87 protein-coding genes, 1 pseudogene and 1 riboswitch are annotated in these 86,552 nt (G+C 76.2%); of the genes and pseudogenes, 55 read left to right on the top strand and 33 right to left on the bottom strand.

Annotation, left to right across the window (positions count from 1 at the left end; genetic code table 11):
- The 5 genes and pseudogenes from MLV88_RS15185 to MLV88_RS15165 form a co-directional block, all read left to right on the top strand.
- Window positions 1-231 (top strand): annotated as a pseudogene (locus MLV88_RS15185) (hypothetical protein); the annotation flags it as partial.
- An 8-nt stretch (window positions 232-239) separates the two neighbouring features.
- Window positions 240-1,127 carry a TRAP transporter TatT component family protein gene (locus MLV88_RS15180; RefSeq protein ID WP_243337871.1) on the top strand — a complete coding sequence of 296 codons (888 nt, stop codon included), beginning with the start codon at window positions 240-242 and terminating at the stop codon, window positions 1,125-1,127.
- A 20-nt stretch (window positions 1,128-1,147) separates the two neighbouring features.
- Complete coding sequence (locus MLV88_RS15175) at window positions 1,148-2,041, top strand: DUF4292 domain-containing protein (RefSeq protein ID WP_242341501.1); 894 nt, start codon at window positions 1,148-1,150, stop codon at window positions 2,039-2,041.
- Between the two features lie 133 nt (window positions 2,042-2,174).
- A complete protein-coding gene (locus MLV88_RS15170; protein WP_242361810.1) occupies window positions 2,175-2,822 on the top strand; it encodes a MotA/TolQ/ExbB proton channel family protein in 648 nt (215 codons plus the stop codon).
- A gap of 2 nt (window positions 2,823-2,824) precedes the next feature.
- Window positions 2,825-3,277: an ExbD/TolR family protein gene (locus tag MLV88_RS15165; RefSeq protein WP_242341503.1), complete on the top strand. Its 453-nt coding sequence runs from the start codon at window positions 2,825-2,827 to the stop codon at window positions 3,275-3,277.
- Window positions 3,278-3,338: 61 nt separating this feature from the next.
- On the opposite strand, the gene apaG is transcribed toward MLV88_RS15165, so the two are convergent.
- Window positions 3,339-3,716 carry a Co2+/Mg2+ efflux protein ApaG gene (gene apaG, locus MLV88_RS15160; RefSeq protein WP_242341504.1) on the bottom strand — a complete coding sequence of 126 codons (378 nt, stop codon included), beginning with the start codon at window positions 3,714-3,716 and terminating at the stop codon, window positions 3,339-3,341.
- A gap of 109 nt (window positions 3,717-3,825) precedes the next feature.
- On the opposite strand from apaG, the gene MLV88_RS15155 reads away from it, so the two are divergent.
- Window positions 3,826-4,638 carry an SIR2 family NAD-dependent protein deacylase gene (locus MLV88_RS15155; protein WP_242341505.1) on the top strand — a complete coding sequence of 271 codons (813 nt, stop codon included), beginning with the start codon at window positions 3,826-3,828 and terminating at the stop codon, window positions 4,636-4,638.
- A gap of 48 nt (window positions 4,639-4,686) precedes the next feature.
- Here MLV88_RS15155 and MLV88_RS15150 read toward each other — a convergent pair whose 3' ends face one another.
- The 4 genes from MLV88_RS15150 to MLV88_RS15135 all read right to left on the bottom strand — a co-directional run bounded on the left by MLV88_RS15150 (window position 4,687) and on the right by MLV88_RS15135 (window position 9,318).
- Window positions 4,687-7,011, bottom strand: coding sequence for a carboxypeptidase-like regulatory domain-containing protein (locus MLV88_RS15150; protein ID WP_242356597.1), 2,325 nt, complete (start codon window positions 7,009-7,011; stop codon window positions 4,687-4,689).
- Between the two features lie 194 nt (window positions 7,012-7,205).
- The gene (locus MLV88_RS15145; RefSeq protein ID WP_242341243.1) at window positions 7,206-8,408 is read right to left on the bottom strand and encodes a metallophosphoesterase; all 1,203 of its coding nucleotides are present in this window, start codon (window positions 8,406-8,408) and stop codon (window positions 7,206-7,208) included.
- Window positions 8,409-8,539: 131 nt separating this feature from the next.
- On the bottom strand, window positions 8,540-8,902 hold the full coding sequence (locus tag MLV88_RS15140; RefSeq protein WP_242341242.1) for a hypothetical protein: 363 nt from the start codon (window positions 8,900-8,902) through the stop codon (window positions 8,540-8,542).
- A gap of 77 nt (window positions 8,903-8,979) precedes the next feature.
- Window positions 8,980-9,318 (bottom strand): 4a-hydroxytetrahydrobiopterin dehydratase, encoded by a 339-nt coding sequence (locus MLV88_RS15135; RefSeq protein ID WP_242341241.1) that lies wholly within the window; start codon window positions 9,316-9,318, stop codon window positions 8,980-8,982.
- An 88-nt stretch (window positions 9,319-9,406) separates the two neighbouring features.
- Here MLV88_RS15135 and MLV88_RS15130 point away from each other — a divergent pair, with 88 nt between their 5' ends.
- Complete coding sequence (locus tag MLV88_RS15130; protein ID WP_242341240.1) at window positions 9,407-9,775, top strand: DUF423 domain-containing protein; 369 nt, start codon at window positions 9,407-9,409, stop codon at window positions 9,773-9,775.
- Between the two features lie 45 nt (window positions 9,776-9,820).
- Here MLV88_RS15130 and MLV88_RS15125 read toward each other — a convergent pair whose 3' ends face one another.
- Window positions 9,821-10,138 (bottom strand): rhodanese-like domain-containing protein, encoded by a 318-nt coding sequence (locus tag MLV88_RS15125; RefSeq protein WP_242341239.1) that lies wholly within the window; start codon window positions 10,136-10,138, stop codon window positions 9,821-9,823.
- 78 nt (window positions 10,139-10,216) lie between these two features.
- Between MLV88_RS15125 and MLV88_RS15120 the strand changes: the two genes are divergently transcribed.
- Window positions 10,217-11,521, top strand: a complete 1,305-nt coding sequence (locus MLV88_RS15120; RefSeq protein WP_242341238.1) for a POT family MFS transporter — start codon at window positions 10,217-10,219, stop codon at window positions 11,519-11,521.
- A 20-nt stretch (window positions 11,522-11,541) separates the two neighbouring features.
- Window positions 11,542-12,915 (top strand): POT family MFS transporter, encoded by a 1,374-nt coding sequence (locus tag MLV88_RS15115; RefSeq protein WP_242341237.1) that lies wholly within the window; start codon window positions 11,542-11,544, stop codon window positions 12,913-12,915.
- Here the strand turns inward: MLV88_RS15115 and MLV88_RS15110 are convergent.
- Window positions 12,824-13,741 (bottom strand): NAD-dependent epimerase/dehydratase family protein, encoded by a 918-nt coding sequence (locus tag MLV88_RS15110; protein ID WP_242341236.1) that lies wholly within the window; start codon window positions 13,739-13,741, stop codon window positions 12,824-12,826. The two genes, MLV88_RS15115 and MLV88_RS15110, sit on opposite strands and share 92 nt — an antisense overlap.
- A 112-nt stretch (window positions 13,742-13,853) precedes the next feature.
- Window positions 13,854-14,035: riboswitch (cobalamin riboswitch) on the top strand.
- A 12-nt stretch (window positions 14,036-14,047) separates the two neighbouring features.
- On the opposite strand from MLV88_RS15110, the gene MLV88_RS15105 reads away from it, so the two are divergent.
- From MLV88_RS15105 to MLV88_RS15000, 22 genes are read left to right on the top strand one after another with little or no spacing between them, the layout of a single operon-like run.
- Window positions 14,048-14,842 (top strand): energy-coupling factor ABC transporter permease, encoded by a 795-nt coding sequence (locus MLV88_RS15105; RefSeq protein ID WP_242372651.1) that lies wholly within the window; start codon window positions 14,048-14,050, stop codon window positions 14,840-14,842.
- The gene (locus tag MLV88_RS15100; protein ID WP_243337869.1) at window positions 14,839-15,513 is read left to right on the top strand and encodes a CbiQ family ECF transporter T component; all 675 of its coding nucleotides are present in this window, start codon (window positions 14,839-14,841) and stop codon (window positions 15,511-15,513) included. Before MLV88_RS15105 ends, MLV88_RS15100 begins: the two co-directional genes overlap by 4 nt.
- A complete protein-coding gene (locus MLV88_RS15095; protein WP_242339032.1) occupies window positions 15,507-16,322 on the top strand; it encodes an energy-coupling factor ABC transporter ATP-binding protein in 816 nt (271 codons plus the stop codon). The genes MLV88_RS15100 and MLV88_RS15095 overlap by 7 nt, the downstream gene beginning before the upstream one ends.
- Entirely contained in the window at window positions 16,301-17,095 is a 795-nt protein-coding gene (locus MLV88_RS15090) for a sirohydrochlorin chelatase (RefSeq protein WP_242339030.1), read from the top strand. Before MLV88_RS15095 ends, MLV88_RS15090 begins: the two co-directional genes overlap by 22 nt.
- Entirely contained in the window at window positions 17,092-18,201 is a 1,110-nt protein-coding gene (locus MLV88_RS15085; protein ID WP_242339029.1) for a cobalt-precorrin-5B (C(1))-methyltransferase, read from the top strand. Before MLV88_RS15090 ends, MLV88_RS15085 begins: the two co-directional genes overlap by 4 nt.
- Entirely contained in the window at window positions 18,198-18,821 is a 624-nt protein-coding gene (locus MLV88_RS15080) for a precorrin-8X methylmutase (protein ID WP_242339027.1), read from the top strand. Before MLV88_RS15085 ends, MLV88_RS15080 begins: the two co-directional genes overlap by 4 nt.
- Window positions 18,818-20,062, top strand: coding sequence for a precorrin-6y C5,15-methyltransferase (decarboxylating) subunit CbiE (gene cbiE, locus MLV88_RS24630; RefSeq protein WP_242339025.1), 1,245 nt, complete (start codon window positions 18,818-18,820; stop codon window positions 20,060-20,062). Before MLV88_RS15080 ends, cbiE begins: the two co-directional genes overlap by 4 nt.
- A complete protein-coding gene (cobI, locus tag MLV88_RS15070; RefSeq protein WP_242339023.1) occupies window positions 20,059-20,775 on the top strand; it encodes a precorrin-2 C(20)-methyltransferase in 717 nt (238 codons plus the stop codon). The genes cbiE and cobI overlap by 4 nt, the downstream gene beginning before the upstream one ends.
- Window positions 20,772-21,869, top strand: coding sequence for a cobalt-precorrin 5A hydrolase (locus MLV88_RS15065; RefSeq protein WP_242339021.1), 1,098 nt, complete (start codon window positions 20,772-20,774; stop codon window positions 21,867-21,869). Before cobI ends, MLV88_RS15065 begins: the two co-directional genes overlap by 4 nt.
- A complete protein-coding gene (gene cobJ / locus MLV88_RS15060) occupies window positions 21,869-22,663 on the top strand; it encodes a precorrin-3B C(17)-methyltransferase (protein ID WP_242339019.1) in 795 nt (264 codons plus the stop codon). The genes MLV88_RS15065 and cobJ overlap by 1 nt, the downstream gene beginning before the upstream one ends.
- A complete protein-coding gene (gene cobM / locus MLV88_RS15055) occupies window positions 22,660-23,430 on the top strand; it encodes a precorrin-4 C(11)-methyltransferase (RefSeq protein WP_242339017.1) in 771 nt (256 codons plus the stop codon). Before cobJ ends, cobM begins: the two co-directional genes overlap by 4 nt.
- Entirely contained in the window at window positions 23,427-24,755 is a 1,329-nt protein-coding gene (gene cobA, locus MLV88_RS15050; protein WP_242339015.1) for a uroporphyrinogen-III C-methyltransferase, read from the top strand. Before cobM ends, cobA begins: the two co-directional genes overlap by 4 nt.
- A complete protein-coding gene (cobO, locus tag MLV88_RS15045) occupies window positions 24,752-25,279 on the top strand; it encodes a cob(I)yrinic acid a,c-diamide adenosyltransferase (RefSeq protein ID WP_242339014.1) in 528 nt (175 codons plus the stop codon). The genes cobA and cobO overlap by 4 nt, the downstream gene beginning before the upstream one ends.
- Window positions 25,279-26,664: a cobyrinate a,c-diamide synthase gene (locus MLV88_RS15040; protein ID WP_242339012.1), complete on the top strand. Its 1,386-nt coding sequence runs from the start codon at window positions 25,279-25,281 to the stop codon at window positions 26,662-26,664. Before cobO ends, MLV88_RS15040 begins: the two co-directional genes overlap by 1 nt.
- Window positions 26,661-27,335 (top strand): adenosylcobinamide amidohydrolase, encoded by a 675-nt coding sequence (locus MLV88_RS15035; RefSeq protein WP_242339010.1) that lies wholly within the window; start codon window positions 26,661-26,663, stop codon window positions 27,333-27,335. The genes MLV88_RS15040 and MLV88_RS15035 overlap by 4 nt, the downstream gene beginning before the upstream one ends.
- A complete protein-coding gene (gene cobU / locus MLV88_RS15030; protein ID WP_242339008.1) occupies window positions 27,332-27,889 on the top strand; it encodes a bifunctional adenosylcobinamide kinase/adenosylcobinamide-phosphate guanylyltransferase in 558 nt (185 codons plus the stop codon). The genes MLV88_RS15035 and cobU overlap by 4 nt, the downstream gene beginning before the upstream one ends.
- Window positions 27,886-28,944, top strand: a complete 1,059-nt coding sequence (gene cobT / locus MLV88_RS15025; RefSeq protein ID WP_242339006.1) for a nicotinate-nucleotide--dimethylbenzimidazole phosphoribosyltransferase — start codon at window positions 27,886-27,888, stop codon at window positions 28,942-28,944. The genes cobU and cobT overlap by 4 nt, the downstream gene beginning before the upstream one ends.
- Window positions 28,945-28,947: 3 nt before the next feature.
- Complete coding sequence (cbiB, locus tag MLV88_RS15020) at window positions 28,948-29,895, top strand: adenosylcobinamide-phosphate synthase CbiB (protein ID WP_242339004.1); 948 nt, start codon at window positions 28,948-28,950, stop codon at window positions 29,893-29,895.
- Window positions 29,882-30,943, top strand: a complete 1,062-nt coding sequence (locus MLV88_RS15015; protein WP_242339002.1) for an aminotransferase class I/II-fold pyridoxal phosphate-dependent enzyme — start codon at window positions 29,882-29,884, stop codon at window positions 30,941-30,943. The genes cbiB and MLV88_RS15015 overlap by 14 nt, the downstream gene beginning before the upstream one ends.
- Window positions 30,940-32,481, top strand: coding sequence for a cobyric acid synthase (locus MLV88_RS15010; protein ID WP_242338999.1), 1,542 nt, complete (start codon window positions 30,940-30,942; stop codon window positions 32,479-32,481). Before MLV88_RS15015 ends, MLV88_RS15010 begins: the two co-directional genes overlap by 4 nt.
- Complete coding sequence (cobS, locus tag MLV88_RS15005; protein ID WP_242338997.1) at window positions 32,478-33,221, top strand: adenosylcobinamide-GDP ribazoletransferase; 744 nt, start codon at window positions 32,478-32,480, stop codon at window positions 33,219-33,221. Before MLV88_RS15010 ends, cobS begins: the two co-directional genes overlap by 4 nt.
- Entirely contained in the window at window positions 33,218-33,886 is a 669-nt protein-coding gene (locus MLV88_RS15000) for a histidine phosphatase family protein (protein ID WP_242338995.1), read from the top strand. The genes cobS and MLV88_RS15000 overlap by 4 nt, the downstream gene beginning before the upstream one ends.
- Window positions 33,887-33,907: 21 nt before the next feature.
- Here MLV88_RS15000 and MLV88_RS24625 read toward each other — a convergent pair whose 3' ends face one another.
- Window positions 33,908-38,248, bottom strand: coding sequence for a DEAD/DEAH box helicase (locus tag MLV88_RS24625; RefSeq protein ID WP_242338993.1), 4,341 nt, complete (start codon window positions 38,246-38,248; stop codon window positions 33,908-33,910).
- An 87-nt stretch (window positions 38,249-38,335) separates the two neighbouring features.
- Between MLV88_RS24625 and MLV88_RS14990 the strand changes: the two genes are divergently transcribed.
- The 3 genes from MLV88_RS14990 (at window position 38,336) to MLV88_RS14980 (ending at window position 40,254) form a co-directional block, all read left to right on the top strand.
- A complete protein-coding gene (locus MLV88_RS14990; protein ID WP_242338991.1) occupies window positions 38,336-38,857 on the top strand; it encodes a DUF4442 domain-containing protein in 522 nt (173 codons plus the stop codon).
- 68 nt (window positions 38,858-38,925) lie between these two features.
- The gene (locus MLV88_RS14985) at window positions 38,926-39,108 is read left to right on the top strand and encodes a thioredoxin family protein (RefSeq protein WP_242338989.1); all 183 of its coding nucleotides are present in this window, start codon (window positions 38,926-38,928) and stop codon (window positions 39,106-39,108) included.
- A gap of 15 nt (window positions 39,109-39,123) precedes the next feature.
- Window positions 39,124-40,254, top strand: coding sequence for a tetratricopeptide repeat protein (locus MLV88_RS14980; RefSeq protein WP_242338988.1), 1,131 nt, complete (start codon window positions 39,124-39,126; stop codon window positions 40,252-40,254).
- Between the two features lie 33 nt (window positions 40,255-40,287).
- Here MLV88_RS14980 and MLV88_RS14975 read toward each other — a convergent pair whose 3' ends face one another.
- The 4 genes from MLV88_RS14975 to MLV88_RS14960 form a co-directional block, all read right to left on the bottom strand.
- Entirely contained in the window at window positions 40,288-40,860 is a 573-nt protein-coding gene (locus MLV88_RS14975; RefSeq protein ID WP_242338986.1) for a hypothetical protein, read from the bottom strand.
- A 122-nt stretch (window positions 40,861-40,982) separates the two neighbouring features.
- Window positions 40,983-42,134 carry a THUMP domain-containing class I SAM-dependent RNA methyltransferase gene (locus tag MLV88_RS14970; protein WP_242338984.1) on the bottom strand — a complete coding sequence of 384 codons (1,152 nt, stop codon included), beginning with the start codon at window positions 42,132-42,134 and terminating at the stop codon, window positions 40,983-40,985.
- A 9-nt stretch (window positions 42,135-42,143) separates the two neighbouring features.
- Window positions 42,144-43,112: a GGDEF domain-containing protein gene (locus MLV88_RS14965; RefSeq protein WP_242338982.1), complete on the bottom strand. Its 969-nt coding sequence runs from the start codon at window positions 43,110-43,112 to the stop codon at window positions 42,144-42,146.
- 54 nt (window positions 43,113-43,166) lie between these two features.
- Window positions 43,167-44,261, bottom strand: coding sequence for an OmpA family protein (locus tag MLV88_RS14960; RefSeq protein WP_242338980.1), 1,095 nt, complete (start codon window positions 44,259-44,261; stop codon window positions 43,167-43,169).
- Between the two features lie 116 nt (window positions 44,262-44,377).
- Between MLV88_RS14960 and MLV88_RS14955 the strand changes: the two genes are divergently transcribed.
- The 8 genes from MLV88_RS14955 (at window position 44,378) to phoU (ending at window position 51,957) form a co-directional block, all read left to right on the top strand.
- Window positions 44,378-45,073, top strand: coding sequence for a response regulator (locus MLV88_RS14955; RefSeq protein WP_242338978.1), 696 nt, complete (start codon window positions 44,378-44,380; stop codon window positions 45,071-45,073).
- 3 nt (window positions 45,074-45,076) lie between these two features.
- Window positions 45,077-46,210, top strand: a complete 1,134-nt coding sequence (locus MLV88_RS14950) for a sensor histidine kinase (RefSeq protein WP_242338975.1) — start codon at window positions 45,077-45,079, stop codon at window positions 46,208-46,210.
- A 159-nt stretch (window positions 46,211-46,369) separates the two neighbouring features.
- Window positions 46,370-47,596, top strand: coding sequence for a porin (locus tag MLV88_RS14945; RefSeq protein WP_242361025.1), 1,227 nt, complete (start codon window positions 46,370-46,372; stop codon window positions 47,594-47,596).
- A 27-nt stretch (window positions 47,597-47,623) separates the two neighbouring features.
- Window positions 47,624-48,436 (top strand): phosphate ABC transporter substrate-binding protein, encoded by an 813-nt coding sequence (locus MLV88_RS14940; RefSeq protein ID WP_242361023.1) that lies wholly within the window; start codon window positions 47,624-47,626, stop codon window positions 48,434-48,436.
- A gap of 171 nt (window positions 48,437-48,607) precedes the next feature.
- Complete coding sequence (gene pstC / locus MLV88_RS14935; RefSeq protein WP_242355607.1) at window positions 48,608-49,546, top strand: phosphate ABC transporter permease subunit PstC; 939 nt, start codon at window positions 48,608-48,610, stop codon at window positions 49,544-49,546.
- Entirely contained in the window at window positions 49,543-50,457 is a 915-nt protein-coding gene (gene pstA, locus MLV88_RS14930; protein WP_242338970.1) for a phosphate ABC transporter permease PstA, read from the top strand. The genes pstC and pstA overlap by 4 nt, the downstream gene beginning before the upstream one ends.
- A 40-nt stretch (window positions 50,458-50,497) precedes the next feature.
- Window positions 50,498-51,241, top strand: a complete 744-nt coding sequence (pstB, locus tag MLV88_RS14925; RefSeq protein WP_242339036.1) for a phosphate ABC transporter ATP-binding protein PstB — start codon at window positions 50,498-50,500, stop codon at window positions 51,239-51,241.
- Window positions 51,242-51,261: 20 nt separating this feature from the next.
- Window positions 51,262-51,957, top strand: coding sequence for a phosphate signaling complex protein PhoU (gene phoU / locus MLV88_RS14920; RefSeq protein ID WP_242338968.1), 696 nt, complete (start codon window positions 51,262-51,264; stop codon window positions 51,955-51,957).
- A 127-nt stretch (window positions 51,958-52,084) separates the two neighbouring features.
- On the opposite strand, the gene MLV88_RS14915 is transcribed toward phoU, so the two are convergent.
- From MLV88_RS14915 to MLV88_RS14885, 7 genes are all read right to left on the bottom strand, one after another.
- Complete coding sequence (locus tag MLV88_RS14915) at window positions 52,085-52,705, bottom strand: hypothetical protein (RefSeq protein WP_242361021.1); 621 nt, start codon at window positions 52,703-52,705, stop codon at window positions 52,085-52,087.
- A gap of 63 nt (window positions 52,706-52,768) precedes the next feature.
- Complete coding sequence (locus tag MLV88_RS14910; protein WP_242338964.1) at window positions 52,769-53,392, bottom strand: phosphatase PAP2 family protein; 624 nt, start codon at window positions 53,390-53,392, stop codon at window positions 52,769-52,771.
- On the bottom strand, window positions 53,389-54,207 hold the full coding sequence (locus MLV88_RS14905; RefSeq protein WP_243337867.1) for an NlpC/P60 family protein: 819 nt from the start codon (window positions 54,205-54,207) through the stop codon (window positions 53,389-53,391). The genes MLV88_RS14910 and MLV88_RS14905 overlap by 4 nt, the downstream gene beginning before the upstream one ends.
- Entirely contained in the window at window positions 54,204-55,217 is a 1,014-nt protein-coding gene (locus tag MLV88_RS14900) for an ABC transporter substrate-binding protein (protein WP_242361162.1), read from the bottom strand. The genes MLV88_RS14905 and MLV88_RS14900 overlap by 4 nt, the downstream gene beginning before the upstream one ends.
- Window positions 55,214-55,978, bottom strand: coding sequence for an ABC transporter permease (locus tag MLV88_RS14895; protein ID WP_242361160.1), 765 nt, complete (start codon window positions 55,976-55,978; stop codon window positions 55,214-55,216). Before MLV88_RS14895 ends, MLV88_RS14900 begins: the two co-directional genes overlap by 4 nt.
- Entirely contained in the window at window positions 55,911-56,849 is a 939-nt protein-coding gene (locus MLV88_RS14890) for an ABC transporter ATP-binding protein (protein ID WP_243337863.1), read from the bottom strand. Before MLV88_RS14890 ends, MLV88_RS14895 begins: the two co-directional genes overlap by 68 nt.
- A 144-nt stretch (window positions 56,850-56,993) precedes the next feature.
- The gene (locus MLV88_RS14885; RefSeq protein ID WP_243337862.1) at window positions 56,994-57,941 is read right to left on the bottom strand and encodes a THUMP domain-containing class I SAM-dependent RNA methyltransferase; all 948 of its coding nucleotides are present in this window, start codon (window positions 57,939-57,941) and stop codon (window positions 56,994-56,996) included.
- Window positions 57,942-58,087: 146 nt separating this feature from the next.
- Between MLV88_RS14885 and MLV88_RS14880 the strand changes: the two genes are divergently transcribed.
- Complete coding sequence (locus MLV88_RS14880; protein ID WP_243337861.1) at window positions 58,088-58,897, top strand: glycosyltransferase family 2 protein; 810 nt, start codon at window positions 58,088-58,090, stop codon at window positions 58,895-58,897.
- A gap of 12 nt (window positions 58,898-58,909) precedes the next feature.
- On the opposite strand, the gene MLV88_RS14875 is transcribed toward MLV88_RS14880, so the two are convergent.
- Entirely contained in the window at window positions 58,910-60,088 is a 1,179-nt protein-coding gene (locus MLV88_RS14875; RefSeq protein WP_243337860.1) for an MFS transporter, read from the bottom strand.
- A gap of 144 nt (window positions 60,089-60,232) precedes the next feature.
- Between MLV88_RS14875 and MLV88_RS14870 the strand changes: the two genes are divergently transcribed.
- Window positions 60,233-61,831 carry an ABC-F family ATP-binding cassette domain-containing protein gene (locus MLV88_RS14870; RefSeq protein WP_242339937.1) on the top strand — a complete coding sequence of 533 codons (1,599 nt, stop codon included), beginning with the start codon at window positions 60,233-60,235 and terminating at the stop codon, window positions 61,829-61,831.
- A gap of 180 nt (window positions 61,832-62,011) precedes the next feature.
- Window positions 62,012-62,821, top strand: coding sequence for a DUF4412 domain-containing protein (locus MLV88_RS14865; RefSeq protein ID WP_242355975.1), 810 nt, complete (start codon window positions 62,012-62,014; stop codon window positions 62,819-62,821).
- Between the two features lie 19 nt (window positions 62,822-62,840).
- Here the strand turns inward: MLV88_RS14865 and MLV88_RS14860 are convergent, their stop codons facing one another.
- On the bottom strand, window positions 62,841-63,632 hold the full coding sequence (locus tag MLV88_RS14860; protein WP_243337858.1) for a glycerophosphodiester phosphodiesterase: 792 nt from the start codon (window positions 63,630-63,632) through the stop codon (window positions 62,841-62,843).
- A gap of 82 nt (window positions 63,633-63,714) precedes the next feature.
- Here MLV88_RS14860 and MLV88_RS14855 point away from each other — a divergent pair, with 82 nt between their 5' ends.
- Both MLV88_RS14855 and MLV88_RS14850 read left to right on the top strand, forming a co-directional pair.
- Window positions 63,715-64,548, top strand: a complete 834-nt coding sequence (locus MLV88_RS14855; protein WP_243337856.1) for a class I SAM-dependent methyltransferase — start codon at window positions 63,715-63,717, stop codon at window positions 64,546-64,548.
- A 44-nt stretch (window positions 64,549-64,592) separates the two neighbouring features.
- Window positions 64,593-65,327, top strand: coding sequence for a phosphatase PAP2-related protein (locus MLV88_RS14850; protein WP_243337854.1), 735 nt, complete (start codon window positions 64,593-64,595; stop codon window positions 65,325-65,327).
- Window positions 65,328-65,370: 43 nt separating this feature from the next.
- On the opposite strand, the gene MLV88_RS14845 is transcribed toward MLV88_RS14850, so the two are convergent.
- Window positions 65,371-67,233 (bottom strand): TRAP transporter large permease, encoded by a 1,863-nt coding sequence (locus MLV88_RS14845; protein ID WP_243337853.1) that lies wholly within the window; start codon window positions 67,231-67,233, stop codon window positions 65,371-65,373.
- A gap of 73 nt (window positions 67,234-67,306) precedes the next feature.
- Between MLV88_RS14845 and MLV88_RS14840 the strand changes: the two genes are divergently transcribed.
- Window positions 67,307-68,218 (top strand): TRAP transporter TatT component family protein, encoded by a 912-nt coding sequence (locus MLV88_RS14840; RefSeq protein ID WP_243337851.1) that lies wholly within the window; start codon window positions 67,307-67,309, stop codon window positions 68,216-68,218.
- A gap of 17 nt (window positions 68,219-68,235) precedes the next feature.
- On the top strand, window positions 68,236-69,216 hold the full coding sequence (locus MLV88_RS14835; RefSeq protein ID WP_243337849.1) for a TRAP transporter substrate-binding protein: 981 nt from the start codon (window positions 68,236-68,238) through the stop codon (window positions 69,214-69,216).
- On the opposite strand, the gene MLV88_RS14830 is transcribed toward MLV88_RS14835, so the two are convergent.
- Window positions 69,217-70,140, bottom strand: coding sequence for a hypothetical protein (locus MLV88_RS14830; protein ID WP_243337848.1), 924 nt, complete (start codon window positions 70,138-70,140; stop codon window positions 69,217-69,219).
- Window positions 70,141-70,180: 40 nt separating this feature from the next.
- Entirely contained in the window at window positions 70,181-70,549 is a 369-nt protein-coding gene (locus MLV88_RS14825) for a response regulator (protein ID WP_242339928.1), read from the bottom strand.
- Window positions 70,550-70,714: 165 nt separating this feature from the next.
- Between MLV88_RS14825 and MLV88_RS14820 the strand changes: the two genes are divergently transcribed.
- From MLV88_RS14820 to MLV88_RS14810, 3 genes are read left to right on the top strand one after another with little or no spacing between them, the layout of a single operon-like run.
- Entirely contained in the window at window positions 70,715-71,647 is a 933-nt protein-coding gene (locus MLV88_RS14820) for a DUF429 domain-containing protein (RefSeq protein WP_242339927.1), read from the top strand.
- Entirely contained in the window at window positions 71,638-72,282 is a 645-nt protein-coding gene (locus tag MLV88_RS14815) for a uracil-DNA glycosylase family protein (RefSeq protein ID WP_243337846.1), read from the top strand. The genes MLV88_RS14820 and MLV88_RS14815 overlap by 10 nt, the downstream gene beginning before the upstream one ends.
- A complete protein-coding gene (locus MLV88_RS14810) occupies window positions 72,279-72,716 on the top strand; it encodes a septal ring lytic transglycosylase RlpA family protein (protein ID WP_243337844.1) in 438 nt (145 codons plus the stop codon). The genes MLV88_RS14815 and MLV88_RS14810 overlap by 4 nt, the downstream gene beginning before the upstream one ends.
- 56 nt (window positions 72,717-72,772) lie before the next feature.
- On the opposite strand, the gene MLV88_RS24620 is transcribed toward MLV88_RS14810, so the two are convergent.
- The 5 genes from MLV88_RS24620 to MLV88_RS14785 form a co-directional block, all read right to left on the bottom strand.
- The gene (locus tag MLV88_RS24620) at window positions 72,773-74,227 is read right to left on the bottom strand and encodes a sensor histidine kinase (protein ID WP_242355970.1); all 1,455 of its coding nucleotides are present in this window, start codon (window positions 74,225-74,227) and stop codon (window positions 72,773-72,775) included.
- Window positions 74,224-74,913 carry a ribulose-phosphate 3-epimerase gene (gene rpe / locus MLV88_RS14800; protein WP_242339923.1) on the bottom strand — a complete coding sequence of 230 codons (690 nt, stop codon included), beginning with the start codon at window positions 74,911-74,913 and terminating at the stop codon, window positions 74,224-74,226. The genes MLV88_RS24620 and rpe overlap by 4 nt, the downstream gene beginning before the upstream one ends.
- 81 nt (window positions 74,914-74,994) lie before the next feature.
- Complete coding sequence (locus MLV88_RS14795) at window positions 74,995-76,317, bottom strand: transcription antitermination factor NusB (protein ID WP_243337842.1); 1,323 nt, start codon at window positions 76,315-76,317, stop codon at window positions 74,995-74,997.
- Window positions 76,314-77,255 (bottom strand): methionyl-tRNA formyltransferase, encoded by a 942-nt coding sequence (fmt, locus tag MLV88_RS14790; RefSeq protein ID WP_243337881.1) that lies wholly within the window; start codon window positions 77,253-77,255, stop codon window positions 76,314-76,316. The genes MLV88_RS14795 and fmt overlap by 4 nt, the downstream gene beginning before the upstream one ends.
- A gap of 70 nt (window positions 77,256-77,325) precedes the next feature.
- Window positions 77,326-78,603 (bottom strand): glycerate kinase type-2 family protein, encoded by a 1,278-nt coding sequence (locus MLV88_RS14785; protein ID WP_243337840.1) that lies wholly within the window; start codon window positions 78,601-78,603, stop codon window positions 77,326-77,328.
- A 92-nt stretch (window positions 78,604-78,695) separates the two neighbouring features.
- On the opposite strand from MLV88_RS14785, the gene MLV88_RS14780 reads away from it, so the two are divergent.
- The gene (locus MLV88_RS14780) at window positions 78,696-79,343 is read left to right on the top strand and encodes a hypothetical protein (protein ID WP_242355962.1); all 648 of its coding nucleotides are present in this window, start codon (window positions 78,696-78,698) and stop codon (window positions 79,341-79,343) included.
- A gap of 16 nt (window positions 79,344-79,359) precedes the next feature.
- Window positions 79,360-80,901, top strand: coding sequence for a HEAT repeat domain-containing protein (locus MLV88_RS14775; protein ID WP_242339918.1), 1,542 nt, complete (start codon window positions 79,360-79,362; stop codon window positions 80,899-80,901).
- A gap of 156 nt (window positions 80,902-81,057) precedes the next feature.
- Here the strand turns inward: MLV88_RS14775 and MLV88_RS14770 are convergent, their stop codons facing one another.
- The 4 genes from MLV88_RS14770 to MLV88_RS14755 form a co-directional block, all read right to left on the bottom strand.
- Complete coding sequence (locus MLV88_RS14770) at window positions 81,058-82,437, bottom strand: LETM1 domain-containing protein (RefSeq protein ID WP_242339917.1); 1,380 nt, start codon at window positions 82,435-82,437, stop codon at window positions 81,058-81,060.
- 109 nt (window positions 82,438-82,546) lie between these two features.
- Window positions 82,547-83,623: a recombinase RecA gene (gene recA, locus MLV88_RS14765; protein ID WP_242339916.1), complete on the bottom strand. Its 1,077-nt coding sequence runs from the start codon at window positions 83,621-83,623 to the stop codon at window positions 82,547-82,549.
- A gap of 185 nt (window positions 83,624-83,808) precedes the next feature.
- Window positions 83,809-84,411 (bottom strand): YqgE/AlgH family protein, encoded by a 603-nt coding sequence (locus MLV88_RS14760; protein WP_242339915.1) that lies wholly within the window; start codon window positions 84,409-84,411, stop codon window positions 83,809-83,811.
- A gap of 165 nt (window positions 84,412-84,576) precedes the next feature.
- Window positions 84,577-85,155, bottom strand: a complete 579-nt coding sequence (locus MLV88_RS14755) for an HPF/RaiA family ribosome-associated protein (RefSeq protein ID WP_242339914.1) — start codon at window positions 85,153-85,155, stop codon at window positions 84,577-84,579.
- Between the two features lie 369 nt (window positions 85,156-85,524).
- Between MLV88_RS14755 and MLV88_RS14750 the strand changes: the two genes are divergently transcribed.
- A partial coding sequence (locus tag MLV88_RS14750; RefSeq protein WP_332841731.1) for a DUF6600 domain-containing protein occupies window positions 85,525-86,552 on the top strand: 1,028 nt, incomplete at its 3' end.

Below are 86,552 nucleotides of genomic sequence, written 5' to 3'. Positions count from 1 at the left end.
CCTGCCGCGAAGCCCGCGCCGGCGGCGCGCCCGCGCCCTGCCGCTGCCCGGGCCACCGCCGCGAAGCCCGCCGCCGCCCGCGCGCGCTCCGCGCCGAAGCCGGCCGCCGGCAAGGCGAAGGCCGCGCGCCCTCGCCCCGCGAAGCGCCCCGCCGGCAAGGAGAAGGGCGCGACCGCCCGCGCCCGGGCCCACGGCACCGCCAGGAAGCCGAGCGGCAAGAAGCGCCGCTAGGGCCGACGATGCAGGAGCTTCGCACCGCCGCGCTCGTCGCGCTCGCCGTCATCGTCGTCCTGGGCGTCTCCGCGGCGGGCTGCCGCCGCCCGGGCGAGACCGCCGCCGCGCCGGTGGAGGCGCGCGCCGTGCCGAGCCCGTTCGAGGCCGCGCTCGAGCAGGGCGACCACGCCTTCTCCGACCGGGGCGACCCCGAGAAGCTCGCGCTCGCGATCTCCGCCTACCGCCGGGCCGCGGCGGCGCGCCCCGGCGACGGCGCCGCCGAGCTCCGGCTCGCGCGGGCCGAGGCCTTCCGGGCGCTCGCGGCGCGCACGCCGGCGGAGGCGAAGGAGCCGTGGGACGCGTCCGCGCGCGCGGCGGAGCGGGCGCTGCGCGCGGCGGTGCCCTCCTGGGCGCAGGCGATCGATCGCGGCGAGGATCCGGCCGCGGCTGCGGCGCGGGTGGACGCGCCGGGCGCGGAGGCGCTCTACCTCGTCGCCCAGGGCACGATGCGCGCCGCGCAGGCGACCGGCTACGCCGCCGTGCTCGCGGTGAAGGACGCGGCGCTCTCCATGATGGCGCGCGCGGCCGAGCTCGACGAGCGGATCGACGCGGCCGGACCGCACCGCGCGCTCGGCGCCTGGCGCGCGGCGCTCCCGGTCGCGGCGGGCGGCGGCGCGGCGGCGGCGCGCGCCCACTTCGAGCGAGCGCGCCAGCTCGCGCCGGACGACCTCCTCGGCCGCGTCGCGGAGGCCGAGACCTACGCGGTGCTCGTGCAGGACGCGGCGCTCTTCGACAAGCTCCTCGCCGAGGTCGTCGGCTCGGACCCCGCCCGCGATCCCGACCGCGCGCCCGAGAACGCCATCGCGCAGCGCCGCGCGGCCGAGCTGCGCGAGCGCAGGGCGCGCCTCTTCTAGCCCGCCTCCCGGAGACGAGAATGCCCGCAGTCCCCCTCCGACGATCGCGCGGCGCAGCGGCGCTCCTCGCCGCGCTCGCGCTCGTCGCCTGCCACCCGCGCCGGCCGCCGCCGGACCTCTCCCGCGATCCCGGGCCGCTCCTCGCGCAGGTGCGCGCGGCGCAGGCGCAGGTGCAGCGCGTCTCCGGCGAGGCGCGCGTGAAGGTGGAGGCGAAGGGCATGCGCAGCTGGGTGTCGGTGCGCGAGTTCATCGCCGCCGAGAAGCCCGACCGGCTGCACGTCGAGGTGCTCGACTTCTTCGGCAACGTGGGCGCCGTGCTCGTCGCGGAGGGCGGGCGCTTCCAGCTCTACGACGCGAAGGAGCGGGTATTCTACCGGGGCGAGGCGACGCCGGAGAACCTCTCCCGGCTCGTCCCCCTGCCGCTCCCGGCCGAGGACCTCGTCACCTTGCTGTGCGGCTCGGCGCCGCTCCTCGAGACGCCGGTGGACGTCGAGGTCCGCGACGGCGCGCTCGTGCTCTCGCTCGAGGGGAACGGGCGCGCCCAGGACGTCCGCATCGGGGAGGAGGCCGCGGTCGAGCGCGCGAGCATCGTGGCGGTCCCGCCGGGCACCGCCCCCGCCTACTCGGTCGACTTCGACGGCTTCCGGCCGCTCAAAGGTGGCCGCTTCCCCGGCGAGGTGCGGCTCCGCTCCGACGACCCGCGCGTGCGGCTCGACCTGCGCTGGGCCGACGAGATCGAGGTGAACGGCAAGCTCGACGGCGTGCGGTTCTCGCTCGATCCGCCGCGCGGGGCGCGCGTCGTCGAGCTCGATCGCGCGGCCGGGCCGGTGCCGCCGAACCTCTTCCGCGACGGCACGCCGGCCCCGTCGGAGGAGAGGGCGCCCGCCGCGCCCGCGCCGCCACCCGCCCGGTAGCCGGGAGGGGGCGAGCCCTCGATCTGCTCCCTGGCGCCCCACGGAAGTCCGGTCCCGATTAGACTCCCGTCTCCTCGCACGGGAGACCCCTTTGGACACGAGCTTCCTTGGAGTCCTGAAGAGCAGCTGGTCGATGTGGATCATCGGGGCCTGCTCGGTGCTGGCGCTCGCCGTCGCCATCGAGCGCGCCATCGCGCTGTGGGGCTTCGCCGCGAACGCCCGCACGGTCGCCGACGCGGTCCTCCGCGCGCTGCTCCGCGGCGATCTGGACGAGGCGCGGGCGGAGTGCGAGCGCTCCCCGTCTCCCGCCGCCGACGTGTTCCTCGCCGGCCTCGCGGCCGCCGGCCGCCGCGGCCCGCGCGGCGGCGCTCCCGACGAGGACAAGATCGACGCGGCGGTCGAGCGCGAGCGCCAGCAGGTGAACCTGCGCCTCCGCCGCAACGTCTGGGTCCTCGGCACGGTCGGCGCCATCGCGCCGTTCATCGGCCTCTTCGGCACGGTCGTCGGCATCATGCAGGCGTTCCGGCACATGGCCGCCACCGGGCAGGGCGGCTTCACCGTGGTCGCCTCGGGCATCTCCGAGGCGCTCGTCGCGACGGCGGGAGGCATCGCGGTCGCCATCGAGGCGGTGGTCATCTACAACTTCCTGAACGTGCACGTGCAGAAGCTCGCCCTGCAGCTGAAGCTCCTGGTCGAGGAGTTCCTCGAGACGCTCCACGACGCGCTGCCCGCCGCGGCGGCGCGCCCGGCGGCCGAGCCGCGGCCGGCGCGGGAGGCCTGACGATGGCCATCGGCGGGCCGCAGAACGGCAACGGCGACGATCTCGAGACGGCCGGCGGGATCTTCGCCGACATCAACATCACGCCGCTCACCGACATCTTCCTCGTGCTGCTCATCATCTTCATGGTGACCACCACGGCCATCGCGGAGGCGGGACGGGACGAGGGCGGGTTCAAGGTGAACCTGCCGAAGGGCGGCAAGGGCGAGACCACGGCGGTCGCGCGCGACCTCACCGTCGCGGTGCTCGCCGACGGCCGCGTGGTCGTCGGGGGGAAGGTGCAGGACGACGCCGCGCTGCGGCAGTCGTTCGCCGCGGCGCGCGAGCGGAGCCCGGAGACCGTGGTGCTGTTCCAGGCCGACGAGGGCGTGCAGCACGGCCGGGTCGTGGCGGTGATGGAGCTGGCGCGCCAGGAAGGGCTGACGCGGCTCGCGATCGCCACGCGCGCGGGGCAGTAGCCGGCGCGAGCAGGACGCAGGCGCGCCGGCGCGGGAGGCGAGGGGCGCAGCCTCCGTTCGATCAGTTCAGGCGACCGGGCACCACGAGCGGGAACGGCGCGATGCGCGCCTCGAAGCTCGTCCCGTCCGGGCGCTGCATCCGGTAGCTGCCGCGCATCGAGCCGTGCGGCGTCTCGAGCACGCAGAAGCTCGTGTACTCGAACTCCTCGCCCGGCTCGAGGTGCGGCTGCTGGCCGATGACCCCCTCGCCGACGACCTCCTCGCGCTCGCCGTTCGCGTCGGTGATGACCCAGCGGCGCGAGACGAGCTGCGCCGGCTCGCTCCCCCGGTTCGCGACGCGGACGGTGTACGTGAAGAGCCAGCGCCCCGCCTCCGAGCGATCGGGGCGGTAGGTGCCCTGCACCTCGACGCGGATTCCCTGGGTCACGGCGGTCGACACGTGCGAACGTTATAACGGGCGCGCGCGGGCGCGCCAGCACGCTGGGTGAGGCGCGGCGGCCCGGGGTCGACGGTCGAGCGGGCGGGGCGACGGCCCCCGTGGAGATGGAATGGAACCGAAGCTCAAGGCGATCCTCGACGCCGTGCGGGAGGCGGAGGGGCGGGTGGTGGTCCTCACCGGCGCCGGCATCTCGGCGGAGAGCGGCATCCCGACCTTCCGCGGAGCGGAGGGGTACTGGGTGGTCGGCTCGCAGAACTACATGCCGCAGGAGATGGCCACCCACGAGATGTTCGAGCGCTCGCCGGAGGAGGTGTGGCGCTGGTACCTGTACCGCTTCGGCCTCTGCCGGCACGCCCAGCCGAACGCCGGCCACGCCGCGCTCGTGGCGCTCGAGCGCGCGCTCGGCGATCGCTTCACCCTCGTGACCCAGAACATCGACGGGCTCCACCGGCGCGCGGGATCCGACCGGGTCCTCTGCATCCACGGCGACGTGGCCTACGTCCGCTGCGTCGCGGAGTGCGGCGTGGGACGCCTGGAGCTGCCGGCGTTCCCGCCCCGCGCGAAGGACGAGCCGCTCAGCGCGGAGGACCGGGCGCGCCTCGCCTGCCCGGCCTGCGGCGGGTGGCTCCGTCCGCACGTGCTCTGGTTCGACGAGTACTACGACGAGCCGAACTACCGGATGGACAGCGCGCTCCGCGCGACGGAGGCGGCGGACCTCCTGCTCGTCGTCGGGACGAGCGGCGCGACCAACCTGCCGATGCAGATCGGCCGGCTCGTGTTCCAGCGCGGCGCGGCGCTCGTCGACGTGAACCCCGAGGAGAACCCGTTCGCGGCGCTCGCCGAGAGGTCGCAGCGCGGCTTCTTCGCGCGCGGCAGCGCCTGCGAGCGGCTGCCGGAGATCGTGGCGGCGCTCGGCGGGTGAGCGGCGCCGGCCGAGCGGCGCGTCCCGCGACGGGCTCGGACGACGCCGTCAGCGCCCGTCGCGCCCGAGCGCGATCTCGACCTTGCGCGTCTCGCCCGACGCGATGGAGAGCTCGGCCGCGCCGCGCCGCCCGTCGTCCGCGCGCACGGTGAGGCGCACCGGGCCGGTGGGCAGATCGCCGAGCTCGAAGCGGGCGCCCGCGAAGCGGTGCACGTCGGTCGTCCGCCACGCGTTCGCGGAGGGCTGCGAGGCCACCTCCACGACGAGGCTCCGCGGCGCCGCACCCGCCGCCCGCACCACCCCCTCGACCGCGCCGCCGCGCTCGAGCCGAAGCACGACCGAGCCGGCCGCCGGGAGCGTGCCGGTCCACGCGCCGCTCCGGCCGCCGCTGCGCGCGCGCACCGTCACGTTCGCCCCCGCGAGCCCCATCTCCTGCGCGAGCACGACGCGCCCGTCCTCGCCTGCGCTCGTCGCGAGCGCGATCCGCTCGTCGCCCGCGCGCGAGAGCGTCACCACCGCGCCGGGCGACGGCGCGCCGCCCGGCTCGAGGACCGCGACCTCGAGCCCCGCCTCGGCGGAGGCCCGCGCGGCGGCGACGTCGAGGCGCGCGGTCCTGCCCGGCTCGACGCGGGCGAACGCCGGCGCGACGCGCAGGTCGGTGCGCTCCGCGTCGGCGGGCGCCGCGTGGACCCGGTACTCGCCGGCGGGGAGCGCGAGGCGGTAGCCCCCGCTCGCGTCCGCGATCGCGCGCGCCGCCTGCGGGGTGCCGAGCCCCGCCTTCATCGGGACGGCGACGACGGCGGTGCCCGCCGGCGCGGGGCGTCCCGCCTCGCTCACGTGGCCGACGAGCACCCCGGCGTCGGGCAGCTCGAAGTCCGCGCGCGCGGTGCCGCCCGGCGCCACGCGCACCGCGCGCGAGGCGCCGAGGTCGACGCCCTCCTGCCGCGCGACGAGCTCCGCCCGGCCGACCTCCACGCCCTCGATCCGGTAGCGCCCGTCGAAGTCGCTGCGCGCCTCGAGCGCGAGCGCGCCCTCGAGCCCGTCGCCGCGCGCCTCGACGCGCACGCGCGCTCCGGCGAGCGGCCGCCCGCGCGCGTCGCCGACCGCGCCCTCGATGGCGCCCGTGCCCGCGAGCGGGACGCGGAGCGGGAACGTCGCGCCCGCCTCCAGCGTCACGCCGCGCTGGAGCGCGGGGCTCCTGCCGGCCGCGGCGGCGCGCAGGTCGTACTGCCCGGGGGCGAGCGCGGGGATGCGGTAGCGGCCGTCGGCGCCCGCGAGCACGCGCGCGGCGAGCGCGCCGGTCTCGTGCGGCGAGAGCGCCACCTCGGCGCCCGGCACCGGGCGGCCGGAGCCCTCCTCGACCACCTCGCCCGCGAGCGCGGCCGGAGGCCCCAGCACGAGCTCGACTCCGCCGGTCGTCGCGCCGGCCTGCACGGAGACCGGGCCGACCCCGCCGGCGCGCTCGCCCTCGACCGCGGAGAGCCGGTAGCTCCCGGCGGGCACGGCGAGGGTGAAGCGCCCGCTCGCGTCGGAGATGGCCTCGCCGGAGTGATCGCGGGAGGCGCCGCGCACGGTCGCGCGCGCGGAGGGCCGGCCGCTCGCGTCGTGGACGACGCCCTCGATCCGGCCGAGCGGCTCGAGCGCGATGGCGAGCGCGCCTGTGCGCGGCACCGCGACGCGCCTGAGGAGGGCCGGGTGGAGGTCCGCCGCCTCGGCGGCGACGGCGTAGCTCGCGGGTGCGAGCCCCGCGAGCCGGGCGACGCCGGACGCGTCCGCGGTCGCCGTGACCTGCTCCTCCACCGGCGCCGACGGCGGGCCGAACCGCAGCGGGCCTGCGGCAGCCGGGAACGCGACCACGCGCGCAGCGACCGGCCGGCCCTCCGGGCGCGAGGCGACGCGCACCTCCAGCGAGACCGGCTGCTCGAGCGCGACCTCCGCGTGCGTCAGGTCCTCGCCGCGCGGGCGGACGACCTCCGCGTGCGCGGTCCCGAGGCCCGCGGCGCGCACCGCCACGAGGTAGCTGCCCGGGCGCGCGGGGAGCCGGGCGACCCCGGTTCCGTCGGTGCGCGCCACGCCGGCGCGGCGCCACGCGGGCGCGAGCGTGCCCGGCCCAGGCGGCAGCGCGAGGTAGAGGCGGACCTCCGCGCCCGCGAGCGGCGCCTCGCCCGAGGTCGCGAGGAGCTCGAGCTGCCCGTCGGCCGCGGTGGCGGGGGGCTCGGCGGGCGGCGTCACCTCGGGCACGGGCGCCGCGGCGCTCACCGTGGCCGGCACCTGCCGGGCGGGGTGGAACGCGATCCGGCGGACGACGAAGACGCTCACCAGGGCGGCGGCGCCGAACACGAGGACGATCACGGCGACGGAGCGGAAGCGCATTCGAGGGATCCTCCGGGCTGACGCGCCCGAGGTTAGACCGCGGCCGGGGCGGGAGAGACGGCCCTTGCGGGCCCGGGCGCGCGCGCACGGCGCGGACCGGGCGGAGGGCGCGCCTGCGGCCGGCTGGACGCCCGTCCGTCACGCGGGGTGACGTCCCGAGCAACGCAGCGGGCCCCGCGCGGGAGCGCGGCGGGCTAGGTCGTGAGCACGATGCGCGCGATCTCGGGCGGGGAGCCGAGCCGCAGCGGAGGGCCCCAGTAGCCGGTGCCGCGCGAGACGAAGATCTGGCCGGCACGGTCGCCTTCGGCGTGCCGGTGCAGCCCCTTCACGTAGGGCTGCGCCGCCGCGACGAGCAGGTTGAACGGGACGATCTGCCCGCCGTGGGTGTGGCCGGAGAGCTGGAGCTCCACCCCCGCCTGCACCGCCTCGGCGACGCCGCGCGGCTGGTGCGCGAGCAGGACGAGGCCGCGCTCGGGGTCGCGGCCGGCGAGGGCGCGGCGGAGGTCGTTCTCGTGCCCGCCGTTCATCCGCGCCGCGCTCCAGTCGTCGACGCCGGCGAGGTCGATCGACGCACCGGCGTCGCCGACGGTCACGCGCTCGTTGCGGAGCACGCGGACGCCGAGCCGGGGAAGCTCCTCGAGCCACTCCTCGACGCCCGAGTAGTACTCGTGGTTGCCCGTGACGAAGTAGACGCCGTAGCGCGCGCGCAGTCGCCCGAGGTGGGAGATGGCGCGCCCGAGGTCGCGCACGCTGCCGTCCACGAGGTCGCCGGTGATGGCGATGACGTCGGGACGGAGGGCGTTCGTCTGGTCCACCGCGCGGCGCACGTCGCGCTCGCCGATGGTGGGCCCGACGTGGAGATCGGTGAGCTGCGCGATGGTGAGGCCGGAGAGCGTGGGCGGGAGCCGCTCGAGCCGCACCGGCACCTCGGAGATCTCGGCCGGGCCGGTCGCGGCGCGGAAGGCGAGCGCCGCCGCGCCGCCGGTGGCGAGGGCGGCCCCGCCGGCGATCGCGCGCGCCACGAACAGCCGGCGGGCGGGATCCGCGGGCGGGTCGGGGCGCCGGCGGAGCCAGTCTGCGAGGAGCTCGCTGCCGTGCAGCGCGGCGCGGACGGCGTCGATCGCGACGAGCGCGCAGAAGAGCATGAAGGCGAGGCCGAGCCAGCCGAAGGCGACGGCCGGGACGATGCGCGCGAGCGGGCGGGGCGCGGCGCGGAGGGCGACGAGGCCGAGCGGCATCGCGAACGAGAGCACGACGAGCGACACGGTCGCGACGCGGCGCCACGGGTCGGCCATCGCGGTGTCGCGAACCAGGCGGATCCACAGGTACGTGTGCATGCCGCCGAGGACGGCGAGGCTCACGACGACGAAGATCGAGAGGGAGAGAGCGCGGCTCACGGGGGGGTTCTCTAACCCCGCGCGGCCGTCGTCGCCAGCGCGGCGTCGCCGCGGCGCCCGGGCCCCGGAGACGGCGCGGCCCGCGCGCACTCGAGCGCACGGGCCGCGGACGACGGGCGAGCGTGAGGAGGTCAGCGCCAGGCGTAGGCGCGGAGCGCGTCCCAGCGCGCCTCGAGCTCCGCGCGGCGCGACGCGTACCACCGCTCGAACCTGCGGACCTTGCCCGGGCGGCCCGCGTAGCGCGCGTAGAAGTCGGCGCGGGTGTCCTCGAGCTCGCGCAGCTCGCGGCGGATCTCGCGCGCCTCGCGCTCCCGCGGCGACTCCCAGCGCCCGTCCCGGCCCCAGTCGTGGCGCCCGTCGCGACCCCAGTCGGCCGGCGCGGGGCGGGGCGGCGGAAGGCGGTCCTCGTCGCAGGGCTTGGCGAGCGCAGCGGACGGCAGCGCGGCGGCGAGGGCGACGGCGAGGGCGAGCTTCCTCAGGGACAGGGACGTCATGGCTTCCTCCGGTGTCGTGTTACCCCTTCCACCGGAGAGACGGCCCCTCCCTTCCTTCTATTCAGCGCGCGCTCGCCTCACGCGCGCGAGGCGGGGAGTCGATCGAGCTTCGCCGCGAGGATGAAGTCGTTCTCGGACAGCCCGCCGATGGCGTGCGTCCAGAGCGTCACGTCCACCGCGCTGTAGTGGACGGAGAAGTCGGGGTGGTGGCCCTCGTCCTCGGCGAGCTCGGCCATCGCGTTCACGAAGGCGATCGCGTGGCGGAAGTCCTTGAACCGGTAGTGCTTGTGGAGCTGCGTCGCGTCCAGCCGCGCGTCCCAGCCGTCGAGCGAGCGGAGCCCCTCCTCGACCTCGCCCGGGGTCATCTTGGGGATGCCGCCCTCGCAGGGGACGCAGCGCTTCGTCGTGAAGTCCATGCCCGGGAGACCTGCGCCGGGAGGGGCGCTCGCGCAAGGCTTGGGCGGGACGTCCGCGCGCGGGCGGCGTCGGCTATCCTCGCCCGCCATGGAACGGACCTTCCTCGCGCTCGGCGCGATCTCCGCCGCGATCTCCGTCGCGGCCGGCGCGTTCGGCGCGCACGCCCTCAAGACGCGGCTCTCGCCGGACCTCCTCGCAATCTTCGAGACCGGCGCGCGCTACGAGATGTACCACGCGCTCGGCCTCATCGCGGCCGGCTGGGCGGCGGCGCGCCTCGGCGGGGCGGCGCCGGCGTGGGCCGGGTGGCTCTTCGCGCTCGGGACGCTGCTCTTCTCCGGCAGCCTCTACGCGCTCGCGCTCACCGGGGTGCGCGCGCTCGGGGCGGTGACGCCGTTCGGCGGGGTGGCCTTCATCGCGGGCTGGATCGCGCTCGCGCTGTCCGCGCTGCGGCGCTGAGCGGCGGCGCGTGCCGCGCGGCCGACGCGCCGCGCCGCGCCGCCGTCAGGGCGTGCCCTCGAACGGCAGCCCCTCGCGCGCCCAGCGGACTGTGCCTCCGTCCACGCTCGCCGCCCTTGGCGCGCCCGCCCGCTCGGCGAGGGCGGCGGCGGTGAGGCTGCGGGCGCCGTGCGCGCAGATGAAGACGACCGGCCGCCCGTCGACGAGGTGCGCGTTCGGCGCGAGGGCGAGGACGCGGAGCGGGACGTGGCGCGCGCCGGGGATCCGGCCGCGGGACCACTCGTGCGGCTCGCGCACGTCGACGAGGTCGTGCCCGCCCTGCGAGACGAGGGCGTGCGCGTCGGCGGGAGAGAGTCGGGTCATGGCGTCACGGTCTAACCGGCCGACGTCCCCCGCGCAGCCTCGCCTCGGGCCCCCTCCCGTGGCAGAGTCACGCCTCGAATGAGCGCGACCCCCCGGGATCGGTTCCCGCCGTCGATCAAGTTCCTCGCCTGGAACGAGGCTGCCGAGCGGTTCTCCTACTACGGCATGACCTCCGTCCTCGCCCTCTACATGGCGAGGAACCTCGGGCTCCCCGAGCACCGCGCCATCGCCGGCTTCCAGGTGTTCACCGCGGCCGTGTACCTGATGCCGCTCGCGGGGGCGCTCCTCGCCGACTGGGTGCTCGGCCGCTACCGCACGATCCTGTGGCTCTCGTTCGGCTACGTCGCCGGCCACGCGACGCTCGCGGTGTGGGAGAGCGGCACCGGCCTCGTGGTGGGCCTCGGCCTCATCGCCATCGGCGCGGGCGGCATCAAGCCGTGCGCCTCCGCGTTCGCGGGCGACCAGATCCCGCCCGGCCAGGAGGGGCTCCTCGCGCGCCTGTACGACCTCTACTACTGGATGATCAACCTCGGCTCGACGGTCGGGACGCTCGTCATCCCGCTGCTGCTCGACCGCGTGAGCCCGCGCGTCGCGTTCGGCGTGCCGGGCCTCGCCATGGCGGCCGCGCTCCTCGTGTTCTGGCTCGGTCGCGGCAAGTACGTGCACGCGCCGCCGCTGCGCAGCGCGCCGCCGCCCGCGCCGGGCGAGGCGGCCGAGGCGCCGGCCCGCGCGGCGCTCCTGCGCATCATGGCGATCTTCGCGCCGGTGGCGGCGTTCTGGGCGCTCTTCTTCCAGTACGGCTCGTCGTGGACGCTGCAGGCCGACCGCATGCGGCGCGACGTGCTCGGCTTCCACGTCGCCTCCGGCCAGGTGCAGACGCTCGACGCCGCCTTCGTCCTCACGCTCATCCCGGTGTTCGCGGTGTTCGTCTATCCGGCGCTCGAGCGGCGCGGGGTGCGCGTGACGGCGCTGCGCAAGATGACGGTGGGGATGTTCGTCACGGTGCTCTCGTTCGTGGCCGCGGCGCTCGTCGAGGCGCGCCTCGGCGAGGCCGGGGCGCCGCCGCACGTCGTCTGGCAGGTGCCCCAGTACCTGTTCCTCACCATCGGCGAGGTGCTCGTGTCGGTCACCGCGCTCGAGTTCGCCTACGCGGAGTCGCCGAAGCGGCTGAAGAGCGTGGTGATGGGCCTGTGGTACCTCACCATCGCCTCGGGCTCGATCCTCACGGCGGTCGTCGCCTGGGTGAACCGCTTCCAGGGCGTGGCCTACTACGCGTTCTTCGCGGTCCTCATGCTGGGCGCCGCGGTGGTCTTCGCGCTCGTCGCCTGGTGGTACCCGGCCGCGCCGGCGCGGCGCGGCGCGGCGTCCGGGGTCGCCGCCTGATCCCGGAGCCCGAGACGGACATGGCCCACGCCGAGCGCTATCCGCCCCAGGTCAAGTACATCGTCGGCAACGAGCTCTGCGAGCGCTTCTCGTTCTACGGGATGCGCTCGATCCTGACGCTCTACATGATCCAGTACCTGCTGCTCGCGCAGCAGGACGCGAAGGCCTACTTCCACTACTTCGTGATGGCGAACTACCTCACGCCGCTCGTCGGCGGGTGGATCGCCGACCGGTTCTGGGGGCGCTACCGCACGATCCTCTGGATCTCGCTCGGCTACGTGGCCGGGCACGCGGTGCTCGCCGTCTGGGAGACGCCCGCGGGCCTCCTCGCCGGCCTCTCGCTCATCGCGCTCGGCGCGGGCGGCATCAAGCCGTGCGTCTCGGCGTTCGTCGGCGATCAGTTCGGGCCGGCCCAGCAGACGCTCATGCAGCGGGTGTACGGGTGGTTCTACTGGTCCATCAACCTCGGCTCGGCCTCGGCGAACCTGCTCATCCCGTGGCTGCTGAAGCGCCACGGGGCGCCGGTCGCGTTCGCCGTCCCGGGCGTGCTGATGGCGCTCTCGCTCCTCGTCTTCTGGGCGGGGACGAAGCACTACGTGCAGGCGCCGCCCTCCGGCCCGAACCCGCACGGCTTCCTGCGCGTCGTGGCGCGCGCCGTGCGCCGCCTCGGCACCGGCCGCGCCGGCGAGCACTGGCTGGAGGGCGCGCGAGACGCGCACCCGCCGGAGGCGATCGCGGGCGCGAGGGCGGTCTTCCGCATCATGGGGGTGTTCTCGGCGGTGACGATCTTCTGGGCGCTCTTCGACCAGAAGGCGTCGTCGTGGGTCATCCAGGCGAGCCAGATGGACCTCGTCGTCCGCGGCTTCGAGATGTCGCCGGCGCAGCTCCAGGCGGCGAACCCGTTCCTCGTCATGACGCTCATCCCGCTCTTCACGTGGGGAGTGTTCCCCCTCCTCGAGCGGCGCGGCCTCGAGCTCACCCCGCTCAAGAAGATGACGGCGGGGATGTTCGTCACCGCGCTCTCGTTCGGCGCGGCGGCGATCGTGCAGACCTTCGTCGATCGCGGCGGCGCGCCGCCGAGCGCGCTCTGGCAGCTGCCGCAGTACGTGCTCCTCACGGTCGGAGAAGTGCTCGTCTCGGTGACCGGCCTCGAGTTCAGCTACACGCAGGCGCCGCGGGCGATGCGGAGCACGATCATGTCGCTCTGGTTCCTCGCGATCGCGCTCGGGAACCTGCTCACCGCCGTCTTCACGCGCCTCGTCTCGCTGCAGGGGGCCGCGTACTTCTGGGTCTTCGCCGGCCTCATGCTCGCCGCCGCGCTCGCGTTCCGCGAGGTCGCGCGGCGGTACCGCCCCGTGCCGGCGGCGGTCGACGTGGTGGCGGCGGAGGGGTGAGCGGCGCCGCGATCGAGGCGACGACACCCTCGCGATAGGACGGGTACGCGAGCGCGACGCCGAGCGCCTCGAACGCGGCCCGTCCGTCGACACGGCGACCGCCGTGCGGTCCCGGGATCCTGTCGGGCAGCGCGGGGGGGACGAGGCCGAGCGAGGCGCAGAACGCGGCCACCTCGCGCGCGCTCGCCGGCGACGAGTCCGCCGCGGGGTACGCGCCCGTGAGCCCGGAGGCGAGCGCGGCCTCGCAGAGCGCCGCGAGGTCGTCGACGTGGATGCGCGACACGACGCGATCAGGATCGCCGCCGCGCCGTGGCGCGGCCCCCGCGCGCGCATGCAGCCCGCGGCCGGGGCCATAGATCGCCGAGGCACGGAGGACCAGCGAAGACCACGGCCCCCGCGCGACGCCCCGCTCGGCGTCGAGCCGAAGCGCTCCCTCGTGAGTGCGCGGCGCCGCAGCGGTCTCGGCGTCGACGTCGCGCTGCCCGCCGTAGACCGAGGTCGACGAGAGGTACACGACGCGCCCGGGCGGCGAGAGCGTGGCGAGCAGGGCCGCCGTCGCGTCCCCCCGCACGCCGAGGCGCTCGAGCGGCGGCACCGAGAGCAGCACGGCGAAGCCGGGCGTGAGCCGGGCCGCCGCGGACGCAACGCCTCCCCACGAGGCGGGCCGGGCCGCGTCGAACGCAACCACCGTCGCGCCGCGCTCCGCGAGGGACGCGAGCGTCTCTTCGTCGCGAGCCGCCGCGACGACGGACACACCGTGCGCGAGCAGGCGTGCGGCGACGTGACGCCCAGTGTACCCACACCCGAGGATCAGCACCTCTCGCACCGACCGAGGATAACCCCCCGCGCTCGGCGCGGGAGTTCCTGAGCGTTGGCGAGACGATGCGCGGAGGCGCTTGACACCGCGGGCGGCGGGACGCTACGAGGCGAGGACAAGATGCTCGGGTGCCCGTCGAGGGCATAACAGGGAAGCCGGTGAGAATCCGGCGCGGTCCCGCCACTGTGAGTGGGGAGCCGCTCTCGTGAGCCACTCGGTCCAGCGGACCGGGGAAGGCGAGAGCGGCGTGAGAGGGGAAGGTGTTCCCCTCCGAACCCATGAGCCAGGAGACCTACCCGAGCTGGCGAGGACGCCATGCCGCAAGGCTGCCGTCCCGCGGGCGCGGAGATCGCCCGCTGGGACCCCGACATCCGGACCGTCTCGCGTCGTGCCGCGCCGGCGCTCGCCGCGGCGGCGCTCGCGTGGCCCGCCTCCGCGCGCGCGATGCACCTCGCCGACGGCGTCCTGCCGCCCGCGCAGGCGGTGCTCTGGTTCTGCGCCTGCGCACCGTTCGTGGCGGCGGCGTTCGCCGCGTGGCGCCGGGCCGGAGACGACCGGCTCGCGCGGCCGCTCATCGCGACCGCCGCCGCGCTCGTGCTCGCGCTCTCGAGCGTCGAGATCCCCCTCCCGCTCGGCACGTCGGCGCACGCGTGTGGCGTCGGGCTCGCCGCGATCCTGCTCGGCGCCCGCCGCGCGATCCTCGCCGCGCTCGCGGCCGTCGTGCTCCAGGCGTTCCTGCTCGGCCACGGCGGCGTGACCGCGATCGGCGCCGACCTCGCGTCGATGGGGATCGCCGGCGCGCTCGCCGCGCACGCCGCGTTTCGCGGGCTACGCGCCGCGCGCCTTCCTCTCGCGCTCGCTGCAGCCGCGAGCGCCCTCGCCGCGAGCGTCGCGACCTACGCGCTCGCCTCGCTCCAGCTCGCGCTCGCGCTCTCGGCGCCCGGCGCGTTCCGGACCACGCTCCTCGGCGTAGCGGCGACGTACGCGCCCGCCGAGCTCCCCATGGCGGCCCTCGAGGCCGCCGCCACCGCCGCCGCGGTCGCGTTCCTCGCCCGCCGCCGCCCCGATCTCGCGGCGGACCTCGGCCTCGCGCCCGCGGGGGGGCCGTGAGCCGCGATCCGCGCCTTCGCCTGGCCCTCGGGCTCGCCGCGCTGGCCCTCGTGGCCGCGGTCCCGCATCCCGGCCCCGCGCTCGCCGTGGCGGCGGTCGCGCTCGCGTCCGTCGGCGCGCGCGGAGGCCGCCTCGGGCGGCTCGTGCTCGCGCCCGTGTTGCTCGGCGCGGTGACCGCCTCGGCGGCCGCGCTCGCGCCGCGCGCCGCTCCGGACGCGACCGCGCGCGGGCTCCTCGTCGCCGCGCGGGTCCTCGCGGGAGGCGCGGTCGGAGCGTGGCTCTGCGCGACGCTGCCGCTTCCGGCGCTCCTCTGCGCGCTCGCCTGGGCGCGCTGCCCGCGCCCGCTCGTCGAGCTCCTCGCGCTCGCGGCGCGGCAGGCGGCGTCCCTGTCCGCGGCGGCGGCCTCGGTGCGCGACGCCCAGCGCGCCCGGCTCGGGTACGCCGGGCTCGGGCGCGCGATCGACTCCGCCGGCCAGCTCGCGGGCGCGGTGACGAGCCGCGCGATGGATCGGGCCGCGGCGCTCGCCGACACGGTCGCGGTCCGCGGCGAGCCGCCGGTGGACGCGCTCCCGCCGCTCGCCGCGGGGGCCGCGGGAGGCGCCGCGCTCGTCTCCGCGATCGCGATCGCGCTCGTCGCCTGCGCGCTCTTCGGCGGAGGTCGGCCGTGGTGACGGCGCCGGCGCTCCATCTCGAGGCCGAGACGCTGGGACCGCGCGGCGCCCTCCCGGTGCTGCGCAACGTCCGCATCGTCGTGGCGCCCGGGGAGCGGGTGGCGCTGCTCGGCGGGAACGGCGCGGGGAAGACGTCGCTGCTCCGCGCGATCATGGGGCTCGCTACGGTCCGCGGACGCGTCGAGGTCCACGGCCGGCGCGTCCGGCGTCCCGCCGACGCCGTCGCCGCGGGAGCCGGGCTCCTCTTCCAGGACCCGGCCGATCAGCTCCTCGCGCCCACCGTCCTCGAGGACGCGATGATCGGCCCGCGCCACGCGGGAGTCCCGCGCGACGAGGCCCGCCGCCGCGCGGAGGAGGCCCTCGCGGCGGTCGGGATCGCCGGTCTCGGCGGCCGCGCCGTCGAGGCGCTCTCGACCGGCGAGCGGAAGCGGGCGGGGCTCGCGGGCGTCCTCGCGCTTCGCCCGTCCCTGCTGCTGCTCGACGAGCCGACCGCGGGCCTCGATCCCGCCTGCGAGCTCGCGGTGGCGCGCCTCCTCGACGAGGTCGCCCGGGCGCGCGGCGCCGCGCTCCTCGCGGCGACGCACGCGGTCGACGTCGCGCCGCTCTTCGCCGAGCGCGCCGTCGTGCTCGGGGAGGGGGGCGTCCTCGCCGACGCGCCGCTCCGTGACGTGCTCGCCGACGGCCCGCTGCTCGCGCGCGCGGGGCTCCGGTCGCCCTGGATCTCCCAGGTCTGGACCGCGCTGCGCGGCCCGGGTCGCGCTCCGCTCACCCTCGACGAGGTCTTCACGTGGAACGCACCGCGGTCCTGATCCTCGGCCATGGCAGCCGGGTCGCGCGCGCGAACGCCGAGTTCGAGGCGCTCGTCGGCGCCTTCCGTCGTCGCCGTCCCGACCTGGACGTCGGCCACGCCTACGTCGAGCTGGCGGCACCGCTCCTCGCCGACGCCCTCGCCGCGGCTGCGGCCCGCGCGGACCGCGTGGTGCTGCTGCCCATGTTCCTGCTCACGGCGGGACACCTGAAGGACGACGTCCCCGCGGCGCTGGCGGCGGCGCGCGCCGCGACCCCCCGCGTCCGGTTCGACGCAGCGGGTGCGCTCGGGGTGGTCAACCGGATGACGGAGCTCGTTCTCGCGCGCAGCGCGCAGCAGGTGCCGCTCCGCGGTCCCGAGGGCGCTCGCACCGCGCTCCTCGTGGTCGGTCGCGGCTCGAGCGACCCGGACGCCAACTCGGACCTGTGCAAGCTCACCCGCATCCTCGGCGAGCGGGCCGGCTTCGCCCGCGCCGAGCCCTGCTTCATCGCCGTGACGTCGCCGCTCTTCGAGCGCGCGGTCGAGGACCTCGCGAAGGTCCACGACGGGCCGATCCTGGTGCAGCCCTACTTCCTCTTCGAGGGGCTCCTCATGCAGCAGCTCGCGCGCGAGGTGGCGGCGTTCCGCTCCCGCCACCCCGGGCGCCGCGTGGCACTGGCGCCGCATCTCGGCCCCGACGCGCGCCTCGTCGACCTCCTCGAGGAGCGGCTCGCGGAGGTGCTGGGGCAGCGCGCGCGGCTGCCCTGCGACACCTGCCCGCGCTCCGCCGCATGACCGCCCACGCGAACGACCGCCCGGCCACGGCCGGGCTCCGGACCGGGTACACGACGGGCGCGTGCGCCGCCGCCGCCGCGCGCGCCGCGGCGCGATACCTGGTGCGCGGCACCGCGCCCCGCGAGATCGGGATCGTGCTGCCGAACGGACGCCCTGCGTCGTTCCCGGTGGCGCACGCCGAGATCATCGGCGCGGCCCGCCGGTGTGCGGTCGAGAAGGACGCGGGCGACGATCCGGACGTCACGCACGGTGCGTGGATCGTCGCCGACGTGGAGCCCGCGCCCGGCGGCGTCGAGATCCGCGGCGGGCCCGGCGTCGCGACCGTCACGCGGCCGGGCCTGGGGCTCGAGGTGGGCGCTCCGGCGATCAACCCGGTGCCGCGCCGGAACATCTCGGACATGGTGCGCGCGGAGCTGGCGGGGAGCGCCGTCGCCGGCGCGCGCGTCACCGTCTCGGTCCCGCGCGGCGAGGAGATCGCGCGCGGCACGATGAACGCGCGCCTCGGGCTCCTGGGCGGCATCTCCATTCTCGGGACGACCGGCGTGGTGCGCCCGTTCTCGACCGCGGCGTGGCAGGCCAGCGTCGCGGCGGCCATCGACGTCGCGCGCGCACGGGCGCTGGACACGCTCGTGCTCACGACCGGCGGCCGCACCGAGGCGCACGCGATGCGACTGCGCCCGGGGACTCCCGAGGCGGCGTTCATCCAGGTCGGCGACGCGGTGGGCGCCGCGCTGCGGCACGCCGCCCGGCGCGGGATCGCGCGGGTCGAGCTCGTCGCGATGGTCGGGAAGATGTCGAAGCTCGCCGCCGGGTCTTTCCAGATCCACGCCTCGCGGTCGGAGGTGGACCTCGGGTTCCTCGCCGCGGTCACCGCGGAGCTCGGCGCCGCCGCGGCGGTCCTCGCCGAGGTGGCCGCCGCGAACACCGCCCGCGAGGCGCTCGGCGCGTGGAGGCGGGCGGGGATCGAGACGGACGTCGCGGCGGCGCTGTGCCGGCGCGCCGCCGCGCGCTGCGCCGCTCACGCGCCGCCGCTCCACGTCCGGACGGAGCTGGTCGGGTTCGACGGAGCGGTGCTCGGGCGGGGCGCCGCGGAGGCGGAGCGATGAGCGAGCGGATCGTGGCGGCCGGCCGGCGCATCGAGGAGGAGAGCCTCGCGATCATCGACCGCGAGGCCGGCGCGCACGGCTTCCCACCCCGCGCGTGGCCGGTCGTGCGCCGCGTGATCCACGCGACGGCCGACTTCGAGTTCCAGCGAACGCTGGAGCTGCACCCGGACGCCGTGGAGGCGGGAGTCGCGGCGCTCCGGGCGCGCGCCGCGATCGTCGCGGACGTGCGCATGATCGCGGCCGGGCTCCCCCGGCTCGAGGTGCGTTGCCTCATCGGCGACGCGGAAGTCGCGGCGGCGGCGCGCGAGGGCGGGACCACGCGGGCGGCGGCGGCGATGCGGAAGGCCTCTCGCCTCGGGCTCCTCGACGGCGGCGTCGTGGCGATCGGGAACGCCCCGACCGCGCTCGCGGAGCTGCAGCGGCTCGTCGAGGCGGGGGTCGCCAGTCCCGCGCTCGTCGTGGCGGTGCCGGTGGGCTTCGTCGGGGCGGCGGAGTCGAAGGAGGCGGCGCGCTCGCTGCCCGTGCCGTGGATCGTGGCCCGCGGGCGCAAGGGCGGGACGCCGGTCGCGGTGGCCGTGCTGAACGCGCTCGCGATCCTCGCCGCGGAGGATGACGCGTGAGGCGTCCGGTCACGGTAGTCGGCATCGGCGCCGATGGCTGCGCGGGACTCTCGAGCCGCGCGGTCGGTGCGGTCGCCGTCGCGGACGTGCTCGCGGGCGGCGAGCGGCACCTCGCCGCGTTTCCACAGTTCCGCGGCGAGCGCGTGGTGCTCGGAAAGGAGCTCGCTCACGCCGTGGAGCGCATCGCGGCGCTCGCCGACGAGCACGCCGTGTGCGTCCTCGCCTCGGGCGACCCGCTCCTCTTCGGCGTCGGCGCGCGACTCGTCGACCGGCTCGGCGCGGAGCATGTCGAGATCCTGCCCCACCCGAGCTCGGTGCAGTGGGCCTTCGCGCGCGCCGGGCTCGCCTGGGACGACGCCGCGATCCTGTCGGTGCACGGCCGGCCCCTCGCCGGAGTCGCGGCGCGCGTGCGTCGCGCGCGCAAGGCGGCGCTCCTCACGGGGGGCGCCGCGACCCCCGCCGCGGTCGCGCGCCACCTCCTCCGGTACGGCGAGCGCGGGCTCGCCGCGTGGATCTGCGAGGACCTGGGCGGACCGGGCGAGCGGGTCCGCCGGTTGGCCTCGCTCGAAGACGCGGCCGCCTGCGAGGACGTCGGCGCCCTGGCCGTGCTGCTGCTCGCCCGGACGGACCCGGCGTGGCGCCCGCCCCCAGCGCTGCCGTTCCTCCCGGAGGACGCGCTCGACATGCGCCGCCCGCGCACCGGCCTCGTGACGAAGCGCGAGGTGAGAGCGCTCGCGCTCGCGGCGCTCGCGCTCCGGCCCGACGCGGTGGTGTGGGACGTCGGCGCGGGATCTGGCTCGATCGCCATCGAGGCGGCGTCGCTCGCTCCGGAGGGGCGGGTGTTCGCGATCGAGCGCGACCCGGAGTCGGCCGCGCACTGCCGCGCGAACGCTCGCCGTCACGGGATGGATCACGTCGCGGTGGTGGAGGGGGCGGCGCCGGCGGCGCTCGACGGGCTCGCGGCCCCGGACGCGGTCTTCGTGGGGGGCGGCGGGCGCGGGCTCCCGGCCATCGCCGCGGCCACGCTCGCCCGGCTCCGCCCAGGCGGCCGGGTCGTGATCGCCGCGGTGACGCTCGAGACGCTCGAGGACGCGCGCCGAGCGCTGGCGGGCGCCGGGATCGCACCCGAGGTGACGGCGGTCTCGGTCGCGCGCGGCGCGCCGCTCGCTGGGCGCACGCGGCTCGGTCCGCTCTCGCCGGTGTTCCTCGTGGCCGGGAGCATCCCCTTGGAGCCAGCTTGAGCGCGACCCTGTACGGCGTCGGCGTCGGTCCGGGCGCCCCCGACCTCCTCACCCTGCGCGCGGTCGCGGTGCTTCGCCGGGCGGCGGTGCTGGCCGCCCCCCGGCCCTCCGAAGGCGGCGCATCGCTCGCGCTCCGCACCGCGCGCGAGGCGACGGGCGAGGTGCCGGGACAGGAGACGCTCCCGCTCACCTTCCCGATGACCCGCGACCCCATCGCCCGGCGCGCCGCGCGCGATGCCGCCACGGGCGCCGTCCGCGCCCGGCTCGTGGCGGGGCGCGATGTCGCGTTCGTCACCGAGGGTGACCCGCTCCTGTACAGCACGTTCCTCGACGTGCTCGACGCCGCGACCGGCCTCGGCGCGCGCGTCGAGGTGGTCCCCGGCGTCTCGTCCATCACGGCGGTCGCCGCCGCCGCCCGCGTTCCGCTCGCCGACGGCGACGACCGGGTCGCGGTGCTCCCCGCGTCCCGCGCGCTCGAGGACCTCCCCCGGCTCGCGCGCGACTTCGAGACGCTGCTCCTGCTCAAGGCGGGGCGGCACCTCCCCGAGCTCCGCGTCGCGCTGTCGCGCGCGGGGTGCGCGGAGCGGGCGTGGGTCGTGGCCGAGGCGTCGAGGCCCGGCGAGCGGGTCGCGCCGCTCGCGGACATGGACGCGCTCCCGCACGGCTACTTCACCACGGTGCTCGTGCGGACGCGGGCGGGGGAGGGCGCGTGACCCGGCGCCTCGCCGTCCATGCCGTCACTCGCGGCGGCGCGGCGCTGGGCGCGCGCGTCGCCGGCGCGCTCGGCGGGGAGCTGCTCGTCGCGGAGCCGGTCGCGTCGGCGGCGCCGGGCGCGCGCACGTTCCCGCTGCCCATGCGCTCGGCGGTGGCCCGTGCCTTCGCCGAATACGACGGTCACGTGTTCGTGCTCGCGGTCGGCGCGACGGTTCGCCTCGTGGCGCCGCTCGTCGCGAGCAAGTGGACGGATCCCGCGGTGGTGTGCCTCGACGAGGCGGGCCGCTTCGCGGTGGCGCTCCTCTCCGGGCATGCGGGCGGCGCCAACGCGCTCGCAACGGAGGTCGCCCACGCCGTCGGCGCCGCGCCGGTGGTGACCACGGCCTCGGACGCGCGGGGCACGCTGCGCGTCGATCTGCTCGGGCGGGAGCTCGGCTGGACCCTGGAGGATCCGCGCGGCAACGCCACCCGGGCAGCGGCGGCGTTGGTGAACGGGGCGCCGGTGCTCGTGGTGGACGAGGCGGGCGGAGGCGCGTGGTGGCCCGCGGGCGCGCCGCTCCCCGCGAACATCGCGGTCGCGCCGTCGCTCGACGGCGCCGACGCGGCGCGGTGGGCGGCCATCGTCGCGATCACCGACCGCGTCATCCGCGACGAGGCGGTGCTCGCGAGGGCGGTGCTCTGGCGCCCGCGCACGCTCTCGGTGGGCGTGGGCTGCGATCGCGGCGCGTCGGCGGACGCCGTGTGGCGCGCGGTGCGCGACGTCCTCGAGGCGCACGGGCTCGCGCCCGCGTCGATCGGTGCGGTGGGCACGATCGACCTGAAGCGGGACGAGGCGGGGATCGTCGCGCTGGCGGCGCGGCTCGGGTGTCCGCTGCGCCTCTTCGACGCCGCCGCGCTCGAGGCGGCCGTCGGGATCGAGCGGCCGTCGGAGGTCGTCCGGAGGCATGTCGGGACGCGGGCCGTCGCCGAGCCAGCCGCGCTCCTCGCGGCGCGCGCCGCGCGGCTGCTCGTCCCGAAGCAGGTGCGGCGGGACGCGGACGAGGGCCAATCGGTGACGGTGGCGGTCGCGCGCGCCGCGCGGGAGGAGACGTGATGGGCATGGGATCGCTGTCGATCGTGGGGCTCGGGCCCGGGGCGCTCGACCAGCTGACCCCGGCGGCGCGCACCGCCGTCGAGGAGGCCGAGGTCGTCCTCGGCTACCGGACCTACCTCGATCTCGCCGCGCCGCTCCTCGCCGGAAAGGAGATCGTCGCCGGCCGGATGACCGGTGAGACGGAGCGGGCGCGCGAGGCGATCGCGCGCGCGCGGGCGGGGCGGCGCGTGGCGCTCGTGTCCTCGGGCCACCCCGGCGTGTACGGGATGGCGAGCCTGGTCCTCGAGATCCTGCGGGACGCGGGCTGGCGGCCCGGCGACGCGCCGGCCGTGACCATCGTCCCGGGCGTCACCGCGCTCGGCTCCTGCGCGGCGCTCGTGGGCGCGCCGCTCGGCCACGACTTCTGCGCGATCTCCCTCTCGGACCTCCTCACGCCGTGGGAGGTGATCGCGCGGCGGCTGGAGGCGGCGGCCGCCGCCGACTTCGTGATCGGGCTCTACAACCCGGCGAGCACCCGTCGTCGCCGCCCACTCGCGGAGGCCCACGCGCTGCTCGTGCGTCACCGCGGCCTGGCGACCCCGGCGGCGGTGGTGACGGACGCCTTCCGCGGCGGGCAGCGCGCGGTCGTCACCACGCTCGAGCGGCTGCTCGACGAGGAGATCGGCATGACCACCACCGTGATCGTGGGGTCGAGCCGGAGCTTCGCGTTCGAGGGGCTCCTCGTCACGCCCCGCGGTTACGCGGAGAAGTACGGCCGGGCGGGGGCGGGGCTCTCCGCCGAGGAGTCGCGATGACGGTGCACTTCGTGGGCGCGGGTCCGGGCGCGCCCGACCTCGTCACCGTCCGCGGCGCGGACCTGATCGCCCGCTGCCCGGTGGTGATCTTCGCGGGCTCTCTCGTCCCGCGCGTGGTCGTGGCGCGCGCCCGCCCGGACGCGCGCGTCCTCGACTCGGCGGGCATGACCCTGGACGAGATCCTCGCGGAGATGCGCGAGGCGCACGGGCGCGGCGAGGACGTCGCGCGGGTGCACACCGGCGACCCGCTCCTGTTCGGGTCGACCGCCGAGCAGATGCGCCGGCTCGACGCGCTCGGGATCCCGTACGAGGTCGTCCCGGGCGTATCGTCCTTCACTGCCGCCGCCGCCGCGCTTCGCCGCGAGCTCACCGTGCCCGGCGTCTCGCAGACGGTGATCCTCGCCCGCGCCGCCGGCCGGACGCCCGTGCCGGAGGGGCAGGACCTCGCGTCGCTCGCGAGTCACCGGGCGACGCTCGCGCTGTTCCTCTCCGCGCGGCGCCTCGACGAGGCGGTCGCCGCGCTCGCTCCGGCGTACGGCCGGGACTGCCCCGCCGCCATCGTTCACCGCGCGAGCTGGCCGGACGAGCGGGTCATCCGCGGCCGCCTGGGGGACCTCGCGGCGCTCGCTCGCGCGGAGGGCATCGACGCGACCGCGATGGTGCTGGTCGGCCCCGCGCTCGATGCCGAGGGCTTCCCGGCCTCGCGGCTCTACGCGCCGGAGTTCGGCCACGCGTTCCGCGCGGCGCGCACGGAGGGAGAGGGATGAGCGCGCCGCTCCGCATCGCGGTCACCGGCTCGGCCGGCTCCGGCAAGACGACGCTGGCGCGCGCGCTCGCGGCGCGGCTCGGGCTCTCCGTCGTGCCCGAGGAGACTCGCGCCTGGATCGACGGGGGCGGGCATCCGCTCCCAGGGCTCGCGCCCGGCGAGGCGAGGGCGGTCCTCCAGGAGCTCTGGCGGCAGCGGGTGGCCGCCGAGGGCGCCCACACGGAGTTCGTGGCCGACAACTGCAGCCTGGACCTCGCCGCCTACGCGCTCCACCACGGCTGCGCCTCGACGGGCGACCCCGGGACCGGGGCGCTCCTCGAGGCGTCGGCCGCGCACGCCGCCTCGTATGCCGCGATCCTGGTCCTGCCCTGGGGCGTTATCCCGTACGAGCGCGACGGGGTCCGGTCGGCGGAGCCGTATGTCGAGCTGCGATACCAGCTCGTGCTCGAGGGGCTCTTGAGGGCCCACGCCGTGCCCGCGCGCGTGCATCACCTGCCCCCCGGGCTCGACACCCCCGCAGCGCGGCTCGAGTGGGCGTGCGCGGTGGTCGGGCGCGAGCGTCCGCGCGGTGGGCGCGTCGATCTCGTCGGCGCCGGCCCAGGCGATCCCGGCCTCCTCACCGTTCGCGCGCGGGAGCTCCTCCGTGCGGCGGACGTCGTGGCGTACGACGAGCTCGTGCCTCGGGCGCTCCTCGCGCTCGCGCCGCCCGGCGCGGAGCGCCTCCCGGTCGGCCGCCGGTGTCACGGGCGCACCCGGGGGCCGCTGCGGCTCCACCCGGACATCCTCGAGCGCGCTCGTGCGGGGAAGCGCGTCGTGCGGCTCAAGGCAGGCGATCCCTTCGTGTTCGGCCGCGGGGGCGAGGAGGCCGAGGAGCTCGCGGCGGCGGGGGTGCCGTTCGAGGTCGTCCCCGGCGTGTCCGCCGCGCTCGGTGCCGCCGCCGCGGCGCGGATCCCCCTCACGCACCGGGAGGTCAGCTCGGACGTGACCTTCGCGACCGGCCACGACCTCACCCGCTCGGAGGCGCCCGCGCGGACGGACTGGAGGAGGCTCGCCGGGAGCGGAACGCTCGTGCTGTACATGGCCTCGCGCTCGCTGGGCCCGAACCTCGCGCGTCTCGTCGAGAGCGGCCGCCCCGCGACCACGCCGGCCGCCTGGATCTCGGCGGCGACGTGGCCGGAGCAGGAGGTGGTGGTGGGGACGCTCGCCGACCTCGCGGCGCGCGTCGGCCTGCGCGGCGGGGGTGCGCCCGCGCTCGTCGTCGTGGGCGAGGTGGTGACGATCCGGGAGCGGCTCCTCGCGCTCGTGTCCGCCGGGGAGGCCGCGTGACCGGCGCGACCCGCGGGATCCTCGTCGTCTACACCGGCGACGGGAAGGGCAAGACCACCGCCGCGCTCGGGATGGCCTTCCGCGCGCTGGGCCGAAGGCTGCCCGTCGTGGTCTTGCAGTTCGTGAAGGGCCGCTGGAAGACGGGCGAGCGGCTCCTCGCGGAGCGGCTCCCTGGGCTCGAGCTCCTCACGCTCGGCGAGGGGTTCACCTGGAAGGGAGACGACCCGGAGGTGCACGCGCGCGCCGCGCGGGCTGCATGGGCGCGGGCGCGGGAGCTCGTCGCGGCGGGCCGGCACCGGATCGTCGTCCTCGACGAGCTCACGCACGTCTTGAACCACGGGTACGTGAGCTGCGACGAGGTCCTCGCGGCGATGGCGGCGCGCCCGGTCGAGACGACGGTCGTCGTGACCGGCCGCGACGCGCCGTCGTCGCTCGTGGACGCGGCGGACCTGGTGACCGAGATGCGGGCGGTGAAGCACCCCTTCGCGCGGGGCGTGAGGGCGATCGCCGGGGTGGACTTCTGATGACGGCGCCCTTCGAGATCCCGCGGCTCGTCCTCGGAGCGGCGTCGAGCGGCTCCGGCAAGACCACGCTCGCGGTCGCGCTCCTCGCCGCGCTGCGCGGCCGCGGGCTGCGCGTCGCCGCGTTCAAGTGCGGCCCGGACTACCTCGACCTGGGCTACCACGCGCGCGCGGCGGGCGCGCCCTCCCACAACCTCGACGGCTGGATGATGGGGCGGGACGGGGTGCTGGCCACGTTCGCCAGCGCCGTGCGCGGCGCGGACGTGGCGATCGTCGAGGGGGTCATGGGGCTCCACGACGGCGCGTCGCCCGCCTCCGACGCGGGCTCGACCGCGGAGATCGCCCGGTGGCTGGAGGCGCCCGTCGCGATCGTGCTCGACGCCTCCGGGATGGCGCGGACGGCGGCCGCGGTCGCCGGCGGCCTCGCCGGCTTCGATCCGCGGCTCCGGGTCGCGGCGCTCGTGTGCAACCGCGTGGGGAGCCGCGGGCATCTCGAGCTCTTGCGCGAGGCCGTCGCGGCGCCGCCGGTCGTGGGCGGCCTCCCCGCCCGCGCGGACCTCGCGTTCCCGGAGCGCCACCTCGGGCTCGTCACCGCGTCGCGCCGGGTGCTCCCCGACGACCGCGTCGCCGCCTGGGCGCGGCTCGCGGAGGAGTGGCTCGATGTCGACGCGCTGCTCGCAGCCGCCCGGGCGGCCCCGCCGCTCGCGCTGCCGGACCCGGCGCCGAGCCCGCGGGTGGCGTCGCGCTGCCGGATCGGGGTCGCGCACGACGAGGCGTTTCACTTCTACTACGAGGACAACCTCGCCCGCCTCGAGGCGCTCGGCGCGACGCTCGTCCGCTTCTCGCCGCTCCACGACGCGGGTCTCCCGGACGTCGACGGGCTGTACCTGGGCGGCGGCTACCCCGAGGAGCACGCGCCCGCGCTCGCCGCGAACGTCGGGATGCTCCGCGACGTCCGCGCGCTGGCGGCGTCCGGCCGGCCCGTGTACGCAGAGTGCGGCGGGCTGATGGCGCTCGCCGCCGCGATCAGGACCCGCGACGGGCGCGTGCACGCGGGCGTCGGGCTCCTCCCGGGGACCGCCATCGTGCACGAGCGGCTCCAGGCGCTCGGCTACGTCGAGGTGACCACGCGCGCGCCGTCGCTCGCGGGCCCCGCCGGCGCGCGCTTCCGCGGTCACCAGTTCCGCTACTCCGAGCTCGCGGGGGTGCCCGACGCCGTGCCGCGGGTCTACGCCGTCGCGCGCCGCCGCGGCGAGCCGCTCCTGGAGGGCTACGCGCCGGCACCCAACGTCCTCGCCTCGTACGTCCACGCGCATTGGGCGTCGTGCCCGGCCGTGGCGGAGGCGCTCGTCGGCGCCTGCGCCGCGACGCGGGGGGGCGCGCGATGACCGCCGTCCTCGCGCGGGCCGGCGCCCCGGCGCTCGACGGTCGCTGGCTCGTGGTCCGCCTTCCTGGGCCGCACGCGGTCCTCTCCTGGGCGATCGTGAACGGCGGGCGCCGGATCGCGAGCGCGGTCGCCTGGCGCGAGGTGCACGACGGGGAGCTGCGGCCGCCCGTGGATGCCGCGCGGTTCCTCTCCACGCAGCTCGCCGAGGCGGACCTCGCCGACGCGGTCGGCCTCCTCACCAGCGCGGCGCTCTCGCGGCACGTCGTCTGTGAGCGGCGCGCGGGCGAGGTCGCGGCGCGGTGCGTGGCCACGGTGGGGCTCGGGAACGCGCTCCGCGCCGGCGACCCTCCCGGTCCCTCCGGGCGCATCGGGACGATCAACGTGCTGTGTCAGGTCGGAGTGCCGCTCTCCGAGGAGGCGCTGCTGGAGGCGCTCTCCCTCGCCGCCGAGGCGCGCACGCTCGCGGTGCGCGAGGCGGGCGTCGCGAGCCAGATGAGCGGCGCGCCTGCGAGCGGCACCGGCACCGACTGCATCGTGATCGCCGCTCCGGAGCGGCCGAACGGGGCGCGGTACGCCGGGAAGCACACGGCGCTCGGCTACGTGGTCGGCGCGGCGGTGCACGACGCGGTGGCGCGCGGCGCGGCGGCGTGGCTCTCGGAGCGGGCTCGATGAGCGCGGCGGAGATCGTCCTCGTGGGTGGTGGGGTCCGCTCCGGGAAGAGCGCGTTCGCGCTTCACCTCGCGCGCGGGCTCGGCGCTCGCCGGGTCTTCGTGGCGACCGCGCAGGCGTTCGATCGCGAGATGGAGGAGCGGATCGCCGCGCACCACGCGGAGCGCGGCGGCGCGTTCCTCACGGTGGAGGAGCCGCTCGACCTCGCGGGCGCGCTCGAGCGCGCCGACGCCGACGTGGTCGTCGTCGACTGCCTCACGCTCTGGATCTCCAACCTGCTCCTGCGCGGCGACGGCGCCGCCGCCGTCGCGGCGCAGGTCGAGGCCGTCGCCGGGGTGCTGGCGCGCCGCCGCGTGCACGCGGTGCTCGTCACGAACGAGGTGGGCATGGGCGTCGTGCCGGAGAGCGCCCTCGGGCGCGCGTTCCGCGACGCGGCCGGCCGCGCTCACCAGCGGCTCGCCCGCGACGCCGACCGCATCTATCTCGCGACCCTCGGGTGCGTCCTGCGCCTCCGCCCCGGCCCCCTCACCCTCATCCACCCGGAGACCCCACCATGACCTCGCTCGAGACCACCTGCGCCGCGATCCCCCTGCCCGACTCGGCCGCCGCCGCCGCCGTGCAACGCCGGCTCGACGGCAAGACCAAGCCGCGCGGAAGCCTCGGGCGCCTGGAGGAGATCGCCTGCGCGCTCGCCGCGATCCAGGGCACCGCCACGCCGCGCGCGGCCGTGAAGGCGGTGGTGGTGATGGCCGGCGACCACGGGGTCGCCGCCGAGGGCGTCTCGGCGTACCCCCAGGAGGTGACCGCGCAGATGGTCGCCAACTTCGCTGCCGGCGGCGCGGCGATCAACGTGCTCGCGCGGCACGCCGGCGCCAGGGTGATCGTCGTGGACATGGGCGTGAAGCTCCCCATCCCCGGGCTCGCGGGCGTGCGCGACCGGCGCATCGGGGCGGGCACGCGCAACCTGGCGCGCGGCCCGGCGATGACCCGCGAGGAGGCGGCCAGGGCGGTCGAGGCCGGGATCGGCGTCGCTCGCGAGCTCGCCGACGAGGGCGTGCACGTGCTCGGGATCGGGGAGATGGGCATCGGCAACACCACGCCGGCGAGCGCGCTCACCGCTGCGTTCACGGGCCTCCCCGCGGCCGAGGTCACCGGGCGTGGCACCGGGATCGACGACGCCACTCACGCACACAAGGTCGACGTCGTGAATCGCGCGCTCGCGGTGAACCGTCCCGATCCGTCCGACCCGCTCGGCACGCTCGCCGCGCTGGGCGGGTTCGAGATCGCCGGGCTCGCCGGGGTGGTCCTCGGCGCGGCCGCGCGCCGCGTGCCCGTGGTGACGGACGGGTTCATCGCGAGCGCCGCCGCCCTCGCCGCCGCGCGCCTCGCGCCGCGCGCCGCGGACGCGGTGCTCGCGTCGCACCGCTCCGTGGAGGCGGGCCACCGCGCCGTGCTGCGCGCGCTCGGCAAGGAGCCGCTCCTCGCTCTCGACCTGCGGCTCGGCGAGGGGACTGGCGCGGCGCTCGCGTTCCACGTCATCGAGGCCGCCGCCCGCGTGCTCGACGAGATGGCGACGTTCGAGGGCGCGGGCGTCACCGACGCGGGGCGCTGACGAATGTCGCCCGGGCTCCACGCAGCGTCGGTCCTCGCCGGCGCCCTCACGCTCGACCTCGTCATCGGCGAGTTCCCGGCGCGCCTGCACCCGGTCGTCTGGATGGGGTGGGCGATCTCGGCGCTCGAGCGGCGCGCCCCCGTAGCCGGTCGCGCCGGGCCGCTGGCATACGGCGCGGTGATGGCGCTCGCGCTGCCGGCGCTCTTCGCTGGCGGCGCCCTGCTCCTCTGCCTGGCTGCGCGACCGTGGCCGGCGCTCTCGATCGCGGTGGAGGCGATGCTGCTCAAGTCGAGCTTCGCGGTGCGCGCCCTCGGCGACGCGGCGGGCGCGGTGTCGCGCGCGCTCGGGCGGGGCGCGCTCGACGAGGCGCGCGCGGCGCTGCGGGCGCTCTGCAGCCGGGACCCGGACCGCCTGGACGCGCCGCTCGTGGCGGCGGCGGCGGTGGAGTCCGTGGCGGAGAACGCGTCCGACAGCGCGGTCGCGCCGCTCCTCTTCTGGGCGGTCCTCGGCGTCCCCGGCGCGGTCGCGTACCGCGCGGTGAACACGCTCGACGCGCGGGTCGGGTACCGCGGGCGGCACGAGTGGCTCGGCAAGGCCTCAGCCCGGCTCGACGATCTCCTGAACCTCGTCCCTGCGCGCGTCACCGCCGCGCTCCTCCTCGTCGCGGGGCTCGCCTGCGGCGCCGACGCGCGGCGCGGGCTGGCGGTGCTCCTGCGCGACGGCGCCCGGACCGAGAGCCCGAACGCCGGGCGCCCGATGGCGGCGATGGCCGGCCTGCTCGGCGTCGAGCTCGAGAAGGTCGGGCAGTACCGGCTCGGCGATCCGATCCGGCCGGTCACCGCGGAAACCATCTCGGCGGCGTGGCGGATCGCCTTGCTCGCGGCGGTCGCCGCCGCGGCGGTCGGGGTCGCGCTCGCCGCGGCGACGGGGGGATGGCGTGAGCTCGCCTGACCGGCCCCGCGTCCACGGCGGCCCCGTCGCCGCCGAGCTCGCCGCGCTCGGTCTCGCGGCCGCCGACGTGATCGACTTCAGCGTGAACGTGAACCCGTACGGCCCTGCGCCGGCCGTCGCGGCGGCGGCGCGGGGCGCGGACGTCTCGCGCTACCCTGAGCCTCGGGCCGAGACGGTCCGGGCGGCCCTCGCCGCGCGGTGGCGGGTCGAGCCGGGCGGCGTCCTGTTCGCGCACGGCGCGGCGGAGCTCCTGTGGGATCTCGCCCGCCACGTCGCGCGCGCGGGCAGGCGAGCGCTGGTCGTCGAGCCCGCGTTCTCGGAGTTCCGCGCGGGCGTCGCGGCTGCCGGCGGCGACGCGATCGAGTGGTCGCCCGACCCGGCGCGTGGGCTCTCGGTGGACTTCGAGGCGGTGTCCGAGCGGCTCGCGTCCTCGGGCGCCGCCGCCGCCTACCTCGCCTCGCCGACGAGCCCCGCCGGCGCCGCCGTGCCCTCCGCCGACGTCGCGCGCCTCGCGCGCGCACACCCCCACGTCCTCTTCGTCCTCGACGAGTCGTTCCTCGCGCTCTCCGACCGGCACGCCGAGGCGGACGTCACGCTCCCCCTCAACGTCGCGCGCGTCCGCTCCCTCACCAAGGAGCACGCCATCCCGGGTCTGCGAGTGGGGTATCTCCTCGCCGACCCCGGGCTCATCGCCGCCCTCGACGCAGCGCGCCCGACCTGGTCGACGAGCGCCCCCGCGCAGGCCGCCGCGCTCGCCGCGCTCGGCGAGGAACCGTTCGTGGCGGCGAGCCGGGCCCGGCTCTCGGTCGACCGGGAGGCGCTCCGCCAGGGCCTCGCCCGGCTCGGCCTCGAGGCGCCGCCCTCCGTCGCGCCCTACCTCGTGTTCCGCGCCGGCGACGGCGCCGCGTTGCGCCGGCGGCTGCTCGCGCGACGCGTGCTGGTGCGGGACTGCACGTCGTTCGGCCTCCCCGGCTTCGTCCGCGTCGCGGCGCGGCCCGCCCAAGACCGCGAGGTGTTCCTCGCCTCGCTCGAGAAGGAGCTGTCATGACCGCCGCCGTCATCATGGTGCAGGGGACAGCCTCGTCGGTCGGCAAGAGTCTCGTCGTCACCGGCCTGTGCCGGCTGTTCCGGCGGGCGGGCCTGCGCGTCGCGCCCTTCAAGGCCCAGAACATGGCCCTCAACTCCGCCGTGACCGTGGACGGCGGCGAGATCGGACGCGCCCAGGCGGTGCAGGCGGAGGCGGCCGGCATCGACGCCGCCGTCGACATGAACCCGATCCTGCTCAAGCCCGAGGGGGACTCCCGCTCGCAGGTGATCGTGCTCGGCAGTCCATCGGGGAGCATGAGCGCCGCCGACTATCACGCCCGGAAGCCCGAGCTGCGGGCCGTGGTGCGCGAGGCGCTCGCGCGGCTCCGCCTCCAGGTCGACCTCGTCGTGATCGAGGGCGCCGGGAGCCCCGCAGAGGTGAACCTGAAGGAACGCGACATCGTCAACATGGACGTCGCGAAGGCGGCCGGCGCGCGGGTGCTCCTCGTGGGCGACATCGATCGGGGCGGCGTCCTGGCGGCCTTCGTCGGGACGCTGATGCTCCTCGAGCCCGACGAGCGCGCGCTCGTGGGCGGCTTCCTCGTGAACAAGTTCCGGGGCGACCTCAGGCTCCTCGAGCCGGGGCTCGCGTTCCTGCGCGAGCGGACGGGCGTGCCGGTCGCGGGCGTGCTCCCGTACCTGCGCGGGCTGCGGATCTCGGAGGAGGACTCGGTCTCGCTCGACCATCGCTGGCGGACCCGACGGGCCGCGCCGGGCGAGCTGGAGATCGCGATCGTGCGGCTCCCGCGCATCTCGAACTACGACGAGTTCGACGCGCTCGAGCACGAGCCGGGCGTGGTGGTGCGCTACGTCGATCGGCCGGAGGAGCTGCGCGGCGCGGATCTCGTGATCGTTCCGGGATCGAAGAGCACCGCGGCGGACCTGCGCTGGGTCCGCGAGAGCGGCGTCGCGCCGGCGCTCCGGGAGCGCGCTGCGCGAGGCGAGCCGGTCCTCGCGGTGTGCGGTGGCTGCCAGATGCTCGGCGACGCGCTGCTCGACCCGGATGGCGTGGAGTCGGATGAGGCCGAGGTGGCCGGGCTCGGGATCCTTCCGATCGTGACTCGCTTCCGGCGGCAGAAGACGACCGCGCGCGTGCGCGCGCACGCGGCCGCCAGGCTGCTCGCCCCCGCCGGCGGCGGCGAGGTGCGCGGGTACGAGATCCACATGGGAGAGGTCGAGCGGCTCTCCGGAGCGCCGGCGCTTCGGCTCGTCGCGCGGAACGGGGCGGCGTGCGATGCGGAGGACGGGGCGGTGTCGGCGGACGGCGCCGTCGTCGGGACGCTCGTCCACGGCGTGCTCGAGGACGACGCAGTGCGCGCGGCGCTGCTCGCGCGGCTCCGCGACCGGCGGAGCCTCGCCGCGCCCGCGGGCCCGCTCATCCCCAGCCGCGATGCGGAGTACGACCGGCTCGCCGACGCGCTCGCCACACACCTCGACTGGGAGCTCCTCTGCGGGCTCGCGGGCGTCAGGGTCGCCCGGCCGGCGGCGGTGGGCGCGTGAGCCGGCTCGCGGTCGCGCTCGCGTTTCTGACGCGGCTCCCGGCGCCGGTGCGGGCGGAGGCGGGCGCGCGCGAGGTGGGGCGCGCGATGCTGTTCTTCCCCGCGGTGGGCGCCGCGCTCGGCGCGGTCCTCGCTGCCGCCGGCCTCCTCCTCGTCCGCGCGCTGCCGCCGCCTCTCGCGGCGATCCTCGTCGTCGCGCTCGGGACCGCGATGACGGGCGCGCTTCACCTGGACGGCCTCGCCGACACCGCCGATGGGCTCGGAGGCGGAAGGAACGCGGAGGACGCGCTGCGGATCATGCGCGATCACGCGGTGGGCGCCTACGGCGCCGCGGCGCTCGTCCTCGCGCTGCTCGTGAAGGTGGCCGCGATCGCGGCACTCCTCAGTCGGCCCGGCGCCGCCGCATGGCTCCCGCTCGCGGGCGCGCTGTCGCGCTGGGTGCTCGTGCCTGTCGCCCGCCTCGCGCCGAGTGCGCGGCCCGACGGGCTCGGGGCCTCGGTGGCGGCGCACGTCGGCCCGCCCGAGGTGGCCGGCGCGACGGCGCTCGCGCTCGGCGTCGCGCTCGGCCTCGCGGGAGTCCGGGGCGCGGTGGCGTGGGCGACGGTCGCGCTCGCCGGCGCCGCGTTCGCCGGGTTTTGCCGTCGCCGCATCGGCGGGATGACCGGCGACACGCTGGGGGCCACGGGCGAGCTCGCCGAGGCGCTCGTGCTCGTGCTCGGCGTGGGGCTGGCGGCGCCGTGATAGCCCCGCGGCCGAGCGGCGCGACGCGCGTCATCCTCGTGCGGCACGGCGAGGCGGCGATCGAGCCGGGGCGGATCTGCGGGCGGCTCGATCCGCCGCTCTCGGCGGCGGGAAGGGCGCGGATCCGCCGGGTGGCGCGCTGGCTCCGCGAGATCGAGGTCGCGGCGGTGTGCGCGAGCCCGGCGCGGCGTGCAATGCAGACGGCGCGGCTCCTCGCCGCCGGCCGCTCGCTCGGGATCGAGCAGGTGCCGGGACTCCGGGAGGTGGACTTCGGCGCGTTCGAGGGGCTCACCTGGGAGGAGGCACGAGCGCGCGACCCGGAGACCTGCGCCGCCTGGCTCGCGCGCCCGCACGAGGTCACGTTCCCCGGCGGAGACGGGTTCCCGGGCATTTCGGCTCGTGCCCTCGAGGCGATGGCCGCTCTCCGCGCGAAGCACCCCGGCGAGACGGTGCTGGTGGTCGCCCATGCCGGCGTGAACCGGGCAATCCTGGCGGACGCGCTCGGGATGGAGGCCGCGGAGTCGTTCCGCATCGATCAGGTGCCCGGCGCCGTGAACCTGCTCGACTGGTTCGAGAGCGGCGCCGTCGTTCGGCTCGTCAACGGGGGTCCCGGCCGCGCTGGTCCGGACCCGGCCCCCCGGCCCCCGGTTCCCGGGGCGCGCTAGGAGGTATCGCCGCCGTCACCATCACCCCGTCCCCGCCTGCGTGCCCTGCACGATCGCGGCGACGGGAACGCCGCCCTCGAGCATGACGCGGCTCCCTGGCGCGGCGGGAATGCGCGGCCCGGGAGTGAGGATGCCGGCGAGGTTCAGCGGGTCGGACGCGGAGAGGTCGAGCCGGTCGGGGTTCCCATCCCCCGCGCGCCGCGCGGCGCGGAGCGCGTCCACCGCTTCCGGCAGCGCGAACTGCTCACCGCTGAAGCCCACCACGAAGCGACCGCCGCGGATCTCACCGCGCGCCTCGAGCGACCGGTAGACGCGGACGAGATCGCGCCAGGGCGGCGGGCGAGACTCGCGAGCCAGGACATCGCGGAAGACGACGCCGTAGCGGCGCAGGTACTGGCGCGCCACGCGGTCGAGCGTCTCCGGGGAGAGGTCGCCGTCCGTCCCGCGTCCGGCGGTACGTGGCGCGGAACTCTCGGTCGGGCGGGACGAGCTCGAGCCGGCCGCGACGCGGTCCGTGGGACGAAGCGCGGAACTCTCGGTCGGGGTCGGCCTCAGCAGCGCCCACCGTCCCCCCGCGCTGCCCGGTCGGGCGGCCCGCCCGCGCGCCGGCGGCGCGACGAGCGCGCGCAGCCCCGCGAACCCGTCGCAGGTCACGAGCCCCGCCGACACGAGCTCCCACAGCGCCTCCTCCGTCTCTCCGGGCGGTGCGCCGACCGCCGGTGCGAGCTCGGCGAGGAACGAGGCGCCACGCCGCGCGAGCACCGCGACGAGCGCGCCCGCGATCTCGCCGAGCGGCGGTCGCTCGGGCGCGATGGCCTCGAGCAGCCAGGGGAGCTCCTCGCGCAGCGCGAGCGTCACCGGGGCCGAGCGGGTGGGGGCGCCCTTGCGGCGCGGCGGGCCGTCCTGCGGCGGCGCCACGTGCAGCCGGCCCCAGGCGACCTCGCCGGACGAGCACAGCCCGTCCAGCAGGCCGGGCTCGTAGCCTGCGACGCGCGCGGGCAGGAGATCGCGCTCCCACGCGCCCGCGGCGGCGTGAAAGCCCTGGAGCATTCCCAGGACCTCGGCGAGGCCGCGCGCGCCGTGGAGCCGCGTGCCCGGCGCGACGTGCTGCCAGCGCGCGAGGAAGCGGAGGAACACGGCGGCGCTGGCGGGCTCGATCTCGCGGCGCAGCCGGCCGAGGGTGAGGCGGTGGATGCGCGCGAGCACGCTCCGCTCGCACCAGTGCGGCGCGTCGGCGGACCAGGGCGATCCGGCGAGGAAGGAGCCGCGAAGGACGAGCCCCTCGGCCTCGAGGCGGAGCAGCGCGGACGCGGCGGCGCTTTCGGAGAGCCCGATGCGCCCGGCGAGGTCGACGGCGGTGGTGGGGCCGAGGTGGGTGACCCAGCCGCGGACGAGGGCGAGGACCGGATCTTCGGGGATGCGCTCGGACGCGAGCGGGGAGAGGGGAGGGGAGAAGGTCGGGTTCGAGGTCGGGCTCGCGGTCGAGGTCGACGTCGATCCGCCCATCCCCCCCGCCGCCCCCCTCGCCGTCCCCACACGCTCCGCCGCCACCCACCACCGGCGCTCACCCACGGTCATCACGGCCGCCCGCCCCGCCGCCTCGAGCTCGCCGAGCCACCGCTCCCATCCGGACGCGGGCGCCAGCGGCAGGATCCCCAGATCGAGGAGCGCGTCGTGCACCTCGTCCGCGTCCCGCGGCGCGGGCCACACCTGCTCGGCGACCTCCGCGATGGCGGCGGGATCGAGCGCGCCGATGCCGCTCGCCTCGGCCGCCGGCAACGACCGCCGCACCGCGACGGCCCGCGCGCGGCGCTCCTCGAGCGGCGCGTCGTCGAGGAACGCCCAGGGCCGGGCGTTGAGGAGCTCGTGCGAGAGCGGCGAGGGCTCGGGCGTGTCCACCGCGAGCAGCCGCACCTCGCCGGCCGCGATCCGCGCGAGCAAGCTCCGGAGCCCGGCCGCGTCCATCGCCTCGGTGAGGCAGTCGCGCAGCGTCTCGCGCACGAGCGGGTGAGCGGGCACCTCGATCGGCCCGCCCGGCGCGTTGTCCTGGCAGGCGACCTGCGCCGGGAAGACCGCGGCGAGCAGGTCCTCGGCGCGCATCCGCGCGATGGGCGGAGGCATGCGCTTGCCCCTGAAGAGGCGGGGGATGGCGAGCGCGCGCGTGGCGTTCCAGCGCCAGCGCACGCCGAACATGGGCGCCTGGAGCACCGCCTGCTCGAGCACCTCGTCGAGCGTCGCGGGCGTGACGTAGGAGAAGATGGTCTCGAGCGGGAACGCGTGCTGCGGCCCGAGCGAGAGGAGCACGCCGTCGTCGGTCGCGGCGGCCTGCAGCTCGAAGTCGAACGTGCGGCAGAAGCGCTTGCGGAGCGCGAGCCCGAAGGCGCGGTTGGTGCGCGCGCCGAACGGCGCGTGCAGGACGAGCTGCATCCCGCCGGCCTCGTCGAAGAAGCGCTCCGCGACGAGCGTGTCCTGCGTGGGCAGCGCGCCGAGCGCCGCGCGCCCCGCCGCGAGGTAGTCCACCACCTGGCGCGCGCCCGCCTCGGGCAGCGCCGCCTCCGCCGCGAGCCAGGCGACGGCCGCCTGGGGGTCGGCGAGGCGCGGCTCGAGCTCCGCGCGCAGCGCCGACACCTCCGCCGACAGGGCGCCGCTCCGCCCCGGCGCCTCGGCGTTCCAGAACGGGACGCCCGGCGGAGCGCCGTGGGCGTCCTCGACCCGGACGATCCCGGCCTCCACGCGCCGGATCATCCAGGAGGTCGTGCCGAGCAGGAACACGTCGCCCGCCAGGCTCTCCACCGCGAAGTCCTCGTCCACCTGCCCGATGGTCACGCCCTCCGGCTCGGCCACCACGGCGTACTGCGCGGTGTCGGGGATGGTCCCGCCGCCGGTGAGCGCGGCGATGCGCGCTCCGCGCCGCGCCTTGACGCGGCCGTGCACGCCGTCGCGGTGGAGGAGCGCGGTGGTGCGGCCGGGCGTGGTGGCGATCCCCTCCGAGAGCATCTCCACCACCGCGTCGAAGTCGGCCCGCGCGAGGTCGTGGTACGGCCAGGCGCGCCGCGCGAGCGCGTAGAGGCGGTCCTCGTGGATCGACCCGCAGGTCGCCTCGGCCACGAGCTGCTGGGCGAGGACGTCGAGGGGCGCGGCCCGCACCGCGACGGGCTCGAGGCGCGCGCGCCGGAGCCCGCGCACGAGCGCGGCGCACTCCACGAGCTCGTCGCGGCTCATCGGGAAGAGCCGGCCCTTGGGCGTGCCGCCCCGCACGTGCGCGGCGCGCCCGATGCGCTGGGTGCCGGTGGAGATCGCCCCCGGCGAGCCGAGCTGGACGACGAGGTCCACCTCGCCCACGTCGATGCCGAGCTCGAGCGAGGCGGTCGCCACCACCGCGCGCAGCGCGCCCGCCTTCAGCTTCTCCTCCGTGGCGAGCCGGCGCTCGCGGGAGAGGCTGCCGTGGTGCGCCGACACCGCGCCCTCCCCGAGCCGCTCGACGAGCGCGTGCGCCGCCCGCTCCGCGAGCCTGCGGGTGCCCACGAACACGAGCGTGGAGCGGTGCTCGCGGATGAGGTCGGCCACCCGGTCGTAGGTCTCGGCCCACAGCTCCCTCGAGGCGACCGACGAGAGCTCGTCGCGCGGGACCTCGATCGCCACGTCGAAGCGGCGCCGGCGGCCGACCTCCACGATCGCGCAGCGCGGACGGCCCCGCGGATCGACCCGCTCCGAGCCGACGAGGAAGCGCGCCACCTCCTCCACCGGATCGACCGTGGCGGAGAGGCCGATGCGCTGGGGCCGCCGCCGCGCGAGCGCCTCGAGCCGCTCGAGGGAGAGCGCGAGGTGCGCGCCGCGCTTGTCGCCCGCGAGGGCGTGGATCTCGTCCACGATCACCGCCTCGACGTCGCCCAAGGAGGCCCGCCCGCTCTCGCTCGTGAGCAGGAGGTAGAGCGACTCGGGCGTGGTGACGAGGATGTGCGGCGGACGGAGCAGGAGCTTGCGCCGTGCCGAGGCGGGCGTGTCCCCGGTGCGGACCGCGACCCGGAGCTCGGGCAGCGTGAGCCCGGCCGCGTGGGCCGCGGCGCGGATCTCGGCGAGCGGCGCCTGCAGGTTCCTCGTGATGTCGTTGCCGAGCGCGCGCAGCGGCGAGACGTAGACGACGCGCGTCCGGTCGCCGAGCTCGCCGGCGAGCCCCTCCTTCAGGAGGGCGTCGATGGCGTGGAGGAACGCCGCGAGCGTCTTGCCCGAGCCCGTGGGCGCCGAGACGAGCACGTCGCGCCGCGCGTCGATCTCCCGCCAGGCGGGCGTCTGCGGCTCCGTCGCGTCGCCGAACCGCCGCGTGAACCAGTCGCGGACGACCGGGTGGAAGCTGTCGAGCACGCGCTTCTCTTAAGCGCCCCGCCCGGGCGACGCCCGCGTCTCGGGCTCCCCCCTATGATTCGTGCCTCAACCTCGACGGGGAGCCTCATGCTGCTCAAGGAAACCGCGCTCGTACGCCTGCTGTCCCTCAGGATCCCGGTGCTCCTCTTCGTCGGGCCCCGGGTGATGCGGCTCGACGAGGAGGTCTGCGAGATCGAGATCCCCCTCGGCTGGCGCACGCGGAACCACCTCGGCTCCATGTACTTCGGCGCGCTGTGCGCGGGCGCCGACCTGGCCGGCGGGCTGCACGCCGCGCGGCTCACCACCGTCGGGAAGTTCCGCGGCGTGAAGCTCGTCTTCGCCGACGTGAAGGGAGAGTTCCTGAAGCGCGCCGACGGCGACGTCCTCTTCCGCTGCGCCGACGGCGCGCGCGTCGCCGCGGCGGTGCGCAAGACGCACGAGACCGGCGAGCGCGTGACCTTGCCCGTCGGGATCACGGCGCTCGTGCCGGACAAGTACGGTGAGGAGCCGGTCGCGCGCTTCACGCTCGCGCTCTCGCTGAAGCGCGGCGACGGGCCGGTGCGGCTCGCCGAGGCGCCGCCGCGCGAGACCCGGACCGGTGGCGCCTGACGGCGCTCGCGAGCGCCGGTCGTGAGCTTCCGCTGTCGCGCGGGGAGCCCGGACGCTATGCTCCGGGCATGCGACTCCCCGCCTCCGTCGCCGTCCTCGCCGCAGCGCTCGCCCTCGTCGGGCCGGTCCGCGCGGTCGCGGCGCCCGGCACCGCGCGGGGCCGGTCCATCGCGGACGACTACGACCGCGCGCGCGCCGAGGCGCGCTCGCGCGGCGTGCCGCTCGTCGTGGACGTCTGGGCCCCCTGGTGACCCACCTGCCGCTTCATGCGGGCCTACGTCCTCCCGGACAAGCGGCTCCAGAAGCTCGCCGGACGGTTCGTCTGGCTCGACATCGACACGGAGAAGCCCAGGAACGCGGCCTTCGTCGGCAAGTTCCCGATCGACGCGTGGCCGAGCATCCTCGTCGTGAACCCGGAGGACGAGCGGGTGATCGTCCGCTGGGCCGGGACCGCGACGGCCGAGCAGATCGAGCGGATCGCGCTCGACGGTGAGCGCCAGCTCCGGGCCGGCGAGGTGTCGCGCGCGGAGGAGGCGCTCGCGCGCGCGGACCGGCTCCTCGGCGCGCGGAGGCACGCGGAGGCCGCGGTGGCCTACCACGAGGCGCTCGCGGCGGGCGGCAAGAGCTTCCCGGCGCGGGAGCGCGCCTCCGAGGCCGCGGTCCAGGCGCTCTCGATGGCGGGCGACCCCGCCGGCTGCGCGCGCGCGGCGGGCGAGGTCCTGCCCGGCCTCCGCGGCGCGAGCGCGGCGCGCGTCGCCGCCCAGGGGCTCTCGTGCGCGCTCGAGCTCGAGGACGCCAAGGCGCGCGCGGCGGAGGTCGCCGCGCTCGAGCCCGGCGCGCGGCGTGCGCTGGACGCGCGCGGGGTCCTCGCGGACGACCGCTCCTGGCTGTACGACGTCCTCTCCTCGGCGCGGGCCGAGGCGGGGGACGCGGCCGGGGCGAAGGCGCTCGCGCGCCGCTGGCTCGCGTTCCTGGACGGGGAGGCCCGCCGCGCGCCGACCCCGCTCGCGCGCTCCGCCTTCGACGGGCAGCGGCTCCAGGCGGCGCTGCGCATCGGCGAGCCGGAGCGCATGCTCCCGGCGCTCCTCGCGTCCGAGCGCGAGCTGCCCGGCGAGTACGTGCCCCCCACGAACCTCGGTGTCCTCTACCTCGCCCTCGGGCGGCCGGCCGACGCGCTCGGCGCCGCCGACCGCGCGCTCGCGCTCGCGGAGGGACCGCGCCGGATCCGGGTGCTGGTGCTCCGCGCGGAGGCGCAGGCGAAGCTCGGCGATCGCCCCGGCGCGCGCGCGACGCTCGAGCGCGCCATGAGCGACGGCGAGGCGATGCCCGAGGCGTCGAGGCCGCGCGGCTATCTCCGGAAGGCGAAGAAGCTGCTCGGCGAGCTGGGGACGTCGTGACCCGCGGCGGGGCGCCGTCCGCGCCCCGCATCCTCACCGGCACGGGTACAGGCTCTCGGTGAACCACCAGCGGCCGTCGCGCCGCACGAAGCAGAGCGGCGCCCCGGGCGTCCCGAGGCCGGGCGCTCGGTAGTCGATGCAGGGCAGGCCGGCCGGCCCCGCGCGGGCGTCCGCGCGGAACGCGACGAGCACCGCCACCTCGCGCGCCTCGCGGAAGAAGGCGCGCAGCGAGCGGGCCATCCCGGGGAAGGGGACGTGGCCGGGTCCGCCGAAGAAGACGCCGTGCAGCCAGCTCCCCTCCGCGCGGAGATCCTGCTCGACCCGCTCGCGCGGCACGACGCGGTCGCCGCAGCGCAGCCCGTCCGGCGGGACGCGCGCCACGACGGCCCCGACGTCGCCCGCCTCGATGGCGCGCTGCAGCTCGCCGCCGAGCCGGATGAGCTCACGCGCGATCGCCTCCCGGCGGCGCTCGACCGACTCCTTTCCACCGGCGGGAGAGGCCGCCTTCGGGGCCGCGCGGCCCGGCGTGGCGCGGGGCGCCTCGGCGGCGCGCGCGGGGGAGGCCGTGAGCGCCATCGCGAGGAGGACGGTGAGGAGCGGGCGCACGGCCGAACCGTAGGCGAGCGCCGCGGGCGCTGCAACGGAGAGTCTGGTCGCGGTCGGGTCCGAGGCCGGTCGTCCCGGCGCGGGGTCCGGCCCGACGTCCTCGTCACTCGCCCGCGGCCGGCTCACGGGATGCGGTACTTCAGCAGGTGCGCCTCGAGCGGGCCGTTCCAGAGCCGGTGATCCACCTCGGGCCGGAGCGCGATCGCACGCTCGAGGAGCGGGTTCCCCGAGAGCACGACGGCGGTCCACCCGGAGTGGCGGGCGAGCATCTCGGCGAGGCCGCGGTAGAAGCCTCCGAGCTTCTTCTGCTGCACGCGCGGGTCCTCCTCGCCCGACATGAGCCGCTCGCCGTAGGGCGGGTTCGTGACGAGGAAGCCGCGCGCCGCGATGGGCTGGAGCTCGCGCGCGTCGCCGCGCTCGATGGTCACGTCCGCGGCCACCCCGGCGGCGGCGGCGTTGCGGTGGAGGGCGTCGATGGCCTTGGTGTGGAGATCGCGGGCGAGCACCGGCGCGGGCGCGCGCGGGAGGATCGCCTCGCGCGCCTCGACCTTCATGCGGTCCCAGGCGGACTGGGGGGCGCCGCGGTACATCGGCCAGCGCTGGAAGCCGAACGCGCGGCCGAGGCCGGGCGCGACGTGGCGGGCGCGGAGCGCGTGCTCGATCGCGAGCGTTCCGGAGCCGGCCATCGGATCCACGAAAGGCGCCTCGGGGTCCACGCCGCCGAGGAGCAGGATCGCGGCGGCGAGGGTCTCCTTGAGCGGCGCCAGGGTGGCCGCGCCGCCGCGGTAGCCGCGGCGGTGGAGCGGCTCGCCGGCGAGGTCGAGCGAGAGGGCCGCCTCGTCGCGGGCGAGGTGGAGGACGATGCGGACGTCGGGATCCTTGGCATCGACGTCGGGGCGCGCGCCGAGCGCCTCGCGGAGCACGTCCACCGCCGCGTCCTTCACCTTGAGCGCAGCGTACCCCGAGTGCGTGATGGCGGAGGAGGTGACCGTCGCCTCGACCGCGAGGGTGGTCCGGAGCGTGAGCCACTCGCCCCAGGCCACCTGGCGCGCGCCCTCGTAGAGCGCCTCCGGCGACGGGGCGGGGAACCGCGCGAGCTCGAGGAGCACGCGCATCGCCGTGCGCGCGTGCAGGCAGGCCTTCATGCCGGCCTCGAGCGGGCCCTCGAAGGAGACGCCGCCGCGGTCGCCGCGCACGGCGGGGAGGCGGAGCGCGGACAGCTCTCGGCGGAGGGCACCCTCGGTACCCTTCGCGCACGTCGCGAAGAAGCGCATCGCCGTCTTTTACCTCGGCCGGGCCGCGCTGGCGCGCGCGCCGCCGTCGAACACGCCGAGCCTGACCGACCCCTTGGCCGTGCGCTTCGCCGCGTACATGAGCTCGTCCGCGCGCGCCATCATCTCGTCCACCGAGACGGCGGGCTTTCGGAACACCGCCGCCCCGACGCTGAAGCGCACCGCCCAGCCGTGCCGGTCCATCGTCTCCCGCAGCGTCCCCTGGAGCCGCGCGAGGAGCGCCTCCGCCATCGGCTCGTCGGTCTCCGGGAGCAGGAGCCCGAACTCGTCGCCTCCCAGGCGCGCGACCGAGTCGATGGCGCGGGTCGCCGACCGGAGCGTCCGCCCGACGACGGCGAGCAGCGCGTCGCCCTCCGCGTGGCCGAGCCGGTCGTTCACGTCCTTGAAGTCGTCGCAGTCCACGTAGGCGAACGTGAGCGGCCGGCGGTGCCGCCGCGCGCGCTCCAGCTCCAGCGTGGCGGCCTCGATGAAGGCGCGCCGGTTGGGGATGTGCGTGAGCGTGTCGGTGCGGGCGAGGAGCTCCTCCGCCTCGAGCCGGACCCGGAGCGCGTTCAGGACGAGGACGAGCGCGAGCGAGGTGCCGAGCTGGATGACGCCGTTCCAGCCGAGCACCGCCACCGGCAGCGCGCGCCCGCCCGACTCGAGCCGGTACAGCGTGTCGGCGGCGGTGGCGACCACGGCGCCGCCGATCGAGAGCGCGACCCCGCCCCGCAGCGTGACGAACCAGGTGCTGAAGCCGATCGGCGCGAGGTAGAGCAGGATGAGCGAGACGTCCGTGCCGGTGAGGTAGTCGGCGAAGCCGACGCAGACCGTCATCCCGAACGCGGCCGCGAGCCAGGCCGCGCGCGCGAGCCCGGAGGGCGCCCCCGCGCCGAGCGCGGCGCGTGACGGGGCGTGGACGCCGGGCGGCGGCGGGGTGGGCGGGCCCTCGGTCGGCCGTCCTCTGGATCGCAGGCGCACGCGCGGTGTCCGTTCAATCCCGGCGCCGGGGCGCCGTGTCAAGCGGGCGGGAGCCTAGCGCCCCGCGGCCACCTCGACGCGGCGGTTGGCGGCGCGGCCGCGCGCCGTGAAGTTGGGGAGGAGCGGGCTCTCGCCGCCTCGTCCGACCCAGCTCACCCGCGCGCGGGAGAGGCCGAGCTGCAGGAGCCGCTCGCCCGCCGCGCGCGCCATCGCGCTCGAGAGCTCCACGTCGCCGGCGCGATCGTCGGTCGCGTCCACGAACGCCTCGACGCGGACCGGGACGCCCGGCGAGGCGCCGAGCGCGATCGCGAGGTCGGCGAGGCCGCCGTCGCGGAGCAGCTCGGCCGTGCGGCCGGAGAACGCGACGTCCTCGACGACCACCCGCTCGCCGGCCGCGAGCCTCCGGGCCCACTCCGCCTGGCGCGGCGTCCGCGGCTGCACCTCGGAGGCCGGCGCGGCGGGCGCGGGCGCCTTCGCCTCCGCGACCGCCGGCACCACCGCGGGCTGCGGGTCGGGCCGGGCGCCCTGGCGCGGCTCCGCGAGGGCGAAGCGCCGGAGCGCCTGCGTGCGCGCCGGATCGAAGCACTGCTTGCGGCCGGGGTCGCCGATCCTGGCGAGCATCGGGCGGGCGAGCTCGTCCACCGTGCGCCGGACGGCCTCCTCCGGCGACTCGCCGGGCGCGGCGTGGACCACCGCGTTCCGCGCGAACAGCAGGCGGTGCGCTCCGGTGACGGCGACGCGCACCGACACGAGCAGGGGGGCGTCCTCGCCCTTTCCCCCGCCCTCGACGGTGCCGTACACCGCCGCGTCGGCGCCCACGAGCTCCGCGAGCTCGAGCGCGAGGCTCGGGGCGATCCCGGCGGGCAGCTCGAGCGGAGTGTCGCGGAAGACCGCGCGCAGCTCGGGGATGGGGAACACGCGCGCCCGCGAGGGATCGACCCCGGAGAGGAGCGCCGAGGTGGCGGCTTCCGCGGCGAGCGCGACGTCGGAGGCGTTCTCGAACGGCGCGACGAGGAGGCACCGCGCGCGCGCGAGCTCCGCGCCGCGGAGCATCGCACCGTTCGGCGTGAGCGTCGCGGGCTCCGCGACGGGGGCGGACGCGCAGCCGAGCGCGAGCGCGAGCGAGGCGGAGAGCGCGAGGCGTCGCATGCGCGCGCCATCGTACCGCGAGCCGCGCCCCGCGCGGGGACCCGCCCTGGGCCGTTCACCGTTCCGTCGCATGGCGGTCATCAGCCTGTCACAGCAGCGTGCGTTAAGCTCGTCCCGTGACGTCCGTACTTCTGGTCGACGACGAGCGGGATCTCCTCTCGCTCCTGGACTTCAACCTGCGAGCCGCCGGGTTCGAGACCCTCCTCGCCACCACGGGCGAGCAGGCGCTGATCCAGCTCAGGCGCAGGGTTCCGGACATCGTCCTCCTCGACCTCATGTTGCCCGACGTGTCGGGTACCGAGGTGTGCCGGCAGATCAAGGCGGACCCCCGCACGCGGCACGTCCCGGTGGTGATGCTCACGGCCAAGGGGGACGAGCTCGACCGCGTGGTCGGCTTCGAGGTCGGCGCCGACGACTACGTGACGAAGCCGTTCAGCGTGCGCGAGCTCGTGCTGCGCCTCAAGGCCGTCGCGCGCCGCGCCGGCGGGGGGCGCTCGGCGGAGCGGCCTCCCGAGTCGGTCGGGCCCATCCGCGTGGACGTGGACGCGCACCGCGCCTTCGTGGACGGCGCGGAGGTGCAGCTCACGCCCCTCGAGTTCAGGCTCCTCACGACGTTCATGGCGCGGCTCGGCCGCGTCCAGTCGCGCGAGCAGCTCCTCGAGGACGTCTGGGAGATGTCGTCGGAGGTCGAGACGCGCACCGTCGACACGCACGTGAAGCGGCTGCGCGAGAAGCTGGGATCGGGCAGGGATCTGCTGGAGACGGTGAGGGGGATCGGCTACCGGCTGATCGACCCCGACGAGAAAGGCTAGCGCGTGCTCGGCCGCACCCCCCTGAACGCCGCCATCCGCGCGCTGCGCGCCGAGCTCGCGGGGGGGCCGCCGGCGGATCTGGGCCGCGACGTGCGCGAGCTCGCGGAGCTCCTCGCCGCGCGCGCGCCGCGCCGGGGCGGTGCGCTCCACCCGGACGCGACCGAGCAGGAGCTCCTCGCGGCGCTCCCCGACGCCGCCGCGCTCGTGTCGCGCGACGGCTGGGTGCGCGTCTCCAACGCCGCCTTCGACACGCTCGCCGCGAGCGGGCGCGCCGCCGGGCTCACGCCGCTCGAGATCACGCGGAGCGCGGAGCTGTCCGAGGCGGTGAAGCGCGCCCTCGAGGGCACCGCGCGCAAGCTCGAGCTGCAGCTCGGCCGCCGCACCTGGCTCGTCCACCTCGCGCCGCTCCTCCGCGGCGAGGTGCTCCTCCTGCTCCGCGACGTCACCGAGGCGAAGCGCGCGGCCGCGACCCGGCGCGACTTCGTGGCGAACGCGAGCCACGAGCTCCGCACCCCGGTGGCGGCCATCCGCGCCGCGGCGGAGACGCTGCTCGCCGGCGCGCTCGAGGATCCCGCCGCCGCGCGCGAGTTCGTGGGCATCGTGGCGCGGCACGCGGAGCGGCTGTCGCGGCTCACCCAGGACCTGCTCGACCTCTCGCGCATCGAGTCGCGGCAGTGGTCGTTCGAGCTCGCGCCCGTCGACGCGGCGCACGTGACGGCGCAGGCCGTGGACCTCGTCGCGGCGGCCGCGCGCGGGAAGGGCCTCCGGCTCGCCGCCGAGGTGCCGGAGGAGGCGCGGGTGCGGGCGGACGCGCGCGCGCTCGAGCAGGTGCTCGTGAACCTCGTCGAGAACGCCGTGAAGTACACGGCGGAGGGCGGCGTGACCGTCGGCGCCGAGCGCGAGGGGGACGGGTGGGTGCTGTCGGTGACGGACACCGGCCCGGGCATCGACCGCCATCACCTGCCGCGGCTCTTCGAGCGCTTCTACCGCATCGACCCGGGCCGCGCGCGCGACCACGGCGGCACCGGCCTCGGCCTCGCCATCGTGAAGCACCTCGTGCAGGGGATGGGCGGCGAGGTCGGCGTCGAGAGCGGCGCGAGCGGCTCGCGGTTCTGGGTGCGGCTCCCCGCCGCCTGAGCTCCGTCGCCTCCGGTCGCCCGTCCTTCCCGTCCGGGCCGGCGCCGCTGCCGAGTTCGCCGTTTCGTCACGCCGCCGCCGTGGGCGCGTCATCGCCGGCCCCTAGAAACGTGCCCGGACCGAGCCTTCGCTCGACCTCACGAAAGGGTCCGACACCTCATGAACCGCCTCACCGCCGTCCTCGCCGTGCTCGCGCTCTGCCCCGCGCTCGCGCGCGCGCAGGAGGCCGCCGCCGCGCCCCAGCAGGTCCCCGCCGAGCAGCAGGCCCCCGCCGCCGCTCAGGGCGGGCAGGAAGAGACTCCGTTCGACGGCTCCGCCATCCAGGGCAAGGTCGACTCCCTCGCGGAGCAGTACGCGGAGACGAAGACCGACGTGGCGAGCCTCAAGAAGCTCAAGTTCTCCGGCTACGTCCAGGGCCGCTACGCCTGGCAGGAGAGCACCGCCGCCGACTTCAACACGACGCCCGAGAGCGCCCCGGCGCAGCAGGGGTTCTTCATCCGCCGCGGCCGCCTCAAGGCGGCTTACGACGCGGACTGGTCGCAGTTCGTCCTCCAGCTCGACGCGACCCCCGCCGGCGTCTCGGCGAAGGAGGCGTTCGCGTCCATCAAGCTGCCGTGGCAGGGCTTCGCCATCGACGCGGGCCTCCAGCTCTTCCCCTTCGGCTACGAGGTCGGCGTCCGCTCCTCGTCGGATCTCGACCTCCTCGAGCGCTCCGCGGTCGTCCGCGCCTACCTCGCCGGTGAGTACGACCTCGGCGTCGCCCTGAAGGGCGTGTACGGGCCGCTCAACTTCAAGGTCGGCCTCTTCAACGGCGACGGCGTCGACGCGAAGCAGGCGGGCTACGACAACGACCAGCGCAAGGACGTGATCGGCCGCCTCGGCGTCGACCTCGGGATGCTCACCGGCGGCGTGTCGGGCTGGTACGGCAAGACCGTGAACTACGTCGCCTCCGACGACCCCGAGTACGACCGCTACCGCCTCGGCGCCGACGCGCAGCTCTACCTCGATCTCCTCCCCGTGGGCGGCACCGCGCTCAAGGGTGAGTACATCTGGGGCCGCACGACCATCAGCGACAAGAACGGCGGCGCGGGCGACAAGCTCGGCAAGACGGGTCACGGCTGGTACGGGCTCGCCACCCAGAACGTGGGGCGCTACCACCAGGTCGCGTTCCGCTACGAGGAGTTCACGGCGGACAACACGCTCCCGCTCACCGGCACGAACGTGAAGACCGCCCGCGAGATCCAGGCGGCCGTGCACACCTTCGTGGGCGAGGGCGGGAAGATCTCCCTCGCCTGGGCGCACCCGATGAACGGCGACCGGGCCCCGGGCGTTTCGTCCGACCCCAAGCGCGACCAGTTCATCGTCCAGGCGCAGGCCAAGTTCTAGTCACCCAGGGAACAGGAGAAGACACGAATGAAGCGCACGCTCATCGCCCTCGTCGCGGCCATCGCGCCGGCCCTCGCCAGCGCCGCCGTGACCGTGAAGGGCTCCGACACGATGGTCATCCTCGCCCAGCGCTGGGCCGAGGAGTACATGAAGCAGAACACCGGCAAGCGCGTCCAGGTCACGGGCGGCGGCTCGGGCGTCGGCATCGCCGCCCTCATCAACGGGACGACCGACATCGCGAACGCGTCGCGCGCGATGAAGGACGCGGAGAAGGGCAAGGTGCGGGAGCGCTACAACATCCTGCCCACCGAGACCGCCGTCGCGAAGGACGGCGTCGCGATCTACGTGAACGCCGCGAACCCCGTGCAGCAGCTCACGATCGAGCAGCTCGCGAAGATCTACGCGGGCGACGTGACGAACTGGAAGGACGTCGGCGGCAGCGACGCGCCCATCGTCCTCTACTCGCGCGAGAACTCGTCGGGCACCTACGTCTTCTTCAAGGAGAACGTGCTCAAGGGCGCCGACTACGCGTCCTCCGCGCAGACGCTGCCCGGCACGGCCGCGGTGGTGAACGCGGTCGCGAAGGAGAAGAACGGCATCGGGTACGGCGGCGCGGCGTACGCGAAGGGCGTGAAGGAGGTCAAGGTGGTCGGCGCGGACGGCCAGGGCTACACGCCGAGCGCGGAGAACGTCGCCTCCGGCAAGTACCCGCTCTCCCGGCCGCTCTTCATGTACACGCGCGGCAAGCCCTCCGGCGAGGCCAAGGCGTTCATCGACTACTGCCTCTCCCCCGCCGGGCAGAAGATCGTCACGCAGGTCGGCTACTTCCCCGTCAAGTAGCGGACAGGCACCCTGCCGCCCGCCCGGCGTCACGCCGGGCGGGCGGTGCCGTGTCACATGGACGCGACGCGGCCGTCACGCGGGCGTCACCGAGCCGTGCGAGAAACCCCGCCCGTGGAACAGGTCATTGCCGAAACCGGGGAGGAGGCGGTGGCACGCCCCTCCCCGTCGATGCGACGGCGGCAGCTTCGTGAGGCGGCGATCCAGGCGGTCATCACCCTGGTCGCGCTCACCGGCATCGCCGCCGTCGTCCTCATCTTCGTCTTCGTCGCGCGCGAGGCGCTCCCGATCTTCACCTCGCCGGAGGTCCGGGAGGAGACGGACCTCGCGCGCATGTTCCTCCCGCAGGCCTGGCGCGCCGGGCGGCCGGCCTTCTTCAGCTGGCAGCCGGTCTCCGAGATCCCGAAGTACTCGATGGTCCCGCTGTTCGTCGGGACCCTCAAGGTGACGGCCGTCGCCATGCTCGTGTCGGTGCCGGTGGGCGTCGCGGCGGCGCTCTTCACCTCCGAGTTCGCGCCCCGGCGGCTGCGCGAGGTGCTGAAGCCGACGATCGAGCTCCTCGCCGGCATCCCCTCCGTGGTGCTCGGGTTCTTCGCGCTCATCGTCCTCGCGAGCGTCCTCCAGGACGCGTTCGGCTTCACCTCGCGCCTGAACGCGGTGGTGGCCGGGGTCGCGCTCGCCCTCACCGTGGTGCCGGTCATCTTCACGGTCAGCGAGGACGCGCTCACCGCGGTCCCGCGCAGCTACCGCGAGGCGTCGCTCGCGCTCGGGGCCACCCGCTGGGAGACGGCGTTCAAGGTGGTGCTGCCCGCCGCGGCCCCGGGCGTGCTCGCCGCGGTGGTGCTCGGCTTCGGCCGCTCCATCGGCGAGACGATGATCGTGCTCATGGCCTCCGGCAACGCCGCGATGACGACCTTCAGCCTGGGCGACTCGGTCCGCACGCTGCCCGCCACCATCGCCGCGGAGATGGGCGAGGTGGTGTTCGGGGGCACCCACTACGCGGTGCTGTTCTTCATCGGGGTGGAGCTGTTCCTCTTCACCTTCGTGCTCAACTCGCTCGCGGCGGCGTTCGTGAAGCGGCTCGTGCGGCGCATGGCGGGGACCGCGTGAGCGTCGCCAGCCGCAAGACCCTCGGCGCCGCGCTGACGGTCCTCACCGGGGCCGCCGCCGCGCTCGTCGTCGCCATGCTGGCGGTGATCCTCGTGGACGTGTTCCGCGGGGGCGCCGGCCGGGTGAGCTGGGAGTTCCTCACCTCCTCGCCGGAGGAGGGGATGACCGCGGGCGGCATCTTCCCCGCCATCTACGGCACCGCGGTGATGACGCTCATCATGACGGTCGCCGTCATGCCGGTCGGCGTCCTCACGGCGGTCTACCTGCACGAGTACGCGGCGCCGAGCTCGCGCATGGCGGCGCTGGTGCGCGTCGCCGTCACGAACCTCGCCGGGGTGCCGTCGATCGTCTTCGGCCTGTTCGGCCTCGGCTTCTTCATCCAGTTCGTGGGCGGGGCGCTCGACCACGCGCTCTCCCCGCCGGGCGAGCTCCACTACGGGCGCCCCGCGCTCCTGTGGGCCGCGCTCACGCTCGCGGTGCTGACCCTCCCGGTGGTCATCGTCGCGACCGAGGAGGCGCTCCGCGCCGTCCCGCGCGAGCACCGCGACGCGAGCCTCGCGCTCGGCGCGACCCGCTCGCAGACCCTCGCCCGCGTCGTTCTCCCCCAGGCGCTCCCGGGTATCCTCACCGGCGCGATCCTCGCCGTGGCGCGCGGCGCGGGCGAGGTGGCACCCCTCCTGTTCACGGGGGTCGCCTACTTCCTCCCCGAGCTGCCCGGCTCCGTGTGGTCGCAGTTCATGCACCTCGGCTACCACGTCTACGTGCTCGCGACGCAGTCGCCCGACGTCGAGGCGACGCGCCCCCTGCTCTACGCGACGGTGTTCGTGCTGCTCGCGCTCACCTTCGCCCTGAACCTCGTCGCGATCGCCATCCGCACCCGCACCCGCCGCAAGGCCGCCGCCGGACACTGAGATGACGAGCATCCCCCAGCACGCCTCCGCCGCCCCGAAGATGGAGACCCGCGGGCTCGAGATCCGCTACGGCCCGAAGGCCGCCGTGAAGGGCGTGAGCCTCACGCTCCCCGAGCGCCAGGTCACCGCGCTCATCGGCCCCTCGGGCTGCGGCAAGTCCACCTTCCTGCGGGCGCTCAACCGGATGAACGACCTCATCCCGGGCGCCAGCGCCTCGGGCGAGATCCTGCTCGACGGCCGCAGCATCTACGCGGGGCACCTCGACGCCGTCGAGCTGCGCCGGCGCGTGGGCATGGTGTTCCAGAAGTCGAACCCGTTCCCGAAGTCGATCTTCGAGAACGTCGCCTACGGCCTGCGCATCGGCGGCCTCTCCGACAAGCGGGAGCTCGGGGAGCGCATCGAGCGCTCGCTGCACTCGGCGGCGCTCTGGGACGAGGTGAAGGACCGCCTCGGGGAGAGCGCCATGGGCCTCTCGGGCGGCCAGCAGCAGCGGCTCTGCATCGCGCGGGCGCTGGCGGTCGAGCCGGAGGTGCTGCTCATGGACGAGCCCGCGAGCGCGCTCGACCCCATCGCCACGGCCAAGATCGAGGACCTCATCCACGAGCTGAAGGCGCGCTACACGATCGCCATCGTCACCCACAACATGCAGCAGGCGGCGCGCGTGTCGGACCAGACCGCCTTCTTCTACATGGGCGAGCTCGTCGAGGTCGGGCCCACCGAGCAGATCTTCACGACGCCACGCGAGCAGCGCACCGAGGATTACGTCACCGGCAAGTTCGGCTAGGCTTCTCCTCGAGGACGATCATGGCGACGACCCATACCGACAAGACGTACGAGGCGGAGCTCCGGGAGCTCCGCGACCGGCTGCTCGCGATGGGGGGCCTGGTCGAGCAGGCCATCGTCTCGAGCGTGCGCGCGGTCACCGAGCGCGACGTGGAGCTCGCCGAGCAGGTGAAGCTGCGGGACCGCGAGATCAACCGGATGGAGGTGGACGTGGACGGCCAGTGCCGGCGCATCCTCGCCCTGCGCCAGCCGGCCGCCTCCGACCTGCGCTTCATCACGACCGCGCTCAAGATCGTGGTGGACCTGGAGCGGATGGGTGATCTCGCGGTGAACGTCGCCGAGCGCGCGCTCGACCTCGCCCAGGCGCCCGCCTTCGCGCCCACCCATGACCTCGCCAAGATCGCGGACCTCGCCGAGGCGCAGCTCAAGAAGGCGCTCGACGCGTTCGTCACCGGAGACGTCGCGAAGGCCGAGGAGGTCATGAAGAGCGACGAGCTCATCGACGCCCTCTACCTCAAGATCTTCAACGACATGCTCGGCCGCATGATGGAGGACTCGAAGAACATCCGCCGCGCGACCGCGCTCATGTTCGCCGCGAAGCACCTCGAGCGCTTCGGCGACCACGCGACGAACCTCGCCGAGATGGTCGTCTACATGGTCCGCGGCACCGACGTGCGTCACCCGCGGAGCCGCGCGCCGGGCGTCCCCGGCGCGTAGGCGGCGGTCGCCGCGAGCGCGCCGCCGAGGCGCCCTGGCCGTGGAAGAGGCGCCTCTCGCGCGCGGAGCGGCCTCGCGCCCGAGCCGGCGCCGACGCCTATCGCTGCGAGGCGCCGCTCCCCCGAGGTCAGGGCTGCCGCGTGGCGGGCCCGGAGGCGCCGCCGACCGCGCCCGCTGCGCCGGATCCCGAGCCCTCCGGGGCGCCACCCGCGGGCGGCGACATCCCCGACGTGCCGCCCGCGCCGGGCGACTGCGTCGCGCCGTTCCCGCCGGTGGTCCCGGCTGCGCCCGTCCCGCTCCCGGTCGTGCCCGCGGGGACGCAGGTGGTCCCGACCGCGCTCCCGCCGGTCCCGGTCCCCGCGCCCGTGGCGCCCGAGCCGGTCCCCTGCGCCGCGCCCGCCGCCGCTCCGGCCGTCGCGCCGTCACCGGGGGTCGTGGCGGTGGAGGGCACTCCGGCGCTCGTCGCGGGGACCATGCCCGGCGGGCAGGGCTGAGCGCCCGTGCCGCCCGTCGTCCCGGCGCCGCCGGCCGTCCCGGCGGCCCCGGCGGTCCCGGTCCCGGCCGCGCCCGGCGTCGTCCCTGCGGTGGTCGAGTCGGTGGTGCCCGCGCCCGCCTGGCCGGGCTGGGCAGCGCCGGCGGTGCCGGCTCCGGAGGCGCCCGCGGCGCCAGGCTGTCCGGTGGTCGTGCCCGCCTGGGCGAGGGTGAGCGCCGGCGCCAGGAGCGCCGCCGCGATCGAGAGCTTCCGCATGTGGATTCCTCCCGCCCGAACGGATGCGCATCGCGCGACGAGCGCGCGCGCTCACCCGCCGGCTCAGGAGACGAGGAGGCGGGCCGCGAGCCCGGCCGCCACCCCGAGGAGCGCGCCGGCGCCCACGTCGAGCGGGTAGTGCGCGCCGAGGTACACGCGCGAGAGCCCGATGCCCACCGCGAGGAGCAGCGCCAGCGGCCCCAGCCCCTTGGGCTCGCCGGCGTAGGCCACCGCCACGCCGAACGCGGCGGCGGTGTGGCCGGACGGGAACGAGAAGCGGTCGGGGTTCTGCGCCAGGGCCTCGAAGCCCGCGATCGAGACGTCCGGCCGCGCGCGGGTGAGGCTGCGCTTCAGCGACTGGGAGAGGACCGTCGCGAGCAGCGAGGCCGCCCCGAGCCGCAGCCCGAGGTGCTTGCCCTGCGCCGTCCCGGTGGCGAGCAGCGCGAGGCCGGCGAAGGTCCAGCTCTTCGCGTCGCCCGCGTGCGTCAGCGCCCGCGCGACCGCCGTCCGCCACGGGCTGTGGAAGCGGCTGAACGAGAGGAGGAGCGCCTCGTCGAAGGAGAGGATACGGGCCAGGCGACCGGTCCGGATGACGACCGTCGCCGTGGACGGGTCGATGGCGATCGAGGCGCCACCGCCCGCGTCGATCTCGATGGCGCCGCCTGGGGTGGTGGGGTCGTGGCTCATCTGGCTGCAGGGTGCCGCGCGCCCGTTTCGGCGACGCGGCCCGCCTGCAACATCTGGGTGACGTCTCCCTGCAGCAACTCCCCGAAAGCGGTGAAGAGCTCGCCCGTCAGGTAGCGCGTGCCGCGCGGATCGCGGCGCCGCCGGGCGCGCAGGAGATCGTTCGAGGCGGGATCGTCCGGCCGTGAAAGGTCCATGCGCGCGCGCTCGACGCCCGTGCGGGCGCGGTGCAGGAGGAACACCGTCGTGCCCTCGACGCGCTCGACGAGCGCGACGTGCGTGAAGCGATCGTCGAGCCGCCGATCGCGATCGCGGTCGTAGCTGTCGTGGAAGAACACGAGCGTGCCCGGGCGCGGCGCCTCGACCGGCCGGCTCGCGCGGTAGAGCGACTCGGAGCGGGACACGCCCGGGCCGAGCCGCACGCCGACGCCCGCCGCCCGGTACGCGCGCAGCACGAACGCCGAGCAGTCGCCGCGGAAGCGCCTCCCGAGGAGCGCGCGCGCAGCGGCGACGATGCGCTCCCGCACGGCGTCGAGCGCGGCGTCGGCGCCCGGCTGCGCGGCGCGCTCCGGCGCGGCCTCGGCGCCCGCGTCCGGCGCCGCCTCCGGCTCCGCGCCGAGCTCCGGCGCGCGCCGCGGCGGCTCCGGCGGCGCCTCGCCGGGGGGCGGGGTGGGGTCGCGATCCGCGGACGTCGAGGCCCCGTCGAGCGGCGGCGCGACCGCGCTGCGGGCGGCGCAGCCGGCGCCGAGGACGGACGCGAGGGTGAGCGCGAGCAGCTTGGCGGCGCGGCGGGCGGTGCGCCCTGGGGTCCCGCTCATCGGTGCGCGATCTCCTGGAGCATGGTCGCGTCCACCATACCCGAGAGCTCGCCCTTGGGCGCGAAGCCCAGCGCCTGCGCGTCGCGCGCCATGCGCTCGAGCTGCGCCTTCAGCGGGTCCACGGTCGGCGCCACGCGCGAGAAGGCGTCGCGCAGCACGGCCTCCCGGAGCGGCTTGCCGGTGCGCGCCCCGTAGGCCGCGTTCGCGAGCCGGGCGAAGCCGGCTCGATCCTGCTCCCAGCGCCGGGTGAGCTCGAGGTGCGCGCGCACGAGCGCGAGCACCTCGGGGCGGCGCCGCTCGAGCGCGCGCGCGGACACGACGAGCACGGTGGTGGGGAAGCGCCCTTCTGGCCAGAGGGTGCGCTCGTCCACGAGGATCCGTCCGCCCGCCTCGGCCACGAGCCGCGACGCCCAGGGCTCCGGCACCCACGCGCCGGCGAGGTCGCCGCGCGCGAAGAGCGCGAGGATGTCGGGGTTCGCGAGCGGCGTCACCTCCACCGTCCCCTGGCCGCGCGCGTCGTGGAGCCCCACCTTGCGGAGCCACATGCGGAGCGCGACGTCCTGCGTGTTGCCGAGCTGCGGCGACGCCACGCGCTTCCCGGCGAGATCCGCGGGGACGCGCGCGTCCTTCACCACCAGCGCCGCGCCGCCCGAGGTGGCGCCCGCGAGGACGCGCAGCGCCTGCCCCTGCGTGCGCAGGAACGCGATCGCGGCCGGGCCGGGGCCCACGTAGCTCGCGTCGAGGTCGCCCGCGAGCAGCGCCTCCATCGCCGCCGGCCCCGCGTTGAACATGCGCGTCTCGAGCCGCGCCGGGAGCGCCCGCGCGAAGGTGCCGTCGTCGACGCCCACGAGCGCCTGGGCGTGCGTGACGTTCGGGAAGTAGCCGAGGCGGAACGGCGCGTCGGGCCCCCGCCCGCGGGAGCAGCCGCCGGCGAGCACGAGCGCGGCCGCCGCCACGACGGCGACGGGCGACGCGCGACGCGTGGCGAGACCGAGAAGACGCGGCGTCACGCGGGCTCCTCGAGGAGCCCCCAGCGGCGCCGCACGCGCAGCTCGAGGATGCGGAAGAGGACGCGATCGACCGCGACGCCGATGGCGACGATGGCGGCCATGACGCCCATGACCTGCGCCGCGTCGAGCAGCTCGCGGCCGTTCTGCAAAAGCTGCCCGAGGCCGCCCGCGACGAAGAGGAGCTCGCCCGCCATGAGCGCGCGCCACGCGAAGCTCCAGCCGAGCTTCAGCCCGGTGAGGATCCCGGGGAGCGCGGCGGGCAGGAGCACCCCGGCGTGGAAGCGCGCGCCGCGGATCCCGAGCGTGCCGGCGGCGCGGAGGATGAGCGGGTCCACGCCCGCGATCGCGTCCTCCGTCGCGATCGCGATCGCGAGCACGGAGCCCATGACGACCACGAACAGGATGGCGGTCTCCGAGAGGCCGAACCAGAGGATCGCGAGCGGCAGCCAGCAGATCGACGGGAGCGCCTGCAGGCCCAGCACGACGGGGCGGAGCGCGCCGCGCAGGAGCGCGCTCCGCGCGAGCAGGACGCCGAGCGGGACCCCCGCCACCGCCGAGAACGCGTACCCCTGCGCGAGGCGGCCGAGCGAGCGCGCCGCGGCCGCCCCGAGCCGGCCGTCCGCGGCCATGTGGACGACGCTCGCGGCGACCGCGAGCGGGCCGGGGAAGAGCCAGTGAGGCCAGGGGCCGATCCTAGAGAGGAGCTCCCAGATGAGGAGCGGGACCGAGAGGAGCAGCCCCGTCCGCAGCGATCCGTGCATCCCGTCCCTCCGCCGCGCCCGCCGCCTCGGCGCGCCTCAGCTCGTCCCGGATGCGCCGCGACATCTCCACGAGCGCATCGTCGTCCGGATCGCGCGGTCGCTCGAGCCGGACGTCCAGGTCCTGCAGCACGCGGCCGGGCCGCGCCGCCATCACGATGACGCGGTCGCCGAGCACGAGCGCCTCGCGCACGTCGTGCGTCACGAACACCACCGTCTTGCGGTCCCGCAGCCAGACCTGCTGGAGGAGCTGGTGCATGTGGCTGCGGGTCTGCGCGTCGAGCGCGGCGAACGGCTCGTCCATCAGCAGCACGGCCGGGTCGAGCGCGAGGGCGCGCGCGAGCTGGACGCGCATGCGCATGCCGCCCGAGAGCTGGTGCGGGAGCGTCTCCTCGAACCCGTCGAGGTGGACGCGTCCGACGTACTCGCGGGCGCGCGCGTCGGCATCGGCGCGGGAGAGGCCGCGCGCCCGGAGCGCGAAGACGAGGTTCTGGCGGACGGTGAGCCAGGGGAAGAGCGCGGGCTCCTGGAACACGAGCAGGCGGTCCGGCCCGGGGCCCTTCACGCGCAGGCCGTCGATGGTGATGCGCCCGCCGCTCGGCTCGAGGTGGCCGGCGAGCGCGTAGAGGAGGGTGGTCTTCCCGCAGCCGGACGGCCCGACGAGGCACACGAACTCGCCGGCGTGCACCTCGATGTTCACGTCCCGGAGCGCGACCACCTGGTTCCCGAAGCGGTGCCCCACGCGGGAGACGTCGATCTTGGGCGGGCCGGCGCGCTTCACCCGGGGCGTGAGCAGCCCGATCCCGGCGCGGCGCCGGGCCCGGCGCACGGCGCGCGTCAAAAGGGCGAAGCGCCCGCCGACCTGCCTCCACATGCGGCACCAATGTGCGTCCCGCGGGCTGCGAATGCCTGCACCCTCGTCTGGACGCCCCGGCCGAGCGCACGGTGGCCCGATCCCCCGCCCCGTGAAGGCGGTCGCCGGCGCTCCGCCGACCGACCGCGACCGCTCCTCGGGTCGTCAGGGGGAGAGACGCAGGAGCCGGCAGGCGAGCCCGCCGTTGCGAACGGGCAGCGCGGACGCGGGCGCGAGCGGCAGGAGCCGCTCGTACCCGCGGTCGGGCCCGAGGACCGCGACCTCCCAGCCGCGGAGCCGGGGGAGGAGCGCGCCCAGCGCGCGCCAGGCGAGGGCAGCGTCCTCGTCGAGCCGCACGCCGTACGGTGGGTTCACCGCGCACAGCCCCGGCCCGGGGGGCGGCTCGACGCGGGCGGCGTCCGCGCGCTCGAAGCGGATCGCGTCCGCGACGCCCGCCGCGGCGGCGTTCTTCTGGGCGAGCCGGAGCGCGCCGGCGTTCCGGTCGGAGGCGTGGATGGCGACCGCGATCGGCCGGGCCTGCGCCGCGAGGCGCGCGCGGAGGCGCTCGGTGCGGGCGGCGTCGTGGCCGGGCAGGCGCTCGAAGGCGAAGGAGCGGCCGAGTCCCGGCGCGCGCCGGCCGGCGGCGAGCGCCGCCTCGATGGCGATCGTCCCCGAGCCGCACATCGGATCGAGGAAGGGGCGGTCGCCCTTCCACCCGCACGCGAGGAGGATGCCCGCGGCGAGCGACTCGCGCAGCGGGGCGGCGCCGATCCGGGCGCGCCAGCCGCGGCGGAAGAGCGGCGCCCCGGCCGCGTCGACCGAGAGGGTCGCGCGCCCGCGCCCGGTGCGGACCTCGAGCGCCGCGCCGCCCGCGCGGCGCGCCGCGGCGCGCTTCGCGGCGGGGAGCTCCGCCGGGTCGCCCTCCCACAGCCGCAGGAGCACCGCGTCCGCGGCGCGGGAGGCGAGGCAGGCGAGCGCGGCGGCGTCCTCGCCCTCGGCCTCGGCGCCGCCCGGGAGGGCGCGCGCGGCGAGCCCCAGCGCCGCGAGCTCGGCCGCGAGGACGGGCTCGAGCCCGGGCGCGCAGGCGCAGAAGATCCGCTCGGAACGGCTCATGCGCCGCATCCTGACGGCACCCCGGCGCCGCTCGCAAGGACGACGCGCGCCCCGGCGCGCGAGCCGCTCGCCCACGGGGCCGGCGGACCGTCGCGCTTGCGCCGCGGCGGCCCCCCCGGGTAAAGGTCGCCGCCTCGGGAGGCTCCTTGCGGCTCGGCGGCTTCGTCATCCACGGCGACAACGCGGACACCCTCGCGCGCTGCCTCGACTCGGTCGCGGCGGTCGCGGACGAGCTCGTCGCGGTGGACTCCTGCTCGTCGGACGGGTCCGCCGAGCTCGTCCGCGCGCGCGGCATCCGCCACGTGGTCCACCGGTGGGAGGGCTACGGCGCCGCGCGCCAGGTGGCCACGGAGGCCTTGCCCGCCTGCGACTACGTGTTCTTCCTCGACTCGGACGAGTGGCTGGAGCCCGAGGCGATCGCCGCGCTCCGCGCCTGGAAGGCGTCCGCGCCGTCCGCGCCGCACTACTCGCTCGTCCGGCGCGACTGGGCGGAGCTGCCGGGTCACCGCTTCCTCTTCCGCACCGAGCGGCACGTCCGGCTCGTGCGGCGCGACCACGCGCGCTGGGAGCCGAGCATGATCGTCCACGAGGCGCTCCCGCCCGCGGCCACGGTGCGGCTCGAGGCGCACGTCGAGCACCGCTTCGCGACGAGCGTCGAGGGGATGCGCTCGAAGGTCGATCGCTACGCGCTCCTGTGGGCCATCCGCTTCCACGCGGAGGGACGCCGCACGAAGCCGCCTGCGCTCCAGAAGGTGGTCCACGCCGCGAAGGAGACGCTCGTCCACGGCGCGCTGTTCCGCGGGGGCCGCGACGGCGTCCGCCTCGCCGAGGCGGTCGCGCACTACCACGCGCGCAAGTACGCGCTGCTCGACGACGTGCGGCGCGGCGCGCACCCCGAGCTCGTCCGCGCCTTCGCGGAGCGGCGGTTCGCGGACGTGTACCGGCTGCTGCCGTAGCGGGCGCGCCGTTCAGCGCCGTCCGGCTTCCTCCCCGGGCCCTCCGCCCGGACGCCGCGCCGCCTGCGCGAGGAGCACGCCTCCGGCGAGGAGCGCGGCGGGGACGAGCAACATGGCCCACCAGAGCGAGGTGCGGTGCGAGACCGCGCCGACGACGAGCGCCGCCGGCGCGTCACCGAGGAGCGCGACGAGGAGGAGCGCGCCCGTCGCGGCGCCGCGTCGGTCGGCGGGCAGCGTCCGCGCGAGCGCCTCGCGCAGCGCGGCGAGCGCGACGAGCACGAGCGCGATGGCCGTCACCAGGGCGGCGAGGTACGCCACCGGGCGCCGGGCGAGGAGGGCGCCGAGGGCGAGCGGCGCGGCCGCCAGGGCCGCCCCGGGGCAGAGCCAGCGGGAAGCGCCGGCCCGCCGGAGCGCCTCCGCGAGGACGCCGCGTCCCCAGGCGGCCGCGGCCCCGGCCATGAGCACGGCCGCGCCGGTCTCGAGCGGCGAGATCGCGCGCGGCACCCCGCGAGCGCGCTCCAGGAACGCGGGCGCCCAGGTGGCGAGCGCGCCGGCCGCGAAGGCGACGAGCGCGCCGCCGGCGAGCGCGCGCCGGAACGCGGGATGGCGGGGGAGCGCGGAAGGGGCGGCGGCGACCGCCCCCCGGCTCAGCGTGACGGTGGCGAGGAGCGAGGTCGCCGCGGAGGCGACGAGGGCCGCGCGCCAGCCGAGGCGCCAGCCGAGCGCGCCGGCGCCCGCATAACCGAGCGCCGCGAGCGCGACCGCGGTGGTGACGAGGGCGCCGCCGCCTGGCAAGGTCTCCTCGCCTTCGCGCGGCGACTGACGCGCAGGGGCCGCGGCCGCCGAGGCGGCGCCCGCCGCCGCGCGCGAGAGGAGGAGCGTCCCCGCGCCCCGCGACGCCCAGGCGAGCGCCCCCGCCGCGCTCCACAGGGCGGCCGAGAGCACCCCGCGGATCCTTCGGGCGGGCGCGCGCGCGGGGCGCAGCGCGAGGACGCCCAGCGCGAGCGCGGGGACGCTCGCGGCGAGCCCGAGCTGCAGATCGGTGAGCCACAGGTCGGCGCGCATCCGCTCCAGCACCGCGCCGAAGGCGGCGCGATCGAGGAGCGGCAGCGCGTGCACGAGCGCCAGGAGCGCAGCGGCGCGGGCGGCCGGGCGGGCGGGCAAGCGGGACTCGGCGCGGGGCGCCCTCACGCGGCGGGAGCCTAAACCGCGAGGGCGAGCGGGTCGAGAACGCGAACGCTGGCGGACGCTCGCCGCGCGCGGAGGGAGGCCGTTCCGGCGAGGGTTCGGCCGGCTCGCAAATACCCGGCGTTTCCGCTAAAACGCCCCGCGACCATGATCTCAGTGCAGAACGTCACCAAGGCCTTCGGCCCGAAGCGGCTTTTCGAGGACGTGAACGTCGCGTTCTCGCCCGGGAACCGGTACGGCCTCACCGGCCCGAACGGCGCGGGCAAGACCACCTTCATGAAGATCCTCGCCGGGGACGAGGACTCCGACACCGGCTCCGTTCTCCGGCCGAAGAAGCTCGGCATCCTCCGCCAGGACCACTTCCGCTTCGAGGACAACCGCGTCCTCGACGTCGTCCTCATGGGCAACGGCGGGCTCTGGGCAGCGATCCAGGAGAAGGAGGCGCTCCTCGCCAAGGAGGAGATCTCCAATGAGGACGGCACCCGGCTCGGCGAGCTCGAGGGGACCATCGCCGAGGAGGACGGCTACTCGGCGGAGGCCGACGCGGCGGAGCTGCTCCAGGGCCTCGGTATCGAGGAGCCCTGGCACGATCAGCCCATGCGGGCGCTCACCGGCGGCTACAAGCTGCGCGTCCTGCTCGCGCAGGCGCTCTTCGGCAAGCCCCAGGGGCTGCTCCTCGACGAGCCCACGAACCACCTCGACATCGAGTCCATCCGCTGGCTGGAGAAGTTCCTCCACGCCTACGAGGGCGTGCTCATCACCATCTCGCACGACCGCCACTTCCTGAACGCGATCTGCACGCACATCGCGGACATCGACTACGAGACGATCATCACCTACCCGGGCGGCTACGACGACATGGTCCGCCAGAAGGGCCAGGTGCGCTCGCGCGTCGAGTCGGAGAACGCGGAGAAGAAGAAGAAGATCGAGCAGCTCCGCGAGTTCGTGGCCCGCTTCCACGCCGGCACGCGCGCCTCCCAGGTCCAGAGCCGCATCCGCTCGATGCAGAAGCTCAAGCTCGAGGACATGAAGCGCTCGAACATCCAGGCGCCGTTCATCAAGTTCGAGCAGAAGGCGCCCTCGGGGAAGCAGACGCTCACCGTCGAGGGCATCGACAAGCGCTACGGCGGCAACGAGGTGATCCAGCCGTTCAGCGCGCTCGTCACCCGCGGCGAGAAGATCTGCGTCATCGGCAAGAACGGCGTCGGCAAGACCACGCTCGTGAAGATGATCGCGGGCGAGCTGCAGCCGGACCACGGTCACGTGAAGTGGGGCCACCAGGCGCAGGTCGGCTACCTGCCGCAGGATCAGCAGGGGGCGATCCGGCCGGGGACCACCGCGTTCGGCTGGCTGCGCGAGCTCGAGGACAAGCTCTCCAACGAGGAGATCTCCGGGCTGCTCGGCCGGATGCTGTTCTCGGGCGAGGAGCGGATGAAGCCCACCGCGACGCTCTCCGGCGGCGAGACGGTCCGGCTCCTGCTCGCGAAGCTCATGCTCTTCAAGGACAACGTCCTCGTCCTCGACGAGCCGACGAACCACCTCGACCTGCAGTCGATCGCGGCGCTCTCGGAGGGGCTGCAGCGCTACGAGGGCACCCTCGTCGTCGTCACGCACGACCAGGAGCTCATCCGCGAGGTGGGCACGCGCATCTGGGCGCTGCACCAGGGGGAGCCGGTGCTCGACTTCCCGGGCACCTTCGACGAGTTCGTCGAGAAGCACCCGGATCTCGCCAGCGCGCACGGCTGATCCTCCGCCCCGCCGGACGGCCGAGCGCGAGCGCGCCGGAGCGCGCGCGCCGCTCGCCGCGCGGGCCCTCGCCTCGGGTTCCCTCCGGGTGGGGCAGCAGGCGAGGTCTCCCGTGGCGCGCTGCCGCCGAGCGGCGCATCATCGGCCGGGCCGCTACTGGGGCGGCCGGGAGGGATGTCCATGCGTCAGCTCGTCGTCGCAGCGCTCTCGCTCGCAGTCGCCCTCGGCGCGCGCGGCGCGGAGTTCGAGGGCAGGGCCGAGTACCGGATGACGGGGGGCGAAGGGCCCGCGCGCGAGGGCCACGCCGTCGTGTACCTGTCGCCGAGGGGCTCGCGCAGCGAGCTCGACGTCGCCCCGCCGCCCGAGCTCGTGCAGCAGGGGCTGAAGGATCGGCTGCGGATGATCTCGATCGTGAAGGCGAGCGAGCCCGGGCGCGTGTACTTCCTGCACGAGGAGCGCAAGAGCTACAGCGTCGTCGACTCGAAGCGGGAGGGCGAGCCGCAGGAGCGCTGGACGGTGAAGCGCGCCGGGAGCGATCGCGTCGCGGGGCTCCGCTGCGATCGGGCCAAGGTCGAGAGCTCGGGCGGCGCGAGCTTCGACGTCTGCGTGACGCGCGAGCTCGGGACCGTCGCGGGCTGGGCGGCGGCGAGCGGCGACGCGGACTCGGCGCTGCCGCGCGCCCTGAAGGAAGCCGGGCTCGACGGCCTGCCGGCGCGCTGGGTCCTCCTCGACGCGAAGACGGGCGAGCCGCGCATGAAGATGGAGCTCGTGAGCGCGAAGAAGCAGAAGGTGCCGGCCTCGATGCTCGAGGTGCCGGCCGGCTACGCCCGCACGGAGTCGCCGGTCGCCTCGCCGGAGATGCAGCAGAAGATGGAGGAGGCGATGAAGCAGCGCGAGGAGGCGCTGAAGAACCTCCCGCCGGAGCAGCGCAAGAAGCTGGAGGAGCTGATGAAGCCGCCCGCGGGCGAGGCGCCGCCGGCCGGCAAGTGACCGCGACGCGAGCGGGGCGTCAGCGCCCCAGCACGGCGCGGAGCACGTCGGGCCGATCGGTCACGATCGCGTCGACGCCCATGGCGAGCAGCGCGCGCATCTCGTCGGCGGCGTCGACCGTCCAGGCGTGCACGGGCATGCCGCGCCCGTGGAAGTGCGCGATGACCGGCGGGCAGACCACCTCGAGCTCGTTCATGCGCGCCGGCAGCGAGGCGAGCGCGTAGCCGCCGGGGCAGGCGGACGCGTCGCCGCCGGAGAGCGCCGCGAGGACGTGGCAGGTGGCGGCCTCCTGCGGCAGGTACCGCGCGCAGGCGGGGAGGAGCGCCCCCAGGCGCTCGGCCTGCGCGTCGAAGAACGATCCCACGCAGACGCGGTGCTCCGCGCCGGCCGCCCGGATCGCCGCCGCGAGCGCCTCGGCGAGCGCCGGCTCCTCGGACTTCGCGTCCACGATGAAGCGCATGGCCGGGTAGCGCGCGAGCGCCTCGGCGAAGGTGGGGATCCGGACGCCCGTGCCGCGGCGCGGAAAGGTGCGGCCCCCGTCCGGCGTGAAGCCGAACGCGGCGTCGAGCGTCCGGAGCTCTTCGAGCGTCCGGCCCTCGACCGTCCCGGGCGCGCCGGTGATCCGCTCCGTGGTCTCGTCGTGGAAGACGATCACCACGCCGTCTCGCGTGCGCCGCACGTCGGTCTCGATCGCGTCCGCGCCGAGCTCCGCGGCCACGTCGAAGGCGGGGAGCGTGTTCTCCGGGGCGAGGGCGCTGCCGCCGCGGTGGGCGACGAGCCAGGGGGAGGGGAGGGAGAGGAAGGGGTGCATGGGTCGGGTCGAGGGCGAGATCGGGGGCGAGGATCGAGATCGTCTTCGATCTCGGCGCCTCCCTCGGTTACAACACGCCCGCATGCGCCGCCAGGTGAAAGGGGAGGCCGTCCGCCGCGAGCTCCTCCCCGGCACGTCCACGGAGCTCCTGAAGGAGCTCCACCTCCTCACGCGCGCGGGCGATCTCAACGCGGACAGCCTGCGCAAGCTCAAGCAGGTGAACCACCTCGCGGGGCTCCTCGCGCCGGCGCTCGACGACGTGCTCGGCCGCTTCGGCGACCCGGTCGTCGTGGACTGCGGCGCGGGCAAGAGCTACCTCGGCTTCGTCCTCTACGAGCTCTTCCTCCGGCCGGCCGGCAAGGGGAGCCTCCTCGCGGTCGAGTCGCGCCCGGACCTCGCGCGCGCGGGCGCGGAGCGCGCCGCGCGGCTCGGGTTCGACCGGCTCCGCTTCGTCGAGGCGCCCATCGCGGGCGCGCCCGTGCCCGAGCGCGTCCACGTCGTCACCGCGCTCCACGCCTGCGACACGGCCACGGACGACGCGCTCGCGCTCACCATCCGCCACGGCGCGGACCACGTCGCGGTGGTGCCGTGCTGCCAGGCGGAGGTGGCGCGCCAGCTCGCCGGTGCGCCGGCGCCGTCCCCTCTCCTCGCGCCGCTCTTCGACCACCCCTGGCACCGGCGCGAGTTCGGGTCGCACCTCACGAACGTCGTCCGCGCGCTCGCGCTCGAGGCGGCCGGCTACAAGGTGACCGTCACCGAGCTCACCGGGTGGGAGCACTCGGTGAAGAACGAGCTCATCCTCGGCAAGAAGGTGCGGGCCTCCTCGCGCGACGCGAAGGAGCGGCTCGACGCGCTCGTGGCGGCGGCCGGGGTCCGGCCGAAGCTCCTCCGGCTGCTCGCGGGCGAGCCGGCGTAGGCCGCCTTTGCGCGCCGGCGCCGGCGCGTGGGATAAGCCCGCCCGTGGACCTGCGACGAACAGAGGGTGAGCGGGTCGAGGTCGCCGCGATCGAGGCCGAGGGCCCGCGCGGGCTCGCCGGCCTGCGCGCGCTGTGGCGCGCCGTGCTCGGCGCGCTCGCCTTCCGCGCCGCCTGCTACGCGGTCATGACCACCGCGGCGATCTGGAACGAGCGGCGCCTCGCGCCGCCGCTCCCGGACCTCGTGCTGTCGGCGGTGCCGTACGTCGACTGGATCGCCCGCGCGAACTACGTGCTCTGGCTCGTCGCGTACGTCCCGCTCGCGCTCGCGCTCCTGTGGCGCGCGCCTCGCCGCTTCGCCCGCTACACCGTGACGGGCGGCCTCGTCTCGCTCGCCCGCGGCGCGACGCTCGTCCTCACCGGGCTCGGCGCCCCGCCGCCGCAGGTCGGCGGCGTCGGGATCGCGGGCCACGGGTTCGGCGAGGTGTTCCTGTCCCTCGTGTCCCCGTGGCAGGTGTTCGCCGACGGGTCCATGCGCGCCTACCTCACGCAGGATCTGTTCTTCTCGGGCCACACCGCGACCACCTTCCTGCTCGTGCTGTACGTGTGGCGCTCGCCGCCGCTCCGCGCGGCCGCGCTCGTCGCCCACGTGCTCGTCGTCGCGTCGGTCTTCCTCTCGCACCTGCACTACGCGATCGACGTGGTGGGCGCGTACGCGGTGACGTTCGCGATCTTCGCCTTGCGCGAGGGCTGGCCCGCCCGCGCGGGCGACGGGGCCTGAAGGCCGCGGCGCGCGCTCCCGGGTACGGGGCCGCGCGGGCGCGCTACTTCCCGACGAGCAGCTCGACGACGCCCGTCGTGATGGCCGGCAGGTAGGTGATGGCGAGCACGCCCGCCGCCATGATGAGCAGGAACGGGAAGGCCTTGCGGTACATGTAGGGCAGGGGCTTGCCGAAGCGCGAGGCGGCGAGGAAGAGGTTCAGGCCCATCGGCGGGAACAGGAACCCGAGCTCGAGGTTCGCGAGGAACACGACGCCGAGGTGGATGGGCTCGATCCCGTAGGCCGCGCCGAGGGGCGCCACGAGGGGGGCGAGCACCACGATCGCCGAGTAGATCTCGAGCACGCTCCCGAGGACGAGGAGCACCGCGTTCAGCATGAGCAGGAAGAGCGCCGGGCTCTTCACCGTCGCGGTCATCCACTCGACGAGCCGGGTGGGGATCTCCGCGTCCACGAACCAGGAGGTGAGCCCGAGCGCCGTGCCGAGCAGGATGAGCACGCTGCCGACGAGGGCGGCCGCGTCCACCAGCACGCGCGGCAGATCCCGCAGCGGGTGGATGGAGCGGAAGATGAAGAGCTCGACCACGATCGAGTAGGCCGCCGCGAGCGCCGCCGCCTCGACGATGGTGGCGAACCCGGTCGCGACGGAGACCACGACCAGGGTCGGCAGGCCGAGGTCCCACTTCGCCGCCCACAGCGCGGCGGCCGCCTCGCGCGGCTCGAACCGCTCGCGCGGCGCGTGGGAGCGGATGCCGACCGCCACGCCGTACGCGGCGACGATGACGATCATGAGCAGGCCCGGGACGAGCCCGCCGAGGAACAGGTGGTCGATGGGCGCCTGGGCGACCACGCCGTAGAGGATGACCGGCAGCGAGGGCGGGAAGAGCAGACCGAGCGAGCCGGAGGCGGTGACGAGCCCGACCGAGAAGTCCTCCGGGTAGCCCTCGCGGCGGAGCGCGGGGAGGAGGAGCCCGCCGAGGGCGAGGATCGTGACGCCGGACGCGCCCGTGAACGTCGTGAAGAGCGCGCAGACGAAGGTCGCCATGATGGCGACGCCGCCGGGCATCCAGCCGAAGATCCCCTTGTACGCGCGGACCAGCCGCTGCGCGGCGCCGCCCTCGGCGAGCACGTAGCCGGCCGCGGTGAGGAGCGGGATCGCCGGCAGCGTGGCGGAGGAGACGAGGTTGAACGTGGCCGTGGGCACCGCCGCGATCGCCTCGGAGCCCCCGTCGCGGAAGAACAGGGCCATCGCGACGCCGCTCATCGCGACGAAGACCGGCGCGCCGAGCAGGAACGCCGCGAGCACGATCGCGAGGAGGATCCAGACGAGCGTCGGCCCGGGCTCGACGGCGCCGAGTCCGAAGGCGGAGGCGGCGAGGGCGAAGGCGGCGGCGCGGGTCGCCCAGCGCTCCGCGCCGGCCCCGTCGCCGGCGCGCCAGGCGAAGCGGAGCGCCATGAAGCCGAAGCCGATCGGCATCACGAGCTCGCTCCACGCCACGCGGATGCCGAACGCCACCGTCCCGAAGCCCCTCCACTCGACGGCCACGAGCCGGGCCGACGCCCACGCGAGGAGCGCGCAGGCGGCCGCCGACACGGCCTGGGTGAAGAACCGTGCCATCCGCCGCGGGCGCCCCGCGGGGACGAGCTCGATGGTCGAGAGGGCGAGGTGGTGGCCGGACGCGGTGGCGAGCAGCGCGCCGAGGAAGCCGACCCACAGCGTGATGTGCTGCGCGAGCACCGCGGAGCCCGGCAGCTCGCGCCCGGTGAAGCGGCGCGAGACCGTCGAGGCCGCGGGGAGGGCGACCATCGCGAGGAGGAAGAAGGCGAGCAGGCCGCGCTCGAGCCGCGTCCCGGCGGCGCGGGCGGGAGCGACCTCGGAGTCGGGAGGGAGCGTGGATGGGGCGGTCACGAGAAAGTCGATTGACCCGTCAGGGAGGGGCAAATATGACTACCACGAACTCCCCTCAGCCGCGCCCTTTCCCGTGAAGCGACTCCTGCTCGTCACTGCACTCTCCGTCACCGCTGCGTCCCTCACCGGCTGTCGCAGCACCGCCATGTCGTTCGTCTCCGACGCCGTGGCCCAGAGCGGCTCCGCCTACGGGTCGGACGACGATCCCGAGCTCGTCCGCGAGGCCGTGCCCTTCGGCCTCAAGACGATGGAGGGGCTCCTCTCCGAGAACCCTAAGCACGAGGGCCTGCTCCGGGCCCTGGCGGGCAACTTCACCCAGTATGCGTACGCGTTCGTCCAGTCGGACGCCGACCGCGCGGACCTCGACGGCAACCTCGACGCGGCCCGCGCCGGCCGGGAGCGGGCGCGCAAGCTGTACCTCCGCGCGCGCGACTACGGCCTGAGGGCGCTCGAAGAGCGGCACGAGCACCTCTCGGCGCAGCTCCGCGAGGGGCGCGATCTCGCCAAGGCGCTGAAGCGCGCCGAGAAGCGGGACGTGGAGGCGCTCTACTGGACGGCGTCCGCCTGGACGCTCGCCATCGCGAACGGCAAGGGGGACATGGCGCTCGTGGCCGAGCTCCCGATCCCGGTCGCCATGATGGAGCGGGCGCTCGCGCTCGACGAGCGCTGGGGGGAGGGGGCGCTGCACGAGTACTTCGTCTCGCTGGACGCCGCCCGCGGCGAGCACGAGGGCGGCGGCCCGGCGCGCGCGAAGGCGCACCTCGACCGCGCGCTCGAGCTCTCGTTGAACAAGAAGCTGGGCCCGCGCGTCGCTTATGCAGAGGGAACCCTGGTGAAGCAGCAGGACCGGGCCGCGTTCGAGCGCGAGCTCGAGGAGGTCCTGCGGGCGAACGCCGAGGAAGTGCCGAAGTACCGGCTCGCGAACATCCTCGCGCAGCGGCGCGCGCGCGTCCTGCTCGACCACGTCGAAGACCTGTTCCTCTGATCCCCAAGGAGATCCCCGTGAAGAAGCTGCTCCTCGCCGCGCTGCTCGCGGCGCTCGCCACCGCCGCCCGCGCGCAGACCGTGACGCTGAAGCTCGGCACGCTCGCGCCGCAGGGCTCCACCTGGCACGACCTCCTCCGCGAGATGGCCCAGAAGTGGGAGCAGGCGTCGGGCGGGAAGGTGAAGCTCCGCATCTACGCAGGCGGCGCCCAGGGGTCCGAGGGCGACATGGTCCGCAAGATGGGGATCGGCCAGCTCCAGGCGGCCGCCATCTCGAACGTCGGCATGCACGACGTCATCCCCGAGCCCCAGGCGCTGAGCGTGCCGTTCCTGTTCCAGAGCGAGGGGCAGATGGAGTGCGCCTTCGACAAGGTGCGCCCCCGCGTGGAGCAGGCGCTCGAGAAGCGCGGCCTCCTCGCGCTGCAGTGGAGCCGGATCGGGGCGATCCACCTGTTCTGCGACTCGCCGTTCAAGACCCCCGCCGAGATGAGCCGGGCGAAGATCTGGGCGTGGGAGGGCGATCCCAAGAGCGTCGAGGCGTTCCGGGCGGCCGGGATGCAGCCGGTCGTGCTCTCCGCGAACGACATGTACCCGTCGCTCCAGACCGGGATGATCAACTGCGTCCCGAACGTCCCCCTCTACGTCCTCACCGCGCGCCTGTTCGAGAAGGCGAACAACATGATGGACGTGTCCTGGTCCTACATGATGGGGGCGACCCTCGTGCGGAAGGACGCGTGGGAGAAGATCCCGGCGGACCTCCGGCCGAAGCTGCTCCAGATCGCGAAGGAGCTCGGGCAGAAGGTCGACGTCGAGGTTCGCCGCCTCAACGCCGACGCCGTCGGCGCCATGCAGAAGCAGGGCCTGCAGGTCGTGAAGGTCGACGCCGCCCCGTGGCGCCAGGCGATGGAGCGGTCGTGGCCGGTCGTGCGCGGCGGCGTCGTCCCGGCGGAGTTCTTCGACGCGGTGAAGGCCGCGCGCGACGCCTGCCCGGCGAAGTAGTCAAAGGTCCGCGCCCGCGACGAAGCGGGCGAGATCGCGCCGCAGCGTGCGGCAGGCGAAGATCAGGGTGAGGTGGCCGCGCGGGTAGCTCCGCGCGGTCGCTCCCCAGGCCGCCGCGAGCCCGAGCGCTCCCGCGCTGAGCGCGATCCGATCCTCCCGTCCCACCGCCACGAGCACGCGCCGCGCGGTCGGCCGGCGCGCGTCTGCGCGGAAGGGCGCGAGCATGCGGGAGAGCGCGTCGGGCGGGGGCGCCGGCGCGCCGGCGCGGCGCGCGAGCGCGAGGTAGCGCCGGCCGATGCGGGTGCCCGCGAACACCGCCGCCAGATCCGCCGGGGGCGCGACGAGCGCCGCGAAGTCGAGCGGCTCGGGCGCGGTCGCGGCGAGGGCGGCGGCGAGCGCGCCGAGGGAGAGCCCCACCACCCCGACCGATCCCTCCCCGCGAGCGCGGGCGAGCGCCGTGAGGACCCTGATCTCGAGCACGAGCTGCTCGAACGCCCCGCGCAGCGCGGGGAGGTCGGGCGAGACGAAGCCCTCGCCGCTGCGCGTGCCCGGGGGCGAGCGCTGCAGGTGGCGCGGCGGCACGAGCGTCCAGACGTCGAGGCCCGCGCGCGCGAGGAGCCGCGCGTACCCGGCGACGACGGCGAGCCGCGGCACCTTCCACGGCGGCACCAGGATGGCGGTTCCCCGCCGGGCACCGCGCGCGGCGCGCGCGTGCACGGCCATCCTGTCGTCGCCCGGGGCGGGGCGCGGCGACTCCTCGAGCCAGTCCCCCTCCCGCGGCGGCGCCGCGGGGAGCACCGGCAGCGGCCCGAAGCAGTCGAGCGGCACGCCGGGGGCCGCGCGGAAGCCGACCGCCGGACGTGCGCGGCGATCCTCCGTCCACATCGCGAACCCGTCGATCGCGCGGTCGAGGAGCGGGGCCATCGGCGACTTCACGAGCCGGGCGGCACCACCGGTCGCAGCCTCAGCACAGCCTGTGGATCGTGTCGATGAGCGAGTCCAGATCGAACGGCTTCGCGAGGAACGCGGCCGCGCCGAGCCCCGCGACCGCGCGCCGATCCGCGGCGTGGTTCGCCGACACCACCACCGTGGGGATGCCTGCGATGCGCGGGTCCTCGCGCTGGGCGGAGCGGAACGTCCAGCCGTCCATCACCGGCATGGTGAGGTCGAGCAGGATGACGCTCGGTGCAGCGGAGCGGGTGAGGTGCGCGAGCGCCTCGGCGCCGTTCGCGGCGCAGGAGACCTCGAAGCCTTCGTCCTGGAGCAGCTCCGCGAGCGTCTGCCGGATCGCGGTGTCGTCCTCGACGACGAGGATGCGGGCGGGGGAAGCCACGTTCGGCTGCACATTAGGCAGCGGGATCCCGTCCGGGAACCCGGGTACGCGAGGTGGCCCCAATCGAGACTCGCGCCGGGGTGATCCGGGGTGCGCCGTTGACACTCATGGCAAGCGAAAGGTAAACGCACCGGTCGCGCCGCGTGCGCCGGAGAGTCCAGGAAGATGTCGGAGAACGAGGGCACGAGCAGCTCTGCCGCGGCGGTGTTCGGCCGCGCGCGCCCGCCCTCGTTCTCGCTGCCGGATCGCGGGGTCGTCATCGGCCTCCGCTGGAGCGGCGTCGAGGGCGCGGGCAACCAGATCCTCGCCGCCAAGATCGAGTGCGGCCGGACGAAGACCCGGCTCACGCGGCTGTGGCGTCCGTTCACCGACGCGCCGGGCCGTCGCGACGTGCACGCGCGCTTCGCCGCCTGGGTCGCGGAGGAGGCGAAGTGGGCCGAGGGGCGCCTCGTCCTCGGCGTGGACTTCGCCCTGTCGCTCTCGGAGACCCACCTCCGCCAGCTCGGGCTCCTGCGCCAGGCCATCCGCGGGCCGGCGGTGCTCGGCCGGAACCTCCACGAGCGGTTCGTCGGTCCGGGAGGCGACTTCACCGAGGGCGCGGCGAAGTTCCGGGACGAGCTCGGCAAGGATCGCCCGCGCGCGACCGACTGCTACCGCGCAGAGGTCGGAGCGCCGACGAGCGCGCGCAGCTACCGCCAGACGTTCTTCGGGCTGTGCACGCTCGCCCAGGTCCAGGCGAGCTTCCTCCCCTGGGATCCGCCGCAGACCGGCAAGCCCGCCGTGGCGGAGGTGCGGCCCGCGCACGTCGCCCGCGTCGTCTGCGGCGTCTGCGCCTACCGCGACGACGACCGCGACGGCATCTCTCGCGCCTCGACCCGCGCGGCGATCCTCCGCACCCTCCGCAGCGCCTCGAAGCTGGAGTTCGAGATGGAGCAGGCCGCGCAGGTCGTCGAGGACGGCCGCGGCGACCACCTCGACGCGGTCCTCGCCGCCACCGGCGCCGCGGCCGCGTGGGAGGACGGGTTCCAGGGCGTCCCGTCGAACGTGCCGCGCTCGGAGGGCTGGATCCACTCCGTGCGCGAGGAGCCGTGGCGCTGAGCGCGGGGCGCGCCGCTGCCGCCGCCGCGCTCGCGGCGGTGCACCGCGACATCCAGGCGTTCCAGCCGCGCGGCTTCGGTCCGCCCGTGCACGGCCCGGCCGTGGCGAGCCGCATCTTCCTCATCGGTCAGGCGCCCGGCCCGCACGAGGCGCGGTTCGGCCGCCCCTTCGCGTGGACGGCGGGCAAGACGCTCTTCCGCTGGCTCGAGCGCGCGACCGGCGCCGACGAGGAGACGGTGCGGGCGCGCGTCTACATCAGCGCCGTGGTGCGCTGCTTTCCCGGCAAGACGAAGGGCGGAGGGGACAGGGTCCCCACGCCCGACGAGTGCGCGCTGTGGCGGGGCTTCGTCGCCCGAGAGGTGGAGATCCTCGCGCCGCGACTCGTCATTCCGGTCGGCCGGCTCGCCATCCAGGAGGTGCTCGGCCACACGGAGCCCATCGCGGCCGTGGTCGGACGCACGCTCAGGACGCAGTTCCACGGGGTGGACGTCGACGTCATCCCGCTCCCGCATCCGTCCGGGGCCTCCACCTGGTTCAAGATGGAGCCGGGGCGCACCCTGCTCGACCAGGCGCTCACGCTGCTCGCGAGTCACCCGGAGGTCGCGCGCACCTTCCGGCGGAGGGCGCAGCCGTGAGCGCTCGGCGCCCGCGCACGCTCGGCCGGGTCGTGCCGGTCGCCGTGCTCCTCGCCGCCCTCGCCGCCTGCACCCACGCCCCGCGTCGCTCGGAGCCCGAGGAGTCGCCGCGCCCGTCCTCGGCCGCGCCCGCGGGCGAGGAGGGCGAGGTCGGCCTCGCGAGCTTCTATGCGAGGAAATTCCACGGCCGGCGCACCGCGAGCGGCGCGCGCTACGACATGCACGCCATGACCTGCGCGCACCCCCGGGCGCCGTTCGGCGCGCGCCTCAAGGTCACCGATCTCGAGAACGGGCGGAGCGTCGTCGTCACCGTCACCGACCGCGGGCCGTTCAAGCGCGGGCGGGTGGTCGATCTCTCGATGGCGGCGGCGCGCAAGCTCGGGATCGTCGACCGCGGCCTCGCCCGCGTCCGCGTGGAGGCGGTCGAGGACTGACGGGCCCCCGGGTCGCGGGCGGGCCGTGAAGGCGCGGCCCGCGTCGGATCGGTCGATCAGCCGCCGAGCTCCGGCAGCTCCAGCACGGCGCGCGTGCCCTTGCCCGGCTCGCTCTCGAGCCAGAGCGCGCCGCCGCTCCCCTCCACCACGCCCCGCGAGATGGCGAGCCCGAGCCCGCGCCCGCGCCCGTCGCGCTTGGTCGAGAAGAACGGCTCGAACGCGCGGCGGAGGACGTCGGGCGGCATGCCGGCCCCGTCGTCGGAGACGGTGATCCGCACGGCGCCCCCTCGCCGCTCCGCGCGCACCTCGACGCGGCCGGCGCGCCCCTCCGGCACCGCGTCGGCGGCGTTCGCGAGCAGGTTGCCGAGCACGTGCGCGACGCTCTCCGGCCGCGCGCGCACGGAGAGGCCGGCCGGGATCTCCTCGAGGATCCGGATCCGGTCGCCCGCGCGGATGCGGGCGTGGGACACGCTCGCCCGCACCACGTCGGCGACGACGGCGCGGCCGCCAGGCTCCGCGGCGGCGGCCCCGCCCGCGTCGGCGAGCGCGCGGACGAGCGTGCCGAGCCGCTCGAGCGCCGCAAGCGCGTCCGCGATGGCGTCGCGACCCTCGTGGCCCGAGCCGTCCGCGCGCCGCAGCCCGTCCTCGAGCAGGCGCAGGTTCGTCGTGATCACCGCGGCCGGGTCGCGGATCTCGTGGGCGACCGCGGTCGCGAACCGGCCCAGGGCCGCGAGCTTCTCGGACTGGTGCAGCGCGGCCTGGGCCTCCGCGAGCGCGTGCGTGCGGGTGTCGACGAGCTCCTCGAGCCGCGCGCGCATCGACTGCAGCGCGCGGGCGTTGTCGGAGAAGCGCACGGTGATCGTCCAGTAGACCGCGACGATCGGCACGATGAAGCCGGTGTCGAGGAGGTACGGCGTCGGGAACCGGCCCGTCGTCGCGAACGCGTCGTTGAGGCCGAAGAGGATCAGGGTCCCGAAGGCGGCGGCGTGGACGCCGGCGTGCCGGATGCCGGCGCGCCAGGCGCGCACGAAGCGCCACCAGGTGACGAGCGAGGCGCCGAGGAGGACGGCGAAGACGGCGTAGCCGAACGTGGTCGGGAGGGCGTCCCGGTAGACGGCGCCGAACGCCGGCACCTCGTGGCTGACGACGTCGTACGTGAAGACCACGCCGGGGATGAGCGCGAGGGCGGCGAGCAGGAGGAACGCCCGGCTCGCCGCGTGCTGCCACCGGCCGGGCTTCAGGCCGGCGAACGTCTCGGAGTAGCCGAACCAGGCCCAGAAGTGCACGAGCGCGCTCGCCACCTGGAACCGCGAGGTGAGCGTGACGATCGGATCGGGGAGCCCGAGCGTCGTCGCGAGGTTGCACACCGCGTAGGCCGCCGCGGAGAACGCGACGAGCGAGAAGCGGTGCTGATCGCGCCAGCCGGGCGCGAGCGAGAGCCGGCGCGAGAGCGCGCCGGCGAGCACCGCGACAAGCGCCGCCGACGCGGCGATGGCCGCGGCGACGTTCACCTCCGGCCACCGGCCGCGCGCGCACCCTCCGCGCCGGCGCGGATCGCGTCGATGGCGGCCCGGTAGTCGGGGGCGCCGAACACGGCGGTCCCCGCGACGAGGACGTTCGCGCCCGCGCCCGCGACGAGGGCCGCCGTCTCGGGCTTCACCCCGCCGTCCACCTCGATCTCCAGCGCCGGGTTGCGCGCGTCGGCGAGCGCCCGGAGCTGGCGGATCTTGTCGGTGCACGCGTCGATGTAGCGCTGGCCGCCGAACCCGGGGTTCACGGTCATGACGAGCACCATCTCGCAGTCGCCGATCACCCACTCGATCGCGGAGAGCGGCGTCGAGGGGTTGAGCGCGACGGCGGGCCGCGCGCCGGCGGCGCGGATTGCCTGCAGCGTGCGGTGCAGGTGCGGGGACACCTCGGCGTGGACGGAGACGAGGTCGGCGCCCGCCCGGGCGAACGCCTCCACGTAGCGCTCCGGCTCGACGATCATGAGGTGCGCGTCGATCGGCAGCTTCGTCACCTTCCGGACCGCCTCGACCACGAGCGGCCCGATGGTGATGTTCGGCACGAACCGGCCGTCCATCACGTCCACGTGGACGACGTCCGCGCCCGCCGCCTCGATCGCGCGCACCTCCTCGGCGAGGCGGCCGAAGTCGGCGGAGAGGATCGAGGGGGCGATGCGGATCGGCAGGGGCATGGGGCGCACAGTCTACGCGAGACCGGCCGGCGCGTGGGCCGCGGCGCGGGGCGGCGAGGGTCCGCGGCGCGGACCCCGAACTCACCGTACGAGCCGTGCCGCGTAGAAGCCGTCGGTCCCGTGGCGATGGGGCACGGTGAGCAGGTCGCCGTCGGGCGTGAGCACGTCCGCCGGCACCGCGCCGCCGCCGGCGCGGGCGAAGCCTGCGCGCAGCGCGCCCGCGACCACGTCCGGGCCCTCGGCGCGCGAGAGCGAGCAGATCGAGTAGGTCACCGGCGCGCCCCGTCGAGCGTAGCGCGCGGTGCTCGCCAGCACGGCCGCCTGGAGCTCGGCCATCCGGGTGAGATCGGCGGGCGTCCGCCGCAGCTTCAGCTCCGGGTGGCGCCGGAGGGTGCCGAGGCCGGCGCAGGGCGCGTCCACGAGCACGGCGTCGAAGCTCTCGGGCTCGAGGCCCGGGATGGGGCGAGCTGCGTCGGCGCAGATCACCCGGACGCCGGTGAGGCCGCGGCGCGCCGCCTCGCGGGCGAGCTCCTCCGCCTTGCGCGGGTGGAGCTCCACCGCGACGACCTCGGCGCCGGGCGCGAGCAGCTCGGCGAGGTGGAACGCCTTCCCGCCGGGGGCGGCGCAGGCGTCGAGCACGCGCGCGCGCGTCCCGCGGAGCGCGCCCGCCGCGTAGAGGGTGACGAGCTGAGCGGCCTCGTCCTGCACCTGGAAGGCGAGCCCGCCCGCGGCCCGCGCCAGCGCGGCGACCGAGGCCCCCGCGAGGACGATCCCGTCCGGCGAGCGGGGCGTGGGCTCGGCGGCGAGGCCGGCCGCCCGGGCCCGCGCGAGCAGGGCGTCGCGATCCGGCGAGCGCACCGTGAGCGCGGCCGGCTGGTTCATGCCGCGCGCGAGCGCGAGCGCCTCCTCCGGTCCGAGCCAGGAGACCCACTCCTCCGCGAGCCAGCGGGGCAGCGCCTCGGCCACCGCGACGTGCCCCACCGGATCGACCGCGAGGGCGGGCGGCTCGGGCAGGGTCGACGCGCGCGCGAGGGAGCGCAGCACGGCGTTCACGTAGCCCGAGGCGCGCCCGTGGTCTACCGCCTTCACGAGCGAGACGGTCTCGCCGACGGCCGCGTGGGCCGGCTTCCTGAGGAAGAGGAGCTGGTAGGCGCCGAGCCGGAGCGCGACGCGCGCGGCGGGATCGAGCGCGTCCACCGGGCGCCGCGAGTGCGGCGCGAGCGCGCCGTCGAGGGCGAGCGCGCGGCGGAGCGTGCCGTAGACGAGCTCGGTCGCGAGGCCGGCCTCGCGCGGGTCGAGCGCGCCGGCGCCCGCGAGCGCCGCGTCGAGCGCGCGCGACGCGTAGGCGCCGCCCTCGTCCACGCGGCGCAGGACCTCGAAGGCGATCTGGCGTGCGGTCGTCATGTGCCGAACGTGAAGGTGCGACGGCGCAGGCCGTTCGCGAAGTCGACCGCGGCCTGCGGGGGCTTCCCCTCGGGCTGCAGCCGGGTGACGAGGAGCGCGGTCCCCTCGCCGCAGCGCACCGCGACGCCGCGCCCCGGCACGACCGCGGCCGCCCCGGGGGCGTCCGGCGCCGCCGCCGCGGCGGCGGGATCCTCGACGACCTCGAGCAGCTTCACGGACCGTCCCTCGAGCGTGGTCGTCGCCCCGGGCCAGGGCGTGAACGCCCGCAGCCGGTCGCGGATGCGCCGGGCGCGGACCGTCCAGTCCACCCGCCCGTCCTCCTTCTCGAGGATCCGCGCGAGGGTGGCGCGCGTCCCGTCCTGTCTCACCGGAACGAGCTCGCCCGCGGCGAGGAGCGCGAGCGCCGCGACGAGCGCCTCGCCGCCCAGCGCGGCGAGCCTCGGCGCGAGCGTCTCGGAGGTGTCGTCGGGGCCGATGGGGAGGACGCGCTGGAGGAGCACGTCGCCCGTGTCGAGCCCCTCGTCCATCTGCATGATCGAGACGCCCGTCTCCGCCTCGCCCTCGGCGATCGCCCACTGGATGGGCGCAGCGCCGCGGTACTTCGGCAGGAGCGACCCGTGCACGTTGAGCGCGCCGTGCGGCGCGAGCTCGAGGAGATCGCGGCCCAGGATCCGCCCGTACGCCGCGACGGCCAGGAGGTCCGGGCGGAGCTGCGCGAGCTCGCGCGCGAGGGAGCCGTCGCGGACCTTCACCGGCTGCAGCACCGGGACGCCGTGCTCGCGCGCCCACGTCTTCGTCGCCGGCTCGCGCAGCGCCTGCCCGCGGCCGGCCGGGCGATCCGGCTGCGCCACCACCGCCGCGATCTCGTGCCCGGCGCGCGCGAGCGCGTCGAGCGGGGGTACGGCGAAGGCGGGAGTGCCCATGAAGACGATGCGCATGAGGGGGTCTGTATAGGCGGGGTCGAGGTCGGGGTCCATCGGGGCGACGAAGGTCGCGGTCGGGTCGGGGTCACTCGACCGCCACCATCACCAGATCGCACACGTGCGTCCCCGTCTCGAAGCGCGGGATGGCGGCGCCGAGCGCGGCGCAGGCGGGGCCGGAGCGCGCCTCGGCGAGCGCCGCGTCGAGATCGATCCCGGCCCGGGCCGCCTGTCCCGCGGTCTCGCCGTCCACGACCGCGCCCGCGTGCTCGGTCGGACCGTCGCGCCCGTCGGAGCCCGCGGCCAGGACGGCGGCGCGCAGCCCGGCGATCTCCTTCGCCGCGAGCAGCGCGAGCGCCTGCGCGCGGCCTCCGTCGGGGTTGGCGGCGGAGGGCGGGACGTGGATGGTCGGCTCGCCGCCGAGCGCGAGGAGCCGCCGGCCCTGGCCCGCGTTCGCGCGCGCCCACGCGCCGAGCCGCGCCGCCACCTCCGCGACGTCGCCCACGAGCGGCGCGGGATCCGCCTCCGCGTCGAGCCCCCGCCCGCGAGCAACCTCGGCGGCGGCGCGGGCGAGATCCCCCGGGCCGGCGAGGAGGCGGTGCGCGATCGCCGCGAAGCGCGGGTCGCCCGGCTTCGGCGTCTCGCGGGCCGCCGCCGACTCTTCATCCACGAACGCACGCACAGAGGCGGGCAGGGCGGCGCGGGCGCCGGTGCGGGCGAGGATCGCCTCGACGTCGGCCCAGGTGGTCGGATCGGGCACGAGCGGCCCGGACGCGATCGTGGAGAGGTCGTCGCCGGGCACGTCGGAGAGGACGAGCACGCGCACCGGCGCGGGCGCGAGCCGCGCGCCGAGGCGGCCGCCCTTCAGCGCGGAGAGGTGCTTCCGGACGGCGTTCAGCTCCTGGATCGTCGCGCCGGCGCGCATCACGGCCGCGAGCGCGCCCGCCTTGTCGTCGAGGGAGATCCCCGCCGGCGGGGCCACGGCGAGCGCGCTGCCGCCGCCCGAGAGGAGCACGAGCGCGGCCGACCCGCCGTTCGCGTCGGCCCAGGCGGCGATGGCCTCGCCGGCCTCGAGCGAGCCGCGCGTCGGGCGCGGGTGGCCGGCCGCGATGGTGCGCACGCCCGCCGGCGCCCGCGTGCCCTCGGGGTGGACGCAGAGCGGGTCCGACGCGCGCGACCCCAGCACGGCGAGGGCGGCCTCGATCATCGGCGTCGCGGCCTTTCCGAGGGCGAGCACGCGGACGGGGCCCGCGGGGAGCGGCTCCTCCGCGAGCGCCTCGGCGACGCGCCGCGCCGCGCCGAGCTGCGCGACGGCGGTTCGGTAGATGTCCCCACACGTGGAGGCGAGTGGGCGTGGAACCTGCATCGTCACCTCCCGTGCGACGGCGTCGTTGCGGTGCGAGGGGCAAACGATAGAATCGCGGGGGCCCGGCGTCGCGGGGCCGGAGGGAGCATCGCATGGCCGAGGCATCCGCCGCAGCCGACGCGCCCGGCGCAGCCGTGAAGCGGCGGCAGGTCCTCGTCGACCGCGGCTTCCAGCTCAAGTACGCGCTCCTCATGGCAGGCGCCGGGCTGCTCGTCGCGGTCGTGTTCGGGCTGTGGCTCCACCAGGTCCACGCGCAGGTGACCGCGCTCGTCGCCGCCGATCCGGAGACCCGCGCCCTCGTGGCGCGCAGCGACCGCGTGCTCCTCTGGGCGTTCGCCGCGATCGCGCTGCTCCTCGCCGGCTCCCTCGGGCTGCTCGGCGTCGTCATCACCCACCGCGTCGCCGGCCCCATCTTCGTGATGGGCCACTACCTGCGCGTCCTCTCCGAGGGTCGGTTCCCGCAGATGCGCACCCTCCGCAGGAGCGACGAGCTCAAGGCCTTCTTCCGGACCTTCATCGAGGCCGTCGAGCGGATGAAGGCGCGCGAGGCGCGGCACGCGGCGGTCCTCGAGGACGCCCTCGCGCGGATGCGCGCCGCCGCGGTGCGCTCGCCGGAGCTCGCCCCCGCCATCGAGGCGCTCGCCGCCGCCGCGCGCGAGCGGCGCAGCGCCCTCGCCCTCGACGATCCCGAGCCCACGCCGCTCGCCGTCCCTGCGCCGCAGCGGCACGCCGCGCCCTAGCCAGAGAGGTCCCCACATGCGAACCCTCCCCGCCGTAGCCGCCTGCCTCCTCCTCGCCGCATGCGGGAGCCCCAGCGATCCCGCCGGTTGGGCGAAGCGCGCCGCGAGCCGCAGCCGGCTCGACGAGAAGCTCGACGCGCTCTCCCACGTCCGCAAGGCGCCCGGCGATCGGGCCGCCGCCGTGCCGTACCTCGTGGAGGTCCTCGCGCAGGCGCCGCGCGCCCGCGCCGAGGCGGCCGTGGCGCTCGGCGAGATCGGCGACTCGCGCGCCGCCGCGCCCCTCCTCGCCGCCCTCGATCCGGCGCCCAAGGATCGCGACACGGTCGACGCGAACCGGCGGATCGCCGAGGCGCTCGGGGCGCTGCGCGCGCGCGAGGCCGTCCCGGCGCTGAAGCAGCTCACGGCCTCGTCCGACGGGTACACGCAGGTCGCCGCGGTGGACGCGCTCGGCCGCATCGGCGATCCCTCGGCGGTGGACACGCTCGTCAAGATCGCCACCGGCGACGGCGTCGAGCCGTTCACCGCCAAGAAGGCGCTCCTCGCGCTCGGCTCCATCGCCGATCCGCGCGCCGGCAAGGCCGTGCTCCGCATGCTCTTCGACGAGCGGCCGGGCGTGTCCTTCTTCCCGGAGGCGGCGTTCGCGGCCTACCAGATCGGTCCGCCCATGGCGGCCCCCCTCATCGCGGTCCTGGAGGGCCGCGACGCCGAGCTCGCCGGCTGGGCACGTCAGCGCGGCGTCGTGCAGGGCGCGCTCTACGCCAAGTCCGCGCAGCTCCTCGGCGACGTCGCGGGCGCGGAGGCGGTCCCGGCGCTCGTGCAGAAGCTCTCCTACCAGGACGCGGACCCCCGCCTCGCGCTCTACGTGCGCGTCTTCGCCGCCGAGTCGCTCGGGCGCATGCGCGCCCGCGAGGCGGTCCGCCCCCTCGCGGACCTCGTCGCGCGCGAGCGCGACCCGGACGTGCGCGACCGCTACTGCGACGCGCTCTCCCGCATCGGCGACGCCGGCGCGGTCCCGGCGCTCCGCAGCGCGGCGTCCTCGCAGGACGCGCGGCTCCGCGACGCCGCGCTCGCCACGCTCTCCCGCCTCGGCGGCGCCTCCGAGCGTTCGGTCGTGGAGGCGGCGGCGCAGCGCGTCTGCGCCGCGGGCTGCGACGCCGGGCGCGAGGCCGCGTTCAAGGGCATGCTCGCGCGGCTCGACGCCGCCGCCGCCTGCGGCGGGGACGCGAGCTGCTGGACGGGCAAGCTCGCGGATCCCAGCGCGGCAGTGCGCGATCGCGCGGCGCTCGAGGTGGGGCGCGCGGGCGGCGCGAAGCAGGCCGCGGCGCTCGCCGACGCGCTCGTGCGCCCGGTCGAGCAGGACGCCGACCTCGCCGCGCGCTACCACGCGGTGCTGGGCCTCGGCTGGATCGCCTCCCGCGAGCCGCTCGGAGCGGCCGGCGCGGACCTCGCCGCGAAGATCGACGGCATGATCTCGCACGATCGCGGCCGGACGCTCACCGCCGGCGTGAACGAGGACGCGCTGCGGCTCGCGACGCGGCTCCGCCGCGCGGCGCGGTAGCAGCGAGCCGCGGTTCACTCCCGGGCGCGGTCGCCTCGGCGATCGCGCCCGGCTCGTCTCCAGGGCCTCACCGCCGGGCGCTTCCGACGACCTGGAGCACGGGCCCGCCCTGCGGCGACGGGCCGCGGCCATCGGGATCGACGGCCGTGCGCAGCCCTACCTCGCCGCCCGCTTCCGCTTCGAGGCGCCCGGGCGCTCCCAGGAGCTCGGCAGGAGGCTGAATGGCAGGAGCTTCGCGACGAGCGGGAGGAGCAGCATCCCTCCGGGCGCGGCGAAGATCGCGAGGGCGGGCACGGCCTTCGCGAGATCGACGAGCTGCGCCTTCACCTTGCGCTTCTCGTCCTGCGTGAGGGCGTTCCCCGCCGCCGCCTTCGCGAGGAGCTGCCCGAGCTCGCCGGTCTCGCGGATCTCCGTGACGAGGGCGTCGAGGTTGTCGGTGACGGCCGTGGAGACGCGCTCCACCACCACGTCGGTGGCGGCGTCGAGGTCGGCCGTGAACACGTGCCAGCCCGAGCTGCCGCCGTCGCCGAGCGCCTCGAGCCAGTCCGCGTGATCGGCGTGCTGCGCGGCGGCCTCGATCTCCGCGGCCGCGATGACCTGCGCGTCGAGCCGGGCGGCGCGCGCGAACGACTCGACCCACGCTGCCGGCGCGTCGTGCACGAGCTTCAGCCCGAGCTGGGCGAGCCGGAGCTGCTCGAGGAGGAACCCGCGCACGCGCTCCGGCGTGGCCTCGGCGAGGGCCTCGGGCGAGCGGGGCGAGGTGATCGCGTGGCGCGTCTCCCGGGTCGCCGCGCGGTCGAGGCCGAGGCGCGCGATCTGCCGGTGGCGCACGGCCTGGACCGGCGCGCCAGAGAGGCCCGCCGCGCCGAGGAGGCCGGCGAGCGCCTCCGCGAGGAGGGCCGACTCGCGCACGGCGTAGGCGCCGTGGCGCGCGAGGGCTTCGGCCACGAGGCGCCCGTCCCGGTGGTACCCGCAGACGACGCGCGCGAGCCGGCGGCGCAGCACGGCCACGGCCCCGGCGTGGAGGGGCAGCGCGTGCGCCGGATCGCCGGGCGGGTAGAAGCGCGCATGGAGCGCCTCCGCCGCGGCGCGGGCGGCTCGATCCACGGCGCGATCGCTCGCGCCGCCTGGCTGCTCGGGCTCCGCGGCGATCGCGACGGCGTGCTCGCCGACCGCGGCGGCGAGCGCCGCGGCGATCTCGGCACGGCGGCGGGCGCGCACGAACGGATCGCCGCGCAGGAGCGCGAGATCGAGGGCGAGCCCGATGTGCGCGCGGATCTCCTCGATGAACGCGTCCGCGGCAGAGGACGCGGGTGCGCGGCTGCCGTCGGAGGCACCGGGCCGCCCCACCGCGACCCGGCGCCTGAGCGAGCGGGTGACGAGCAGGTTCGCCGCGGGCGCGAGATCGAGCGGAGACGCGCCGGCGCCGCGCACCTCGGCGGGGAGCCGGGCGCGGGCCTGGTCAGGATCGTGGCGGAGGAGCTCCTCGTCGAGGAGCTTCCCCAGCCACCGTCTGTCGGTGAGCCGTCTCGGCACGTGGCGTCCGGGCCGGCGAGTGTAGCGCGCTTCGTCCGGGTCTCGCTCGCCCGCCCGGGTGGAAAGGCGGGAGGGGCGGAGGCCCTCGGCCGGTGAAAAGGCTGGAAGATCAGCGGGCCGACTTGGCCCGGCCCTTCTTCTCCTCGGGCTCCTCGGGGGGCGGCGCGGGGACCGCCACCGGGCCGCGGTGGATCCCGAACTTCTCGAAGGTCTTCCCCTCCACCTGCTGCAGCACCTCGGGGTGCTCGCGGAGGAACGCCTTCGCCTGCTCGCGGCCCTGGCCGATCCGCTCGCCGCCGAAGCTGAACCAGGTGCCGCTCTTCTCGACGATGTTCTCGTTCGAGGCGAGGTCGAGCAGGTCGCCTTCGCGGCTGATCCCCTGGCCGTACATGATGTCGAACTCGACCTCCTTGAACGGAGGGGCGACCTTGTTCTTCACCACCTTCACGCGGGTGCGGTTGCCGATGATCTGGTCGCCGTCCTTGATCGCGCCGATGCGGCGGATGTCGAGCCGCTGCGTGGCGTAGAACTTGAGCGCGTTGCCGCCGGTGGTCGTCTCCGGGTTCCCGAACATCACCCCGATCTTCATGCGGATCTGGTTGATGAAGATGACGATGGTGGAGGACTTGGAGATCGTGCCGGTGAGCTTGCGGAGCGCCTGGCTCATGAGGCGCGCCTGCACGCCCATGTGCGCGTCGCCCATCTCGCCCTCGAGCTCGGCCTTCGGCACGAGCGCGGCGACCGAGTCGACGACGAGCACGTCGATGGCGCCGGAGCGGACGAGCGTCTCGGCGATCTCGAGGGCCTGCTCGCCGGTGTCGGGCTGCGAGATGAGGAGGTCGTCGGTGCGGACGCCCAGCCTCCGCGCGTAGCCCACGTCGAGGGCGTGCTCGGCGTCGACGAACGCCGCGATGCCGCCCTTCTTCTGCGCCTCGGCCACCGCGTGGAGGGCGAGGGTCGTCTTGCCGGAGGACTCCGGGCCGTAGATCTCGATGATGCGGCCGCGCGGGAACCCGCCGACGCCGAGGGCGATGTCGAGCGAGACCGAGCCGGTCGAGACCGCCTGGACGTCCTTCACGAGCGCCTCCTCGTTGCCGAGGCGCATGATCGAGCCCTTCCCGAAGGCCTTCTCGATGGACGAGACGGCCAGCTCGATCGCCTTCTCCTTCTCCGGTGCGACGGCCATTTCTTTCGTCTCCTTGCGGGGGGCGCCTTCAGCGCTCCCGGCGACTTGCGCGGTGGAGGTCTCTCCTAGCAGCGCGCCCTGACAGGCGCTTTCGTCGGGACCTGAACAGATGGATACTGAACGGACGGTCGGCCGTCAAGGAGACGGCCAGGCGCATCCCGGGTACCCCTCGAGACGCACGTGGGTCAGGCCGACGCCCCGCCGCCGCCGACCAGGAATCCCCCCGGCTCCAGGCCGAGCCGGCGCACCGCGGTGTCCCAGCGCTTCTCGAGCGGCACGTCGAACACGAGCGAGCTGCCGTCGAGCTCGAGCGGCACCCACGCGCCGGCCGCCACCTCCCGCTCGACCTGCATCGGCGCCCAGCCGGAGTAGCCGAGCAGGAGCAGGAACGGATCGCCGGCGCCCGGAGCGCGCACGAGCGCCTCCAGCAGCTCGCGCGAGCCGCCCAGGGAGAGGGCGTCGCCGACCTTCACCGCGCCCTCGGCGTCGGCCGCCACGGTCCCTGGCCGGAAGAGGATCCAGAGCCGCTCCGGCTGGACCGGGCCGCCCACGAGCACCGGCGCGTCGGCGCGGCCGTGCGCCTCCGCAGCGCGGCGCAGGTCCTCGTCCACGCTCGCGAGCACCTCAGCGACCGTCACCGGACCGGGGCGATTCACGACGAACCCGAGCGCCCCCTCGCCGTGGTGCTCGGCCATGAGCACGAGCGAGCCCGCGAAGTTCGGGTCGGAGAGGGCGGGAGCGGCGACGAGGTAGCCGGGGGCGAGGCCGGAGGGTGCAGGGCTCTGCATGGTTTCTCCGCGGCCGCCCGACGGGGCGCGCCGCCTCCAGATCTCGCGCGGACGGCCGCGTCGCGCAACTCGCAGCCGCGAAAACGAGAGGGGAGCGCCCCCCTCGGCCGCCGGGCCGCCTCGAGGCGCCCGTCCGATCCCGCCTTCGCGCCGCCCGCGCCGGCTTCAGTGCGCCGGCGCGCTGCGGCGGACCGGGAGCGGGTCCACCGTGCTCGCCTGCGGGCCCTCGTCGCCGCTCTCCTCGACGAAGCGAACGCCGCGGCCGACCTCGAGCCGCGGGAACTGGCCGCGCACCACCGCGTTCGCGTGGAAGTAGACGTCGCGCCCGTCCGGCGTGCGCAGGAACCCGTAGTGCTCGTCCGGGAACAGGCGCACCACCACCCCCTCCGTAGCCGCCGCGTGGGCCTTCACGCGGCCGTCGAGACGCCGCACGCGATCCTCGAGCTGCCGCCGCGCCTCGCGAAAGGCCTGCTTCACCACCGCGTAGAGATCCTCGTGCGTATCCGTGCCCAGGGGGGGATTGCGCCCCACGACGATCCTGCCGCGCGGGATCGACACCTCCAGCCGGACCCGGTACTGGCCGCCGCTGTGCCGGTGATGCCGGCTCGGCGCCTCGAGCCTCACCGTGCACCCGACGATCCGGTCCGAGGCGCGCTCGAGTCGCGCCGCCTCGGACTGGATGAGCGTCGCCACCGCCTGGGAGGGCGTCACGTTCCGCCAGCCGATCTCGATGGGCTTCTGCATCGCGTCACCTCCGCCTGCCTAGCGCCTGCCGCGCCGAGACCGGCGGCCCCGGCGCCGCACCCTCATGCTACGTCCGGCACCCGGCCCGGCGCCGCAGAGAGGCGGGGCGCTCCGGAGGTGGCCTGCGTACGAACCGCGGTGCCCCCCGCTCCCCGCCCGTGCCGCGCGCGCTCGACGGTGGCCCGCCCGCCGGGCGGAGCGGCGCACGCCCGCGCGGCGCGTGCCACGGAGCGCGCCGACCCAAGGTGCTTCGTTGCGGCGCGCGCGCCCGCGGCGGGATCCTGGGAACGTGCCGAGGCCGCGCGGCGCCCGCGTCAGCGTCACGGCACGCGGGCGCGGCCACGCGCAGCGCGGCCGGGAGGGCAGGCCATGAGGTGGCGATCGCTGCTCGGTGCGCTCCTCCTCTGCGGCGCCGGCGTCCTGCCGGCGCGCGCGGTCGCGGAAGGCCCGCAGGCGGGGGTCTCGTTCGAGCTCTTCGAGGAGGGGCTCGCGCCGTACGGGGAGTGGATGGTGGCGGGCAGCTACGGGCGCGTGTGGCGGCCCGTCGGTGCCGGGCCCGACTGGCGCCCCTACGTGGACGGCGAGTGGGTCTGGACGGACGAGGGCTGGTACTGGGCGAGCGACGAGCCGTGGGCGTGGGCGACGTACCACTACGGCCGCTGGATCTTCGATCCCTGGCTGGGCTGGATCTGGGTGCCCGGGCATGCGTGGGCGCCGGCCTGGGTCGCCTGGCGCGTCGGGGGCGGCTTCATCGGGTGGGCGCCCCTGCCGCCCGGCCTGGTGACGTGGTGGGTGGACCCGGCGCCCATCGCGGTGACGTACTGGGTGTTCGTGCCCGCGCCGCGGTTCGTCGGCCACCCGGTCCGACCCGCGCTCGTGCCGCCCGCGCGCGTCCCGGACATCCTGCCGAGGACGCGCCCCGCGCCGCCCCGCCGCGCCGGGGTGGCCCGGCCGGCGCCGCCGCGCGGCGGCCCGCCGCTGCGCATGGTCGAGACGGAGGTCGGACACCCGGTGAGGCCGGCGCCGATCGTCTCGGTGCCCACTCCGGCGGGGGCCCGCGGACGGCCGGGTGGGGCGATCCCGGCGTACCGGCCAGGCGTCGCGGCCGCGCCGGCGCCCACCCGGTCACAGGTCCCCGCGTCGCCTGGGCGGCCGCCGCAGCGGTCCACCGAGGGTGCGCGCCCCGCGCCGGCGCCGTCGCGCGGCGGCACGAGCGGCGCGGGCCGGACTCCGGGCGCTGCACCTGCCCCGCAGAGATCGTCCGGAGCGGCCGCGGCACCTGCCCCGGGCCCGGCCGCGCCCGCGCCGCAGCGGCCGTCGGGCGCGTCGGCGGCGCCTGCACCGGCTGCGCCCGCGCCGCAGCGGCCGTCGGCGACGACCTCGGCGCCGGCGCCGCA

It is taken from the genome of Anaeromyxobacter soli (assembly GCF_022808855.1).
Taxonomy (GTDB): Bacteria; Myxococcota; Myxococcia; order Myxococcales; family Anaeromyxobacteraceae; genus Anaeromyxobacter; species Anaeromyxobacter soli.
The sequence above is the reverse complement of the archived record's forward strand: the minus strand, read 5'-3'. Positions and strand labels throughout refer to the sequence as shown.

Bases quoted from the DNA above. Each gene is read 5' to 3' on its own strand.
- MLV88_RS15180 (WP_243337871.1), top strand. From the start codon at position 240: ATGCAGGAGCTTCGCACCGCCGCGCTCGTCGCGCTCGCCGTCATCGTC.
- MLV88_RS15175 (WP_242341501.1), top strand. From the start codon at position 1,148: ATGCCCGCAGTCCCCCTCCGACGATCGCGCGGCGCAGCGGCGCTCCTC.
- MLV88_RS15170 (WP_242361810.1), top strand. From the start codon at position 2,175: ATGTGGATCATCGGGGCCTGCTCGGTGCTGGCGCTCGCCGTCGCCATC.
- MLV88_RS15165 (WP_242341503.1), top strand. From the start codon at position 2,825: ATGGCCATCGGCGGGCCGCAGAACGGCAACGGCGACGATCTCGAGACG.
- MLV88_RS15155 (WP_242341505.1), top strand. From the start codon at position 3,826: ATGGAACCGAAGCTCAAGGCGATCCTCGACGCCGTGCGGGAGGCGGAG.
- MLV88_RS15150 (WP_242356597.1), bottom strand. From the start codon at position 7,011: ATGCGCTTCCGCTCCGTCGCCGTGATCGTCCTCGTGTTCGGCGCCGCC.
- MLV88_RS15140 (WP_242341242.1), bottom strand. From the start codon at position 8,902: ATGACGTCCCTGTCCCTGAGGAAGCTCGCCCTCGCCGTCGCCCTCGCC.
- MLV88_RS15135 (WP_242341241.1), bottom strand. From the start codon at position 9,318: ATGGACTTCACGACGAAGCGCTGCGTCCCCTGCGAGGGCGGCATCCCC.
- MLV88_RS15130 (WP_242341240.1), top strand. From the start codon at position 9,407: ATGGAACGGACCTTCCTCGCGCTCGGCGCGATCTCCGCCGCGATCTCC.
- MLV88_RS15125 (WP_242341239.1), bottom strand. From the start codon at position 10,138: ATGACCCGACTCTCTCCCGCCGACGCGCACGCCCTCGTCTCGCAGGGC.
- MLV88_RS15120 (WP_242341238.1), top strand. From the start codon at position 10,217: ATGAGCGCGACCCCCCGGGATCGGTTCCCGCCGTCGATCAAGTTCCTC.
- MLV88_RS15115 (WP_242341237.1), top strand. From the start codon at position 11,542: ATGGCCCACGCCGAGCGCTATCCGCCCCAGGTCAAGTACATCGTCGGC.
- MLV88_RS15105 (WP_242372651.1), top strand. From the start codon at position 14,048: ATGCCGCAAGGCTGCCGTCCCGCGGGCGCGGAGATCGCCCGCTGGGAC.
- MLV88_RS15085 (WP_242339029.1), top strand. From the start codon at position 17,092: ATGACCGCCCACGCGAACGACCGCCCGGCCACGGCCGGGCTCCGGACC.
- MLV88_RS15080 (WP_242339027.1), top strand. From the start codon at position 18,198: ATGAGCGAGCGGATCGTGGCGGCCGGCCGGCGCATCGAGGAGGAGAGC.
- cobJ (WP_242339019.1), top strand. From the start codon at position 21,869: ATGGGCATGGGATCGCTGTCGATCGTGGGGCTCGGGCCCGGGGCGCTC.
- cobM (WP_242339017.1), top strand. From the start codon at position 22,660: ATGACGGTGCACTTCGTGGGCGCGGGTCCGGGCGCGCCCGACCTCGTC.
- cobA (WP_242339015.1), top strand. From the start codon at position 23,427: ATGAGCGCGCCGCTCCGCATCGCGGTCACCGGCTCGGCCGGCTCCGGC.
- MLV88_RS15040 (WP_242339012.1), top strand. From the start codon at position 25,279: ATGACGGCGCCCTTCGAGATCCCGCGGCTCGTCCTCGGAGCGGCGTCG.
- MLV88_RS15035 (WP_242339010.1), top strand. From the start codon at position 26,661: ATGACCGCCGTCCTCGCGCGGGCCGGCGCCCCGGCGCTCGACGGTCGC.
- cobU (WP_242339008.1), top strand. From the start codon at position 27,332: ATGAGCGCGGCGGAGATCGTCCTCGTGGGTGGTGGGGTCCGCTCCGGG.
- cobT (WP_242339006.1), top strand. From the start codon at position 27,886: ATGACCTCGCTCGAGACCACCTGCGCCGCGATCCCCCTGCCCGACTCG.
- cbiB (WP_242339004.1), top strand. From the start codon at position 28,948: ATGTCGCCCGGGCTCCACGCAGCGTCGGTCCTCGCCGGCGCCCTCACG.
- MLV88_RS15010 (WP_242338999.1), top strand. From the start codon at position 30,940: ATGACCGCCGCCGTCATCATGGTGCAGGGGACAGCCTCGTCGGTCGGC.
- MLV88_RS14990 (WP_242338991.1), top strand. From the start codon at position 38,336: ATGCTGCTCAAGGAAACCGCGCTCGTACGCCTGCTGTCCCTCAGGATC.
- MLV88_RS14985 (WP_242338989.1), top strand. From the start codon at position 38,926: ATGCGACTCCCCGCCTCCGTCGCCGTCCTCGCCGCAGCGCTCGCCCTC.
- MLV88_RS14980 (WP_242338988.1), top strand. From the start codon at position 39,124: ATGCGGGCCTACGTCCTCCCGGACAAGCGGCTCCAGAAGCTCGCCGGA.
- MLV88_RS14970 (WP_242338984.1), bottom strand. From the start codon at position 42,134: ATGCGCTTCTTCGCGACGTGCGCGAAGGGTACCGAGGGTGCCCTCCGC.
- MLV88_RS14960 (WP_242338980.1), bottom strand. From the start codon at position 44,261: ATGCGACGCCTCGCGCTCTCCGCCTCGCTCGCGCTCGCGCTCGGCTGC.
- MLV88_RS14945 (WP_242361025.1), top strand. From the start codon at position 46,370: ATGAACCGCCTCACCGCCGTCCTCGCCGTGCTCGCGCTCTGCCCCGCG.
- MLV88_RS14940 (WP_242361023.1), top strand. From the start codon at position 47,624: ATGAAGCGCACGCTCATCGCCCTCGTCGCGGCCATCGCGCCGGCCCTC.
- pstC (WP_242355607.1), top strand. From the start codon at position 48,608: ATGCGACGGCGGCAGCTTCGTGAGGCGGCGATCCAGGCGGTCATCACC.
- pstB (WP_242339036.1), top strand. From the start codon at position 50,498: ATGGAGACCCGCGGGCTCGAGATCCGCTACGGCCCGAAGGCCGCCGTG.
- phoU (WP_242338968.1), top strand. From the start codon at position 51,262: ATGGCGACGACCCATACCGACAAGACGTACGAGGCGGAGCTCCGGGAG.
- MLV88_RS14915 (WP_242361021.1), bottom strand. From the start codon at position 52,705: ATGCGGAAGCTCTCGATCGCGGCGGCGCTCCTGGCGCCGGCGCTCACC.
- MLV88_RS14910 (WP_242338964.1), bottom strand. From the start codon at position 53,392: ATGAGCCACGACCCCACCACCCCAGGCGGCGCCATCGAGATCGACGCG.
- MLV88_RS14905 (WP_243337867.1), bottom strand. From the start codon at position 54,207: ATGAGCGGGACCCCAGGGCGCACCGCCCGCCGCGCCGCCAAGCTGCTC.
- MLV88_RS14895 (WP_242361160.1), bottom strand. From the start codon at position 55,978: ATGCACGGATCGCTGCGGACGGGGCTGCTCCTCTCGGTCCCGCTCCTC.
- MLV88_RS14890 (WP_243337863.1), bottom strand. From the start codon at position 56,849: ATGTGGAGGCAGGTCGGCGGGCGCTTCGCCCTTTTGACGCGCGCCGTG.
- MLV88_RS14885 (WP_243337862.1), bottom strand. From the start codon at position 57,941: ATGAGCCGTTCCGAGCGGATCTTCTGCGCCTGCGCGCCCGGGCTCGAG.
- MLV88_RS14870 (WP_242339937.1), top strand. From the start codon at position 60,233: ATGATCTCAGTGCAGAACGTCACCAAGGCCTTCGGCCCGAAGCGGCTT.
- MLV88_RS14865 (WP_242355975.1), top strand. From the start codon at position 62,012: ATGCGTCAGCTCGTCGTCGCAGCGCTCTCGCTCGCAGTCGCCCTCGGC.
- MLV88_RS14860 (WP_243337858.1), bottom strand. From the start codon at position 63,632: ATGCACCCCTTCCTCTCCCTCCCCTCCCCCTGGCTCGTCGCCCACCGC.
- MLV88_RS14855 (WP_243337856.1), top strand. From the start codon at position 63,715: ATGCGCCGCCAGGTGAAAGGGGAGGCCGTCCGCCGCGAGCTCCTCCCC.
- MLV88_RS14830 (WP_243337848.1), bottom strand. From the start codon at position 70,140: ATGGCCCCGCTCCTCGACCGCGCGATCGACGGGTTCGCGATGTGGACG.
- MLV88_RS14820 (WP_242339927.1), top strand. From the start codon at position 70,715: ATGTCGGAGAACGAGGGCACGAGCAGCTCTGCCGCGGCGGTGTTCGGC.
- rpe (WP_242339923.1), bottom strand. From the start codon at position 74,913: ATGCCCCTGCCGATCCGCATCGCCCCCTCGATCCTCTCCGCCGACTTC.
- MLV88_RS14795 (WP_243337842.1), bottom strand. From the start codon at position 76,317: ATGACGACCGCACGCCAGATCGCCTTCGAGGTCCTGCGCCGCGTGGAC.
- fmt (WP_243337881.1), bottom strand. From the start codon at position 77,255: ATGCGCATCGTCTTCATGGGCACTCCCGCCTTCGCCGTACCCCCGCTC.
- MLV88_RS14785 (WP_243337840.1), bottom strand. From the start codon at position 78,603: ATGCAGGTTCCACGCCCACTCGCCTCCACGTGTGGGGACATCTACCGA.
- MLV88_RS14780 (WP_242355962.1), top strand. From the start codon at position 78,696: ATGGCCGAGGCATCCGCCGCAGCCGACGCGCCCGGCGCAGCCGTGAAG.
- MLV88_RS14775 (WP_242339918.1), top strand. From the start codon at position 79,360: ATGCGAACCCTCCCCGCCGTAGCCGCCTGCCTCCTCCTCGCCGCATGC.
- recA (WP_242339916.1), bottom strand. From the start codon at position 83,623: ATGGCCGTCGCACCGGAGAAGGAGAAGGCGATCGAGCTGGCCGTCTCG.
- MLV88_RS14760 (WP_242339915.1), bottom strand. From the start codon at position 84,411: ATGCAGAGCCCTGCACCCTCCGGCCTCGCCCCCGGCTACCTCGTCGCC.
- MLV88_RS14755 (WP_242339914.1), bottom strand. From the start codon at position 85,155: ATGCAGAAGCCCATCGAGATCGGCTGGCGGAACGTGACGCCCTCCCAG.